Raw genomic sequence first — 112,613 nt, 5'->3', positions numbered from 1 at the left:
TCGGCGCCGGCGTCGTCTCGAAAATCCTGAAGTAAGTCGGGACATCGGATACCGGACGGGGCCAAGGCCCCGGACGGACAGACAGGACAGGGCCGCCCAACGGGCGGCCCTTTTCATTTGGAAGCAGTAGACCAAGGCTGCATTGACGATTCGGCCAAAGCAGCCCAAACTTTTCCACGCACAGTCATGCGGGGGAGAGCAGACCATGTGCCAGATATTCGCCGGGCAGAGCCCCGGTCGCTATGAAACCGTGACCCGTCGCCTCAGGCTGAACGGACAAAGCACTTCGATCCGGCTGGAGCGAGCCTTCTGGCGGATTCTCGATCAGATCGCGGATCGTGAGGGTCTGTCGACGCCCGCCTTCATCTCGAAGCTCCATTCCGAAGTACTGGAACTGCATGGCGAGGCGCCGAATTTCACCTCGCTCTTGCGCTGTGCCTGCACGATCCATCTGGGCGAATATGAGCAGGATGCGGGCGCGCGTATCGCCGCGGAATAAGCCGAACAAAATCGCCCTGTAGTATCCGGTTACTACCACCGGTCAAAATTGGTCATCTATATTTACCAAAATCGCATGATTTTGGAGGGCAGATGGCCAAGGCGATCCATTCGATGATCCGCGTCCTGGACGAGGCGCGCTCGGTTTCCTTCTATGAAAAGGCATTCGACCTGAAGGTCGCGGACCGGCTGGATTTCGAGACATTCACGCTGATCTATCTCTCGAACGCAGAGGCGACGTTCGAGCTGGAACTGACCGTCAACAAGGGCCGGACCGAGCCTTACGCCCTTGGCGACGGCTACGGGCATCTCGCGGTTTCGGTCGATGATCTCGACGCGCTTCATGCCCGGTTGACCGACGCCGGTCTTGGCCCCCGCAAGCTTGTGGAATTCAGGAACGGCGACCGGCTGGTCGCGCGCTTCTTCTTCATTGCCGATCCGGATGGCTACCAGATCGAGGTTCTCGAACGCGGCGGGCGGTTCCTGTGACCGGCCGCCTTCATCATCAAGGGAGGAATAGATGAGCAAGATCGAACGGCAAGGTCTGACCCGCCGCGCGCTGCTGGCGCGGGTGGTCTCGACCGGTGCGCTCGCGGTGACGGGCGTGGGTTTCATCGCCGCGCCCGACGCGGCCTGGGCGCTCGAGGTGACGACAATCACCGAACATCAGATGGCGACGCTTCTGCAGATGGCGCGCGACATCTACCCGCACGACAAGGTGGGCGACCAGTTCTACGCGGTGGCCGTGAAGGGTTACGACGCCGAGGACAAGAAGGCATTGGTCGAGGAGGGAGTCGCCGCGCTTGATGCCGCAGCGCAGGCGGCGGGCCACGCCGACTATGTGTCGATGGGCTGGGAGGAAGATCGTGTGAAAATCCTTCAGGCTATGGAAGATGCGCCTTTCTTCCAGACTGTGCGCGGTGGGCTCGTGACCGGCCTTTATAACCAGAAAGAGGTCTGGCCGATCTTCGGCTACGAGGGCGAGAGCTTCTCGAAGGGCGGCTATATCGAGCGCGGCTTCAACGACATCAACTGGCTTTGACCACGGGAGGATAAGATGGTCGCGAAATTCGAACTGACCGACGATTCCGTCGTGGTCGTCATCGGCACCGGCGCTGGCGGTGGGGTTCTGTCGAACGAACTGGCGCAGAAGGGCGTCAAGGTCGTGGCGCTCGAGGCGGGCGGACGTTACCTGCCCGAGGATTACATTAACGACGAATGGGAAAGCTTCGGGCAACTGGCCTGGACCGATCCCCGCACGACCTCGGGCGACTGGCGGGTGGCCAAGGATTTCTCCGGTCTGCCGGCCTGGATCGTGAAGGCGGTGGGCGGGACCACCACCCATTGGGCCGGCGCTTCAATCCGGTTTCAGGAACACGAGTGGAAGGCGTTGACGAGTTATGGGCCGGTTGACGGGGCAAACCTGCTCGATTGGCCCATAGACGCGGCCGAAATGGCACCTTGGTACGAGAAGGCCGAGGCGAAGCTCGGCGTCACGCGTACTGGTGACAGGGCAGGCCTGCCCGGCAACAACAACTTCAAGGTCTTCGAAAAAGGCGCTCGCGCGCTTGGCTACAAGGAAGTCCACACCGGGCGCATGGCGATCAACTCGGCAGATTATGATGACCGGATGGCTTGCCAACAGACCGGCTTTTGCTTCCAGGGCTGCAAGTGGGGCGCCAAATGGTCAGCCGCCTACACGGACATTCCGCGCGGCGAGGCGACAGGCAACCTGGAGGTCCGAGATCACGCCCACGTGGCGCGCATCCTGCACGACGACAGCGGCAAGGTGACGGGTGTCGAATATTTCGACAAGGACGGCAATCTGCAGATGCAGAAGGCGCGTATCGTCTGTGTGGCGGGCAATTCGTTCGAAAGCCCGCGCCTCTTGCTGAATTCCGCATCGTCGATGTTTCCGAACGGGCTTGCCAACTCCTCCGATCAGGTCGGGCGCAACTACATGCGCCACACGACGGGTTCGGTCTATGCGGTCTTTGACAAGCCCGTCCGCATGTGGCGCGGCACGACCATGGCCGGGATCGTGCAGGACGAGGCGCGCCATGATCCCTCTCGGGGCTTCGTCGGCGGTTACGAGCTGGAAACCCTTTCGCTCGGCCTACCCTTCATGGCGGCCTTCCTCAACCCGGGTGGCTGGGGTCGGTCGTTTACCACCGCGCTCGACAGTTACGAGACGATGGCCGGCATGTGGATCGTGGGCGAAGACATGCCGCAGGCCACCAACCGTGTGACCCTGTCGGATGTGAAGGATCAATGGGGCCTGCCGGTCGCGAATGTCAATTTCTCGGACCATCCCAATGACATCGCGATGCGCAACCATGCCTACAAGCAGGGACAAGCGATCTACGAGGCGGTCGGCGCGACGCGCACCTTCCCGACGCCGCCCTATCCTTCGACCCACAATCTCGGGACCAACCGCATGTCGGAAAAGCCCGAGGACGGCGTGGTGAACAAATGGGGCCAGACCCATGATATCGCGAACCTCTTCGTCTCGGACGGCAGCCAGTTCACCACGGGCGCCGCAGAAAACCCGACGCTGACCATCGTGGCGCTGGCAATCCGTCAGGCCGACCATATCGCCAGCGAGATGGCAGCGGGCAGCATCTGAGCACCACCGAGTCGAGCCGGAAGCCGCCCCGAAAGGGGCGGTTTTTCGCATTTCTGGCGCCAGAATCCACCTGTGCGCCACCGCAGAACCGATCTGCACCATCCGAAATCACGCACAAATCACGGGGCAGCACACAGATATCTGTGTCCCTGTAACAAGCCTTCACCTTCCTTTACGGCTGCTTCATCGGCCTTGGCCCCACCTGGTGCGCCCATGCTCACGTCAAGGGAAATTTCCCGTGATTTTTCGGGAGCATAGGGTGATTTCTCTTTCCAGTGCCGCTCCCCCATCTTGGCCTCATCGGAGCACGACGCTCCGCCCCACATCGAAAACCGAAAGGAACTCACCATGAAACGCATCGTTCTTGCCACCGCCCTCGCAGCCCTCGCAGCTCCGACCTTTGCCATGGCGCCCTCGCATCAGATCCTGTCCGCCGCGGATGAGGCGGCGATCCGCACCATCGTACCGGGCGCCGATCTGTCGAACCTGACTGACGCCCAGCGCGCGGCGCTCGCCTCGGCGCTCTACAGCTCCGAAAACAATGAGGTCGGCCAGACTGTCCGCTCGATCCTCATCAACTCTGCGGTCGAGGCATCGCGCGCCTCGGACTTCGGGACCTACGTGCCTGCGTCGAACAACACGACCAAGGGCTCGGACGAACGCTGACAGGCGCTCGCATATGCCCGCCCCGGCAGCTCCCTGCCGAACGGGCCGCCCTGACGGGCGGCCCCTCTTCCTGTCGGTGTCCCGGTTGCGCACGCGTGCAGAGTACCTTGCACGACACAATGGCATGCGTCCGCTGCACGGCAGGGTTGGGGACTGCGCCATAGGCGGCGAACGATTTCCCGCGGAAGCTCATCGTCTGGACAGAACGTTCCGAAGCCTTCTCCCGTCAGGACAAGCTTGTTACCGCAGGGCAGGAACCGCACCTGTCAAGCACATGATTTTCACATGAAATCCGCGGGTTGCGGCGGGTTTTCTTCGCGCCGATCCGATGCCATCTGTTGCTTGCCGGGCTACGACAGCCCCTTGGCACCGAAAGGACAGACCGATGAAAAGCTTCGCTCTCTCCACGCTCGCCGCCATCGCGCTCGCGCCCTCGGCCTTTGCCTTCACCCCCGTTCCGCGGCTCCTGCCCCCGACGGCCGAGGCAGAGATCCGCGCAATCCTGAACTGACCCACGTCTGAACGACCCCGGGGCCGCCGCGGAACGGGCGGCCCCACTCTTTCCAGACAGTCGACGATACCCCCTTGATTTCCCCGCGCCGCTGGCCTAACCCCTGCCTCGGCCTAGGGGTATAGCTCAGCTGGTAGAGCGACGGTCTCCAAAACCGTAGGTCGCGGGTTCGAGCCCTGCTGCCCCTGCCAACTTCCCGATCATTCACGGAACCGGACTTTCATGCACCGGTCGAACTTTTGCCTCAGTCCCTTCCGATAACGCGAAAAACGTCTGGAGGGTTCAATGGCGCGTTTGATCTTGGCGGTGGTTTTCGGTCACTGGATTTTGCAGTTCGTCGCAGCGGGCGCGATCGCGTTCCTCGCCTGGCAGTTCAGTATTTCGGATGAGGAACGCGCCGAACGGATCGCCAGGATTGCGACTGCCGAGGCCCCCGCCCCCGCCGCTATTGCGGACTTCGCCTTCGATTCGGCCAGCGGGTCAGAGCAGGAGGTCAACCTGTCGGCCATCGTGGCGACGGATTTCAACACCCGGCTGACCAAGAGGACCAATCTCGTCAAGACCGGCGAGGTCGCCATCTACTTCCTGATGGACAGCGATGCGACGAAGGCGAGCCGCGAGGTCAGGGCGGCGATCGTGCTGTCTCCGGGCGAGGTCGACCGCTTCGCCGAATGGGCGGTCAGCAACATTGTGGACTTCGGTGAGGCAGGACCGATCATCCAGATCGGCGGGCTGGCGCGCGGATCGAACGCCGAAAGCGACGGTGTGAACAAGGTCTTGCGCGACAATCACCTGACCAAGGGGCCGGACTTCTTCTATATCGCACCGTTCCTGGCCGGGCGCGACGCTTCGCTGGCGGCGTTCGCAGAACGCAGCAAGCGCGAGGATTCACCTTTCTTTTGGGTGGTGGCGGGCGTCCTTTTCGCCATTGGCTGCGCAAATCTTGCGCTTCGTACCACGCTTGGCGGGAACCGCGGGGCCGAGCCGCCCCTCCGCCATGAGGTCACTCAGGTCCCGAGCGCACTCGCGGAAGGCAGCACCCTCAGCCGACGCGCGCGGCGCAAGCTGGTTGAGGCGGCTGAGCGTGAGCGACTTGGCTATGTGCCAAGCGGTCGCAGCCTTTTCGGCCTTCCGATTCCCAAGGCGGGCTTTCTGGGTAAGGTCGCCTTGTTGTTCCTGTTCGTGGGACTCTTTTTCAGCGATGCGGACGCAAGCACCGGCGCTGGCAGATACAGGATGGCGACGTACTTCTTCGCGATCATGGCCGTGATGTTCTTCCCACTGATCCGTGCAAAGCTCCAAGGCTATCCGCGCACCATCGAAAGCGCGGCGCCGGTCGCCCGATACGCCATGGCTACCGCAGTCCCCAACGCCACCGGCAATCTGACGGCCGTCGATAGCCCCGTCGGCCATGCGGCGCCCGACCTGTCCGCCCTGCGCAGGTCGCGGATGCCGCAGACGAACGACACGGACGCGGGCACGCATCCACCCTCGGGCGCCGGCGTCCTGCCACGCCGCCCGGCACAGCCCGACAGCGATCCGTTCGAACGGATCATGAAACGCCAGGAGGCGACAAGGCGCGCCCTTCTGGATCGGACCGGGGCAGAGAGCTAGACTGGGCGTCGACGACAGCTCGATACAGCGACCTTCTGGGAACATCGAAGCGGGCGCCCCATGGGGCGCCCGTTCGTCGTCGCGATCCGTCAGATCGAGCCCGCGGGGGGTCGCTGCTTGAAGGCGTTCAGCACGGTCAGAAGCCCGGTCATGTTGTCGGCGACGCCGGTCTGCCCGATCTTTTCCGACGCGCCGGCCGTCGCGGTCGTGTCGAGGCTGTAGATCTGCATCACGCCCTGGTTCGCGGCGGCCTGGCTCAGCGCGTTCTGCTGCTGGGCGGCGGCGACCGAATTTTCGAACAGGATGCCGGTCGAATGGGCCATCGTCTGGTAGATCGTGCCCAGCGCCATCGCGGGCGCCTCGCCCACGACCTTGACGTTGGATTGGGTCACCGCGTCGGTGATCTGGCTGTTCACGGGGGTAGGCCAAGTCATAGGTTACTCCTCTCTCTGGTGGTGTGCTTCCGCCGGTCGGGCATCAGCTCTTGAAGGCGTTCAGGACGGTGAGAAGCCCGGTCAGATTGTCGGCGACGCCGACCTGGCCGATCTTCTCCGACGCGCCCGCCGTCGCGGTCGTGTCGAGGCTGTAGATCTGCATCACGCCCTGGTTCGCGGCGGCCTGCGCCAGCGCGTTCTGCTGCTGGGCGGCGGCGACCGCGTTCTGAAACAGGATGCCGGTCGAATGGGCCATCGTCTGATAGACCGTGCCCATCGCCATCGCAGGCGCCTCGCCCACGACCTTGACGTTCGATTGTGTCACCGCGTCGGTGATCTGGCTGTTCACGGGGGTAGGCCAAGTCATCTGTTACTCCTGTGGTAAGGGACTCGGGGGTCTATCCGGGCCTCAGCCGCGGAAGGCTTTCAGAACGGTCAGAAGGCCGCTCATATTGTCGGGCAGGCCGGTCTGGCCGACCTTCTCGGAAGCCCCGGCGACGGCCGTCGTGTCGAGGCTGTAGATCTGCATCACGCCCTGGTTCGCAGCGGCCTGGCTCAGCGCGTTCTGCTGCTGGGTCGCGGCGACGGCATTCTGCATGAGGATGCCGGTCGAATGGGCCATCGTCTGGTAGATGCTGCCCATCGCCATCGCGGGCGCACCGGCGACGACCGTCACGTTCGTCTGGGTCACCGCATCGGTGATCTGGCTGTTCACGGGAGTGTTCGAGGCCATCTGTCTTTCCTTCGCTCTGGGGCCACCTGTCAGGGGCGGCGGGATGTCTTGGTCTGTTGGCCCTCAGGCCGTCTTCTTCGCGGCCGCGCGGCGACCTTCGGCCTGCAGCGCGGCGGCAAGCTGTTCGCGGATCTCGGCCGACAGTTCGTTGCAGATGCGGATCGCGGTTTCCGACACTTCGTTCAGCCGCTTCTCGATCCGCGCCTCCGCCTGCAGCATCTTCATGTCGACCGCCGCCGTGACCTCGATGCGGATCAGTTCCGCCAGGAGATGGGCGAGCGACTGCAGTTCCTGCGCCGAGGGCGCGGCGCCCGGTCCGGGCAGGTGATTTTCCAGAAGCATCTGCAAGGTCCGTTCCTCCAGCCGCGACAGCGATTTCGCCCCGCCCGGGGTTTCCGTGGCACCGACGGCGGCAGTGGCCTGCGACGCACCCGACAGGGTCTGAGCCTCGTCGCGGGCGACAGAGGCGAGTGCCGATTGCATCGCCCGTTCCGCCGCCGTCCGCCCCTCGGCGATCACCGCCGAGGCCGCGGCAAGCCCGGTGTTCAGCTTGCCCATCGCCTCGTTGCTCATCTGCTGCTCGCGCTCGAACCAGGCGACGACAAGACGCGTCTCTTCCTCGGTCAGCTCGCGGTTCAGCCAGGACTTGGCGACCTGCATCACCCGGGCAAGCTCGGTGATCAGCCCGCTCATTTCCGCTCGCTCTTCTTCACGCCCGGTCTCAGGGGGCGATCCAGCGGGCGTTCCTCGAAATCGACGGTGACGCGGCGCTCGGTGACGCCTTCGCGCACCGTCTCGGTGAGGCGCTCCTCGAAGCCCTCGCGCCGGGCCTCGACCTCGGCCGCCGCGCGCCATGCGCGGCCAAGCGCATCGCGGGCCGCCGTCAGCTCGGACGCGAGCCGGTCGATCGGCGGCAGGCTCACATCCTCGCATTCGATCAGATACTGGCTCCAGTCCGCGAGGACCTGGCTCAGCAGCGCCGATGTGCGGTCGCGGAGATGTTCGATATCGTTCAGCATGGGAACCTCCGGGGAAGGGAATGGATCAGTTGGCGATCTGGGCGGCCTGGACCTGCCCGTATTCGGCGCGGTCAAGGAAAGGCGCGATCAGCTGGGAGTAGCGGTCAGCGTTCGCGAACGGATGCCCGGCAAGCTGCATGCCGCGCTGGACCCTGGCCTGGATCGTGCCGCCCAGAACCTGTGCGGGCAGCGCGGGATCGAACTCGCCAGGGAAGAGCATGCGGAACACTTCGCGCGACAGTTTTTCAAGCGTGATCGCCGGGCCCGGATTGGCGGTGTTTATCTGGCCGACCACGCCGTTATAGAAGCCGACACCGAAGATGAGGGGATTGATCGAATCCGGATTTTCCTGCCCGATCGCGTAGGTGAAGGGGACGATCATCGCCACTTCATTCTGGTCGCTCGGCGCGTTCGGCATCTGGAAGATGTCCTGCAGGATGAAAAGCGCCCGCCCGCCGTTCTGCGGCCGCTGACCCTGCCCGCCAAGCACCGTCCAGCGCGCCTGCTGCCAGTCTGCATAGATGTTGGCGATGGAATCGAAGGCAATGTTGGTGAGGAACGGCGAGTAGATCTGGGTGATGCGCGGTCCGGCGTGACGCAGCTGGCGTGGCATCAGGTTCAGCGCCATCATGGCTTCCGGCATCGAATGGTGCAGCTGCGCCACCATGCCCGCCACCACGGCAAGCGCCCGGCCGTCCTGCATCATCGCGACGATCTCGTCCTTGATCGCGTTCAGGTCCGCTATCTGGTTCTGACCATGCACCGTCGCCGCAAGCGCCAGCATCGTCAGCTCGTTCGTCGCCGAGCCCGAGATGTCGCCCGTCTCGTAATAGCCAAGCATCCGGTCGATGGTGCCAAGTACATCGTCGGCGGGCAGATACCATTGGGTGATGCCCACCGGCGGAATCGGGCTGAGGATGTCGCGTCGCTTGATGCGGATGCGGTTCGTCGTCTTGCTGAAGGCCTGGGCATTCTGCAGCGTCGCCATGAAGGCGCGCATGTCGCCTATCGCGCCGCCAACCTGCGATTCCGCGAACCGGTCGGCCAGGGCAAAAAGCGCGTCACCCAGCGCAAGCGGATTGATCACCGCATTCTGGCTGATGACATGGATCTGCGCCAGCGCCCGGATATGGTTCGACGCCTTGTCATCAGGATCGTTGGGCTGATAGCCATCCCAAAGCGACTGCTGGCCAAGCTGGAACGGGTGCTGCACGGGTGCGTTTGTCACGACCAGCCGGGCCTGATCGCAGATGGCCTGCAATTGAGTCGCGGCAGCGTTCAGCGGATTGCCATTTGCCATGATCCGGTCAAGCAGCCTGATCGCAAAACTCTCGTCGACCTGCTTCATCTTGTTCTTCTGGGCCTCGACATCCCTGCCGGCGAACCAGCGGATCTGATCTATCTGCGCCACGAACGGCATCTCTCTCTCCCTCTTTCCTGAGCCGGTTCAGCCCTGCCCGCCTGTCCGGCTGGCAATGCTCTCGGTAATCTGCTTGATGGCGAACCCGGCCGAGGCCGCCTCCATCGCGCCGCCCGCAGCGGCGACGGCCATCGCGCCCGCCAGAAGCAGTTCCGTCCCGGCGATGGCGAGCCCGTCCTCGACCGCGCCCGCCTCGTTGCCCGACGCGATATCCTCGGTCAGCTTGCGCAGGATGACGGACTGGCTCGCCATCACGAGCTTGGTCATTCCGTCGAAATAGGCGGCGGCCGACTGGGCGGCGAGGCCCGCCGCCTGGCCGATCATCTGGTCGGGCGGCGCGACGATGACGGTGGGCGCATAGGCGGTCACTTCGCGGTTGCCGAACTGGACCGATTGCACCGTCTCGTCATTCATCGCCGATGTGTCGCTGCTGCCGTCGCCGCCCGGGATCACCGGGGGTGTGCCCGCCCCCGGCGCGCCCGGCGCGGCAAGCGGCCCCGCACCGGGCGCCTTCGCTGCCAGGGCCAGGGCACGGTATGTCTGCAGGGGCGATGTCGGTGCGTCAGCCATGGTCATGCCCGTTCCTCCGATCCGTTTGTCCAGCGCCACGGCATCCGCCGCCGCGCGCGCCACCGCCCGGCGCGAGGCGAATTCGACCGCCTTCCCCGCGCCGGCGATCCGGCCTTCCGCCTTCACAGCCACCGCCGCGACCGCGCTTTCCGCCCGCCCCGCCGCATCCGACAGCAGGTCGGTCTCGACCCGGTCGAACGCAGAGGCGAGCGCACCGGCGTCCTTCGCCGCTCCCCCTGCCGCCCCGCCGCCGAGACGCGAGAGGACCATGTTCTTCAGCGTGCCGAACATCACTCATGCCCGGTCAAGGCTTTGGCGTGTGCGGCGTGCCGCCAGAGCTGCCGCCCGCGCCACCCCCGCCGCCGCCGCCCGGCGTCGTCGGGATCGCGAGGATCTCGCGCACCGCCGTTGCCACCACCGCATTGCCGATCTGGTTGAGGTTCTGCTGGCTCTGCACCGCGTTCTGCATCGACAGGCCCGCCGCATGCGTCGCCATCTGGTAGAGCATGCCCAGCGACTGGGCGGGCGCGCTGGCAACCACATTGACGTTCGACTGGGTGACGGCGTCGGTAATCTGACTGTTCACGGGGGTCTGGTTCATCTGCGGTCCATCATTCGGCTGGTGTTAGGTCTGACTGCACGAGCGCCTTCACCATTGAAGACGCGCGAGCGGCGGGCCTGTGAGGGCGCGCGGCCGGTTTTTCTTCGCCAAGCGCGCACCGCAGCCGGTCACGCGCTTCCTGCACGCGCTTGCGCGCGCAGGCCTCGCTGATCGACAGGCGCCGCGCTATGCCGCTGTAGGGCTCCTCATCAAAGACCCGGGCGCCGAGCGGTGCCGAAAGCGCCGAGGGCAGTGCGGCGAGCGCAAGCGCAAGGCGGGCGAGCGTCTCGCGCGCGGCAAGGCGGCGTTCGGTATCCTCGTCGCCAGCCATCTCGTCCGGCACCAGGTCGCAGGGCGCGCCACGCCGGGCGAGCCCGCGCCAGTGATCCCGCGCCACATGGCCGAGCGCGGTATGGAACAGGGCCTCGGCATTGCCGACGGGGCGCGCGGTCCGGCGGACATATTCGATCAGCTTGAGGAGCGTGCGCGACAAGAGCGCCTCGGCCAGGTCCCGGTCGCCCCGCGCGAGCCGCCGCGCGCGCCGCACGAGCGGCGAATAGGCATATCGCCAGAGCGACGCGATCTCCTCGGCCGGGTCGCCGCTGCTCTCGCCGCCGAACGGTGCCATCTGGTTCATGCCATCCTCCCTCTTTTCGGGGAAGCTGGCATCGGTAGCGCCTGCGATCAGTTACGCGCGTAACAGCTGTCACTCGTTCGTCCCGGCCAGATCGTAGCGGCGCCAGAACGCGTCGCTTCGGGTCACCGTCACCCGGCCCCGTTCCAGCGTGATCTCGCCTTCGCTTGCCCATTTCTGCAGCGTGATATTCACCCGCGTCCGGCTGGCATGAACAAGCGTCGCGATCCGTGGCTGACTGTCCTTGAGCGGTATCGGCGCCTCCGCTCCGTCCGATGTCTCCGCCCGGTCCCTCAGATAGGAGGCAAGGCGCTTCTCCAGACTGTACAGCGACAGGCGCCGGAAATTCTCGCGCAGTACCGCAAGCTCCGCCCGCGCCTCGCGCGCGATCGCCGCCTGCATCACATCCAGCATCAGAAGCGCCCGGCTGTCGCGCTCCGACAGGCGGATCGCCTGACAGTCGCCGACCGCCAGCAATGTCGCCGACCCGCCCCTTCCGTCGGCAAGATCGCTCAGCCCGATCACCGACCCCGGACCATGACTTGCCAGGAATGCCTGTCGGCCATCAGCCTCGCTCAGGACGGCGTCGATCGTGCCCGCAAGCACGATCGACAGGCCCCGGACCGGTTCGCCTTCGGTGTGAATCACCTGCCCGCGCCTGTAGCGCACCACAAGCGCGCGCTCCGCGAGCCGCTCCAGATAGTCCGGTCGCAGCGGGGCAAGGAGCGCGACGGCCCGAAGGTGCGAGAGAATGATCTCTTTGGCTGAATAAGGCGTTCTGCTGCGCATCGGCACGGTTTTCTGTGCCAGACGGCGGGCCCCCGCCAGACGGCTGCTGCGTTCAGGACAAGAAAACCAAGGACAGACACCCCATGTAAGGCACACTTATAGGTTGTAATTCGTACTGCACAACGAATTTGAAACCCGCGCCTGCGTTTTCTGTTTTCTGGGTACGCGCCGGTGAACCCTTGCCATTGCCCGGGCATCGGCGCACTCTCGCCCTGTTCTCAGGGCGGGGCGAAATTCCCCACCGGCGGTATGGCGCCCCGGCGCCGAGCCCGCGAGCGCCCCGGATTTCAGTCCGGGGGTCAGCAGACCCGGTGCAAGGCCGGGGCCGACGGTTACAGTCCGGATGAAAGAGAACGGGCAGGGAAACGGCGCACAGCCGTAGCCTTGTTTCGTGATCGCCTTGGGTGACCGTGTCGCTTTGAAAGGAGATCATCATGACACACACCCGCTATGCCTTCCTCAAGGCCAACTGGCATGCCGATATCGTCGACCGCGCACTTGATGGCTTCGCTGCCGAAATCGGGAGCGTTCCGGTCGATATCTTCGATGTCCCGGGCGCGTTCGAGCTGCCGCTTCTTGCCCGCGACCTTGCCGCGACCGGGCGCTACGCCGCCGTGATCTGCGCGGCTTTCGTGGTCGACGGCGGCATCTACCGCCACGAATTCGTCGCCGACACGGTGGTCGGCGCACTGATGCGCGCCCAGATGGACACAGGGGTTCCGGTCCTGTCGGTGGTGCTGACCCCGCACGCCTATCAGGAGACCGAAGCGCACCGGGCCTTCTTCACCGCTCACTTCGTCGAAAAGGGCCGCGAGGCGGCGCGCGCCGCGCGCGCGATCACCGGCCTCAGATCGGACCTGCGCGCGGCCTGACCGGCTGCGTCCGCCTTACTTTCTGTCCGGAAATACTCCCGGGGGGTCCGGGGGGCAGGCAGCCCCCCGGCCTTCCGCCCCGTAACGCGCCAGAAACATCTCGACCGCGCCTTTGGCCACCCGGTCGCGGTCGGCCCTGGTGAAGGTCCGCTTCACCCCGAAGACGACGGCGGGAAAAATGTCGGCCTTGCAAAGTTCCGCAAACTGGTCGGCCGCCAACAAAGTGTCCTCGATGACCAGTTCGCCCCGCGCGACGGAACCGTCCAGATAATCCTTGATCCGGTCGCGGACGAGCGCGGGACCGCTTTCGTAGAACTGCTGGCCAAGCTCGGGGAATCGTTCGGTCTCGGCCACGCAGATGCGAAAGACCCGGCGCCCGAAGTCCGAGAGGAAAAAGTCGATGATCCGCCGCGCCGCCTCGGGCAGGACGCAGTCGGGCGGCAGGGTCAGGCCCACCAGCTCCACGGCCTCATCGGCCTGACGCTTGCATTCGCGCCGCGCGATCTCGACGAAAAGGATGCGCTTGTCGGGGAAGTAACTGTAAAGCGTGGCCTTGGACACGCCCGCCTCCCGCGCGATATCGTCGACCGACGCGCCCTCGAACCCGTCGCGCATGAATATCTTGCGGGCGCCTTCCAGCACCTGGTCGAACTTGCGCCCCTTGCGGAGCGTGTCTGCGGCCTCGATTGTCACGTCGGTCTCTCCCCGGATGCGATCATAGACCCGGGCATCCGGCCGCCGCAAGCGAAGCGGCGACGCAAAGAAGAAGGGCGGGCCCCGCCCGAGGCCCGCCCCTGTTCCGCCGGAGAGGGGGGATGAGTGGTGGCACCGGCGGACAGGTCGCTGACCGCCGTCAGCCTTCGGCCCCGGCGCAGCCCACGGGCTGGGTTGCGGGGCCGGTACAGCCGCGCGTCACGCCCGCATCGGTCGGGAAGTCGAGGCGCGGAATGTCGAAGCTGAAGCCTCCGGCAGCGGCCGGCAGGGCGGCGAGGCCAAGAAGAATGGCGACAGAGGCGGTGCGGATAAGGCTCATGATGCCCTCCAGGTAAACTGTTTCGTTCAGTGGCACCCAACTAAACTCTCCGGTTCACTTATGCAAGCGAAAACTGAACTGATGAGTTCATTTTTTGCCGCCTGCGGCAACCCGCCGCACATCGGGGGGCTCGACGGCGCAGGCTTGTGCTCCCTCACATCGGCGCCTAGTTTGGAATCATTCCAAAGAGGGAGGCATCCATGATCCCGGGCCTTGCGACGCGGCGGCGCTTCTCCGACCTCAGCGAACAGGAAATCCTCGCGCTCGCCATCTCGTCCGAGGAGGACGATGCGCGCATCTACCGGACTTACGCCGAACGGCTGAGACAGGACTATCCGTCCTCGGCGCAGATCTTCGACGCGATGGCAGCCGAGGAGGATACCCACCGCCAGTGGCTGATCGAGCGGCACCGCGCCCGCTTCGGCGAGGTCATACCGCTCCTTCGCCGCGAACATGTGGCGGGATTTTACGCCCGCAAGCCGGTCTGGCTGGTCGAAAATCTCGGGCTCGACCGGATGCGGGCCGAGGCGGCGGCGATGGAGGCGCAGGCCGCCGGCTTCTACACGCGCGCCGCCGCGCAGACCCGGGATGCCGCGACCCGCAAGCTTCTGGGCGACCTCGCCGCCGCCGAGGCGCGCCACGAAGCCAAGGCCGGCGATCTGACCGAACGACATCTGGACGGCGCGGCGCGGGCGGAGGAGGACAGCGCCGCCCACCGGCAGTTCCTGCTGACCTGGGTGCAGCCCGGACTGGCCGGCCTGATGGACGGGTCGGTCTCCACCCTCGCGCCGATCTTCGCCACCGCCTTCGCGACGCAAGACCCGCACACGACGCTGCTTGTCGGTCTCGCCGCCTCGGTCGGGGCGGGGATTTCCATGGGCTTCACCGAGGCCGTCCATGACGACGGCGTCCTCTCAGGCCGCGGCGCACCGTGGAAGCGCGGTCTTGCCTCGGGCGTGATGACAACGCTTGGCGGGCTCGGCCATGCGCTGCCCTATCTCATCCCGGATTTCTGGACGGCGACAGCGATCGCGATCGCTGTCGTCTTCGTCGAACTGTGGGCCATCGCCTGGATCCAGAACCGCTATATGGACACGCCCTTCCTGCGCGCCACCTTCCAGGTCGTCCTTGGCGGCGCGCTGGTATTTGCTGCTGGCGTCCTGATCGGCGGCGGGTAATATCGGGTCCGAATCGAGAGGTCTGACGTCTATGTATTTCCGCGAGCAAGTCCGCTACGAACCGCTGCCCCTGCCCGACCGCGTCCGCCGCCCCGATGACGAGGCTGTCCGCGAGGCGGAGGCCTTTCGCGACGATCTGCGAAAGCGCCATTCGGTGAGGGATTTCTGCGCCGACCCCGTTCCGGAAGAGGTGATCCGCGCCTGTGTCGAGGCGGCCGGAACCGCACCTTCGGGCGCCAATCACCAGCCCTGGTTCTTCGTCGCGATCTCGGACCCGGCGATGAAGGCGCAGATCAGGGCAGCGGCCGAGGAAGAGGAAAAGGATTTCTATGCGGGCGGCGGCGGCGATGAATGGCTGAAGGCGCTGGAACCGATCGGCACGGGCGTCTCGAAACCCCATCTCGATATCGCACCCTGGCTCATTGTCATCTTCGCCCAGCGCCATGGCGTGACGAAGGATGGCGAGCGCTACAAGAATTACTATGTCCCCGAAAGCGTGGGCATTGCGACCGGCATGCTGATCACCGCGCTGCACCGGGCCGGGCTCTGCTGTCTGACCCATACGCCCAACCCGATGCGGTTCCTGAACGGTCTCTGCGGGCGGCCGGAAAGCGAAAAGCCGATCATGATCCTCGCGGTCGGCCATCCGGCGGCGGATGCGACGGTTCCCGCCGTCGCCAAGCTGAAGAAACCGTTGGGCGAGATCCTGTCGGTTCACAAGGGCTGACCCCTCCCCCCGCGCGACCGCCGATTTCTTTGAAAGAAATCGGCCCGGAGTTTTCAAAAACTCCGGGTCCCGCCCCTCTGGTCGCCTCTGGTCCCGGCCCGGGCGGAATGGTATGCGCGGGAACAGATGCTGGAGATTTTCCTCAGAACCCTGCCTTTCTTCGCGCTCATCGGCCTTGGCTGGGGCGCGGGGCGCACGGGCTTCTTTCCGGCTGTTGCCACCGAATGGCTCACCCGCTTCGTCTTCTATTTCGCCTTGTCGGCGATGCTCTTCCGCTTCGCCGCGACCCTGCCGATCACCGGCATCTTCGATCTGCCGTTCGTTCTGGCCTATCTGACCGGCTGTTTCGCCATCTACGGCCTTGCCTTTGCCGTCGCCCTCGCCCGCCGCCTGAAGATCGAGGAAGCGGCGATGGAGGCGCAATGCGCCATCATCGGCAACACGGGCTTCCTCGGTGTGCCGCTGCTCGTCGCGCTCCTCGGACCGCAGGCCGCCGGGCCGGTCCTCATGTGTCTGGTCGTCGATCTCATCGTCTTTTCATCGCTCATCACTCTCATCGTCACCGCAAGCCGTGAACGGCAGGTGGGCGCGGCCATCATCCGCAGCCTTCTCGGCGGTCTGGCGAAGAATCCGATGATCGTCTCGATGCTGGCTGGGATGATCTGGTCGCTCTTCACGCCCACCCTGCCCCGGCCAGTGGACGATTTCCTGACGATCCTCGGCGCCGCCGCCACGCCCGGCGCGCTCTTCGCCATCGGCGCCTCGCTTTCCGGCCGCTCGGCTGACCGCCCGGCCGCCGCGCTCTGGCTCAGCCTCTGCAAGCTCGTCCTTCACCCCGCCGCCGTCGCTTTCGCGGCCCTCCGCCTCTATCCGGTCGAGCCTTTCGCGGCGGGCGTGATGATCGCCGCCGCCGCATTGCCGGTCGCGGGCAACGTCTATATCCTTGCCAGTCATTACGGCATCGCCCCCCGGCGGGTGTCGGCATCCATCCTCATTTCCACGGCGGCCAGCATCCTTACCGTCCCGCTGGTCGTGGCCTGGATCACCAACGCCTGATCGGAGGGCCAATGCAGACCATATCGGAGAACAAGTGCTACGGCGGCATCCAGGGGGTCTATTCCCACCGTTCGGACGCTTGCGCCTGCGACATGACCTTCGGGCTTTTCCTGCCGAAAGAAGCCGCGGACGAGCCGGTGCCGGTGCTCTGGTACCTCTCCGGCCTGACCTGCACCCACGAAAACGCTATGGTGAAGGCTGGCGCGCAGGCCTGGGCGGCCGATCATGGCATTGCGCTGGTCTTCCCCGACACGAGCCCGCGCGGCGAGGGTGTGGCGAATGACGAGGCCTATGATCTGGGTCAGGGTGCGGGCTTCTATGTGAACGCGACCGAGGCGCCCTGGACCACCCATTTCCGCATGTGGGACTATCTGGCCGAGGAACTGCCTGATCTCGTCACCGCCACCTTTGCGGTCGACGAGGATCGTCAGGCGATCACCGGCCATTCTATGGGCGGCCATGGCGCATTGACACTCGCCATGCGGCTGCCGGGCCGCTTCCGCTCGGTCTCGGCCTTCGCGCCCATTGCCAACCCGACCCAGTCCGACTGGGGCCGCAAGCAGTTCACCGCCTATCTCGGCGCCGACGAAAGCACATGGGCCGCCCATGACGCGACACTCCTGATGCGGCGGCTCGGTTTCGACGGGCCGGTGCTGATCGATCAGGGTTCGAAGGATCAGTTCCTCGACCTCCTGAAACCCGAAGCGCTGGCACAGGCGATGATGGAGCGGCGGCAGAACGGCCTTGTGCGCATGCAGCCGGGCTATGACCACAGCTATTTCTTCGTCTCGACCTTCATGGCCGATCACATGGCCTTCCATGCGGAGGCTCTGTTTCAGGATTGATCCAGCACCCTCCCGTATCGGTCGACCGGTTATGACCCTCTTCATCGACGCCGACGCCTGCCCGGTGAAGGACGAATGCGTGCGCGTGGCCGAACGGCTTTCGGTGCCGGTGAAGCTCGTCTGCAACGGCGGTATACGCCCGCCCGCCCATCCTCTGGTCGAGACGGTCTATGTCACCGAAGGCCCGGACGAAGCCGACAAATGGATCGCCGAGCGCGCAGGGCCCGGTGACGTGGTGGTCACGGGCGACATACCGCTGGCGGCAAGATGCGTGGCGGCGGGTGCCCGGGTGCTGAAACATGACGGCGAGACGCTGACCGAAGCCAATATCGGCAATGTGCTCGCCACCCGCGACCTGATGGCCGACCTGCGCGCCGCCGATCCCTTCCGGCAGGGCGGAGGCAAGGGCTTTTCGAAGGCGGACCGCTCGCGCTTCCTCGATGCGCTGGACCGGACCCTGCGCGCCGCGGCGAGGCAGCCATGAATCCCAGCCGCGCCGCCCTTCTCGGGATCTTGTGCATGTTGGGCGCCGTGTTCTTCGGGACTGTCCTCGATGTGGCGATCAAGTTCCTGTCGTCGGGCTATGCGCTCCACCAGATCATCCTGATCCGCACCCTGGTCGCCATCGTGATGCTCATCGCGATCGTCCTGTGGCAGGACGGCGATTTCCGCCAGTTCCGCACCCGCCGCATCGGCGCGCATTTCTGGCGCACCATGATCGTGATGCTGTCGAACGTCTGCTTCTTCACCGGCCTCGCCGCCATGCCTTTCGCCGACGCGCTCGCCATCGCCTATGTCGCGCCTCTGCTGATCACCGGCGCCTCGGCGCTTTTCCTGGGCGAGAAAGTCGGCCCCCATCGCTGGGGCGCGGTTATCGCGGGCCTCATCGGCGTCGTGGTGATGTTGCGTCCGGGGGCCGAGGCGATCCAGCCTGCGGCGATCCTCGTCCTTCTGTCGTCGATCTGCTATGGCATCAGCCAGCTCATGACCCGGCAGATGCGCGAGACGGAAAGCACCGTGACGCTGAACATCTACCTCCATGTCGGCTTCCTGATCATCAGCCTTGCCATGGGCATCGTGGCAGGCGACGGGCGGTTCCTCGGCGATCCCGACAGCACCATCGCCTTCCTCCTTCGGCCCTGGGTCTGGCCACCGCTTCCCGACTGGCCAATCCTTGCCGTGACCGGCATTTCCGTCGCCCTCGCCGGTCTGTTCGTCAGCCAGGCCTATCGGCTGGCCGAGGCGGCGCTGGTCGCGCCCTTCGAATATCTCGGCATGCCGCTCGCGATTCTTGCAGGGGTCGTGGTCTTCGGCACCTGGCCCGATACGGTCGCCTGGATCGGCATCGCGCTCATTGGCGGCGCGGGGCTCTACGTCCTCTGGCGCGAGACGGTGCACCGGTCCGTCAAAGACCCCGCAACCCCGGTCGGAGGCGAGATGTGACCGCGACACCCGGCGCCATCCGCCCCGTTCCGACGCCGCTCCGCGGCATATTCTTCGCACTCGGCGGCGCGCTGGTCCTCTCGGTCAACGATCTCGCCATCAAGGCGCTTTCCGGCAACTACGCCCTGCATCAGGTCATCCTGACCCGCGCCTTCGTGGGCATGGCGCTGGTCCTGACAGTGATGGCTCTGTCGCAACGCGGGCTCAGGCAGATCGCAACCCGCCGCCCGCGCGACCATCTGATCCGCGTTACGATCGTGATGGTGTCGAACGTCACCTATTTCCTCGGCCTCGCCGCCCTGCCGCTGGCCGATGCCGTAGCGACCGCCTTCGTCGCCCCCCTCTTCATCACGCTTCTGTCCGCGCTTGTCCTGAAGGAGCCGGTCGGCCCCCGCCGCTGGGCCGCCGTGGCGGTGGGCATGGTGGGCGTCGTCGTGATGCTGCGCCCCGGCGCGGGCGTCATCCACCCGGCAACGCTGCTCGTCCTCATTTCCGCGCTTTGCTATGCCTCAAGCCACATGATGACCCGCCGCATGCGCGATAGCGAAAGCGCGATGACGCTGAATTTCTACACGCAACTGGGCTTCATATTCGTGTCTTCCACGATGGGTCTCGTTGTCGGAGACGGTCACCTTTCAGGCACCTCGGACCCATCCCTCGCATTTCTCCTTAGGCAATGGCACTGGCCGCCCTTCGCCGACTGGCCCTATTTCATCGCCACGGGCCTCGCCGTCGGCATCGGTGGGCTCATGATGAGCCAGGCCTACCGCACCACCGAGGCCGCGCTGGTCGCGCCCTTCGAATATGCGGGCATGCCGATGGCGATCCTCTGGGGGGTGCTGTTCTTCGGCACATGGCCCGACATGACCGCCTGGGCGGGGATTGCACTTATCTGCGGGGCGGGCCTTTATACGCTCTGGCGGGAAACGGTCAGGAAACAGGTGCAGGATGTCGCGGCCCCAAGCGGTGATCTTTGATATCGGCAATGTGCTGGCGGAATGGCACCCCGAACGGGTCTACGACCGGCTGATCGGGCGTGAGCGGCGCGAGCGGCTGTTTGCCGAGATCGACCTGCACTGGATGAACGCGGCCATCGACACCGGCGCGCCTTTTCTGGCGACGGTCGAGGAATGGGCCGAGGATCATCCCGAATGGTCGTCCGAAATCCGCATCTGGCATGACCGCTGGATCGACATGTTCTCTCCGGTGATTCCGGGGTCCGTCCGCCTCCTCGACGCGCTGCGCACCAAGGGCGTGCCGGTCTTCGCCCTGACGAATTTCGGCACCGACACCTTCGCCTACGCACAGACCCAGTATGACTTCATGAACAGCTTCGACCGCGCCTATGTCTCGGGCAGGATGGGCGTCATCAAGCCTGACCCGCGCATCTACGAGATGGTGGAAAAGGATTGCGGCCTGCCGCCTGAAAGCCTTCTCTTCACCGATGACCGGGCGGACAATATCGCCGCCGCGACAAGTCGGCGCTGGCGCACCCATCTGTTCGACGGCTGGCAGGGCTGGGCGCGGCGGCTGGTGGCCGAGGAACTCTTGACGGAAAAGGAGGCAGGCCTGTGACCTTCCGCATCGTCGGCCCCGAGGCCGAAGCGAAACTGAACTGGCTCGCCCTGACCGACGCGCTCGCGGCCGGCCATGCCCTGCCGCGTGCAGAGGTCGGCGATACGCTCCTGCGCCACGGGCCCGATACGCTCCTGACCCGTTCGGCCTGGATCCCCGGCATGGGGATCGCGGTGAAGGCCGCGACGATCTTTCCGGGCAATCCCGCGAAGGGGCTCGACGCAATCGACGGCGCGGTCAACCTGATGTCGGCCGAGACCGGCGCGCTGGAGGCGCTGGTCGACTTCAAGCTGGTGACCAAATGGAAAACGGCAGGCGACAGCCTGCTTGCCGCCCGTCGCCTTGCCCGGCCCGATGCCGAGCATATCCTTGTCGTCGGCGCAGGCGCCGTCGCCCGGTCGATGATCGAGGCCTACTCGGCCGCCCTTCCGAAGGCCCGGTTCCATGTCTGGGCGCGCAATCCCGACGCCGCCCGCGCCTTCGCCGACGCGACCGGCGCCCGGCCTGCGCCCGACCTCGAAACCGCCGTCCGCCGCGCCCATGTCATCGCCACCACGACGATGGCGACCGAGCCGCTGATCCGGGGCGCCTGGCTTTCGCCCGGCACACACCTCGACCTGATCGGCGCCTACCGGCCCGACATGCGCGAATGCGACAGTGACACGTTCGCCCGCGCCCGCGTCTTCGTCGATGCCCGCGCCACCACGCTCCACCATATCGGCGAGCTGATGGTGCCGCTGAAGGAAGGCGCTATCACCGAAGCGGACGTGGTCGCCGACTTCTACGACCTGCCGTCCGGCCGCTTCACACGCCGGACCGCCGACGAGATCACCCTGTCCAAGAACGGTGGCGGCGCGCATCTCGACCTCATGACAGCGCATTACATCCTGTCAGCAGCAACCAGCTGATCCTTTTCGTCCGTCCGCATGAGAATGAGGCGGGGAGGGTCAGTTCACGGTGACGGCAACGGCGGCGCTGCGGCCTTCGGCATCGATGACCGACAGCCGGTAGAAGCCGGGACCGCCTAGCGCGAGCAGGCTCTCGCGGCCGGTCTGGCCGAGGGCGGCGGGCGCGCCGTTCACCAGCCAGAGGAAGGGCGCGCTGCCGTCGCGGACCTTGACCGTGACCGCGCCGTCGGGCGCGTCGAGCGTGGCACCATCGGGCGGGAAGGCCACTTTCGGCGCGTCAGGGCCCGCGTCGGCGAAGGCGGCGCCGCGCGGGCGGAAGGTGCGCAGCGGTTGCGGCAGGCGGGCGTTCGGCAGGATCAGCGTCGCGGGCGGGGGCGGCGGCAAGGGATCGAAGCGCGGTTTCAGCCGCCCGAAGACCTCGAAGAGGAGAGGCGCCGCCAGATCGCCGCCGAAGGCGCCGGGCACCGGCGTGCCGTCGGCGCGGCCCATCCAGACCCCCGCGACATGGCCGCCGTCGAATCCGACCGCCAGCGCATCGCGGTGGCCATAACTGGTGCCGGTCTTGTAGGCGAGCCGCCCCGGCGCCGCGCCGGGCGGCGGCGGCAGGCCTGCAAGGATGTCATCCACAAGCCACGCCGCCTCGGGCGCGAAGAGGCGTTGCGGCAGGTCGCTCGCCCCGCCCGGTTCCGCCGAGAGCTGGATCGGGCGGCCGAGGCGGGCGAGCGCCGCGTAGCACTGGACGAGATCCCTCAGCGATATGCCGAGCCCGCCCAGGGCGACGGCAAGACCCGGCTGGCCACCCGGTATCTGCGGGCGGGCGCCGGCCCGGCGCAGCGCGGCCAGAAGGTTCGCGGGGCCGATCGCATCGGTCAGGCTGATGACAGGGATGTTGAGCGAGGCCTGCAATGCCTCGCGCACCGTCAGCGTGCCCCTGAAGGCGCGGTCGAAGTTCTGCGGCGCATAGGTGCCGAAGGCGACCGGCTTGTCGTCGATCAGCGTTTCGGGATGGGCAAGGCCCTGATCGAACGCGAGTGCATAGACGAAGGGTTTCAGGGTCGAGCCGGGCGAGCGCAGGGCCTCCGTCATGTCGACGAAACCCTGGCGCCGTTCGTCACCCCAGTCGGCAGTACCGACCGAGGCGAGGATTTCCCCGGTCCGGTGATCGGCGACGAGGATCGCGACGGAAAGCCGTTCTCCGGCGCGCCGGGCAGCATCGGCGGCGAGCTTTTCCAGCGACGCCTGCAGATCGCCGTCGAGCGTCGTCAGATGCAGGCGCTTGACCGGATCGGCGCGCCTGAGCGCCTCGGCCAGAAGCGCGGCATGGTCGGGGAAGGGGCGGCGGGCGTCAGGCACGCGTTCGGTTTCTGCTGCTGCGACCCGCTCGGCACTCAGAACCCCCTGCCCTTCCATCCGCGCCAGAACCCGAGAACGCGCCTCTGCGGCGGCACCGGGAAAGCGGTCGGGGCGGCGGGCCTCGGGGCTTTGCGGGATCGCGACCAGAAGCGCGGCCTCGGCCGGGGTCAGGTGGCGCGGCTCCTTGCCGAAATAGGCAAGCGAGGCCGCCCGCACCCCTTCGAGATTGCCGCCATAGGGCGCGATGCGCAGGTAAAGGGCAAGGATTTCCGACTTCGTCAGCCGCCGTTCCAGCGCCAGCGCCAGCCGCATCTGGCGCAGCTTGCCCTGCCAGCGCCCGGTGCCGCTGTCTTCGAGAAGCCGCGCGACCTGCATGGTCAGCGTCGAGCCGCCGGAGACGACCCGGCCGCTCCACACAGCTTGCAGGCCTGCCCGGACGATGGCAACGGGATCGACGCCGGAATGGTCATGGAAGCGCTGGTCCTCGAACCCCACAAGCATCTTCAGGAACAAAGGATCGACCGGCCCGGGATCGAGCCGCCAGCGGCCATCGGCGACGGTGAAGGCCCTCAGAAGCGCGCCGTCACGGTCGCGCACCTCGACCGACGTATCGATGACGAGCGGCGGCAGATCGGTCGCCGCCACCCACTGATCCAGCCGGTCACGCGCGAATGCGGCGGCGAAGAGGATCGCCGCCGCGAGGAAGAGCGCCCGGTGCGGGGCCGGGCGAAGGGCCCGGAGGCCCATGTTACTCGGTCACCGTCAGGCGGCCCTCGGTGCTGCGCGCCCTGTAGTCCGGCCGGTACATGTCCTCGACCGTCGCGGCAGGCAGGTCGTAGCTGCCGGGCGATATGGCGCGGACGATATAGGCAAGCCGGAAGGGCTCGGGCGAGGTCCAGTCGACGGCAGCGAGGAACCGGTCCTGCCGGAACTCGACATTGCGCGGATAATCGACGGTCGAGAGCCAGTCGAGCGCCGCGATGTCGCCGCCCCGGATCAGGTTCGGATTGTCGATCTCGAAGCCCGCGGGCAGGGGATCGTTGACCATCAGCCGCGCCTCGCCGGACCCGAAGGGCGTGACCTCGACGACGGCCACAAGCCGCGTGCCCTGCCTGACCGCCGACGGGTCGACCGGCGCGCCGTCCAGGGTGAACCAGCTGCGGTCGATCCGGTAGCCATTGCCGCCCGCCGGTTCCGGCGCCGCAGGCACCCCGAAGGTGGTCAGCGTCAGCGTCGCCTCGCTTCCGCCTTCGTTGCGGATCACCTGCGCGGCGCCGCCCGCCGTCTGATCCTCGATCACCCGGACGAGCGGGCCGGTGAAGGCTTCGCCATTGACCGAGAACTGGTCAGCCGCCTGCCCCGACAGCGAGGCATGGGTGGCCAATAGCGCCCATGTCGCCTCCTGCGTGGAAAGCGAGCGCGACAGAAGCCGCGCCGCCACCGCCTGGCCGATCCGGTCGGCGGGGACGGCGGTCGAACCCGCCTCTGCCGCCAGCGCCAGAACCGCGGTCGCATCCCGCAGGTTGGTGCCATAGTCGGCGCGCCAGACCTGTGCCTCGGGCGCCGATCCCTGCGCCTCAAGCTTCACCGTCACCATCTCGACCGCGCGCCTGAAAAGCGCATCCGCCCGCGTCTGGTCGCCGTAGGAGGCGAGCGCCGCGCCCAACTGCGCCGCCGCGATCGGCGTGTCGAACGCATCGGCCTTCACATCGGCATAATAGCGCAGATCACCCATCGCTGCGGCACCTTCCCGCGCCAGAACCATAAGCGCATAGGCCACCGGCCCGCCGTTCGCGTCGAAATCGGGCTGGTAGTTGATCTGGTTGCGAAGATTGTCGAGCGCATTGCGGAAGGCCATGTCGGGCACGTAATAACCTTCCGCGCGCGCCCGGCTGAGGAAATCGGTGACGAATGCGTCAAGCCACATGTCGCCCGATTCCGGATACCACAAGCCAAAGGCGCCGTTCGAAGACTGGTTGAGAAGGATCTCGCCGATCGCCTCCTGCACGCGGGTGCGGATCTCTCCGGTCTCGCCCAGGCTGCCCATCGCGCTCGCCAGCTCCTCGAAATAGAGAAGCGGCAGCGCCTTCGACGCCATCTGCTCGGTGCAGCCATAGGGATAGCGGTCGAGCGAGGCGAGGATGCCCGGCGCGTTGAACCGCGCGATCGGGCCGAGCGCCAGCGTCGCCTTGGCGGTTCCGGGCTGGAAGTCAGCAAAGACATTGGCGTCGAGCATGAAGGACTGGCCTGCCGCGAGCGTGAACTGGCTTTGCCGGATCGTCTCGGGGCTGAGGTCACGCACCGGAATGGTGAGGGTCTTCACCAGTTGCTTGCCGTCGGGCGTGGTCAGCGCCACGCGGATAGTGGCGTCCTGTTCCGTATCCGGCGCCGTGAACGGAATAGACAGGTTTGCCTTGGCCTTTTCCGCGAGATCGAGGCCCGAAGGCCCATCGCCCAGCGTCAGACCATCGGAGGTCACATCAAGCCCCATCCGCCCGGCCGGGCCGGTGGCATGAACGATCTCCAGCCGCAGCGTCGATGTGTCGCCCGGCGCGAGGAAGCGCGGGACCGAGGCCGTCACCACCACCGGATCGCGTACCAGAACATCCTGTTCCGCCTGCCCGATCGACGATTTGGACCAGGCGACCGCCATCACCTTCACCGTGCCGTTGAACGACGGAAGGTTGAATTCGGTCCGCGCATAGCCATCCGCGCCCACCTCGACCGGGCCGGTGAAATAGGCGACCAGTTCCTCGGTCGGCGGCGGGGATTTCAGCTTCACCCCACCCGCGTCACCGCCCGACCGCACCACGCCCATCGCGCCGTTCTGACCGTCGATCAGCCGGCCATAGACATCGCGGATCGCCATGCCGAGCCGCTGCTGGCTGAAATAATGGTCCTCGGGGTCCGGCGCCTCGAACGCCGTCAGGTTCAGGATACCCACATCCACGGCGGCAATCGTGACCCAGGCCTTTTCGCCCGCGGCCACGCCATCCACCTTCACCGCCACCGGCAAGGGCCCGCGCGGGTCGGCCTCGGCCGCGACCTCAAGCGTGGTCGCCAGACGCTTCGCGCCCGGATCGACCTTGGCATAAGATAGACCCAGCGCCCGCGCGGGCGTCCGGCCCGCTGCGGCATCCATCGGCCGGATGACAGAGGCGGTCACATAGGCGCCTGCGCCCCAATCGTCTGTCACCGGCAGCTCGACGCTATTCTCGCCCTCTTTCACCGGCACGGCCTTCATCGCGATCAGATGGTTCGAGATGACCGAAATCAGCGCCACGCCTTCGGCGCGTGGCACGATCCTGACTGTCGCGGTCTCGCCCGGAAGATAGGCGGGCTTGTCGAGCGCCAGTTCCAGCGTGTCGGGCGTCGAGGCCGCATCGGCGGGCACATACCAGCCCGCATAGAAACTGTAGGAGGCCGCGCTCTGCGAGCCGTCGGTGCTTTCGACGACCAGCTCATACTCGCCCCAGTCGACCTGCCCCGACACCGTTTCCGGTTCCGCGCCCAGTTCCGCCTCGCCCGAGGCGGCCAGCGTGCGGGTCGTCGTCACGTCCCAGTTCCACTGGCCGTAAAGCGAATACCACTGATAGCGCGTCTCAAGCCGGTTGAGCTTCCACTTCACCTTCAGGGGCGCTGCCTGCCCATCCGGCCCGACCGCGATCAGCTGGAAGGCGGCATCGGCCCCCTGCGGCGACACGCCGCCCTCGAAGGCGGGCTTGATCCCGACGACCGGCGCCGCGGGCAGAAGAAGCCGTTCGACCGTCCGTTCGACCGGGCGGCCCGACCCTTCGGTCAGCCGGATCGCATAGCGCACCGTGAGCGGCCGCTTCGCCTCGGCGCCCAGATCGGGCAGCGAGACATAGACGGTGCCCTTGCCGTCCGCATCGGTCGTACCCGTGTCATAGAGCGTGTCATAGGTGGTCGAGAAGGGCACGTCATACTGGCCGAACTGATAGCCGGGGAAATCCGGCATCTCGGACAAGGCGCTGATCCGGTAGTCGCCCTCGATGGGCAGATCGGCGCCCGGCGCCCCGAAGAGATAGCGCGCGTCGATGCCGATTTCCGCTTCGGAGCCCTGCCGCTGCGGCCCATCGACAGCCGTCAGATCGAAATCGATCCGCTCGGGCAGGAAATCTTCCACGAGGAAGGTCTGGGAGGCGAGCAGGCTGTTCTCGTCCTCGGCGAAGGTCTCGATCCGCCAGGTGCCGCGCGGCGCTGCACCGGCGATGGCGAAGCTGACCGCCCGCCCGCCCGCGCCCGCGTCGGGCGCAAGCTGGCGGCTGTATTCGACGCCGTCGGGCCGCATGATCCGCACCGTCAGCGGCAGCCCCTCGATCGCCACCATGTTTGCGTCGCGCGCAAGGATCGTCGCATTGACCGTCTCGCCCGCGCGGTAGGCCCCGCGATCGGTCGACAGGAACACATCGACCGCAGGCGCGGCGGGCCGCCCCGCCACACCCCGGTCGGACAGATCGAATTCCGGCTCGGTCAGCGACAGGAACGAGAAATCCTCGCCCTCTTCCACCGTGACAACGGCGGGCGCCGATCCGCCGGTGCCCGAAACGAGGCCGCCGGAGAACCGCGCATAGCCGTCCTTGTCGGTCCTGGCCTGTCCGATCACCGAATTGGCCCGCGACACAAGAGTCACCGTCGCCCCTTCCGCTGCCGAGGCATCGCCAAGCTTGCGCACGAAGACATGCAGACCGTCCGTGCCCTGCATCGTGGTGAAACCAAGGTCCGAGATCACGAACCACTGGGTCGCGGGCGGCACCTGCTCGGGGTCGCTGTCGCGCACCGTCGCCTGCAGCGCATAGATGCCCGGGCCCAGATCCTTCAAGACCGCGTCAAGCGGCAGGCGCGTCGTCACGTCGCGGTTGGCCTCGGCCTGCGCGGTGTCCGCCTCGCCGGTCCAGACCTCTTCGGAATACTGGCTGTTGAAATAATCCGCCGACCAATAGTCGAGCGGTCGGGCGATCAGATCCTCGCGGAAGGCCGCCACAAGATTGCGGTCCGACACGCGGCTGAGCTTCAGGTCCAGCTTCGGCGCATTGACCGTCTCGACCGGGATGCCCGCCTCCTGCGCGCGCGGCAGGATATAGGCGCGGCCCGGGAAGCGAACCGACGCGGCGCGGTCGCGGACGTAGGCGCTGATGGTGATGTCCCTGGCCAGCGCCTCGCCGTCGGCGGCAGGCAGCCCTTCGCGGAAGGTCAACTGATAGCGCTTGCCATGCTCGACCCCGGTCACGCAGATCTGATTGTCGGTATTCTCGACCGCAAGCCCCGCCTCGGGCAGCGCCACATAGGGCGCATAATCGACGCCGGAAAGCGCGAGCGTCCCGTTGAAGGTCGCGCAGATGCGCGCCTCGGCGCCATCATTGTCGACCCGGTGTTCCTCGATCCGGAAGCCGTATTTGCCGATCGCATCTTCCAGAAGGGCCGCCGCATCGTCGCGCGGTGCGATTTCCTGCGCGAGATGCAGCGCCGGGATCATGTCGCGGCCGCGCTCTACCGCCTCAAGCGCCCGTGCCATCACCATCAATGCGGTGGCCTGCAGCGCCGGCCCGTCGGACCTCAGATAGCCGTTCACCGAGGCTGACAGCGCCCGCCAGCCGTTCGACTGCCGTTCGTTCCAGTCGTTGGTCTGGATCGAGAGCAGAAGGTCGGCATATTCGACCCATTGATTGGCGGCATCCGTCAGATTGAGCGCCGCCCCCTGAAAGCGCGAGGCACCGAGGTAATCGCCATCCGCGCGCGCCTGGGAAGCGGCCTTCAGCAGGTCCTCGGCCGGCCATTCGCCGGTGATATGGGTCGTCGCGAGATCGCGCGCCTGCTGAAGCGCCTGATCGAAATCCGCGTCCTGAAGGAACGAAAGCTCCGACGCCCGCTTCGGCGCCACGATCATCGCCTTGTCGTCGGCAACCCTGACCCAGCCGGAGAAGGCGCCCTGATAGGGCTTCATCTCGGTGACATCGCTTTTCAGAAAGCAGGCATTGGCATTGGCGTTGAACGTCATCACCGCGCAGCCGTCGGTGGCGAAGCAGGCCTCTGCGCAGGCATCGAGCGATGTGTCGAACAGCGATTTCAGGTCCGATCCGTAGAAATCGGTATTCTCGGTCAGCACGAGACGTTTCTCGGGGATCAGCGCCCGGTCCTGTGCCAGCGCGCCCGTTGCCAGTACCGCCGCCACGACAACCGTGAGTAGATCAGAGACGCGCATCGAACCCTCCACCGTTAGCGCCAGGAGCGTGCCACGCGCGGCCGGTGAAGGCAATGCGGCCGCTTGGCGGTATTCCATACCTTTCACGCGTTTAGCGCCTTTTTTACCTTGCCCGGCGAGACTGCGCCGATAGCTGGGACGCGAGACGGGAGCGGACGGTGAACATCGCCGAGAAACTGGTGCGGGAAAGGCGGGCACGGCTGGCGGCCGAAAGGCTTCTGGACCAGAAGGCGCGCGAACTGCACGAGGCGAACGCGCGGCTTTCAGATCACGCGCGCAACCTGTCGGACACGGTGCTTGAACAGCGCCACGGCCTCGCCGAGGCCGAAAGCGAGCGCGAGGTCCTGAAAGGCCGCACGGCGCAGGCGGAATCGGAACTGGAACGGGCCCATGCCGCGCTGAAGCAGGCGCAGCGCCGCCTGTGGGAGGCGCTGGAAACCATTCGCGACGGCTTTGCGGTCTTCGATGCCGATCTCAGGCTCATCATCGCCAACGGCGCCTTCGTCGCGCTCTTCCGCGGCCGGTGCGAATTGCAGGCGGGGCAAAGCTACGATCACCTGATCCGCATGCTGGCGCAGAAGGAAATCGTCGATCTCGACGGCGGCGACGAACATGACTGGCACAACGAGATGATCGCCCGGCTGATGCGCGACGATATCCCGCCGAAGACGGTGAAGCTGACCGACGGGCGGTTCGTGAAATTCATCGACCGGCGCGGCGAGGCGGGCGACCTCGTCTGCCTCATCTCCGACATCACCGACGTCATGCGCCGCGAGGCGGAGCTGGAGGAGGCGCGCGCCAAGGCCGAGGCGGCAAGCCGGGCCAAATCGGCCTTCCTTGCCAATATGAGCCACGAGATCCGCACACCGATGAACGGCGTCGTCGGCATGGCCGACCTTCTGTGCGAGACGAACCTCAGCGACGAACAGAAGCTTTTCGCCGAGACGATCAAATCCTCGGGCGAGGCGCTCTTGCAGATCATCAACGATGTGCTCGACTATTCCAAGGCCGAGGCCGACAAGCTGCGGCTTTATCCCGAACCGTTCGACCTCGAACATTGCCTGCACGAGGTGATGCTGCTTCTCCAGCCGTCGGCGCGCGAAAAGGGCGTCAGCCTCAATCTCGATTTCGACCTGTTCCTTCCGACCCGCTATGTCGCCGACCCCGGCCGCACGCGCCAGATCCTGACCAACCTCATCGGCAATGCGGTGAAGTTCACCCAGGAGGGTCATGTGCTGGCCCGTGTCGTGGGCATGCCGCTCGACGGTGGCCGCTACGATCTGCATATCTCGATCGAGGATACCGGCATCGGCATCGCGCCCGAACATGTCGGCCATATCTTCGGCGAGTTCAATCAGGTCGAGGATCAGTCGAACCGCAAGTTCGAAGGCACCGGCCTCGGCCTTGCCATCACCCGCCAGCTGGTCGAGCTCATGGGCGGCGAGATCTGGGTGGACAGCGAGCCGGGGCGCGGGTCCTGCTTCGGCTTCCGCATCGCCGTCGAAGCGGCGGAACCCCTGCCCGAGGAACCCGCGGACAGGCCGATCACGCTCCGGCGGGCGCTGGTGCTCGACGCGGCACTCCTCGGGCGCGAGATCCTCTCGCGCCAGCTCGCAGGCATGGGCCTCGGCGTCGAGAGCTGCCGCACGGCCGCCGAAGCGGTCAACCTGATGGGGCGCGGGCCCGGCTTCGATCTGGTGATGGTCGACCAGGATCTCAGCGACGGCGCCTCCGGCCCGGGCCGGGGCGTGGAAATCTCTGCCCAGCTGCGCGGCGCGGGTTATCTCGGGCCGATCCTCCTCTACAGCACCGCGCCGATGAACATCCGCACCTCGGCGGGGCTGGTGCAGGGGCTGATGCAGAAGCCGATCCTGCGATCGGATCTCTTCCGCAGGCTGCAGGACCTGTCGGAAACCGCCCGCCCCGCCGAACCGCCGCCACCGCCCGCAACCCGGGTGGAACCGGCGAGCCTCAGGCGGATGCGCGTCCTTGCGGCCGAGGACAACCGCACCAACCAGCTGGTGTTCCGCAAGATGGTGCAGGCGTTCGACATCGACCTTGTCTTTGCCGAAAACGGCCGCGAGGCGGTCGAGCACTGGCGGACCTTCCGGCCCGACCTGATCTTCATGGACATTTCCATGCCGGGGATGGACGGGCGCGAGGCGACGCGCGCCATCCGCACCGCCGAGGCCGAGGCGGGCCTTGGCGAACATGTCCCCATCGTCGCGATGACGGCCCATGCGATGGACGGCGACAGCGACAGCATCATCGCGGCGGGCGTCGATCACTATCTGACGAAGCCGTTGAAGAAGGCCGCCATCGGCGAGCAGATCGTGGCAAGCTGCCCCAAGGGCGCCCGCCCGCCCGCCGCAGACGCACCCGACGCTTAGGGCCGCCGCCGGACATCACGGATCTTGACCTGCCGCAGCGCTTTCCGGCGGCGGTCCGGCGCCGCCATGCCGTTCATTCGGGCCGATGCCTGAAAAACCCTTCATTTACGATGACTTCCGAAAGCCGCACCTCTTAACCCCAAGGTAAGGCGCGCCGCTCCAGGGTCGGCACCGCACCAGTCCGGTGCCAGACATGGAAGGTTAAAGATGGCTTCTGCACTCACCGAAATTTCGCACCAGAACGAAAAACTCCAGATGCTTCTCGCCCCGGCGAAGAAGATTTTCGACGAAACCTTTCCCGACCATTCGCGGCGCCTCCATGCCGCCAGGTCCGACAAGGAGCGGATGGCGATCTGCGAGGAACTGCGTACCCATGCCTTCGCCGAATACCGCAAGCTGACCGGCTCCGACCCGACCGGCGGCGGGGTCTATTCGCTTCTGCCCTCGCAATTCACCACGCTGACCACGCAGTCGGGCGACGATCTGATCAACACGATGACCACGATGGTCAACTCGCTCGCCTTCATCAAGGACATGCAGGACGAAACGCAGATCTCGGTGCAGATGTACAACGCCGGTTGCTATCTGATGACCGCAGCGGGCTTCACCGCCATGTTCGCCACCGCCGCGATCACCATCGGCAGCGCCACGGCGGTGGTCGAGGCGGGCGTCGCGGGCATCGCGGCGGCGGGCGGCGCGGGGCCGGTCGTGGCTCTTGTCGTGGCCATTGTCGTCGCCGTGCTGGTGCCCTTCCTCTATTTCATGCTGAAGCCCGCCTACATCATGTCCTTCGTCGTCAACAACACGTCGCAGAAGCTGAAATGGGTCGATCACTACGAGGTCCATGGCAAGATCAGCGGCTGGACGGACGAGATCAATCCGGCCATCGCCATTCCCCAGACCAATGGCGTGACAGCGGTCTACCGCACGCTCGGCATCGTCACCGGCCAGAAGAAGGACATGGCGCTTGTCGGCTGCCAGCTCGGCTTCCGCTACAGCTATGAGAACGGCGCGACGACGACGCCCAAGGTGGCCTTCGGCACCGAATCGCCACTGACCTCGATCTCGGTCGACAACAATGTCTGGACGGAATTCGACGTCTCGGCAGAACAGGTCGCGGAAGATACCGACAGCCATAATGCGATGAGCTCGCAGGCGACCTCCGGCGCGCTGACCTCGACCATCAATTGCGCGAAAGCCTCGGGCGACGGTGCCTTCTCGGTCGCGGTCGTGGGCGACGGCACGATCGCGGCCTGACGGCAATCTGACGACGGGCGGCGCCCCATCAGGGGCGCCGCTCAACCTCGGGCAAGTTCTTCCAGAAACGCCTGCCCGAACCGGTCGAGCTTGGCCTCATCGAGGCCGCCCACCCGGCCCAGCTGCGCCAGATCGCGCGGCCGCGTCTCGGCGATCCGTCTGAGTGCCGAAGGCGTGCAGGACAGGGGCTTGGCGAAGCCGTCCTCGCCGCGCGCAAGCCGCGCCTGCGCCTGGTTCAGACGGTCATACAGATCGGCCTCGGGTCGCCCGGCGATCCTCGCCCGCGCCGGATGCAGCCGCTCCACGGCGCCGGTGATGACCTCCAGAAAGGCCGCGCCATAGCTTTCCAGCTTCTTCGCCCCCACGCCCGACACCTGCGCCATCTGATCGAGCGTCGCGGGCCGCGCCTCGGCCATCTCGATCAGCGTCCGGTCGGGGAAGATCACGTAGGCGGGCACCCGCGCCGCCTCGGCCAAGGCCCGGCGCTTGGCCTTCAGCGCGGAGAGAAGCGGCGCGTCCTCCTCCGACACCAGAGCCTTCGCCATCGGCCGCGCCACGGCCTTGCGGATCGTGTCGCGTCGAAGGGTGATCGGCTCCTCGCCGCGCAGGATCGGGCGCGCGGCCTCGGTCATGCGGAAGGCGCCCGCGCGTTCGGCATCCGGGCGGATCAGGTCGCGACCGGTCATCTGCCGGAAAACCGCCTGCCACTCGGCCTTCGTCAGGTCGCGCCCGACGCCGAAGGTCGGCAGCGCCTCGTGCCCCCGCCCCCGCACCTTGTCGGTCAGCGTGCCGGTCAGGATGTCGATCAGATGGCCCGCGCCATAGCTCTCGCCGGTTCGCAGCATCGCCGACAGGGCTTTCCTGACCGCATCGGTCGCATCGAAGGTCTCGGGCGGCGCATCGCACAGGTCGCAGGCGCCGCAAGGGTCTGACGCCTCGCCGAAATAGGAAAGCAGCAGCTGGCGGCGGCAGTGGGTCGCCTCGGCCAGCCCCAGAAGGTGATTGAGCCGCGCATGGTCGGCGGCCTTTCTTTCCGGCGGCGCCAGCCCTTCGTCGATCTGCGCCCTTCGCAGGCGGATATCCTCCGGTCCGTAAAGCGTCAGCGTCTCGGCGGGCGCCCCGTCACGGCCCGCCCGGCCGATTTCCTGGTAGTAGGCCTCGATCGATTTCGGCAGGTCGGCATGGGCCACCCAGCGGATATCGGGCTTGTCGATCCCCATGCCGAAGGCCACGGTCGCCACCACGATCAGCCCGTCCTCGCGCTGGAACCGCGCTTCGGCCTCGCGGCGGGCCTCGGCCTCCATGCCGCCGTGATAATGGCAGGCGGCGTGACCCTCCTCGCGCAGCGCCTGCGCCAGCACCTCGGTCTTGGCCCGGGTCGCGACATAGACGATGCCCGATTGCCCGCGTCGGGCCTCGGCGAAGGCCAGGATCTGGCTGCGTGGCTGATCCTTGACGCCGAAAGCCAGATGGATGTTCGGCCGGTCGAAGCCCCTGAGGAAGGTCCGGGGGGCGGCGCCATCGAACAGCCGCGCGACGATCTCGGCCCGCGTTTCCTCGTCCGCCGTCGCGGTGAAGGCGGCGAGCGGCACATCAAGCGTCCGGCGCAACTCGCCGATGCGCAGGTAATCGGGGCGGAAATCATGGCCCCACTGGCTGACGCAATGCGCCTCGTCGACGGCGATGAGCGTGGTGCCGATCCGGCGCAGAAGCTGGAGCGTGCCGCCCGAGGCGAGCCGTTCCGGCGCCATGTAGAGGATCTTCAGCCGCCCCTCGTCCAGCGCCTGAAAGACACTCTCGGTCTCCTCCCCGGTATTGCCCGAGGTCAGCGCCCCCGCCTCGACCCCGCTTTCGCGAAGGGCGCGCACCTGATCGCGCATCAAGGCGATGAGCGGCGAGATGACGACCGTCACCCCCGGACGGATGAGGGCGGGCAACTGGAAACACAGGGACTTGCCGCCGCCCGTGGGCATGATGGCAAGAACGTTCCGCCCCGCCGCGACCTCGGCCACGATCTCCTCCTGACCGGGCCGGAAGGCACGGAATCCGAAGACGGAGGCAAGAAGGTCCGCGGCGGCGGGTTTCATCTGGGGTCAGAAGCTGTAGAAGAAGCCCTGATTGTTATGGAGCACCTGGCGCAGGATGATCAGGATGACGAAGGCGACGAGCGGCGCAAGGTCGAGCCCCGGCGTCTGCGGCAGGAAGCGGCGGATCGGCGCGTAGATCGGCTCGAGCAGCCGGTTGAGGCCGAACCATATCTGCGCGACTTGCGGCTGGCGCGGGTTCAGCACCTGAAAGCTCAGAAGCCACGACAGGATGATATGGGCGATCATCACGAACCAGATGACCTGAAGGATCACGTCCAATGCCTGATAGAGCGAAACCATCTGCCTCTCCTGCCGCTTTCGGCCAGAGGTAAAGGCTCAGCCTGCCGCCCGCAAGCCGATAGGCTGCGCCGCCGATAACGTCACGTCGCCGGTTGACCTTTGCGTCACCCCTTGTCAGGCAGAGGGGACGCAATCGCAGGGTGAGGCAATGTATCCGTTCGTGCGCATGGCGAAGGAAATCTGGATCAGCCGTCGCCAACCGGCGATCGGGCTTCTCGATACGCATGTGAGCCATCACATCTGCTGGCCCTGGGATCTCGATTTCTTTCTGGAACTGAACAATGGCCGGACGCTGACGCTCTTCGACCTCGGCCGCGTGCCTTTGGGCATGCGCACCGGTTTCAACGCAGCGCTTTCCCGCCGCCGCTGGGGCGTCGCGGTCGCGGGCAGCGCCATCCGCTACCGCCGCCGGGTCCGCGCCTTCGACCGGGTGACGATCCGCACCCGCTGCATCGGCTGGGACGCGCGGTTTCTCTACATGGAGCAGAGCATGTGGAAGGGCGAGGACTGCACCAGCCAGCAGGTGATCCGTTCGGCCGTCACCTCGAAGGCGGGGATCGTGCCGGTGGCGGACGTGCTGGCGGAAATGGGCGTGCGCCGCGAGAGCCCCGCGTTGCCCGCCTGGGTCGCGGCCTGGATAGAGGCCGAGGGCCTGCGTCCCTGGCCGCCGGAGACGTGATTTCGTCCGGGCTTCGCCCGGCCGACCCGCCGGGGGACGCTGTCCCCCGGACCCCCTGAGGTATTTTCGCCAAGATGAAAAGGCACGGGCTCTTGCGGCCCGGTGCCGCGACGGCGTGCTTGCCATCCTTCCGGCTTTCGGGCTTGATCCGCCGAAAACCGGGCAGAGCCCGAGGGAGGGACGGATGGACGCGGCGGCGAAGAAACGGATCTGGGGCTGGTGGTTCTTCGACTGGGCGAGCCAGCCTTACAACACGCTGCTTCTGACCTTCGTCTTCGGCCCCTATTTCGCCGAGGTGGCGCGCGCGCATTTCGGCGCGCAGGGCATGGACGCAGAGGCCGCGGGCGCTGCGGCTCAGGCCTATTGGGGCTGGGGCCAGTCGATCTCGGGCGTGATCATCGCGCTTCTTGCGCCGATCCTTGGCGCCATCGCCGACGGGTCGGGCAAGCGGATGATATGGATCTGGGTCTTCTCGGCCCTTTATGTCGCAGGCTCCTGGGGCCTCTGGTATCTGTTGCCGGGCGCGTCCGACCTGCATTGGGCGCTCATCTGGTTCGGGCTCGGCCTCATCGGCATGGAATTTGCCACGATCTTCACCAATGCGCTGATGCCCGACCTGACGGGCGACGAGGATATGGGCAAGGTTTCGGGCTCTGGCTTCGCCTTCGGCTATCTGGGCGGGATCATCGCGCTGGTGATCATGCTGGTGTTCTTCGCCGAGAATGCCGCGACCGGGAAGACCCTGATCGGGGCCGATCCGCTCTTCGGCCTTGATGCCGGCATGCGCGAGGGGACGCGCGCGGTCGGGCCGATCACGGCAATCTGGTATGTCGTCTTCATGGTGCCCTTCTTCCTGTGGGTGCGGGAGCCGAAAGGCCCGGCGCGGCGCGTCAACCTTGGCGCGGCGATGCGCGACCTCGGGCGGCTCATCAGGTCGCTGAAGCAACGCACGAGCCTTGGCGCGCATCTTCTGTCCTCGATGTTCTATCGCGATGCGCTCAATGCGCTATATGCCTTCGGCGGGGTCTATGCCTCGGGCGTGCTCGGCTGGTCGGTGATCAAGATCGGCATCTTCGGCATCGTCGGCGCCGTGGCGGCCGCGATCTTCAGCTGGCTCGGCGGCAAGATGGACAGTGCGCGGGGCCCGAAGCCGGTGATCAATCTTTCGATGTATGTGCTGATCGCGGTCTGCCTCGTGATCGCGGGCATGTCGCGCGACGCCTTCTATGGCGTGCCCTTCGCAGAAGGTTCGCCCTGGCCCGACTATATCTTCTACGCCTGTGGCTGCCTGATCGGCGCGGCGGGCGGTGCGCTGCAATCCTCGAGCCGCACGATGATGGTCTTTCACACAACGCAGGCGCGCGCGACCGAAAGCTTCGGTCTCTACGCGCTTTCCGGCAAATGCACCGCCTTCATCGCGCCGTTCGCCATCGCGGTCTTCACCACGATCAGCGGATCGCAGCGGATCGGCATCGCCATCCCGTTGATCGCGCTCTTCCTTGTCGGCATGGTGATCCTGAGATGGGTCAAGCCGATGGGAGAACGTCAGCCATGAGGACAACGGCAGGTCTGGCGCTTCTGGCCGCCCTTCTTCTGGGGGCGGGCACGGCCGCGGCGAAGGAGGCGCGCGCGGCGGCTTTGTTCAGCGCCGTGCCGGGACCGTCGAGCGAGACGGCCGAGGCGATCGGCTTTTACTCCAGGGGCTGCGGCGCAGGCATGGTGCAACTGCCGGAAAGCGGGCCGACCTGGCAGGCGATGCGACTTTCCCGCAATCGCAATTGGGGGCATCCGGTGCTGGTTCAGTACCTCATGGACCTCTCGCAGGCGGCGACCCAGGTCGGCTGGAAGGGCCTTTACATCGGCGATCTCGCCCAGCCGCGCGGGGGCCCGAGCCCGTCGGGCCACCTGAGCCACCAGACCGGGCTTGATGCCGACATCTGGTACACGCCGCCGCCGTCCCTGAGCCTCTCGAAGGGCGAGCGCGAGAAGCTCGGCGCGATGATCGTGCGGACCGAAGATCAGAAGAAGGTGAACGGCAACTGGACGGAATCGCACGCCGCCGTTCTGGAAATGGCAGCGTCCGACCCGCGCGTCGACCGGATCTTCGTCGCCGCCGCCATCAAGATCGAGATGTGCAAGGGCGCCAAGGCATCCGACAGGAAATGGCTGCAGAAGATCCGCCCGATCTACGGCCACCATGACCATTTCCACGTGCGGCTGAAATGCCCGAAAGGATCGAAACGCTGCGAGGTGCAAAGCCCGACCGTCAGCGAACTGTCGAATGGCGGCGACGGCTGCGACGATACGCTCATGTGGTGGGTGACGACCTATCTCGAGGAGCTGAAGAACCCGCCGAAGAAAACCCCGGGGCCGAAGAAGCGGGGCCCGCGCGAATATCTCATGTCGGACCTTCCCAAGGCATGTACCGGCGTTCTCAACTCGGACTGATCCTCGCCTTGGGTCTCGCCTCGGGCGCCGCCGCCGCGCCGCGCGTGGTGGTGATCGGCAGCTACGAGGCGACGGAAACGGCGTACGGGTTCGGCGGCCTGTCGGCGCTTGAGGTGACGGCGGATGGCGAGGGCTTCATCGCCTTGTCGGATTCGGCCCGGCTGTTTCACGGCCGCTTCCGGCGGGATGGCGACGGTGCGATCATCGGGATCACGCTCGACGGGCCGGGGGCGGCACTGAGCGGGCCGAAGGGGGCAACGCTGGACCGTCTCCACGACGATGCCGAAGGCATGGCGCTTGGACCTGACGGGCAGCTGCGATTGTCCTTCGAACTGGTCAGCCGCGTGGCCCGCTATGACCGGGACGGCAGCTTCATCGCCGAGCTGCCCGATTTTCCGGCTTTCGAGGCGATCGAGAACGACGGGCTCGAGGCACTGGCGATCGCACCCGACGGCGCACTCTACACCATGCCCGAGGGGCCGGGGCGCGGGGTCCGGTCCTTTCCGGTCTGGCGTTATGCAAACGGCAGATGGTCAGAGGCCTTCCGCCTGCCCGAGGATCACCATTGGCGCCCGGTCGGCGCCGATTTCGGGCCGGACGGGCGGCTCTATGTCCTTGAACGCGATCTCTGGGGGCTCTTGGGTTTCCGGTCCCGGTTGCGGCGGATCACGCTCGAGGCAGGGCAGCCGGTGGCGGACGCGGTGCTGATGGAAAGCCGCGCAGGCGCCTTCGGCAATCTCGAAGGCCTGTCGGTCTGGCGGGACGCGGCGGGCGCACTGCGCGCCACGATGGTCGCCGACGACAACTTCCTCGCGGTCATGTCGACCGAATTCGTCGAGGTCCGCATCGAGGAATGACTTGACCGGGCCGGGCAGCGGGCGTAAGGCGCGCGCTGTTTCCGCGATGGGCGCGGAAGCCAAGTCTCCGCGACCTTGTAAAAAACGGAAAGACACATGACCCGTTCGCTTCTTCCCGGCATCCTTGCCATGGCCGCCATTGTCGTGGCCTCCAATATCCTCGTGCAGTTTCCCTATGGCGACTGGCTGACATACGGGGCCTTCACCTACCCGTTCTCCTTCCTGGTGACCGACCTGACGAACCGCTTCCAGGGCGCCGTGGCCGCGCGCCGGGTGGTGATCGCGGGTTTCGTCGCGGGCCTTCTTTGCTCGCTCGTCGGATCGCAGATCATGGGCGAATTCGGACCGCTCGTGACCTTGCGCGTGGCGCTCGGCTCCGGTCTCGCCTTCCTTCTGGCGCAGCTGACCGACATCCATGTCTTCAACCGGCTGCGCGACGGTTCCTGGTGGAAGGCACCCTTCATCTCGACCCTTGCGGGCGCCTCGCTCGATACCGCGGTCTTCTTCTCGGTCGCCTTCGCCGCGGCGCTGACCTTCATCGAGCCCGGAAACGACGTCTCCTGGGCGGCCGAGATGAAACCGCTTCTCGGCCACGGCCCCGCCCTGCCCTTCTGGGTCTCGCTCGGCTTCGGCGACTGGCTGGTGAAACTGGCGCTCGCCGCTATAGCGTTGATCCCTTTCAGACTCATTGTTTCGAATTTTATCAAAAGGGTTGCGTGATTTCTTTTGACAACCACAAAATCTGTGGCAGGCTTCTGGTTAACGGCAACCAGGAAAGGAGGTGATCCAGTGTCTAGAGTGATATTGGAGAGAGGTGTCAGGACAGTCGGGGGGGCCGTGGCCTGAGGGCAAACTCGCAGGCTGTAACCCTTGTCTGGGACGCGCCTTAACCGGCACCCTAACTGGGCCATCTCCTTGGAACTCGGGGGGCCGCTTCGTGTAGACGGGGCGGCCCTTTCCTTTGGGGCCAGCGCCTGGACACCCCGGCTTACCAGCAGGGCTGCCGAGCCGACTCCCAGTGAAGCACTCGCCCGTTCCTTGATTTTTCCGTCACAACGTGTATTATAATGTACATTCAGATGTAGATGACCGTGACCACCCTCCTGACCAACCAGATCGCCACCATCACCGAACTGCGCGAACCGCAGAAAGTGCTCGACCGCGCTAACGGCAAGCCCGTGGCGATCCTGAAGAATTCGCAGCTCGTGGGCTATCTGGTCCCGGCCGAGGCGGCGCAACCGGGCGAACACCGGCACGCGACGATGGACGAGGTCTTGGCACATCTCCGAGAGACGCGCGAAGAGGTGCAACCGGTTCTCGATTATCTTCGGGACAAGTGAGCCGTGCTGACCCTGTCGGCCGAGATCGTCGAAGCGATCCATGACGAGGTACTCAATCCCGGCGACCTGCCGGGACGCGCCCGCGGCAAGTCGCTCGAAGGGGCACTCGGGCGTGTGGACAACCGGCTGGCCTACGGGCTGGTAGGCGATGTCTACGATCTTGCCGCCGCCTATGCGGTGGCGGTCTCGCAGGTGCATTGCGTCAACGACGGAAACAAGCGGACGGCTTTTCGCACCATGAATGCCGCGCTGAAGTTGAACGGCGTGCAGATGACCTGGCACGCTGAAGAGGTCGGCCAGATCATCATCCGTGTGGCGCAAGGGCTGATGGACGAGGCCGAGCTGGCGGAGTGGCTGAGGGGGCGGTAACCTCCTCGTCGCCCTCCGGGCGCTCGTCGGGACCGACGAGAAGCGAAGCGCCCGAGGAGGCCCCGCTTGCCCCGCCCCTCTCCCGGGTCTAATCTGACCCACCAAGAACAGATCCGAGCAGCGAGCCCCCATGTCCAACGATCTCCTCTCCGGCGGGTCCGGCACCTATGACGCCTCCTCGATCGAGGTGCTCGAGGGGCTGGAGCCGGTCCGCAAGCGCCCCGGCATGTATATCGGCGGCACCGACGAACGCGCGCTCCATCACCTCGTCGCCGAAATTCTCGACAATTCGATGGACGAGGCGGTCGCGGGCCACGCCAGCCGGATCGAGGTCGAACTCCACGAGGATTGCGCCATCACCATCCGCGACAACGGCCGCGGCATGCCGTTCGACCCGCATCCGAAATTCCCCGGCAAGTCCGCGCTAGAGGTCATTCTCTGCACGCTGCATGCGGGCGGCAAGTTCGGCGGCGACGCCTACCAGACCTCGGGCGGCCTGCATGGCGTCGGCGCCTCGGTCGTCAACGCGCTGTCGGATTCGATGGTCGTGCAGGTCGCCCGCGACCGCAAGCTCGTTGAACAGCGCTTCTCCCGCGGCGTCCCCCTCGGCCCCGTCAAGGAAATCGGCCAGGCCCCGAACCGCCGCGGCACCACCACCACCTTCCACGCCGACGAACAGATCTTCGGCCACCACCGCTTCAAGCCCGCCCGCATCTTCAAGATGGTGCGCTCCAAGGCCTATCTCTTCTCAGGCGTCGAAATCCGCTGGAAATCGGCGATCAGCGACGGCGAGACCCCGCAGGAAGCCACCTTCCACTTCCCCGGGGGGCTGGCCGACTATCTGGGCGAACTGCTGCAGAAGGCCACCACCTACGCCGACCGGCCCTTCGCCGGAAAGGTCTCGTTCCAGGAGAAATTCGGCGTCCCCGGCCAGGTCGAATGGGCCATCAACTGGACGCCATCAATCGACGGTTTCCTGAATTCCTACTGCAACACCGTACCGACGCCCGAGGGCGGCACGCATGAGGCGGGCTTCTGGGCCGCCGTCCTCAAGGGCATCCGCGCCTATGGCGAACTCACGAAGAACCGCAAGGCCGAACTCATCACCCGCGAGGATATGGTGGCAGGCGGCTGCGCTCTGGTGTCCTGCTTCATCCGCGAACCGGAATTCGTGGGCCAGACCAAGGACCGGCTGGCCACGACCGAGGCCGCGAGGCTGGTCGAAGGCGCCGTGAAGGACCATTTCGACAACTGGCTTGCCTCTGACACCAAGTCGGCCGGCGCCATCCTCGACTTCCTCGTGCTGCGCGCCGAGGAACGCCTGAGGCGGCGGCAGGAAAAGGAAACCGCCCGCAAGTCCGCCACCAAGAAGCTGCGCCTGCCCGGCAAGCTTGTCGATTGTTCCGCCACCAACCGCGAGGGGACGGAGCTTTTCATCGTCGAGGGCGACAGCGCGGGCGGCTCGGCCAAGATGGCGCGCGACCGCACCACTCAGGCGCTCCTGCCCCTCCGCGGCAAGATCCTCAACGTCCTCGGCGCGGCCTCATCGAAGATGGGCCAGAACCAGGAGATCAACGATCTCTGCCAGGCCTTGGGCTGCGGCATGGGCACCAGGTTCAACATCGACGACCTGCGCTATGAGAAGATCATCATCATGACCGACGCCGACGTCGACGGCGCCCATATCGCCTCGCTTCTGATGACCTTCTTCTTCACCCAGATGCGGCCGATGATCGACAAGGGCCACCTCTACCTCGCCTGCCCGCCGCTCTACCGGCTGACCCAGGGCGCCATCCGCCGCTATGTCTCGAACGACGAGGAGAAGGAATACTGGCTGAAGACCGGCCTCGGGTCGAACCGCGGCGGCAAGATCGACGTCCAGCGCTTCAAGGGGCTGGGAGAGATGGACGCAAAGGACCTCAAGGACACGACGATGAACCCCGAGACGCGGAAACTGATCCGCGTGAGCATCGACGAGGATGAACCCGGCGAGACCTCGGATCTGGTCGAGCGGCTGATGGGCAAGAAGCCGGAACTGCGGTTCCAGTATATCAGCGAGAACGCGCGGTTCGTGGAGGAGCTGGATGTATGAAACGCGCTCCACTGTTGCGCATGGCGGTTCTGGGTGAGGAGTATGCAGAGGTTCGTGACCTCAGGACCAAACTTTGGGGCGGAACCTTGGTCTATTTTCCTGATCCTCCGGAGATGGATGTAAAATGCTACATGATGGTCTTCAATCGTGCCGAGCAACAGTTCGAGTTGATCAACTGGGTCGGCTACAAGGCCGGCCTCAAACTGATACTTGCATCAATCCCCCAAGCTGCGCTCTGTGAGGGCGCTTACGCAGTTCGACTGGGCTGGTTCAAAGAGAACTGGCAAACAATTTTCTTGCCATTCGGCTCTTTCGAAACGACAAAATTCTTGGTGTGGAAGCGAAGCCTGGATCCGAAAGTGGTTGGCAAGAGCGCCGGAGCCTTGCTCCACTGAGCGATCGCGGGCTTGGATTTGACCTCACCCAATCCCCGCAAGCAAGCGCGCTTTGAAGACCCCATTTGCACATTGCCAGCTAACCCAGCAATCAGAGCCGTGCCGATGGGCGAGCGCGCTGGCGACGCAACACCGCAGCAATGTGAAAATCATACGCTTCCCACACCTTGATCCTATTGTTCCCACATGATGCATTGAGGGGATCAATTTCCCCGGTACCCTAATGCGCGCCCTTCTCAGCCTCATCTTCCTCTGCCTCACCGCCCTCCCCCTCCACGCCGAAATCCCCTTCGACGTCACCCTGATGACCGAGGGCCAGACCGTCCGCTGGCGGGCGGAGAACGGCAATACTGCCGTCACCTACCTCGGCCCCGAGGGCGGGCTCTATCGGTTCGCCTTCACCCGCGACGGATCGAAGGGCGATCCGGCCGAGGTCGCTTTCTGGTCCAACCGGCAGGGAGAGGCGGTCAAGGCGCGGGTGGGCGCGCTGACCCTCCGCTACAAGCCCAGCGACTGCACGCTGACCGTCGGGCGTTGCACCTACACCGAGACCCGCAGCGACGGGGCGCGGCGGAAGATGGTGCATCTGGCGAGTGTCGCGGATGGCGTCTGGACCTACCGTCTCTACCATACGGCCGAGGCGGCGGAGAACCTGGTCGAGGAGGGCACCTTCACCGTCGATGGCGCCGGGGTGATCCTCGATCATACCTACCGAATCCTGGAAGGCGGCATCTGGCGCGAGGCCTGGTCGAAGCGGCGCTGAAGGCGCGCTCTGTCGGGACGCCTGTCGGGACGGATGCCATACGTTGTCGGGACGGATGCGGGACGGATGCCAGACGCCGGAAACGGCGCCGAGGCCGCCCCTCGGTCGCCCATATGGAAGAAGTCATGGACCGTCCGCGCCATCGTCCCCGATAGTGCCTCGACCGCCGTCAGGTCGTAACCGCGGCGCGCCGCAGGCAGCGCTTCGGCGCCCCACCCGCCCCCAGAGGACCAACAGCCCAACGCGCCAGCGGGCTTTCGGCAGGACCGACCGGCTGGGGCGCGGCCCGCCCAGCCGGTGACGAAGCGATACCGGGCCTCAGAGCGCCGCGTCGAGGGCGCGGGTGACGCGGGCGACGGTGCGGTCGACGTCATAGAGCTTGTCGAGGCCGAAGAGGCCGAGACGGAAGGTGCGGAACTCTGCCCCCTCGCCCACCTGCAGGGGCACGCCGGCGGCGATCTGGACGCCCTGGGCGAGGAACTTCCTGCCGGTCTGGATCTCGGGATCGTCGGTGAAGCTGACCACCACGCCCGGCGCCTGAAAGCCTTCGGCGGCGACGGAACGGATGCCGCGGCGGGCAAGCTCGGCCCGCACGGCATTGCCCAGCCGCCATTGCGCCTCGCGCAGCCGTTCGAACCCGTGCTCGCGGGTTTCCCGCATCGTGTCGCGGAAGGATTTCAGCGCATCGGTCGGCATGGTCAGGTGATAGGCATGGCCGCCGCCCTCGTAGGCCGCCATGATCGCCCGCCATTTCTTCAGGTCGAGCGCGAAGGAATTCGAAGTGGTCTCCTCCAGCCGCTTCAGCGCGGCGTCAGAGAACATCACCAGACCCGCCGAGGGCGAGGCCGACCAGCCCTTCTGCGGGGCCGAAATCAGCACATCGACGCCCGTTGCCTTCATGTCGACCCAGATGCAGCCCGAGGCGATGCAATCCAGAACGAAAAGCGCGCCCACCTCATGCGCCGCCGAAGCGACCGCCTTCAGATAATCGTCGGGCAGGATCATGCCCGCCGCCGTCTCGACATGCGGGGCGAAGACCACATCGGGCCGCGCCTTGCGGATCGCATCCGTCACCTCTTCGATCGGCGCTGGGGCAAAGGGCGACTGCGCCGCATTGCCCGACTGCCGCGCCATCGCGACCGTGACTTCGCCCGCGAACCCGCCAGTCTCGAAAATCTGGCTCCAGCGGTAAGAGAACCAGCCGTTGCGGATCACCAGCGCCTTGCGGCCCGCGCCGAACTGCCGCGCCACCGCCTCCATCGCGCAGGTGCCGCCGCCCGGGACCAGTGCCGCGGCGTCGGCAGTGTAGACCTCGCGCAGCATCGACGAGATGTCGCGCATCACGCCCTGGAACTGCTGGCTCATGTGATTGAGCGAGCGGTCGGTGAAGACGACCGAAAATTCCTCAAGCCCCTCGGGGTCTACGTCGGGCAACAGCGCGGGCATGGCATTCTCCTTCTTATCACGCCCCTCGCCTAACGGAGGCGCGCAAGGATTGCAAAGCCCGGGAGCGGCGTCTCGCAAGGAAGTTGCGTCGGTTTTGGTCAACGCGCAGCCGACCCGGGAATATTCCGCGTGACAGGGCGACGCAAAACATATTCAATAATCAAAATACAAAAAGAGGGAGGAACCATGCAACGCCATCAGATTCTGGTCGTCGGAGGCGGGTCCGGCGGTCTTGCGGTTACGGCGAGCCTGCTGAAGCGGCGGCCGTCGCTCGACATCGCTGTGATCGAACCGTCAGATCAGCATTTCTATCAGCCGGGCTGGACGATGGTCGGCGGTGGCGTCTTCGGCGCCGAGCGCACCGTGCGATCCGCGGCCAGCGTGCTGCCCGCAGGGGCGAAACGGATCAAGGGCACGGCCACCGCCTTCGATCCCGAACGCCAGACGGTGACGCTCGATGACGGGCGCGAGGTCGGCTACGACTACCTGATCATGGCCACCGGCATCTTCCTCGACTGGAACGGCATTCCGGGGCTGGCGGAGGCGCTCGGCAAGAATGGCGTCACCTCGAACTACCGCTTCGATCTCGCGCCCTACACCTGGAAACTCGTGCAAGAAATGCAGAAGGGCCGCGCCGTCTTCAGCCAGCCGCCTATGCCGATCAAATGCCCCGGCGCGCCGCAGAAGGGGATGTATCTGTCCTGCTCCGACTGGCAGAGGCGCGGCACGCTTGGCCAGATCGAGGTGCAGTTCCACACCGCCACCCCGGGCCTTTTCGGCGTGGCCGACTATGTGCCGCCCCTGATGAAATATGTCGAACGCTACGGCGCAAAGCTGAACTTCGGCTCGCGCCTGACGGCGGTTGACGGGGCGGCGAAGACCGCCACCTTCGCCAGGGCCGACGCCGATGGCACGCCGGTGGAAACCGTCGTCGAGTTCGACATGCTGCACGCCGTGCCGCCGCAAAAGCCGGTCGCCGCCGTCGCGCAAAGCCCGCTGGCCGATGCCGCGGGCTTTGTCGAGGTCGATCAGGCGACGCTGCGCCACACGCGCTTTGCCAATGTCTTTGGCCTGGGCGACGGCTGTTCGACGCCCAATTCCAAGACCGCCGCCGCCGCGCGCAAGCAGGCGCCGATCGTTGCCGTGAACCTGCTGGCCGTCATCGACGGCAAGGAACCGCGCGCCGCCTATGACGGCTATGGCTCTTGCCCGCTGACGGTCGAACATGGCCGCGCGATCCTGGCCGAGTTCGGCTATGGCGGCAAACTCCTGCCCTCCTTCCCGTGGGACAGCACCAAGGTCCGCCGCAGCGCCTGGTTCCTGAAATCGACCTTCATTCCCTGGCTTTACTGGAATGCGATGCTGAAGGGCCGCGAATGGCTCGCTGCACCGCTGGAAAAACACCAGTAGCCTACCCCAACGGCCCGGGGCGGCGTTCCTCGCTCAGAAGCACATTCGCCTCGACATTGCCGACACCGGGCAGGGTCATGATCCGGCGCCTGAGGACCCGCTCGAAATCCGCCAGGTCGCGGGCGGCGACGCGCAGCCGGTAATCATAGAGGCCGAGCACATGCTGGACCGTCTGCACTTCGGGGATCGCGGTCGCGGCGCGTTCGAAATCCTCAAGGCTGACGCGGCCCTTGGTGGCGAGCTTGACGCCCAGAAAGACCGTGACCCCGAACCCCAGTGCCGCGCTGTCCAGATCAATCCTGCGCCCCGCGATCACGCCAGCCTCCTCCAGCCGCCGGATGCGCCGCCATGCGGCCGGCTGCGAAAGACCCAATGCCCGCCCCACAGCCCCCGCGCTTTGCGTCGCGTCGGCGGCAAGCGCCCGCAGGATCGCCCGGTCGGTGTCGTCGAGGTCGATCACAATCTGTCGCCTCGCATCGACATCCAGCTCCGATATCGCCTTTCAAGCCCGTCGATCCAGAAACGGTCATCTCCAATAATGTCGAACCCGCCGTCATAGGGTGCCAGAACGCGCCCGCTGGCCGCCGAAAAGAACAAGGCGCGGCAACGGTCCTCCGCAATGTCGGTCAGAAGATGGTCGAACGCACCGGGTTGCCACGGAACCATATCCGAATACGCAAGGTGCTCTTCAATGTCGTCGCCATCCTCGACCCTGAAAGTGCAACGCCTGGACAATCCGAGACTAAGATCAAAGGCCCCCTGAGGTACCGCATGGTCCAACGCCCCCGGCCAGAGACACGAAACCAACCAGACCTTCTCCCCTTTGAAGAAGCACTCACTTCCAAGCTGGTTTCCGCGATGCAAGATAATCTGTCGTTCAGTCTCGCTGTCGGCATAGCGTTTCGATCCAGGCAAGGCGTGAAACCTTGTCCAGCGGTCAAAGTGATCATAGCGCAACATGTGCCCCAAGGGCGGCGTCAAACCAAACAAACGATGCCATGTAGCCTCAAAAAGGTCGATCACAGCGGCAGGCTCCCGCTGTCCTTGATGGTCGAGACCAGCATCAGGCTTTCGATATCGGCGATATGCGGCAGGGTCAGGATGCGGTCGCGGTAGACCTCCTGATAATGGCCCATGTCGCGGGCGACCACGTTCAGGCGGATGTCGACCCGGCCGAGGAAGGTCTGGATCTCGATCACCTCGGGCACCGCGCGGGCCGCATCGACAAACTCGTCGAAGGCGCGCGGGTTGGTCTTGTCGAGCGTGAAGCGCAAGCTGACCTCGACCGCCCAACCGAGCGCCCGCCAGTCGATCACCGCATGCTGACCCTTCAGCACACCCGCTTCGGTCAGCTTTTCCAGCCGCCGCCAGCAGGTCGCGGCGGTGACACCCGCCCGCTCTGCCAGATCGGCGGTGGCAAGACCCGGCTCGGCCAGAAGCTGGCGCAGGATGCGGCGGTCGGTATCGTCGATCTGCATGAAAATTTCACAGTTCAGCGAAATTGAGAATGACTTATCCCACAGAAAGTAAAATTCGTCAAACTTTGCACGGGAATTTCCGCGCCACCCCCTATGCTCGCCCCATCAAGCAAAGGAGAACGCCATGCGCGTCTATTATGATCGTGACTGCGACATCAACCTGATCAAGGACAAGAAGGTCGCCATCCTCGGCTACGGCAGCCAGGGCCACGCCCATGCGCTGAACCTGCGCGATTCGGGTGCCAAGAACGTGGTCATCGCACTGCGCGAAGGCTCGCCCTCTGCCGCGAAGTGCGAAAAGGAAGGGCTGAAGGTCATGGGCATCGCCGAGGCCGCCGCCTGGTGCGACCTGATCATGTTCACCATGCCCGATGAGCTGCAGGCCGCGACCTACAAGAAATACGTCCACGACAACCTCAAGGAAGGCTCGGCGATCGCCTTCGCGCACGGCCTGAACGTGCATTTCGGCCTGATCGAGCCGAAGCCCGGCGTCGACGTCATCATGATGGCGCCGAAGGGCCCGGGCCACACGGTGCGCGGCGAATACACCAAGGGCGGCGGCGTGCCCTGCCTTGTCGCCGTTCATCAGGACGCGACCGGCAAGGCGATGGAAATCGGCCTCTCCTACTGCTCCGCCATCGGCGGCGGCCGCTCGGGCATCATCGAAACCAACTTCCGCCAGGAATGCGAAACCGATCTGTTCGGAGAGCAGGCGGTGCTGTGCGGCGGCCTCGTCGAACTGATCCGCATGGGCTTCGAGACGCTCGTCGAAGCCGGCTATGAGCCTGAGATGGCCTATTTCGAATGCCTGCACGAGGTGAAGCTGATCGTCGATTTGATCTACGAAGGCGGCATCGCGAACATGAACTACTCGATCTCGAACACCGCCGAATATGGCGAATATGTCTCGGGCCCGCGCATCCTGCCGTACGATGAGACCAAGGCGCGGATGAAGGCGGTTCTGACCGACATCCAGACCGGCAAGTTCGTGCGCGACTTCATGCAGGAAAATGCCGTGGGCCAGCCCTTCTTCAAGGCGACCCGCCGCATCAACGACGAACACCAGATCGAGAAGGTCGGCGAGAAGCTGCGCGCCATGATGCCCTGGATTTCCAAGGGCAAGATGGTCGACAAGTCGCGGAACTGACGGTTCGTTCGCGAGCGAAGCACAAGGGGCGGGGGCGGCGCTATGCTGCCCCCGTTCATTCTGGAGCGACCATGCCGAAACCGACGCTGGCCAACTGGCTTTCCATCATGGCACTCGGCCTGATCTGGGGGGCGACCTTCATGGTCGTGGCGTTGGCTCTCAGGGGCTATGGGCCGCTGACCGTCGCGGCGGCGCGGACGGGGTTGGGGGCGGTGGCGCTGGTCTCGGCGGTCCTGATGACCGGGCGGCACCTGCCCGGCCTTTCGCCGCGGCTTGTGGCCCATGTGCTGGTGATCGGACTTTTCTCGACCGCGCTGCCCTTCTTCCTTCTGTCCTGGGGCCAGCAGTCGGTGCCCTCGGCCTTCGCGGGCCTGTCGATGGCGGTCGTGCCGCTTTTCGTCCTGCCGCTGGCCCATCTGTTCGTGCCGGGCGAGCGTCTGTCGCTGCGCAAGACCTCCGGTTTCGCTCTCGGTTTCGCGGGCGTCCTGATCCTGATCGGGGGCGATGCCTTTGACGGAAGCGGGGCGCCGCTGGCGCAGCTCGCCTGCATCACGGCGGCGCTCTGCTACGCGGTGTCGGCGATCACCACCCGGCGCTGCCCGGCCATCGACCCACTGGCGCTGGCGGCGCTGTCGCTCTGTGTGGGCAGTGCAGCACTGATCCCGGCGATGCTGCTGGTCGAGGGGCGCCCCGTCGTCACGACCGGCGAGGCGACCACGGCCATCGTCGTCCTCGGCCTCGTCCCGACCGCTCTGGCGGCGCTTCTGCGGGTCACGACCATCCGCAGCGCGGGGCCGAGCTTCATGACCCTGACCAATTATCAGGTGCCGGTCTGGTCGGCGCTCTTCGGCGCGCTGGTCCTGCATGAACCGCTGACGCAGCGCTTCTTCGCGGCCCTCTTGCTGATCCTCGCCGGGCTGGCGCTCAGCCAGCGCCCGGCCTTCCGCCGCGGCGCCTGAGGGCCGACCGGGCTAGCGCAGGACGAAGCCTGCCTCGGGCGTCCAGCTCCAGAATTCGCCGACGCCCATCGGGTCCGCTTCCAGCACCAGCATGCCGTTCGTGACCGACAGGGTCAGGTCCGCACAGGTCATCGCAGGCGTGCTCAGCCTTGGCGCGCCGTCGAAGCTGATCACATAATAGTCCCGCGCCACCGCGTCGATGTCGTCACAGCTCTGCGTGCCCGGCGTCTCGACCACGATCGCGGGCATGCCCAGCAGCGCGACATCGTCGGCGTCCGCGACCATGCCGACCACTTCCAGATCGCCCCCAGACAGGAGCTGGTCGCGCTCGAATTCATTCCGACCGACAAACAGCAGTTCGAGCGGATCGACCGGTTCGATCCACACCTGCCAGTCGCCGACGACGACATGCTGTTCTTTCACTTCGGCCCCGGCCGGTAGGGTGGACAGGCCGAGCAGCGCGGCCGCGAAAACAGGTTTCATTGCGCTTCACTCCATGTCTTGAGGGCACGGATCGCCCCGGGGGACCAGCTTTCCAACCCTTCGGGCCGGGTCTGCATCTCGCCACCGGCGAAGGCCCAGGCAAGATAGGGCTGGCGCGTCGCTGCATCGAGGATCACGACGGCGTAGGAACCATCCATCTCGTGGGCACTGCCCATATAGCCCGGGTCAGCCAACCCGCCCGAGCCCACGCCGGAGAGGAGATCGACGAATGTGTCGCCCTCTTCTTCCCCAAGCAGCATGTGCATCTGATCGGCGATCGGGCCGAACCGGAACACGTCAAGCGGGTGGGCAGCCTCCAGCTCGTCAAGCTGATCCCAGCCTCTGGACGGGTCCGGGCTGAAGGCAACCGGATCAAGCATCACCAGCCCCCCGCCGGGCGTCCAGCGCCAGTGCTGGCCTTCCCAGGCGGCGCTCGGTTCGGACACGAAGTCGATCGCGTCCGTGCCAATGGTTTGTTCCAGATAGGCGCAGCTGTCCGCAGGACCGTCGAGACGATACGCCTCGCCCTGCAGTGACAGGACGAAAGGACCGGCATTGCAGCTATTGCCGCCCGATCCCGCCGCCCCGATCAGGACCGTCGCGCCGCCAACCTCATGCGGCAGCGCATCCAGATAGATCACCCCGTCCTCGTGCGCTTTCACGCCATCGACGAGAAGCGCCTGCCCCGCCTCCGTATCGACCACTTCGACGTCATGGCCGTTCAGATCGATGGGTTGGGCGAGCACCGGAGTGGCCGCAAGCCAGGCCGCAAGCGCAAGGCGGAGGTTCATCGTAGGCTCCCGTTTCATGGCTTGCGGGTTTTCGCAGGTCCGCAAACCCCCGAAAAGGCGGGAAATCCTGACCAGTCCGCTTCAGCGCAGGAAACGAAGGAGCAGCCGCGTCAGCGCCCGCACCCGCCCGTTGTAGGGTGGAAAGACCAGCGGCAGCGTCGAGAGGCGGTTTGTGAGGACCGGTTTCATATGGCTGAAGGTCTCGAACCCCGCGCGGCCATGGCCCGCGCCGAGGCCCGAGGCGCCGATGCCGCCGAAGGGCAGGTTGGGATGGATGAACTGCACGATCGTCAGGTTCACGCCCAGGCTGCCTGACGTGGTCTCGGCCCGGACGCGGCGGATGAAGGCGCGGGCGCGGGCGAAGACGTAAAGCGCAAGCGGTTTTGGCCGGGCGTTGATCTGGCTGATCGCCTCCGCCGGATCGTCGTAGGCGATGACGGGCAGGATCGGGCCAAAGATTTCCTCGTCCGAGATGCGCATGGCGGGCGTCGTGCCGGTCACGATGGTCGGGGCGATGTAGTTCCGGTCTCCCTCGCGCGCGCCACCATGGGCGATGGTGGCGCCTTGCGCGACCGCGTCGTCGATGAGCCCTGCGAGACGCCCAAAATGGCGGGCGTTGACGATGCGGCCGTAGTCAGGCGAAAGTGCCGGGTCCGGCCCGTAGAGCCGTCCCAGTTCGGCTTTGAGCGCCGCCAGCAGCGCCGCCTCCTGCCCACGCGGCACGATGACATGATCGGGGGCGACGCAGGTCTGGCCGGTGTTGGCGAACCGCCCCCAGGCGATCCAGCGGGCGGCTCTCGCCAGATCGGCGCCGGGGCCTATGATAACCGGGCTCTTGCCGCCAAGTTCCAGCGTGACCGGCGTCAGGTGGCGGGCTGCCCGCTCCATCACGATGCGACCGACGGCGGTGGAGCCGGTGAAGAAGATATGGTCGAAGGGCAGGTCGAGAAGCGCCTCGGCGACCTCCGGCCCGCCTTCGGCCACCGCAACGAGATCTTCGGGAAGCGCGTCGGCGAGCATCGCCTTCAGCGCCGCCGAGGTTGCGGGCGTCAGTTCGGAGGGCTTCAGGATCACCGAATTGCCGGCCGCGAGGGCCGAAACCACCGGACCAAGCGCAAGAAGGACCGGGAAGTTCCAGGGCGCGATGATCAAGGCGACGCCCTTCGGCTCGGGCCTCAGGCGCGCCGATGTGCCGAGCATCGTCAGCGATGGCAGTTTCAGGCGCGGCCGCATCCAGGCCCGCAGATGGCGGCGGGCATGGGCAATCTCGGTCTGGACGGGGAGGATTTCCCACAGCGTCGCTTCGGTTTCATTCTTGGCGTAATCGGCCTTCATCGCGGCCAGAAGCTTCGCCCGATGCCGGTCGAGCGCCGCGAGCAGCGCCGTCAGCGCGGCGCGACGCTCCCTGAGGCCGAAGCCGGTTCGGCGGGCGACGGCTGCCTTCGCATGGCGTTCGAAAATGGCGCGTGGCTCAGTCTGATCCATCATGGCCGGAGCTTGCGCGGGCCGAAGGCCCGGGGCAAGCATAACGCTGGGTTACCGGCGGGCCGGGCCGCTCATCGGGCCTTTCAGCCCTCTTCGCGAGGAGCGGCCTGGCCGACCGCCGCTCAGACGGCCGCCTCGACGGCACCGACGATTTCGTCCACGACTGCGTTCAGAAGCGCCTCATCCTCGCATTCCGCCATCACCCGGATCAGCGGCTCGGTTCCCGATTTGCGGATCAGAAGCCGCCCGAGGCCCTGAAGCCGCGCTTCCGCGCCCTTGATCGCCGATTGCACGGCGGCGGTCTTCAAGGGCTCCTGCCCGGCCCTGAAGCGGACGTTCTTCAGCATCTGCGGCACCGTGTCGAACTGGCGCGCCAGCGCCGACACCGGCTGACCCGTCTCGGCCATCGCCGCCAGGAACTGCAATGCCGCGATCAGCCCGTCGCCGGTCGTCGAATAATCGGTCATCACGATATGGCCCGACTGTTCGCCACCGAGGTTGAAGCCGCCCTCGCGCATCCGTTCGACCACATAGCGGTCGCCGACCGGCGCCCGTTCCAGCCGTAGCCCACGCGCCGAGAGGAACCGTTCCAGCCCGAGGTTCGACATGACCGAGGCCACCAGCGTTCCATGGTTCAGCCGTCCGGCGTCGCCCCAGCGGGCGGCGAGAAGCGCCATGAACTGATCGCCGTCGGCGATCTGGCCCTTTTCGTCGATGATGATCACCCGGTCGGCATCGCCATCGAGGCAGATACCGATGTCGGCGCCATGTGCCACTACCATCTCGGCAGCCGTCTCGGGATGGGTCGAACCGCAGTTTTCGTTGATGTTGAGCCCGTTCGGGCTCACGCCGACGGACACGACCTCCACGCCCAGCTCCCACAGCGCCTGCGGCGCCGCCTTGTAGGCCGCGCCGTTCGCGCAATCGATCACCACCTTCAGGCCCGAAAGCTGGCCACGGAAGGGGAACGTGGTCTTGGCATATTCGACATAGCGCCCGACGCCATCGTCGATATGGGTCGTCCGCCCGATCTCCTGCGGCGGCACCAGCTCGACGACGCTGTCGAGCATGGCCTCGATTTCCAGCTCTGCCGCATCATCGAGCTTGAACCCGTCGGGGCCGAAGAACTTGATGCCATTGTCATAGGCCGGGTTGTGGGATGCCGAGATCATGATGCCGAGGTCGGCGCGCATCGAGCGCGTGAGGAACCCCACGCCGGGCGTCGGCACCGGGCCGAGGCGCAGGACGTTCATGCCCGTGGAATTGAGCCCGGCCGTCAGCGCATTCTCGATCATGTAGCAGGACAGCCGCGTGTCCTTGCCGATCACCACACGGTGGCCGTTGCGGCCGTCCTTGCGGAAATAGCGGCCGGCCGCCGCGCCGAGCCGCAGCGCCAGTTCCGCCGTCATCGGATGGCTGTTGGCGCGTCCGCGAACCCCGTCGGTGCCGAAATATTTCCTGCTCATCGCTTCAGCCCTTCAGCCTTCTACCCTTGAACGGCGGCCATCCACAGCCGGATCGCCTGTCGCGCCTCAGCGCTATCATGGACGCGGTGGATCTGCACGCCCTGTGCGATCCCCGCCAAGGTCACAGCAATGGTCCCCGGGCCCCGCCGGTCGGTATCGGGCGCCGCGCCGACCTCTCCGATAAAGCGCTTGCGGGACGCGCCCAAGAGGATCGGGCAGCCGAGCCCGTGAAAGAGCGACAATCCCCGGATCAGCGCCAGATTATGGGCGACGGTCTTGCCGAAGCCGATGCCGGGATCGACGATGATCCGGTCCCGCGCGATGCCCATCGCCTCGGCCGCCGCAACCCGTTCTTCGAGATAATCATAGACGTCAAGAAGAACGTCGTCATAGCGCGGATCGGCCTGCATGGTGGCGGGCGTGCCCTGCGCGTGCATCAGGCAGACGGGCAGGCGTAGGGCCGCGACCAGCGGCCCGAGCGCAGGGTCGTGGGTCAGCGCGGCCACATCGTTGACCATCGATGCGCCAGCCGCGACAGCGGCCCGTGCCACGGGCGATTTGCGCGTGTCGATCGAGATCGGCGTTTCAAGGCCCGTCTGCCGCAGCGCCGCGATCAGCGGCGCGGTGCGCGAGCTTTCCTCCGCCGCATCGACCTCAGCCGCGCCAGGTCGCGTGCTTTCGCCGCCGATGTCGAGTATGTCCACATGGTCTGCAAGGCGACGCGCCTGCGCCAGCGCCGCCTCTGCGCCTGCAAAGCGCCCGCCATCGGAGAAACTGTCGGGCGTCACATTGAGGATGCCCATCAATCGCGGCACATCCAGTGTCAGGCCTGCAACTGGCGCCCGGGCGGCGCACAGCCGGTCAACGGCGTCCGACGGAACCTCCCGCACGGCCATGAGCCCTTCCGACCCCGCCCGCGTCAGCACTTCGACGCGGTCGAACCAGCACCAGCCACCGGCAAGCGGCAGGGCATCCTTGGGTCGTGCAAGGTCGGTCTGGGCAATCGGTCGATAGCGGGTCATGCGGTTTCTTCACCGCTCGCCCCGGCTTTGGCAAGGGCCAAAGGTCAGAGCAGTTCGACCAGAATGCGGCTTTCCGCCGGGGGTGCAACAGGCGCGTGAGTGACGATCTTCAGCGCATCAAGCTCGCGCGCCAGCCATTGGGCCAGCGGCAGGCCGTCGCCCACATCCATCGGCGCCCCAGCTGTATCGCTGACCATCTTCGAAGGCGCCCAGACGATGATCCGGCCCTGACGGACCGCCCAGTCGATCTCGGTGCGCGTTGCGACGACAGACAGCCGCTCGTCGCGCGAGGCGAGCGCCCAGGCCGCCTGTTCGATGGCAAGAAGATCGATCCGGCGCAGCGCCTCGGGCGAGTGCGCGCGCGGACGCGGCAGGTCGGGCGGGCCGAGGACGATCACGATGGGCTTGCCGAGGGCGACAAGCCCCTCCATCCGCGCGCCGAGGTTGACGACCGAACCGCCAAGCCAGGCCACCACCGGACGCGGCGCAGGAGCAGGTTGCACGGGCAGGGCTGACGCACGGTCCCGCGCAATCTCGACACCCAGGATCCAGGGACCGCGATCAAGTTTCTCGATCCTGAGATGGACTTTCGCGGCCTGCGGCTCGGCCAGGACCCGCGCGGCGATCCGTTCCGCCAGCGTTTCAAGGAGGTCGAGCCTTTCGGAACCGAGTTCGGTGTCCACCGCCTCGATCAGCCGGTCGTACGACAGGATCAGGTCGACATCGTCCCCGGCCGAAGTGCCGACGGGCGCAAGCTCCACGACAATGGAAAACCGCAGGCGCTGCTCCTGGCCCCGCTCATGCTGGAAGGCGCCGATCTCTGCGCTGACCACATAGTCGCGCAGGATCAGGCGATCCGCCGACAAGTCCGCCGAACCGTCCAGCGGCCCGAAGGCCGCACCGCTTTCATCAGTCACCTGCAAGGGCCCCACGCACACTTATTGATCGCATCTCGTCAATGATGATCGCGGATCGCGTGCATGGATTAAAGTCACCAAATTGGCAACAATCAGTTGGAAGCGGTGACGATCGGTCGACGATAGAAGAAATGCGCCCCGATCCGGACGGTCATCGGAAAGCGGTTCGCCCAGGAGGGCTTCACCGCAGGGGTATGGAAGTAGGTCGCACCATCGGTCAGGTCGCGCGGCGTGCCACCGATATAGGCGGCGGCGATCTTTTCCGCGACATACCAGGCCTGGCGATCGCCGATCACATCCGCGCGGCCATCGCAGACGAACGAGAACTGGCAACCGCCGCCACCCGCCTGATTGACCACGCCGCAGACCGAGCGCGGGAAATAGGGGCTGTCGGTGCGGTTCAGCACCACTTCGGCAACCGCCGCCTGACCCTTGATCGATTCGCCGCGCGCCTCGAAATAGACGGCGCGCGCGAGACAATCCAGTTCGGCCGTCTCGGGCGCCGCGGGCAGCGCCTCGACCCAGGCCGCATCATAGGTCAGGGCGACCGGATCGGCCTTCTTGGCCTTGGTCGTCTTGGTCACGACCGGCGGCGCGATAATCTCGGAAAACCGGCCTTCATCCACTTGCCCGAGCGCAGCATTTTCCTGCGCGAAAAGGCCCGCGAGATTGATGCTCAGCGGCGCAGCCGGATCGTTCGACTGGCTCACCGTCATTTCGGCATGCGCAGCAGGAGCAAGGGCAAGAAGCATGACCATGCTTCTGGTCCAGCACTTCAGCGATGACATTTGGAAGTCCCGAATTGTTTCGACGAGCCACAGCCCCCAGGCAATGACAGGCGAGGGCATAGGGGGCAGCGCCCGGCGCGTCCAGCATCAAGGACAAACGCAGGCTTTCTGAGCGGATTTTTGCCGATCAGAGCGAATCAGTCAGGCCCATTTGGGTGGGTTATGTGCCGATAATTAAGTGCAAATTTCGCAACTGAAAAGCGAAATCTAGAGAGATTTTGGCTCGGTCAACGCAAGATGTGCTGCGGCCAGACGGGCGACCGGAACCCGGAAGGGCGAGCAGGAGACATAGTCAACCCCGGCCTTGCGGCAGAAGGCGATCGATTCCGGATTGCCGCCATGTTCGCCGCAAACCGAGAGCGTCAGGTCGGCACGGGCGCCGCGCGCCCGCTCGCACCCGATGAGAAGAAGCTCGCCCACCCCGTCGGCATCGAGCACATGGAACGGGTCCTCGGCGAACACGCCCTGGTTGACGTAGGTGGACATGAACCGGCCGGCATCGTCGCGCGACAGGCCATAAGTCATCTGGGTCAGGTCGTTCGTGCCGAAGGACAGGAAGGCGGCATGTTCGGCGATGTCGCCCGCGCGCAAGGCGGCGCGCGGGGTTTCCACCATGACCCCGAGCTTGAAATCGAAATCGCACTTCAGCTCGTTCCGGACCGCCGCCGCCACCGCGTCGATCCGGTTCTTCACCAGCTCGACCTCGCGCATGGCGGAAACCAAGGGGATCATCACCTCCGGCACCACCTCGGCGCCCCGGCGGCGGGCCTCGACCGTCGCCTCGAAGATAGCGCGGGCCTGCATTTCGTAGATCTCGGGCACTGTCACGCCAAGGCGCACGCCGCGCATCCCCAGCATCGGGTTGAATTCCGACAGCGCCTCGACCCGGCGGGTCACGTCCGACAGGGGCTTGTCGAGCGCCTCGGCCAATTCGCGCATCCCCTCGCGATCCTGCGGCAGAAATTCGTGCAAGGGCGGGTCGAACAGGCGGATGCAAACCGGCAGCCCCGCCATGATGTCGAAAAGCGCGATGAAATCGGCACGCTGCATCGGCAACAGCCGGTCGAGCGCGACCTTACGGTCCTTCGCCGTGTCGGCAAAGATCATCTCGCGCATCACCGTCAGACGGTCTTCGTCGAAGAACATATGCTCGGTCCGGCAGAGGCCGATCCCCTCGGCCTCGAACATACGCGCGGTGCGGGCATCGTCGGGCGTGTCGGCATTGGCGCGCACGCCGATGTCGCGGACATTGTCGGCCCAGTGCAGAAGCGTGGTGAAATATTCATCCAGCGCCGGTTCCAGCATCGCCGCCTCGCCCGCCAGCACCTCGCCCGAGGTGCCATCGACGGTGATCTTGTCGCCTTCGCGGAGCGTGCGCCCGTCCGGTGTGACGATGGTCTTGTCGCGCAGGTTCAGCTTCAGGTCCGAGGCGCCCACGATGCAGGGCAACCCGAGGCCGCGCGCGATGACGGCGGCATGGCTGGTGATCCCGCCGCGTTCGGTCAGGACGGCGACGGCCGCATGCATGCCGCGGATGTCTTCCGGCGCGGTTTCGCGGCGCACGAGGATGCAGGCCTCGCCCTGCGAGGCCGCCGTCTGGGCATCGGCGGCGGTGAAGACGATGCGGCCCGAGGCGGCGCCGGGGCTTGCCGCAATGCCGCGCGCCAGCCGGTCGCGTTCGACCCTGGGATCGACCTGATAATGGAGGAGTTCCGACAAGGCGCGCGGCTGGACGCGCAGAAGCGCCTCCTCGCGGCTGATGATCCCGTCGCGAGCGAGGCCCACGGCGATCCTGACAGCGGCGCGGGAGGAACGGGCGACCTTGACCGCATCGATGATCTTCAAGGCGCCGTTCTCCAGCGCGAATTCGATCTGCATTTCCTCGCGCAGCTTCGCCCGTGCGGCGGCGCACTGGCGCTGGAGGTCGGCGAAGATTTCGGGCCTGGTCTCTTCGAGCGAGGCGCCCCGCTTGTCGCGGACGAGGTAGAGCGTCTCCTCCGCCTTGCGGTCGGCAGGCTTCTGGCCCCTGAAGCGGCCGGTGACCTGCGGCGCGCCGGTCACGGCATCGACAAGCTGGATGGTGCCGAAACCCGCAAGGCCCGGGCCGACCATCTGCACCATTTCCTGCACCAGAAGACCAAGCGCCGCATCGGCGGGCGCGCCCTTGGCCTGGCGCAGAAGCCGCGCAGTCGTGCCTTCCCAGGCGCGGGCCATGGAGCGGAGCACCTCAGACAATTGCTGGGCGGCGGACTGGGGAAATTCCTCGTCCATCTCCGCCTCATAGGCGGCGAGTGCTGCGGCGAGCGCGGTGGGCGAGGGTTCGTCCGAGAACATGTCGGGATCGAGACGCGCGACATTGATCGCATAGCTTTGAACGAAGGCCAGGTAGACCGCGTCGGCATGGGCAGCGCCGTGGCTTGCCGCCAGCTCGGCATGGCGCTCGCCGTTCATGCCGACATTCAGCACGGTGTTCGGCCCGCCCCAGTCGGGGTTCGCGGGGCTCGAGCGCACCGCCATCAGGGGCGTGGGTCCGAAATGGCCCGCAAGCTTTCTGGTGTCGGGCGGCGTGCCCGCGGCGATGGCGCGCACCGCCTCGACCGGCAGGGCCACGGTCTTCGGCACCGGCAGCTCCATCCGGATCAGCCGCTGCAGGCATTTCGCCCGCCAGCCATGGCGCACCGTCTCGATCCCCGAGGACGGGGTGATCTCGGTCTGCCCGGCGAGGTCCTGAAGTTTCTGCACTGCAGCGATTCCTTTCGCGCGCAGAATACGCCGGTTCTGATTCGGGGCAAGGTGAAGATTCGGGGGATGGCGCGAAGTTTCGTCCCGCCTTCGGCGGGCCGACCCGCCGGGAGGGCTCTGCCCTCCCGGACCCTCCCGGGATATTTGGAAACGAAAGAGGGGCTGATCAGCCTTCGAGTTTCGTCAGGTCGGCGACAGAGAGGCAGATGGTGCGGATGCGGGAGAGGAGGTTCAGGCGGTTGCGGCGGACGACCGGGTTGTCGGCATTGACCTGAACGGCGGTGAAGAAGGCGTCGATCGGGGCGCGGAGGCGGGCCATGGCCGACATGGCCTGCCCGAAATCCTCTGCCTTCATTGCGGGTTGGATAGCAGCCTCGGCGGTGTCGAGGGCGGCAAAGAGGGTGCGCTCCTCGTCGGTCTCGGCGAATTTCACGTCGGCGCCGTAGCTGTATTCGACGCCATCCTTGGCTTCGGCCTGGGTCAGGATATTGTTCGCGCGCTTGAAGCCCTGCAGCAGGTTTTCCCCGTCGTCGGTTTTCAGGAAGGCGGCGAGCGCCTCGGCGCGCTTGACCAGAAGGGTGAGGTCGTCATTGCCCGGCATGGCGAGGCAGGCGTCGATCACATCGTGGCGGATGCCCTGGTCCTTGAGGAAGACTTTCAGGCGGTCGTGGAAGAAGGAGAGGAGGTCATCGCGAAGTATCCAAGTTGCGTGTAGGCCGACTTGCATCGCTCTCGCAGCATAAGCAGACGCAATCTGATGAGCCTGATTTTCTGAGACTTGGGTCCTGTTTTCGGCTTCCTCGATCTCACTCCAGATTTGATTGATATGCGTCACTTCGCCGACCTGCAGGGCCATTAGCTCTGCAAGAGTTTGCGTTGCCTCTGAGTAGTCTGAGACAAACTGCGCGGTGAGACGTTCGACAGACTTCTCGTATTCTTGCTGAACGGCGATATCTCGGCTTTCATGCAGTATCTTAGCGAACTCCAACCGCACCCCATTCCCCAGCACCAACCGGATCACCCCCAGCGCCGCCCGGCGCAGCGCGAACGGGTCCTTCGATCCGGTCGGCTTCTCGTCAATCGCCCAGAACCCGGTCAGCGTGTCGATCTTGTCGGCGAGCGCCACGGCGACGGACACGGGTTCGGAGGGCACAGCGTCCGACGGGCCAAGGGGCGCGTAGTGGTCGCGGGCGGCGTTGGCGATGGCGTCCACCGCGCGCCCCGGACCTGATCCGGGGCCTCCCTCGGCCAGATCGAGGCCCCGGCTCGGGGGCCGGGGCGGGTTGGCGGAAAGCGCCGCGTGAACATAATAGCGGCCCATGATGCCTTGCAGTTCGGGGAACTCGCCGACCATCCCCGAGCGCAGATCGGCCTTGGCCAACCGCGCCGCCTGTTCGGCGGCCGCCGGATCGGCGCCGACCAGCGGTGCGATCTCGCGCGCGAGTGCGGCGATCCGCTCGATCCGGTCGGCCTGGGACCCGAGCTTGTTGTGGAAGGTGACGGATGTCAGCCCCTCAAGCCACTTGCCCATGCCCGCCTTGGCTTCCCGGAGGTCATTCTCCCAGAAGAATTTCGCGTCCGAGAGGCGCGCGGCCAGCACTTTCTGGTTACCCTTCAGGATCGTGGCACCCTGGTCCGAGGTCTCGGTATTGGCGACGGTGACGAAGCCTTCGATCCGGCCCGTGCGCGGATTGCGGACCGAGAAGAATTTCTGATGTTCGCGCATGCTGGTCTGAAGCACCTCGGGCGGCAGGCCGAGGAAGTCCTCGCCGATCCGGCCCATCAGTACCACCGGCCATTCGACAAGGCCCGCGACTTCGGACAGGAGGCCCTTGTCCTCGACCACCTCGAGCCCCGCCGCGAAGGCCATGTTGGTGGCGTCGGCCCAGATATGGGCCTCGCGCTCGGCACTGTCCAGGACCACATGGGCGCGCTTCAGCTTTTGCACATAGTCGTCGAAGGAGCTGACGGCGATGTCGCCCTTCGACAGGAAGCGATGGCCGCGGGTCACGTTGCCCGCGCGGATGCCGTCGACATCGAGCGGTACGACTTCGGCGCCCGCCTCGGTCGTCAGGATGCAGAGGATCGAATGAAGGGGCCTGACCCAGCGCAGTTGTCCAGCCCCCCAGCGCATCGACTTCGGCCAGGGGAAAGTGCGGATCGTGGCTTCCAGAACCTCGGCCACGATCGCGGGGGCGGTGCGGCCGGATTTCGTCATGACCGCGAAATAGACCTGGCCCTTCTTGTCGTCGCGCACCTCCAATTGATCGCGGGTCAGCCCCGTCGAGCGCAGGAAGCCTTCGATCGCGGCCTCGGGCGCGGTCGTCGCGGGACCTTTGCGTTCTTCGCGGACCGGGGCGCTTTCGGCCGTCAGCCCCTCGATCGCCAGGGTCAGACGGCGGGGGGTCGAGAAGGCGGCGGCGCCTGCATAGGTCAGACCGGCCGCGACCAGCCCGTCCGTGACGAGCTTTCTCAGATCCTCGCGCGCGCGGGCCTGCATGCGGGCGGGAATTTCCTCGGAAAAGAGTTCGATCAGCAGGTCGGGCATTACTTGTCCGCGCTTTCGTTCAGTTGCTGCCAGGCATAGGCCCGGCCATCGGGATAGACGGCCACCACCCGGTCGACGCCGGGGGCGATGTTTTCTTGCGACAGGAAGGGGACGGCCTTGCCCGCCTCAAGGTCGGTTCCGATCCGGCCCGCGTCGAAACAGTGAAACCAGGACGGCGCGTTGAGGGGAGTCGGCCTTTCGTAGATCACATAGCTTTCGGTCAGCATGGCGAGCGACATCGGCGTCACGAAACAGGCGCGGAAGCGCAGGGGTGAACTGTTCGCATCCACCCCTTCGAAATCGGATGCGACCAACATGGGTTCGGCAACCGCCCCCGCAATGGGCTGCAAGCGGATCTGCGCTTCGGCAGACGCCGGTTCGATTGCGCGGAAGTAGGCATATTCCTGGGTATAATAGAGGGCCAGACCGGCCAGAAGGGCGGCTATCACAATCGTACCTGCAACGATCTTACCATTCATGATCAGGGCCAATAGAGATTGATGTAGGGCGCGGCCATCTTGCGGGCGGCGCGGCGCATGGCGACGACCTGCGGATAGCGCCTGCGCTCGAGCCTTTCGTGCGTCTCGACGAAAAGTGCGCCGAAGTCCAGAGGCAGACGGCCGGCAAGAAGCGCCTCGAGCACCTCCCATTCCGCGCCTTCCACATCCATCTTGATGACAGCGACGGGCCTGCCGAACGCGTGCAGGAGTTCGGCAAATCCCATGACCTCGACAAGGCACCCGTCGACCGGGCGCATGCGACCGCCCTGATAGTGAAGCGAGCTCGCCTGAGAGGCATTGTCAAAGTCAGAGGCAAAATCGGCAGCCCGATAGAGTTGAAGCCGACCGTTCCGCTCGCCCACCGCCTTTTGGTGCAGGGTCACATTCGGCAGATGGCCAACGCGTTCCCCGAGCCGTTCGAAGGTCTCGGGATCAGGCTCGAACGCGTGAACCCGCGCACCGCTGCGCGCCATGATTTCGGTAAATGCCCCGACGTTCGCGCCCAGATCGAGACAGATATCGTCGGGCGTCAGCGCGGCGAGCCTTCGGTCCATTTCGCGCAGCGAGAAGGGAAACATCCGGCGGCGGTACTTGCGCGCGGCCGACCGGCCGATGAATCCCGGCGCGTCCTGCAGCCGCTCGAGGAGCGACAGGCTCCAGGTCGGGAACAAGTCCGGGTTCGGATCGGATCGAGAAGGATCGAACTGGCTCACGATTGATCCTCACGGCCAGTACAGGTTGATACGGGGCCGCGCGAGGCTTGCGGCGACCGTGCGCATCTTGTCGATCGCAGGGATCTGATCCAGGGCGCGCGTCTCGTGCGTCTCGACGAAAAGCGCACCGAAGGTCCAACGGCACGGGTCCCGAAAGATCTCGCGCAGGATGTCGAATTCCGCGCCCTCGATGTCCATCTTGATCAGCGACGCCGGACCCGGCAGGGCGTCGAGTATGTCGGCGAATGCGCGTTGCTCTACATCTATCGTCTCGGCCCGATACTGGCGGGAGGTCGAGAAGACGGTGGAGGCCATCTCGGAATAGTCGGCGCGCCTGTCGGACGGGGCGCGGTAGAGGCGAACGGTGCCATTGGTCGCGCCGACTGCGGCCTGATGCAGGACGACATTCGGCAGGTCACCGCAAGCCTCTTTCAGTCGGGCGAATGTATCGGGGTCGGGTTCAAAGGCGTGGACCATGGCACCGGTCGCGGCCAGGCGGCGGGTGAAGGTGCCGATATTGGCGCCGAGGTCGAGCGCGATGTCATCTGGACCGAGGCACCTCAGTTCATCCTCGAAGTCGGCAAGCGTTCGCGCGGCCCAGGCGCGGCGCAGTTTCCGGCGCGCCGATGCGCCAAGAAGGTTCGGCCATCGGCCGACGCGGGCAAGCAGCCACTGGTAGGCGTTTGCCGGCCGATAGTCTGTCATGCGCCCTGTCCGGTTGGCGTGGTGACAAAGGCGTCGGCGCATTTCCTGGCCAGCGCCCTGACGCGGCCGATATAGGCCTGCCGCTCGGTGACCGAGATCACGCCCCGCGCGTCGAGAAGGTTGAAGAGGTGGCTGGCCTTGATGCACTGGTCATAGGCCGGATGCGCCATGACGATGCGGCGGCCCGCCTTGTCCATCTCGTCGGCGGCAAGGATGCGTTCGCATTCGGCCTCGGCATCCTTGAAATGCTGAAACAGCATGTCCGTGTCGGCCTGATCGAAATTGTGGCGGCTGTATTCTTCCTCGGTCTGGCGGAAGATGTCCCCATAGACCAGCGGAATGGGCGACTGCGGATCGTTGAAGGGCATGTCCATCACATGGTCGATACCGAGGACATACATGGCAAGCCGCTCAAGCCCGTAGGTCAGTTCGCCCGAGACCGGCTTGCAGTCATGCCCGCCGACCTGCTGGAAATAGGTGAATTGCGAGACTTCCATCCCGTCGCACCAGACCTCCCACCCCAGGCCCCAGGCGCCAAGCGTCGGGCTTTCCCAGTCATCCTCGACGAAGCGGATGTCATGCAGCGAGGGGTCAAGGCCGATCGCGGCGAGCGAGCCGAGGTAGAGGTCCTGCAGATCGGGCGGCGAGGGTTTGATGATGACCTGATACTGGTAGTAGTGCTGCAGCCGGTTCGGGTTCTCGCCATAGCGCCCGTCGGTCGGGCGGCGCGAGGGCTGGACATAGGCCGCAGCCCAGGGGCGCGCGCCGAGCGAGCGCAGCGTCGTGGCCGGATGGAAAGTGCCCGCGCCCACTTCCATGTCATAGGGTTGCAGCACCGCGCAGCCCTTGCCCGCCCAGTAGGCCTGCAGGCGGAGGATGATTTCCTGAAAGGACCGGGGTCGGGTGATGGACATTCGCGCGCCTGTGGTGGAAAGCTGGTCCTCCTTAGGCAACGACCGGTCCGGGGTCAATCGGCGGGGGCTTGCGGCACACGGGTTTTTGGGGTGACGCCGCGCTGAAACCTGTTAGGTTGCGCCCCGGATTCGCAGGCATAAGACCCGACCGAGAGGCATTTGAGCATGAAACGCGCGCTTTGGACCGCAACCTTTCTGGGGGCGGCGTTCGCTGCAACCCTGGTGCACGGGCAGGACACCTGGGTCCAGATCGAGGCCCAGCCCTCGCTGACCGAGGCGGAGGACCGCGCCCGCGCCTATGCCGGGGCCTTCACAAATGTGCAGGGCTACCGGCTGAAGAGCGGCTGGTACGCGATCGTCCTTGGCCCGTTCACGCCGGAAGAGGCCGCAAGACAACTGGCGCTTCTGACCAGCGAACGGCTGATCCCGGGCGACAGTTTCGTCGCGACCGAGGGGGAGCTTGGCCGCCGGTTCTGGCCGGCGGGGCTCGATGCGGCCGCACCGGCCGAGACGGCAACCGCGCCAGAGGCCCCGCCGACCGAACTTGCAACCGCCGAACCTTCGACGACTGAACCGGTTGAAGCCGCCCCGGCGCCTGTCCTGCCGGAAGAGACGGTGGAAGAGGCGCGCCGGTCGGAATCCGCCCTGTCGGCGGACGAGCGGATGGACCTGCAGCGCGCCATGCAATGGTTCGGCGTCTATAAGGGCGCAATCGACGGGTCGTTCGGCAAGGGCACCCGCGCCGCGATGGCCGACTGGCAAGCGCAGATCGGCGCACCGGAAACCGGCATCCTGACGACCGCCCAGCGCAGCGACCTTGCGGGTCGCTGGGCGGCGGAACGCGCCGCCATGGGCATCGAGCGCGTAAGCGAGAAGGAAGCGGGGATCGACATCGACCTGCCGCTTGGCCTCGTGCAGTTCGACGGCTACCAGCCGCCTTTCGCCGCCTTCGGCGAGAGGGACGGGTCGGGTTATCAGGTCCTGCTGATCTCGCGCCGCGGCGACCAGAAGGATCTTGTGGCGCTTTATGAGCGGCTGCAGGCGATGGAAATCATGCCTATGGAGGGCGAGCGTTCGATCGGCCGCGCCACCTTCAGCATCGACGGCGAGGGCGGCGGCAGGACCGCCCACGCCGAAGCCGCCCTTGAAGGCGGCTTCATCAAGGGTTTCGCGCTGATCGCTCCCACCGGCGACGGCGCCCGGCGCGCGCGCGTGCTCGAGGTGATGAAGGCCAGCTTCAAGCCCGCGGGCTCGGTCGCGCTTGACGAAAATCTGGGCGAGCCCTCCTCGACCGCCGCCGCCGACCTGACGAGCGGTCTCGATGTCCGCCGCCCGGCGATCTCGCGCACCGGCGCCTTCATCGACGGTGCGGGCACGGTGCTGACGACCAGCGAAGTCCTTGCGGGCTGCACGCGGGTCACGCTCGACGGTCGCACCGAGGCAACCGTCGCCTTCGAGGACCCGACGCTTGGCTTCGCGATCCTGAAACCGTCCGCGCCACTCGCGCCGCGCGCCTTCGCCTCACTGGCGCCGACGGCACCGCGCCTTGATTCCGACGTGGCGCTTGCGGGCTATTCCTATGAGGACAAGCTCTCGGCCCCGGTCGTCTCGACCGGCACGTTCTCCGAAGGCCAGGGGCTGAACGGCGAGGCGGACATCGACCGGCTGACGCTGACGACGCTCGCGGGCGACGCGGGCGGCGCGGTCCTGAACGGATCGGGCGCGATGATCGGAATGCTGCTGCCAAAGGCGGATGAGGCGGGGCGCGAGCTTCCCAGGGATGTCAGCTTCACCCTCAAGGGCGCCGCAATCGGCAAGGCGCTGGAAGCGCAAGGCCTTGCATTCGCCACCTCGGACCGCACCGGCACCCTTGCCGCCGAGGATCTCGCAAAGCTTGCCCGCGACATGACGGTTCTCGTCAGCTGCTGGAAATGAAAACGGGGGCCGCTGGCCCCCGTTCCGTCCGCTCAGCCGCCGATCACGCCCGCGACGGCGGGGCTGACATCGTGCCAGCCCTCCCAGATCATCTTCAGCGCCACATAGAGAATGATCACAAGTCCCACATAGGCGATCCAGCGGTGCTTGTTCAGAAGCCGCGCCACGAAGGTTGCCGCAAGCCCCATAAGCGCGATCGACAGGACAAGCCCGATCGCCAGCACCGTCGGATGTTCGCGCGCCGCACCCGCGACCGCCAGCACATTGTCGAGCGACATCGAAACGTCGGCGATGACGATCTGCCAGGCGGCCTGCGCGAAGGTCTTGCGCGGCCCGCCGGCCGCGACCAGCCCGTCGGCATTGATGTCCTCGCCGGTCAGCGCCTCTTCGGCGCGCTCCTCGTCGGCGTGACCTTCGCGCAGCTCGCGCCACATCTTCCAGCAGACCCAAAGAAGAAGGATGCCGCCGACCAGAAGCAGGCCGATGATCCCCATCAACTCGGTCGCGATCAACGCAAAGCCGATCCGCATGACCGTCGCGGCGATGATCCCCACGAGGATCGCCTTGGCACGCTGTTCGCGCGGCAGACCGGCGGCGGCCATGCCGATCACGATCGCATTGTCGCCCGCCAGCACCAGGTCGATCGCGATCACCTGCATCAGGGCTGTGAAGCCCTCAGGCGTAAAGATTTCCATCATTTGGACTGTCCCCAATTTATCGTCGATAGTTAGTGGAGCGTGCGCGCGCTTTCAACTGGCCGCGCGTGCGGTCTTCTCGCCGCCGCTTCCGGCGGCTATAGCGGTTGCATGGTCAGTCGCTTTCTGAAGTCCCTGCTTGCTCCCGCGCCGTCTCCGGTATCCGGCGATGATGCAGCGCTTGCGCTCGCGGCGCTTCTCGTGCGGGTGGCGCGGGCGGACGGTTCCTATGACGAGGCGGAGCGGGACCGGATCGACCGCATCCTCGCCGCGCACCATGCGCTCGGCCCGTTCGAGGCGGTCGACATGCGGCAGCGCGCCGAAGCGCTTGAGGCGGAGGCGCCCGATACGGTCCGCTTCACGCGCGCCCTGAAAGAGGCGGTCCCACATGAAGACCGGCTCCGGCTGATCGAGGCGCTCTGGTCGGTGGCGCTTGCCGACGACCGGCGCGAGGCCGAGGAGGATGCACTGATCCGGCTGGTCGCGAACCTTCTGGGCATCACCGACCGCGACAGCGCGCTGGCCCGGCAGAAAGTGACGGGCCGATGATCGCAAGCCTGCCGATGTATGACTGGCCCGAGGTTCAGGCGGCCCACGACCGGCTGTGGGCGGGGCTGCGTGACAGGCTGCGCGCCGGGCGGCTGCCCGCGCCGGACGCGCTGTCGCGCGATGGACGCGCCTTCGAATGGACGGCGCCTGACCTTCTGCTGTCGCAGACCTGCGGCTTTCCCTACCGGACCGCGCTGCATGGCAAGGTCACGCTGGTCGGCACACCGGACTACGGGCTCGATGGTGCCCCGCCGGGCTATTATCACTCGGTTCTCGTCGTGCGGGCGGACCGCGCGGGCGAGTGGCGGGATTTCATCGGTGGCACGCTGGCGATCAACAGCTATGACAGCCAGTCGGGCTGGGCGGCGGCGCAGAACCACGCGGCCGAGGCCGGGCGCCGGTTCGACCGGATCCTGGTCACAGGCGCGCATATCGGCAGCGCCGCCGCTGTCGCCGATGGTCGTGCCGACATTGCGGCCATCGACGCGATGACCTGGCGGCTGGTCGAGCAGTACAGGCCCGCGGTCGCCGATCGGCTGCGGATATGCACGCGCACCGGCCCCACGCCGGGGTTGCCGCTCATCACCGCCTGCGCCGATCAGGCGGACCTGCTTCACACTGCCTTCGCCGGCGCGGTCGCGGATTTGGCGCCGGATGACCGGAAAACGCTTCGCCTGAGGGGAATCGTGCGAATCCCGGCCGAGGCATACCTCGCGGTTCCGACACCGGCCGAAACTTAGCAGATTGGACGATTGTACCGTTCAAATCGCACAACGTAGCGTCAATCCCGACAAATTTCACGTTGCAAAGCGAATATGATTCCGCCCTATTCGAAGAAACGGGGAAGGGATTTCACAAAAGTGTCAACGGCAGAGACTCCGGTCATCCAGATCACTGACCTGCACAAGGCCTATGGCCAGCTCGAGGTTCTGAAGGGCGTATCGATTACCGCACACAAGGGCGAGGTCATCTCGCTCATCGGCTCGTCCGGCTCGGGCAAGTCCACACTCCTGCGCTGCTGCAATCTTCTCGAGGAAAGCCAGCAGGGCGAGATCCTCTTCGATGGCGAGCCGATCCGCTGGAAGGGCGACGGATACGGCCGCCACCCGGCCGACCGCGCCCAGGTGATCCGGGTGCGCACCAACCTGTCGATGGTCTTCCAGCAGTTCAACCTCTGGGCCCACATGACCATCCTGCAGAATGTGATGGAGGCGCCCGTCACCGTCCTTGGCCGCGACAAGGCCGAGGTCGAGGCATCGGCGCGCAAGTATCTGCAAAAGGTCGGCATCGGCGACAAGTGCGACGTCTATCCCGCGCAACTGTCCGGCGGACAGCAGCAGCGCGCCGCCATCGCCCGCGCGCTGTGCATGGAACCCAAGGCCCTTCTCTTCGATGAACCGACCTCGGCGCTCGACCCCGAACTGGAACAGGAAGTGGTCAAGGTCATCAAGGCGCTGGCCGAGGAAGGCCGGACCATGCTCCTCGTCACCCACGACATGAAACTGGCCGCCGATGTCTCCGACCATGTGGTCTTCCTGCACAAGGGCCTGATCGAGGAAGAGGGCGCACCCGACCGGCTGTTCGGCAATCCGCAGACCGACCGCCTGCGCGGCTTCCTGTCGGCCACTGCCGCCTGATGGCAGGCATTCGTCCCTTGCGCGGGCGCAGCCTTGGCGCAAACACTATGAGGGTTGAGGACCGCGCGCCATCAGCGCTGTCCGACCGATGATCCCCGGCGGCGAGAACCGCCCAGATAAACCAAAAGTCCAACTGAGGAGACTGAAATGAAGAAACTGATCCTTTCCACCGCGATCGTCGCCCTGACCGCAGGCGTCAGCCTGGCGCAGGACGTGGTCCGCATGGGCACCGAGGGTGCCTATCCTCCCTCGAACTTCATCAACGACAAGGGTGAAGTCGACGGGTTCGAGCGCGAACTGGGCGACGAGCTGTGCAAGCGCGCCGAACTGACCTGCGAATGGGTCGTGAACGAGTGGGATTCGATCATCCCCAACCTCGTGTCGGGCAACTACGACACGATCATCGCCGCCATGTCGATCACCGACGAGCGCATGGAAGTCATCGACTTTTCCGAGGCCTATCAGCCGCCGACCCCGTCGGTCTTTGTGGCCAAGTCCGCCGATGCCGATATCAAGGGCGGCGTCATCGCGGCGCAGACCTCGACGATCCAGTCGGGCTATGTCGCCGAACAGGGCATGACGCTCGCGGAATATGCCACGGGTGATGAAACCATCGCCGCCGTGCGCAACGGCGAGGCCGATGCCGTGTTTGCCGACCGCGATTACCTCGGTCCGGTCGTTGCCGAATCGAACGGCGAACTGATGGTCGTCGGCGAGCCGGTTCCGCTGGGCGGCGGCGTCGGCATCGGCATGCGCAAGAGCGACGGCGAACTCAAGGCCAAGTTCGACGCGGCGATCACCTCGATGAAAGACGATGGCTCGCTCAACGCGATGATCGTCAAATGGTTCGGCGAAGGCGCCACCACCTGGTAATCTGAACCGGTCGGGGCGCGCGCCGACGCCGGTCGCGCGCCCCCTCCCCCAGCCGGGCCATTCCCATGTTCGACAGTTGCGCCGACCCCAAGACCCTCGAAGGTTTGAGCTGGTTTCTCTGCTTCCTGACTTCGGGCAAGCAGCTTTTGTTCTACCGCTCGTTCTTCATCGTGCTGATCCTTCTGGCCGTCACGGCGCCGGTGGCGCTGGCCTTCGGTTTCGGCGGCGCAATGGCGGCCCGGTCGCGCATCGCTCCGCTCTCGTGGTTCGGCAAAGGCTATTCGGCGATGACGCGCGGGGTGCCCGACATCGTCTTCTTTCTCTTCGTGCCGATCGCGATGGACCAGGCGCTGGAAATGATGCGCCACAAGATCAAATGCCCCGAATGGACTGACCCGATCTTCCGCGGCAGCGATTTCGTGGTCTGCCCCGAGGCGAAATTTCCCCTGTCGACCAGCCCGCAGATCTATCACGACCTGTACGCCTTCACCCTGGCTGTCATCGCCTTCGCCATCGTCTTCGGCGCCTTCGCGGCCAGCGTGATATATGGCGCGATGCAGGCCGTACCCCGCGCCCAGATGGAAACCGCCGAAGCCTATGGCATGACCGACCGCCAGGCCTTCTGGCGCATCCTGGTGCCGCAGATGTGGACCTATGCGCTGCCTGGCCTGTCGAACCTCTGGATGATCCTCATCAAGGCCACGCCGCTTCTCTTCATCCTCGGCATTCAGGACGTCGTCTACTGGGCGCGCGAGAATGGCGGCTACAAGACCGAACATTTCGACTATCCGCACCCCGACTGGCGGGTCTACTACTTCCTCGTACTCCTTGTCTTCTACCTCCTGATGACCAAGGGGTCCGAGGTGATTCTCGGTCGGCTGACCCGCAACCTGAGCCATGGGCAGGCGACGCTTGCCGGTGAACGGCAGCGGAGGGCCGGACGATGAGCTGTTATCAGACGCTTCTCGACTACGGCCTGCGCTCGATCGGCATCGGCGAAAGGCTCTTGCCCAAGTCCGACTTCACGCTCTGCGAACATTTCGTGCTGATCGGCTCGGGCTTCATCTGGAACTTCTACTTCGGGATCTTCGCGCTCCTCTTCGGCTTCTTCCTCGCCAATACGGTCGCTGTCGCCAAGGCCGCCCACAACCCCTGGGTCCGCAAACCCGCCGAATGGTTCATCTTCATCTTCCGCGGCTCGCCGCTCTTCATCCAGTTCTTCCTGGCCTATGAAGCCTTTGTCCTTCTGCCGCGCGTGGGCTTCGACCTGCCGCTTGGCTTCACCACGATCACGGTCGAAACCTCGTGGCTGACCAAGGCCTGGCTCGGAGCGCTGATCGTCCTCACGCTCAACACCGCGGCCTATGCGGGCGAGATCTTCTACGGCGCGCTGAACTCGATCCCCAAGGGCGATATCGAGGCGGCGGACGCCTATGGCATGTCGGGCTGGCCGCGCTTCCGCCGGGTGATGTGGCCGACGATGATGCGGCTGGCCTGGCCCGGCTACACGAACGAGGCGATCTTCCTCTTCCAGGCCACCACGCTCGTCTTCTTCTCGGGCTTCCCGGCCTTCCGCCAGCAGGGTGACGCGCTTTACTACGCCTCCTACTTCTCGGCCAAGACCTTCAACCCGTTCATGGCCTATCCCGTCATCGCCTTCTACTTCATCCTGATCACTCTGACGCTGACCTGGGTCTTCGGTCTGGTGAACAAACGGCTGAACCGGCATTTGCCGCAAAACCTGAAAGCAAGAATCCGCTTGCGTCCGCAGCTGGTCCGGTAGTATCTGTTATTTGATCAAATTCACCGGGCACCCGCCCGGACTGCGAGAGCGGCGTCTGGCACCTGACTTCCGGGGCGGATGGGATTGGTCGTAACGGGAGAAAGGACCAAGGGCATGGTCCCCATCCCCGCCTGACGACCAGAAGGGTCCGGAGGGCGGCGCGGATGGAACCGGGCCCTGGCTGCGACAGATGATGAAAGACTGGCTCAGAAAGCACCCTCAGGTGCGCACGATCCGCGTAGCTGCAGCGGATCTGAACGGGCAGGCGCGCGGCAAGCGCATTCCCGCCCGCTTTGCAGAAAAGGTGGCAACGGACGGCACGCGGTTCCCTATGTCAGTCCTCAACCTCGACATCTGGGGCGAGGATATCGAGGACAGCCCGCTTCTCTTTGAAAGCGGCGATGCCGACGGCATCCTCAAGCCGACCGAGCGCGGCTACATGCCGATGCCCTGGCTCGAGGCGCCGACCGCGCTTCTGCCGATCTGGATGTACCGCGAGGACGGCCGGCCCTACGAGGGCGATCCCCGCCACGCGCTGCGCGCGGTCGTCGACCGCTACAAGGCGCGCGGCCTGACGCCGGTCTGCGCGATGGAGCTGGAATTCTTCCTGATCGACGACTCGGGCAAGACCCTGCAGGTTCCGCCGTCGCCGCGGTCGGGCAAGCGCCGCAAGGCGGCCGAGATCCTGTCGATCCGCGCGCTCGACGCCTTCGACACATTCTTCACCGACCTCTACGACGCTTGCGAGGCGATGGATATTCCGGCCGACACGGCCATTTCGGAATCCGGCCTCGGCCAGTTCGAGATCAATCTGATGCACCAGGACGACGCGCTGCGCGCCGCCGATGACGCCTGGTTCTTCAAGATGCTGGTGAAAGGCCTCGCCCGCCGCCACGGCTTTGCCGCCAGTTTCATGGCCAAGCCCTATCCGGAATATTCCGGCAATGGGCTCCACACCCACTTCTCGGTGATCGACGCCAACGGCAACAACGTTTTCTCGAACGGCGGGCCGGAAGGGTCTGACATGCTGAAGAACGCGGTTGCCGGTTGCCTCTGGGCGATGAACGACAGCGCGCTGCTCTTTGCCCCGCACGCCAACAGCTACGAACGGCTGGTGCCCGAGGCGCATGCGCCGAACGCCGTCTGCTGGGCCTATGAGAACCGCACCTCGGCGATCCGCATCCCCTCGGGCAGCGCTGCCGCCCGGCGCATCGAGCACCGCACCGCCGGGGGCGACGTGAACCCCTACCTGATGCTCGCGGGCATTCTTGGCGCCGCGCTGATCGGCATCGAGGAGCGGATGGACCCGCCGCCGCCGATCACCGGCAATGCCTATGCGCTCGACCTGCCGCTCATCCCCGACACCTGGGAAGAGGCGATCAACGTCTTCGAGAAAAGCGAAAAGATCGCCCGCATCTTCCCGAAGGAACTGATCGCCAACCTGGTGATGACCAAGCGGCAGGAACTGCACTACATGGCGGAACTGTCGCCGAGCGAGCAGACGGAAATATACCTCGACACGGTGTGATTCAGCGTAGGATGGGCAATATTGCCCATCCTACACTCCGGTGCCAGCTGCCCGTACCTTGCCAGAGCGCGAAGCCGAGTTTACCTAGATATGAGACCCCGAACCAAGAGAATTTCATGCTGATCGGCATACTTCAGACCGGACAGGCGCCCGATGCCCTGCGCGACGAGATGGGCGACTATCCGGACTTTTTCCGCGAGCTTCTGGCCAACCGCGGCCTGCAGTTCCGCTCCTATCATGTCGAGGGGATGCAGTTCCCCGTCTCGGTCCATGATTGCGACGGCTGGCTGATCACCGGCTCGCGCCACGGCGCCTACGAGGATCATCCCTTCATCAAGCCGCTCGAGGATTTCATCCGCAAGTCGATCGCCGAGAAGGTTCCGATGGTCGGCATCTGCTTCGGCCACCAGATCATCGCCCAGGCGATGGGCGGCAAGGTCGAACGTTATGGCGAGGGTTGGGCGGTCGGGCCGACCGACTATGATTTCGACGGCCAGACGATCAAGCTGAACGCCTGGCACCGCGACCAGGTGACAGAGGTTCCAGAAGGCGCGACGGTCTGCGCTTCGAACGAATTTTGTGAAAACGCGGCGCTCGTCTATGGCGACCGCGCTTTCACGGTCCAGGCCCATCCCGAATTCAAGGACGAATTCGTCGACGGGCTTCTGCGGACCCGCGCGCCGGGACTTGTGCCCCCCGACGTGATGGCGGCGGCCGCCGCGAAACTCGGGCATGACAACGACGCTGCCGCGGTTGCGGACCGGATCGCGGACTTCTTCAAGCAAAACCGCAACAAATAGTGTGATTCATGTCCGACTGGACCCAGAAACTGCCACAAGCGGCCCGCGATTATATCGGCGGGCGCCGCGTGGACGAGGTCGAATGTATTGTCAGCGATATCGCGGGCGTCGCCCGCGGCAAGGCGATGCCAGCCTCGAAATTCGCCAAGCAGAAAAGCTTCTTCCTGCCGAACTCGATCTTCCTGCAGACGATCACCGGCGAATGGGCCGACAATCCGCTTGGTGATTTCACCGAGCCCGATATGGTTCTGGTGCCTGACTATTCGACCGCGACCGCTGCGCCCTGGGCGAGCGATCCGACGCTGCAGGTCATTCATGACGTGATCGACGACGATGGCAACATGGTCCCGACGGCGCCGAGGAACGTCCTGAAACGCGTCATGGCACTGTTCGAGACCGAAGGCCTGACCCCGGTCGTGGCGCCCGAGATGGAATTCTTCCTCGTCGCCCGCAACATCGACCCGAACCTGCCGGTGCAACCGCCAATGGGCCGTTCGGGCCGCCGCGCCGCCGCCAAGCAGGCCTATTCGCTGTCTGCGGTCGACGAATATGGCCAGGTGATCGACGACATCTACGATTTTGCCGAAGCACAGGGCTTCGAGATCGACGGCATCCTGCAGGAAGGCGGCTCGGGTCAGATCGAGATCAACCTGGCCCATGGCGACCCGGTCAAGCTCGCCGACGAGATCTTCTTCTTCAAGCGGCTGATCCGCGAGGCGGCGCTGCGCCACGACTGCTACGCCACTTTCATGGCCAAGCCGATCGAGGGCGAACCCGGCAGCGCCATGCACATCCACCATTCGGTGGTGTCGAAGGACACCGGCAAGAACATCTTCTCCGACGGCAAGAAGGAAACCGAGGCCTTCCATCATTTCATCGGCGGCCTGCAGAAATACCTGCCTGCGGCAATCGCGCTGCTCGCCCCCTACGTCAACAGCTACCGCCGCTACGTCCCGGGCTTCGCAGCACCGATCAACGTCGAATGGGGCCGCGACAACCGCACTACGGGCCTCCGCGTGCCGGTCTCTACCCCGTCTGCGCGCCGCGTCGAAAACCGCCTCGCCGGGATGGACTGCAACCCCTATATCGGCATCGCCGCCTCGCTCGCCTGCGGCTATCTCGGCCTGAAGGAAAAGATCGCGCCGCGCCCCGAGCGCAATATCGAGTTCAACGATTTCGACGACGACATCCCGCTGACGCTTGGCCAGGCGCTCGACCTCTTGGCCGAGGCCAAGCCGCTCCGCGAGGTTCTCAGCGACGACTTCTGCCTGGTCTACGAAAGCGTCAAGCGCAACGAGTACAAGGAATTCCTGGAAGTCATCAGCCCGTGGGAGCGGGAGCATCTGCTCCTCAACGTCTGAGGCGCCCATGGATCTGCTCTTCGCGAACGACAAGGCGGGGACCTACCCCGCCTCCTACTACGCTGCCACCCGCGCCGACCTAGCGCCCTTCCCTGCCCCCGCGGGCGATCTCCGCGCCGATGTCTGCGTCGTGGGCGGCGGCTTTACCGGCCTGTCCGCCGCGCTGCACCTCGCCCAGCGCGGGCTCGACGTGGTTCTTCTGGAAGCGCACCGCGTGGGCTTCGGCGCCTCGGGCCGCAACGGCGGCCAGGTCGGCACCGGCCAGCGCCAGGATCAGGACTGGCTCGAAAGGACCCTGGGCCGCGACCATGCCCGCCAGCTCTGGGACCTGTCTCTGGAATCGGTCGAGATGGTCCGGACGCTCATCCGCGACCACGACATGCCCTGCACCTTCCACGACGGCATCGTCCACGCCTGCTTCAGCCAGGGCGAGGTCGACCACGCCCGGCACTATGCCGAGAAGATGGCGCGCGATTACGGCTACGACCGGATCACGCCTCTCGACAGTGACGCGCTGCAGGCGATCCTGCCCGCGCCCCTCTACAAGGGCGGCGACATCGACCGGGGCGCGGGCCATGTCCATCCCCTGAACTATGCCGTGGGCCTCGCCCGCGCCGCCGCGAAGGCCGGCGCCCGGCTGCACGAGAACGCGCTCGTCCAGCGCATCGACCATGGCGCCCGGCCCGTCGTCCACACCGCCGATGCCCGCGTCACCTGCGACCATGTGATCCTCGCCTGCAACGGCTATCTCGGCGGGCTCGATCCCCATGTCGCTGCCCGCGTCATGCCGATCAACAATTTCGTCGTCGCGACCGAACCGCTCGGCGACCGCGCGGCCGAGGTGCTGCGCGAGAATGTGGCGGTCGCCGACACCAGGTTCGTCGTGAACTACTGGCGGCTGTCCGAGGACAACCGCCTCTTGTTCGGCGGCGGCGAAAGCTACGGCTACCGCTTCCCCGACGTGGTGAAGACGGTGCGCAAACCGATGCTGGAGGTCTATCCGCACCTCAAGGACGTCAGGATCGACTATGCCTGGGGCGGCACGCTTGCCATCACCATGAACCGCATGCCCTGCTTCGCGCGGGTTAAACCCAATGTCCTCTCCGCCTCGGGCTATTCCGGCCATGGCGTCGCGATGGCCACCCTTGCGGGCCGGCTTCTGGCCGAGGCGGTGGCGGGTCAGGCCGAGCGTTTCGACGTGATGGCATCCGTCCCCATGCACCGTTTCCCAGGCGGCCCGGCGATGCGCTGGCCGATGCTCGTCCTGGCGATGACCTGGTACTCCATGCGCGACCGGTTGGGGATTTAAGCCGATCGGTCACAATTCCTTTGGACGGTCTTGTTAACTTCAGTTACAGGAAAGCTGAAGAAGACCTTCAGAAAAGGTGACGCATGGCGCCCGACAGCCTGACCCAGACGGCAGCCCCGAACGTCTATGACGCCGAACCCATCCCGGAGGCCGCGCGCGCCGAGATCGAGCGGCTGCTGACCTCGGGCGACCTCTTCCGCTATACCGCGCCCGAAGGCGCGCCGGTGGCGCTTCTGGAACAGGAATTCGCCAGCCTTCTGGGCGCCCGCTACGCGCTCGCCGTCTCCTCCTGTTCGGCCGCACTCTTTCTGTCCTTGAAGGCGCTCGACCTGCCGAAAGGCGCCCGCGTCCTCATCCCCGCCTTCACCTTCGCCGCCGTCCCGTCGGCCGTCGTCCATGCCGATTGCGTGCCGGTGCTCGCCGAGGTCGGCCCGAACTTCCGCGTCGACATGGCGGATTTCGAGGCCCGCCTCGACCGCGACATCGCCTGCGTCCTCATCAGCCACATGCGCGGCCATACGTCCGACATGGACCGGATCATGGAGCTGTGCGACGCACGGAACATTCCGGTCATCGAGGACGCGGCCCATTCGCTCGGCACCAAGTGGAACGGCCGCAATATCGGCACGATCGGCAGGATCGGCTGCTTCTCCTTCCAGTCCTACAAGCTGGTGAACGCAGGCGAAGGCGGGATCCTCGTCACCGACGACCCCGAGATCGCGGCGAAATGCGTGATCATGTCGGGCGCCTATGAGCAGAACTGGAAGAAACATCCCGGCCTCCAGAACAGCTACATGCACTGGCAGAACCGCCTGCCGCTCTACAACATGCGCATGCAGAACCTGTCAGCCGCCGTCATCCGCCCGCAGCTGCCGCTGGTGTGGGATCGGGTGAATGCAGGCCGCGCGAACCACGACCATGTCGCCGGGCGGCTGAACCGGTCGGACTGGCTCGATGTGCCCCCTGCCCTGCCACAGGAACAGCGCGCCCCCGACAGCCTGCAGTTCAACCTGCTCGGGTCATGGACCGACGCCGAAGCGCGCGCCTTCCAGGACGCGGCCAGGAAACGCGGCGTTTCGGTGCAGATATTCGGCCTGTCCGAGGACAATGCCCGCGCCTTCTGGAACTGGCAGTTCCTGGGCGATATCCCCGACATGCCGCAGACCCGCGCCATGCTGATGCGCGCCTGCGACCTCAGGCTTCCCGCGCGGCTGAAGCGGCCCGAACTCGACTTCATCGCCGACGCGCTTCTGGCCGCCGTGGGCCAAGTCAAGACCGCCCGCCCCGACGCCGCCTGACCGCATCTCCCTTCCGTTTTCAAATATCCCGGGGAGCGCGAGGGGCTGGCCCCTCGCCCCTTCCGCGATGAGCGGGCGCAGCCCGACGAAGAGCGCCCTCAGGCAGAGATCACCCGCAGCCCCTCTGCCATCCAGGGATGCTCGCCCAGGACCGGCGCCACGATCGTCTCCTGCAACAGGAGCCTGAGCCGCGCCGCGATTTCGGCGGGCATCGTGCCCAGCACATCCCGCCGCGCCGTCAGCGCGATGCGGCGCATGAGCGGCGGCATGGGCAGCCGCATCAGCTCGACATGTTCCCGGAACCGCGCCGCATGCAGGACGGCAAGCGGCGTCAGGATCGTCCAGCCCGACCCGGCCGCGACCATCGCCAGGATCGAATGATAGCTGTCCAGCTCGAACCGGTGCGCGGGCCGCGCCGGCTGGCCCGCCAGCGCATCGGCGATGAGCCGACCCATGAAATGGCGCGCGCTGTAAAGGACAAGCGGCAGGCCGGGGTCGAAGGGCACATGGCCCCGCGCCCTGGGCAGGACGGCGACGAACGGTTCCTCCAGAAGCCGGTGGACCTCATGGCGCGAGTCGGCACGACCAAGGTCGGCCGCCACGATCAGGTCCAGCGACCGCGCCTCCAGCCCCTCCTGCAGCCGATGGCTCGGGCCGGTTTCCAGGACGAACTGGCAGCCCGGCCATTCCCGCCCGAGGTCCGACAGCAGCCGCGGCGTCAGTTCCGCCTCGAAATCCTCGATGAATCCCAGACGGAAGCTCGACAGGCCCGACAGGCCCGACAGGCCGATCGCCGCCCGCGCCGCCGCAAGTTCGTTCACGATCGCCTGCGCGTGACGGCGGAAGGTCGCGCCTGCGGGCGTCAGCCTGAGGGGCCTTTGCGTCCGGTCGAACAGCGTAGCCCCGAGCGCGGCCTCCAGCGCCGTGACCTGCTGGCTGATGGCCGAGGGCGAGGCTGCGAGCCTGCGCGCGGCGCCCTGCACCGTGCCTTCCTCGGCCGCTGCCAGAAAGGCCTCGATCGCCCAGAGCGTGACGCGGCCCGGCTGCTCGGTCATCTGCCCCCGGGCCCCGGCGCTACAGTTTCGAAAGTTTCGCCTGCAGATCGGCAAGCTGCTTCTTGATCGCGGCCAGATCGTCGTCGGACGCAGCCGCCGCCTTGGCCCTGGGCTTTGGCGCCTCCTCCTCGGCCTCGGGCGCCGGGCCGGACGATCCGGCGAACCCGCCCATGATCGACTTCAGGAAGGCCTGCTGCTGGCGCTGCAACGCATCGAACCCCGGCATCGAGGCCATGGGATTGGGCAGATGCGACCATTGTTCCATCAGCTTCGACTGCCCGTCGCGCAGCATCTCGAACGAGGCGGCCAGGAACTGCGGCACCACGCTCTGCGCGCTCGTCGTGTAGCTGCGCACAAGATCGGTCAGTACATCGACCGGCAGCACATTCTCGCCCCGGCTCTCATGTTCGGCAATGATTTGCAGCAGATACTGGCGCGTCAGGTCATCGCCGGTCTTCAGGTCGACGATCTGCACCTCGCGCCCGTCGCGGATGAAGGCGGCGATATCCTCAAGCGTCACATAGTCGCTCGTCTCGGTATTGTAGAGCCGCCGGCTGGCATAGCGCTTGATCAGCAGCGGCTTCTTGTCGTCCGCCATCATATCCTCCCCAGGAGTTCTTTTGGCACTGCGGCAAGATAAGCTGCACTTGCGAAAGAACACAACAAAAAGAAAGGGCGGCTCCGCAAGGGAACCGCCCGGACCAACCTGTCCTCAGGGAGGATAGAACAGGGATTACTTCGCAGCCGCAGCGGCCTTCTTGGCCACGTTGGTGACTTCGGCAGTGGCTTTCTGCACCGCAGCAGCCGCATCTTCCGAAGCGGTCTTGCCGGCGGCGAGCATCAGCTCGACCGTGTCCATCTGCACTTTCTTCGCGACTTCGGCGAAGGCGGCGAGGTTCTCGGCAGCCATTTCGGCCGCGGCCGAAGCGAAATCGCTCACGGCCTTGGTGTAGTCGGCCGGCTCTTCCTTGACCTTGGCGAGCGTGCCAACCTTGGCGATCGTCTCTTTCGCCCATTTGGACGAGATTTCGTTCGATTTCTCGGCAGCTTCAAGGGCAACCTTGGTCAGCTTCTCGCCGAACGCGGCCGAGGTCTTGAACGCGCCCTGGGCAGCGGTCGCGTCGAACGGGAAAGCCTGCATCATGTCCTGCATGACTTTGGTGAAGTCCTGGGTCTTAGCCATTTCATATCTCCTGATCAGCGGGCCGCGCCCGTTTCATCTCTACAGCCCATATACATTCTGCAGTGCAGCATTTCAAGTGGAATTGCTGCACTGCAGAAAAAATCTTAGCCGCAGGGTGTATCAGGCGTTTGGCACTTCCGTGACATATGTGCCCGGCGCGTCGGCAAGTGCCGGATGTCCGGCATCGCCCGGCGCGCGGGCGGCGGTCTTCTTGCCCGACCGTTCGTCAAGCCAGTCGCCCCAGCGCGGCCACCAGCTGCCGCGGTGCTTCTCTGCCGCCGCCTTCCAGTCGCCCGCGGCCTCCATCGGGCCGTCGCTGGTGTAGTGGCCGTACTTGTCCTTGCCGGGCGGGCTGATGATTCCGGCGATATGGCCGCTTTCGGCCAGGATGAAGGTCTTGTCCTTCGCCCCCATCTGCCGGACACCGGCGAACGAGGATTTCCAGGGCGCGATATGATCGGTCTCGCAGGCGACGGCGCAGAGCGGCACCTTGACGTCTTTCAGAGAAACCGTCTCGCCGCAGATCGTGAACGTCCCCTTGGCAAGCCCGTCCGACTGGCAGAGGCCGCGCAGATATTCGACCGCCATGCGTGCAGGCAAGTTGGTGCCGTCGCCGTTCCAGTAGAGAAGGTCGAAGGCAGGCGGCGCCTCGCCCATCATGTAGCTCTTGATCGCGGGCCCGTAGATCAGGTCGTTCGCGCGGAGGAAGGAAAAGGTCCGCGACATGAAATATTTGTCGAGAAAGCCCGCGCGCGCGCATTCCGCCTCGATCCCGTCGACGAAATCATTGTCGAGGAAGACGCCGACCTCGCCCGGATCGGAAAAGTCGGTGAGCGTGGTGAAGAAGGTCGCCGAACTCACCGACTTGTCGCCGCGCTTTTTCATCAACGCGAGCGTCAGCGACAGGGTGGTGCCCGCGATGCAATAGCCGACGGCATTGACCTTGTCCTCGCCGGTGATGGCCTTGGCCTCGCGGATCGCCGCAAGGAAGCCGTCCTCGACATAATCGTCCATGCCGACATCGGCATAGCTCGCGTCGGGGTTCTTCCAGCTGACGACGAAAAGCGTGAAACCCTGATCCACGATCCACTTGATCAGCGAATTCTGCGGCTTCAGGTCCATGATGTAGAATTTGTTGATCCAGGGCGGGAAGATGACGATCGGCACTTCGCGGACCTTCTCGGTCGTGGGCGCGTACTGGATCAGTTCGATCAGGCGGTTGCGATAGACGACCTTGCCCGGAGTCGTGGCGATATTGCCGCCGACCCTGAACGCCTCTCGGTCGGCGAGCGTCACGACCAGATCGCCGTGATTGGCCTCGATATCGCGCACGAGGTTCTCCAGCCCCTGCACCAGGCTCTCGCCCTCGGTCGCCACTGCCTTTTCCAGCGCGTCGGGGTTGGTGGCGAGGAAATTCGTCGGCGCCATCAGATCGAGGATCTGCTTCGAGAAATAGCCGACCCGAGCCCTGTCGCGCGCATCCAGCCCCTCAAGATTGCCGATCGCCTCCTGCATCGCCTCGGCATTGCGCAGATATTGCTGCTTGATGAAGTTGAAATAGGGATGGGTCTTCCACAGCGGGTTGGAAAAGCGCCGGTCGTTCGGCGTCGGATCGTCGGGCGCCTTCATCTCGCCCTCCGCCAGCGCCTTCTGCGCCTCGACATAATGCTGCAGCGCCTGCCCCCAGTAGCTGACCTGCTGCTCCATCACCTTCGTGGGGTTCTGCAATGCCTCGGCCCACCAGGCGCCCGCCGCCTTGGCGTAAAGCTCGAACCCCGGCGCCTCCAGCGCCGGATTGGGCACGCGCTTTTGTGCAATCGCAGCAATCAGCCGCTGTGACAGAGCCTCGATCCGCGCCACGTTCGCGTTCAATTTCTCAAGATCTGGCGGAGAGTTCGCAACTTTTGTTGTCATGGTAACAAATCCCCCCTACTCTCCTGCACTGCAGCATAACGCTGCCCGGGCTTTGGGGGAAGCTTGGATTGGTGAAGGGCAAAGGGTGCGTGATGAAGGACATGGCGACCTACGACTGGATGGAAAGCGTCCGCAATACCAATGAATGGCTGGGCGCCTCGGCCCGCGCCATGGCCTCCTACCCGGTCTGGGGTCTGGTGCCGCACCCGATGTTCAAGGTCATGTCCGCCTGGGGCCGAATCACCGAACGCAGCTTCGCCCGCATGGTCATCAAGCCCGACTGGGGCATCCGCACCGTGGTGGGCGAGGATGGCCGCGACCATATCGTCGAGGTCGATACGCTCGTCTGCCGCCCCTTCGGCGACCTCATCCATTTCCGCGCCGTGGGCCGCCCAGCCCGCGCCCGCCGCATCCTTCTGGTCGCGCCCATGTCGGGCCATTACGCGACGCTCCTGCGCTCGACCGTCGCCTCGCTTCTGCCGGACTGCGAAGTCTATGTGACCGACTGGAAGAATGCCCGCGACATTCCGGTCAGCGAGGGCAAGTTCGATATCGAGGATTACACGCTCTACCTCGTCGATTTCATGCGCCATCTCGGGCCTGACATCAACGTCGTCGCCGTCTGCCAGCCCGCGCCGCTGACGCTCGCCGCGACCGCCTATCTGGCCGAGGAAGACCCTGCCGCCCAGCCGCGCACGCTGACGCTGATCGGCGGCCCGATCGACCCCGACGCGGCGCCGACCGAGGTGACCGACTTCGGCCGCCGCCTGACCATGGGCCAGCTTGAACATCTGGCGATCCAGCAGGTCGGTTTCAAATATGCGGGCGCGGGCCGAAAGGTCTATCCAGGGCTTCTGCAGCTTGCCTCCTTCATCTCGATGAACCTGCCGACCCACACGAAGGCCTTCCAGGACCAGATCGTCCGCGCCGCGCGCGGCGAGGCGGGCGAACGCGACAAGCACAACCGCTTCTATGACGAATATCTCTCGGTCATGGACATGACGGCCGAATTCTACCTCTCGACCGTCGAGCGCATCTTCAAACTGCGCGAGATTGCGACGAACGCCTTCACCGTCGCGGGCAAACAGGTCGATATCGGCAAGATCACCCAGGTCGCCGTCAAGGTGGTCGAGGGCGAGAAGGACGATATCTCCGCCCCTGGCCAGTGCCTCGCCGCGCTCGGCCTGCTGACCGGCCTGCCTGACCAGAAGAAGGCCAGCCACCTCGAACCCGAGGCCGGGCATTACGGCATCTTCGCGGGCAAGAGCTGGCGGACGAACATCCGCCCGCTGGTGCTCGACTTCATCGACCGCAATTCCGGCGCGCCAAAGGTCCGGGGCGCGAAGATTCGCGCCGTCTGATCAGAGGCCCCGCGCCCAAGCGACGATTGCATCGGTGACTGGCCCGGTCATCGAAGGGCTGAGAACATCGCCCGCGATGACATGGCTGTAGGGGTCATCGCCCGCGCCGACCACCTGCGGCGCCAGCGTCGCCTTGCCGCCCCATCGCGCCGCAACCGCCTTCGTCGCGTCCGGCGATACCACCTGGTCGGCCTCGGCGAAGAGAAAGAGCGCGGGCACAGTGGCGCCCGCATAATCCGCCGCCCCCGCATGTTCGGCCAAAGCCGCCATCGGCAGCAGCGCCACCGTCGGATAGCAGGTCGTCCAGAAGCGCTGATGCCGTTCGTTCACCGGCTCGAAGCACCGCTCGCGTCCCGCAATCACCGGCGCCCACCAACGCGCGCCAGGCCAGGTCAGGATCACCGAGGCCCGCGCCTGAATTCCGAAGTTCGGCGAGACGAAGGCGATCCCCGCCACATCCCGCATCATCGCGGGCTGCAGCGCCGCTTCCGCCGCCAGCGTCCCCCCGGTCGAGGTCGCGATCACCACAACGCGCCTGCCGATCCGCCGCCCGATGGCCAAGGCCTCGGCGGTATCGTCGATCCAGTCCTGCGCACTGGGCCCCGCGAATCGCTCCGACCCGAGCCCATGGCCCGCGAAGCGGACATAATAAAGGTTGGCGCCCAGCGCCTTGGCCACCAGATCGGGCACCGGCCGGATCTCCTCCGACGTCGCCGAGAACCCGTGCAGATAGACGACCGCCACCTCGGTCTTCGCATTTGCCGCACCCGCCCAGACGATCCGCTTTTCCGCCCCCGGCAGGATGCCACCGACCCCGGCCTCTTGCGCGGCCAGATACCGGTCGAGATCGGCAGGCAGGGCGGCCCCATCGAACCGCGGCGTCAGGTCGAGCCTCTCACGCGGCCCAAAGGTCAGCATCACGGCAAGAAGGAGGGCAGCGGCCCCGAGAAAGATCGCCGTGGCCGCCGCAAATCTACGCATCCGCGCGCTCCACCCGCTGAATGACCTTCTCTACCGACCGCTCGATCAGCCTCAGACAATCAGGCGTCGAGAACCTGTGATCGGCCCCCTTGACCAGCGTCAGCCTGATATCCGGCCCGCTCACATGATCCATCAGCCGCAGCGCCACCGCCATCGGCACGTCCCTGTCCGCTGTTCCTTGCAGGAACCTGACCGGCATCGGCAGATCGAGGGGCGTCCTCAGCACCAGCCGCGACCGCCCGTCCTCAATCAGCCGCCGGGTGATCACATAACCCTCTGCCGCATAGTCCGAAGGCAGGACAACTCGACCCTCATCCATCAGCGCCCGCCGCTGGTCTTCGGAAAACTCCGCCCAGGTCAGATCCTCGGTAAAGTCCGGCGCCGCCGCTACTGTCACCAGACCGGCCACCTTCTCCGGGCACTCGCGCGCCAGCAGAAGCGAAATCCAGCCGCCCATGGACGAACCGACCAGAACCTGCGGACCTTGGGTCAGTTCCATCAGCGCTGCGCGCGCGTCCTCGAACCAGTCGCCGATGCAACCATCAGTGAAGGCCCCTGACGAAGATCCATGCCCCGAATAATCGAACCTCAGAGAGGCCCGCCCGCGCTGCCTTGCCCACGCCTCGAGCGCGACCGCCTTCGTCCCCTCCTTGTCCGACACGAAACCGCCGAGGAACACGACCCCGGGGCCTGTGCCTTCGGTCCGGTCATAGGCAATCCGCCGTCCGGCTGCCGTGTCCAGATAGTCGCTCATCCCGATCCTCCCCTTCTTCTTTGTCCAAATACTCCCGGGGGCCCGGGGGTGGAACCCCCGGCGATTGACAAGCGCGCCCAAACCCGTGAAAGAAGCCCTGACATACCCGCAACCGGGCGCACCCGTAGGCGCCAAACCGACGAGGAGAAAGGCCATGAGCCAGATTTCCCTGACATTTCCCGATGGCAACAAGCGCGAATTCGCCGCCGGCGTGACGCCTGCCGAAGTGGCGGCCTCGATTGCGCCGTCGCTCGGCAAGGCGGCGATTTCGGCTTCTGTCGACGGCAGGCATTTCGATCTGCAATGGCCGATCACGCAGAATGCCTCCATCGCCATCCATACGATGAAGGACGACGCCCCCGCGCTCGAACTCATCCGCCACGACCTTGCCCATGTGATGGCCCGCGCCGTCCAGACGCTCTGGCCCGACGTGAAAGTCACCATCGGCCCGGTCGTGGAAAATGGCTGGTATTACGATTTCGACCGGGAGGAGGCCTTCACGCCCGAAGACCTTGGCGCCATCGAGAAGGAAATGAAGGCGATCATCAACGCCCGCGACCCGGTCCGGACCGAAGTCTGGTCCCGCGCGGACGCCATCGCCTATTACAAATCGAAGAATGAGCCCTTCAAGGTCGAGCTGGTCGAGGCGATCCCCGACGATGGCCAACCGATCCGCATGTACTGGCACGGGCCTTGGCAGGACCTCTGCCGTGGCCCGCACCTGCAGCATACGGGCCAGCTGCCCGCCGACGCTTTCAAGCTGATGTCGGTCGCGGGCGCCTACTGGCGCGGCGATCACCGCAACAAGCAGCTTCAGCGCATCTACGGCGTCGCCTTCAAGAACCGTGATGACCTGAAAGCCTACCTCACGATGCTGGAAGAGGCCGCCAAGCGCGACCACCGCAAGCTTGGCCGCGAGATGGAACTGTTCCACCTGCAGGAAGAAGCGCCGGGCATGGTCTTCTGGCACCCGAACGGCTGGACGATCTATCGCACGCTGATGGATTACATGGGCCGCCGCCTGCGCCGCGCCGACTATCGCGAGATCAAGACGCCCCAGGTCGTCGACCGCGTGCTGTGGGAAAAGTCGGGCCATTGGGAGGCCTATCGCGAGAACATGTTCATCGTCGAGGTGGACGAGGAAGGGGCGAAGGAAAAGCGCATCAACGCGTTGAAGCCGATGAACTGCCCCTGCCATGTGCAGGTCTATAACCAGGGCCTGAAAAGCTACCGCGACCTGCCCTTGCGGCTCGCGGAGTTCGGCTCCTGCCACCGCTACGAATCCTCGGGCTCCATGCACGGCCTCATGCGCGTGCGCGGCTTCACTCAGGATGACGCCCATATCTTCTGCACCGAGGATCAGATCGAGCAGGAATGCGCGGGTTTCATCGCGCTTCTCTCCTCGGTCTACCGCGATCTTGGCTTCGAGGCGTTCGACATCAAGCTCTCGACAAGGCCCGAGGTGCGGATCGGTTCGGACGAGACCTGGGACAAGGTCGAGGGCGCGCTGACCGGCGCAATCGAGAAGCTTGGCCTGCCCTACGAGATCAATCCCGGCGACGGCGCCTTCTACGGCCCGAAGCTCGATTTCAAGCTGACCGACGCGATCGGCCGCGAATGGCAATGCGGCACCTTCCAGGTCGACCCGAACCTGCCCGACCGGCTCGGCGCGGAATATGTGGGCGAGGATGGCGCCAAGCACCGGCCCTACATGCTGCACCGCGCCATCCTCGGCTCGTTCGAGCGCTTCATCGGCATCCTGATCGAGAACTATGCGGGCAAGCTGCCCTTCTGGCTCGCGCCGCGTCAGGTTGTCGTCGCCTCGATCGTCTCGGACGCCGACGGTTATGTGCACGAGGTGACGAATGCGCTGAAAGCCAGGGGCATCCGCGCCGAGGCCGATACGCGCAACGAGAAGATCAACTACAAGGTCCGCGAGCATTCCGTGGGCAAGGTGCCTGTAATATTGGCCATCGGAATGAAGGAGGTCGAGGAGCGGACTGTTTCAATCCGCCGCCTCGGCGAGACCCGGACTGAAACGCTTGCCCTCGATCAGGCGGTGGCCGCCCTGATGGATGACGCATTGCCGCCGGACATGAAATCGGCTTAAAATACTGATTTCAAACAATAAAAGGCGCGTCACCTTGAAAAAGCGGCGCGCCTTTTCCTTTGTGCGCCTTCCGCTTTCGCGATAAACTCCGCTCACGCACGCGTGTCCAACGGGTTCGTGAGTGGAATGAGGCGCCTGCGTCGATCTAGGTTTTCCGCGTCGACCAAACGACAGTGAAACGCTCACACAAGGGAATGACCATGTCCAACACGATCAAGACGCTCGCCGTTGCCGGTTCGCTCGCAGCCGCTCTCTCGGCTCACTTCACCACCGCTGCCTCGGCCGACGAAGCCAAGGAAAAGTGCTTCGGCGTCGCACTCGCCGGCCAGAATGACTGCGCCGCGGGCGCCGGCACCACCTGCGCAGGCACCTCGAAAGTCGACTATCAGGGCAATTCCTGGAAGCTCGTCCCGGCAGGCACCTGCGCCACGATGGAACTGCCCGACGGCCGCATGGGCTCGCTCGAGGCGCTGGACCGCGACCTGCCGCAGGGCTGATCCTATCCAGAAGGCTTCCCCGGCCGCCGCCGGGGAGGCCTGTCCCAGTCGTTACCCGGAGTTCCTGAAAAATGCTCGACGCCAGCCACCGCTCTCATCTGCCTGCACGCCCTGGCATCGGCTACAAGCCCCAGCATTTTTCCGACATTCTGTCCGATGCCGGTGCCGTGTGCTGGCTTGAGGTTCATGCCGAGAATTACATGGGCGAAGGCGGCCGCCCGCTTGCCCAGCTGCGCCATCTGGCAGACCGCTTCCCGATGTCGGTCCATGGCGTCGGCCTCTCCATCGGCGGCGAGGGTCGGCTCGACCGTGACCACCTCGCCCGGCTGAAGCACCTCTGCGGCTGGCTGGAACCGGCTAGCTTTTCCGAACATCTCGCCTGGTCCACCCATGACATGGATTTCCTGAACGACCTGCTGCCGCTGCCCTATACCGAGGCGACGCTTGCCCGCGTCAGCGCGCATATCGACGAGGTGCAGGAGGTGGTCGGTCGCCAGATGCTGCTGGAAAACCCCTCGGTCTATGTCTCGTTCACCGAGACCAACATGGGCGAGATCGAATTCCTGACCGAGGTCGCACGCCGTACCGGCTGCGGGCTGCTGCTGGACGTGAACAACGTCTTTGTCAGCTGCACCAACCGCAAGACCGACGCCTACGATTATATCGCCCGCTTCCCGCACGACCTGGTGGGCGAGATCCATCTGGGCGGCCACGACGAGGATCAGGACGAAAGCGGCGCGCCGCTTCTGATCGACAGTCACGGGCGCGAGGTAGTGGACCCGGTGTGGAAGCTCTATGCCGAAACGATCCGCAGCGGCGGGCCGAAACCCACGCTGATCGAATGGGACAATGACGTGCCCGACTGGCCGGTGCTGGCCGAAGAAGCCGCCCGCGCAGCCGCGATCCTCGACCGGGTCCCCGCATGAGCCAGTCCGCCTTCCGCGCCGCGATCCTCGACCCGCACCTGCCCGTGCCCCCCGGCATCACCGACCCCGAGGGCCGGGTGGATGCGCGCCGCTTCGGCGTCTATCGCAACAATGTCACCGTCAGCCTGACCGAGGCCTTGCGCCAATCCTTTCCGACGATCCTGAAACTGGTGGGCGAGGAATTCTTCGCCGCCATGGCCCGCGAACATCTGCGCGCCCATCCGCCCGCCTCGCCGCTGATGATGTTCTATGGCGAGGCGATGCCCGCATTTCTGGAAAGCTTCCCGCCGGTCGCCCATCTGGGCTATCTGCCCGACGTGGCGCGGCTGGAGCTGGCCCTGCGCCGCGCCTACCACGCAGCCGATGCTGCGCCGGTGGCGCCCGAGGTGCTTCAGGCGCTGCCGCCCGACCGGCTGATGGCGTCGCGCCTGACCTTCGCGCCCGCCGTCCGCCTTTTGCGGTCACGCTGGCCTGTCCATGCGATCTGGTCGGCAAACATGCGCGGCACGCCCGCGCCCGCGAAAGCCGAGGCGCAGGACGTGCTGATCGTCCGGCCCGAGTACGACCCCGAACCCATGCTCCTGCCAGCCGGTGCGGGGGACTTCATCGCCGCCCTTCTTCAGGGCGAACCCTTCGGCGCCGCGCTGGAAAAGGCGGGCACATTCGATCTGACCGCCGCCTTCGGCATTCTTCTGGCTGGCGGCGCCATCACCGCAATCAACGACCAAGAGGCCCCATGAACGCCCTCCTCTCGCTCCACGACCGCGCTGCGCGTACCGCCACAAGACTCGCACCCAAGGCGCTGCCACTTATCGCCCGATTCACCTTCGCGGCGGTCCTTCTGGTCTATTTCTGGAACTCCGCCCGCACCAAGCTCGGCGAGGGGCTGTTCGGCTTCCTCTCGCCGTCCGACGGCGCTTATATCCAGATCTTCCCCAAGGCGGTCGAGGCCGTGGGCTACGATGTGTCGCAACTGACCGTCTTCCACTGGGCTGTCGTCACGGCGGGCACGCTCGCTGAACTGATCCTCCCGCTGCTGCTACTCCTCGGCCTCTTCACCCGGCTGGCGAGCCTCGGGATGATCGGCTTCATCCTCGTGCAAAGCCTGACCGACGTCTGGGGCCATGGGGTGGGCGGCGACGATCTCGGCCGCTGGTTCGACGCGGCCTCGGGCGCGCTGATCCTCGACCAGCGGCTGATGTGGGTTGCGGTCCTCCTCATCCTCGCCTTCCTCGGTGCTGGGCGCTTTTCGCTTGACAGGCTTCTGTCCAGACGCCGGACACCGCAAATTCCTTGATTTTTTCGGGGAATCGGCGATCATCACACCCGCGTGACCGCAGACTTTCCTACCGCCTCCCTCTTACTGGGGCAGCCGGAAGATCCGAAAGACCTGGCTGCACGGCCCCTGGCAATCGCGCGAGGGGAGACCAAAGAGGGAGAGTACGGGATGGCCACCGGCACCGTAAAATGGTTCAACACGACGAAGGGCTATGGCTTCATCGCCCCTGATGACGGCGGGAAGGACGTGTTCGTCCATATCTCGGCTGTCGAACGGGCGGGGCTGAAGAGCCTCAACGACAATCAGAAGATCGCCTATGAACTGCAGGCGGGCCGCGACGGCCGCTCTTCGGCAAGCGATCTCAAACTGCTCTGACCAGGGTCAGGCGATGCTTCGGCGGCCCCTTCGGGGGCCGCTTTGTTTTCGGCCTCACTGAAGAGCCGCCTGTACCTTGTCGTCCCAGCCCAGATGCCAGCGGTCGCCATCCCGTATGACCGGGCGCTTCATCACGGTCGGCTGCGCCGCGATCTGGGCGTCGGGTTCCGACAGTTTCAGAAAATCGGAAAAGCCGCGGTAGGTCGTCGATTGCTTGTTGATCACCCGGTCGCCGAACTCGCGCACGATCTCGGCTATCTCCGGCTCGGACAGGGGCGCCGCGCGCACGTCGCGGAACGTGACCTGCCGCCCCGCCGCCTCAAGCGCCTTCAGCGCCTTCTTGCAACTGTCGCAGGTAGGGATGCCGTAAAGGATCATGTCGCGCCTCGTTCTGCCTTTCGTACCGCTCTAGCAGCCTCAGACAACGGGCGGAAGGCCCGGCGCCAAGAGAGCGCCCCGTATGTTACTGGTGCCCGCGGCCGGACTTGAACCGGCACGACCTTCCGGCCTAGGGATTTTAAGTCCCCTGTGTCTACCATTTCACCACGCGGGCGGCCGGCGCGACCATAGCGGCGGGCGCGGCGGGGGAAAAGATGCAACCGTCAGCAAGACCCGATGGGCGACGTGCATCCGGAGGCGCGGGCCGAGCTGCGGCTGAACTCCCGCAGCCCGTCCATCATCGGCGATTTGCCCCTGGCCGGGACAGGGCCGCTCATCGCCCCTCGCAGGGCTCTTCGCTCAGCGAGAAGGCCTGCAAGGGCCGCCGAGCGACGCACTCAAAGTCCCGCCTCCTTCACCGCCTCCATCGCGACGAAGGTCGAGGTCGAGGCGACATGCGGCAAGGTCGAGATCCGCTCGCCCAGAATGCGGCGGTAATCCTGGATATCGCCGGTGCGGACCTTGAGGAGATAGTCGAAGGAGGAGGCCATCATGTGGCATTCCTCGATTTCCGGCACCGCGCGGACCGCGCGGTTGAAGGCCTGCAGCGCCGCCTCGCGCGTGTCCGACAGCCGCACCTCGACGAAGGCGACATGCGCCAGCCCCATGCGGATCGGGCTGAGGACGGCGCGGTAGCCCGCGATCACCCCCATCTCCTCCAGCCGCTTCACCCGCGCCTGGGTGGGGGTCTTGGTCAGACCGATCTTGCGCGCAAGGTCGGTCATCGTCATCCGCCCCTCGCCCGACAGCGCGCGCAGGATCGCCTGATCGAACCTGTCGAGATCGGGAACCTGCGCCGGACTGCTCATTGCCCCTCGATTGGACGAATTACCTTCAGTCTCAACGAATATGGGCGAAACGCCTTCACGACAAGCTGTATCATGGGCCAAATCAGGAGATTTCCCCATGCCCGCCGATCAATCCGACCACACCGAGACCCTCTGGAACACCATCAAGGCCGGAACCCTTCAGGACGAAGCCGCCCTGCTGACGCGGCTGATCGCCGCGGCCGGGCTCGACGCGGGCGACCGGGCGCGGATCGCCGCCGCCGGGGCCGACCTTGTCACCAAGATTCGCGCCGATGTGCGACCGGGCCTTATGGAGGTCTTCCTCGCCGAGTACGGCCTCTCGACCGAGGAAGGCATCGCGCTCATGTGCCTCGCCGAGGCGCTTCTGCGCGTGCCGGACGCGGGCACCATGGATGCGCTGATCGAAGACAAGATCGCGCCGTCCGACTGGGGCAAGCACCTCGGCCGCTCCTCTTCGCCGCTCGTCAATGCCTCGACCTGGGCGCTTCTTCTGACTGGCAAGGTGCTGGAGGAGAAGGAGCCGGGAGTCGCCGGTCACCTGCGCGCCGCCGTCCGCCGTCTGGGCGAGCCGGTGATCCGCAAGGCGGTTCAGCGCGCGATGAAGGAGATGGGCAAGCAGTTCGTGCTGGGCGAGACCATCAAGTCCGCGATGATCCGGGCGCAGGAGATGGAGACGCAAGGGTACACCTACTCCTACGACATGCTGGGCGAGGCAGCGAAGACCGCCGATGACGCCAGGCGCTATGCGACCGCCTATGCGCTGGCGATCGACGCGATCGCCGCGGCCTGTGACCGCGAGGACATCGGCACCAACCCCGGCATTTCCGTAAAGCTCTCCGCCCTTCATCCCCGTTACGAAGTGGCACAGGAAGCCCGCGTAATGAAAGAACTAGTACCGGTCGTGCGCGACCTTGCCCGCAAGGCCGCGACTGCCCGCATGGGCTTCAACATCGACGCCGAGGAAGCCGACCGGCTGACGCTGTCGCTCAAGGTGATCGAGGCGGTCCTCTCGGACCCCGCTCTGAAGGGCTGGGACGGGTTCGGCATCGTTGTGCAGGCCTATGGCCGCCGCGCCGGGGCCACCATCGACTGGCTACATGACCTTGCCCAAAGGCTCGATCGCAAGATCATGATCCGTCTGGTCAAAGGCGCTTACTGGGACGCCGAGGTGAAGCGCGCGCAGGTCATGGGCCTGACCGATTTCCCGGTCTTCACCCGGAAAGAGGCGACGGATGTGTCCTACATCGCCAATGCCAGGAAGCTCCTCGGCATGACCGACCGCGTCTATCCGCAGTTCGCCACCCACAATGCCCATACGGTCGCGGCGATCCTCGACATGGTGAAACCCGGCCAGGCCTTCGAATTCCAGCGCCTGCATGGCATGGGCGAGCGGCTGCATGACATCGTCCACCGCGCGAACGGCACCCGCTGCCGCATCTATGCCCCCGTGGGCGCTCACCGCGACCTGTTGGCCTACCTCGTGCGCCGACTTCTGGAAAACGGCGCCAACTCCTCGTTCGTTCACAAGATCGTCGACCTCGACGTGGCGCCAGAGATCGTGGCGCAATGCCCGATCACCCGGATCGAGACGGCGCTGCCGCACATCGCCAACAAGGCCATCCGCAAGGGGCCGGAGCTGTTTGCCCCCGAACGCGTGAATTCGAAGGGCTTCGATCTGACCGATGCCGGAACGCTGGCGCTGATCGACGAGGCGCGCGACCCGCATGCGAGTGAGGAATTCCTCGCCGACCCGATCATCGCGGGCCATGTCATCGGCCTGCCGGTCCGCCGCGTTTCCGACCCGGCGACCGGCAAGCATATCGGCAAGGTCACCGATGCGGGCCCCGCCGATGTGCAGACCGCGCTTGGTGCGGCCAGGGTCTGGTCCGCGCCGGTCGCCCAGCGCGCCCGGATCCTGAACCGCGCCGCCGACCTTTACGAGGAAAACTTCGGCCTTCTCTTCACGCTTCTGGCGCGCGAGGCGGGCAAGACGCTCGCCGACGCCGTCAGCGAACTGCGCGAGGCGGTGGATTTCCTGCGCTACTATGCCGCCCGCTCACTCACCGAGGCGGGTGACCCCGCGGGCATCTTCACCTGCATCAGCCCCTGGAACTTCCCGCTCGCGATTTTCACCGGCCAGATCGCGGCAGCACTGGCCATGGGCAACGGCGTACTGGCCAAGCCCGCCGAACAGACACCGCTCATCGCCGCCTATGCCGTGGGGCTTCTCCACAAGGCAGGCGTGCCGGTCGCCTCGCTGCAGCTTCTGCCCGGCGACGGCGCCACCGTCGGCGCGGCGCTCACCTCCGACCCGCGCGTCGCGGGTGTCTGCTTCACCGGATCGACCGAAACCGCGCTTCTGATCCGCAAGGCGATGGCGCGCCATCTCGCCCCCGGCGCGCCGCTCATTGCCGAAACCGGCGGGCTGAACGCGATGATCGTCGATTCGACCGCGCTCCCAGAACAGGCGGTGCGCGATGTCATCGCCTCCTCCTTCCAGTCGGCGGGTCAGCGCTGTTCGGCGCTGCGCTGCCTCTATGTGCAGGAGGACATCGCCCCGCATTTCCTCGACATGCTCTATGGCGCGATGGAGGAGTTGAAGCTCGGTGATCCCTGGCTTCTCTCGACCGACCTCGGCCCGGTGATCGACCAGGAGGCCGAGGCGGGCATTCGCGCCCACGTGGAAACCGCGCGGCGCGAGGGGCGGCTTCTGCGCCAGCTCTCCCGCCCGAAGGACGGCCATTTCATCGCCCCCGCGGTGATCAGGGTGAAAGGCATCGCCGATCTGAAGCGCGAAATCTTCGGCCCGGTCCTCCATGTCGCGACCTTCCGGTCCGAGGAGCTGCCGAAAATCGTCGATGCGATCAATGCCACCGGCTACGGCCTGACCTTCGGGCTTCACACCCGCATCGACAACCGCGTGCAGGAAGTGTGCGAGGCGCTGCGCGTCGGCAATATCTACGTCAACCGCAACCAGATCGGCGCGGTAGTGGGTTCCCAGCCGTTCGGCGGCGAGGGGCTGTCGGGCACCGGTCCCAAGGCGGGCGGGCCGGATTATCTCGGCCGCTTCGCGGCCAACCCCGCCCGCTTTGCGGGCGAGGCCGCTGGCGCGGCGGTGAACCCCGACGGGCTGAGGAAATCGCTGCTCGCCGCAGCCTCGCACGCGACCCTCTCCGAGGAGGCCCTGCCGGGCCCGACCGGCGAATCGAACCGCTTGTCGCTTCACCCGCGCGCGCCCCTCCTCTGCCTTGGGCCGGGGGCGGAAGCGGCCCGCGATCAGGCGACGAAAGTCCGCGCCCTCGGCGGTATCGCCATCGAGGCGCCGGGCCGCCTTCCGGCAGAGGTGCTGACGACGCTCGACGGCTTCTCCGGAGTGCTCTGGTGGGGGCCCGAGGCCGAGGCGCGTGCGCTTGTCCAGGCGCTCGCCGCCCGCAAGGGGCCGATCCTGCCGCTGATCACCGGCCTGCCCGACCGCGGCCATGTGACCGAGGCGCGGCACCTGTGCATCGACACCACCGCCTCGGGCGGCAACGCCGCCCTTCTGGCGGAAGCCGGCGAGGCTTGACGAACCAATCCGGATCGGGAACGGTCGCGCCATGTTCCCGATCCGCGATCACAACCCGTCCGAACGGACACCTTTCGTCACTTACGCGATCCTGATCGCGAACATTCTGGTGTTCCTCTACCAATGGTCGCTCGCCTCCGACGAGCAGGCGAGCGCGGCCTTCCTCTATCACTGGGCGCTCTTCCCTGCGGCGGTGACGGAGGGCGGCGAGGTCCACGCGCTTCTCTCCCACATGTTCCTGCATGCAGGCTTCATGCATCTTGCGGGCAACATGCTCTTCCTGTGGATCTTCGGCGACAATCTGGAAGACCAGATGGGGCACGCAGGTTTCCTGATCTTCTACCTCGCCTGCGGCATCGCCGCCGCCTTCGGCCAGATCCTGCCCGACCCGGGCTCCACCATCCCGATGGTCGGCGCCTCGGGCGCCATCGCGGGGGTGATGGGGGGCTATCTCCTCCTCTTCCCGCGCGCGCGCGTCGATATCCTGATCATCTTCATCATCTTCTTTAGGGTCTTCTCGATCCCGGCCTTCGTGATGCTCGGCCTCTGGTTCGCCTTTCAGATCATGGGCGGCCTTGGCCATTCGACCGAAGCGGGCGGCGTCGCCTATTGGGCCCATGCGGCGGGCTTTGCCGCCGGCCTCGCCCTCACCCTGCCGCTCTGGGCGCGGCGCGGCGCAGGCGGCTGGTGGCGTGCAACCCACGGCCGCCCGCCTCACGCCGAACTTCAGTACAATCCCGCAAACATCCCCACCGTGAGGCGCCGCAAATGACCCTGCCTGAAATCACCCGCCCGCATCGCGCCACCTGCCATTGCGGCGCGGTCGAACTTGAGGTCTCGCTCGCCGAAGGCGGCCTCGCGACCGCGCGGCGCTGCGACTGTTCCTTCTGCCGCCGCCGGGGAGCCATCGCCGTGTCCGCACCGCTCGGCGGATTGCGCGTCATCAAGGGGGAAGACAAGCTCACGCTCTACCAATGGGGCACGAAGACCGCGAAACATTATTTCTGCTCGATCTGCGGCATCTACACCCACCACCAGCGCCGCTCGAACCCCAACGAGTATGGCGTGAATGCCGCCTGCCTCGACGGCCTTAACCCGCGCGACCTGGGCGAGGTGAAATGGAGCGACGGCGTCAACCACCCCTCCGACCGGCCCGCACCCTAGGCGGCCCTTCTCACTTTCTGTCCGGAAGTACTCCACGGGGGTCGTCCATTGGTGCGCCATTGGTTTGAGAACCAATGGACGACGGGGTGTGAAACCCCCGCCCGTCCCTCAGGCGGGCGCGCGCAGGATGTCGCAAAGCGGCTGAAACAGCTCGCCATTCGCGGCGATCGCCGAGCCGCTTTCGAAAATCTCGCGGCCTTCACGCACGGCGGCCGTGAAGCCACCTGCCTCGCGCTCACGCTGCCGCTTTGGGCGCGGCGCAGGCGGCTGGTGGCGCGAAACCCACGGCCGCCCGCCCCACGCCGAGCTTCAGTACGACCCCGCAAACATCCCGCTCGTGAGGCGCTGGAAGTAGCCTGCGCCCCGATTTCCTGTTCAAGAATATCCTCGGGGGTGAATGCGGCACAGCGGACCGCAGAAGGAGCAAAGGGGACCCCTTTCCTTCGCCCACAACACCATCCGGCGAATCGACTGGGTTGCGCGCACGGCGAAGGCGTGCCACGACGTGCGCGAACGAGCATAGGACCCTGACCCATGATCCGCCGCCTGTCCCAAATCGTTTGGCCGACACTGGCCCTCGCGGGCGGCCTCTTCATCTCTTACCTGCTTGCACGGTGGCTACGGATCGACACAGCGAGCCTTGGTTTTCTTCTGGGCTTTCCGTTCGTTGCCGGTGCTGTGATCGTTTTCTTCCGGCCCAAAGATCGTTTTCAGCGCTTTCTGCCCGCCATGGCCTGGCTCACAACGATCATGTGCCTAGCCGTTGCCTTGGCGTTCATCGACGGGCTGGAAGGCATGATCTGCATTGCGATGGGGATCTTTCCCATCGTCTTCTTTGCGATGTTGGGCGGGACGATCTCTTTGCTGGCCTTGCGTTGGCGGGCCGACACAAGGGGGGCGTCGGGCGCCCTCGTGATCCCCGCACTCGCGCTCATCTTCCTCGACTTGCTGCCCACCGAACCCAAGACATATCTTACGTCCAATTCCATCGTCATTGCCGCCCCACCTCAGACCGTCTTTGCGATGATCAAGGATGTCCCCGATATCCACCCTGAAGAAATTGAAACCCGCCTCATACACCTGTTGGGCATTCCGAAAGCAACGCGGGCGGTCTGGAAGGAAACGCCGAAAGGTGCGGTACGTCATTCCTACTGGGCAGGCGGTGTGCATTTCCGGGAAAAGATCACGGCCTACGAGGCGGGTCGCCGCATCGCCTGGGAATTCGACATTCCGGCCGGTTGGCTGCCCGACGGCGTGGACGACCCGCATGTCGCGGTCGGAGGGCGCTATTTCGACGTGCTAGCGGGTGAATACCTGCTTGAGGATTTGAACGGTCGGACCCGCCTCACGCTCACCACCTGGACCTACGACTCTTCCAAATTCGGCGTCTATGCCGAATTCTGGCATCACTTCTTCTTCGACGGAATCCACAAAGGGATCCTTGCGCTTATCCGCGACCGGGCGGAAGCTCACGCAGGTTCGCGCAGTACGTCGCAGAGCGGCTGAAACAACTCGCCATTCGCCGCGATGACCGAGCCGCTTTCGAAAATCTCGCGCCCCTCGCGCACGGCGGCAGTGAAACCGCCCGCCTCGCGCACCAGAAGCAGCCCCGCCGCCATGTCCCAGGCGCCAAGCTCACGCTCCCAGTAGCCATCGTAGCGCCCGGCCGCCACATAGGCGAGGTCCAAGGCAGCCGATCCCCAGCGCCGCACGCCCGCACAGGCAGGCATCAGGCGGGCAAGGTCGCGCATCGTCGCGGGCAGCGTCTTCTTCGTGCCGAACGGCACGCCGGTCGCAAAAACCGCGTCCGACATCGACCGGCGGCCAGAGACACGGATACGCGCCTCGTTCATCCAGGCACCCTGGCCCTTCTCGGCCCAGTACATCTCGTCCTTGGCCGGATCGAACACGACTGCCGAGACAATCTCGCCCTTGTGTTCCAGCGCGATCGACACCGCCCAATGCGGCAGGCCGTGCAGGAAGTTCGTGGTCCCGTCCAACGGATCGACGATCCAGCGCCGGGTCGGGTCCTGACCATCGGTCTCGCCCGTCTCCTCGCCCAGCCAGCCGTAGGTCGGGCGGGCGCCCATCAGCTCTTCCTTGATGATCTTCTCGGCCGCGATATCAGCGCGGCTGACGAAATCACCCGCGCCCTTCAGCGAGACCTGCAGGTTCTCGACCTCGCGGAAATCCTTCACCAGGCTGCGGCCCGCCTTGCGGGCGGCCTTGATCATCAGGTTGAGGTTGGCGCTGCCTTGCATCGTCTCGGGCTCCGATCGGTCAAGTGGCCCCTATAGTCAAGCGCGCGCGGGATGTGAAGGGCCCCGGCCTTCACCCAGCCATCCGCAGCTGCCGGGCGTTCGCGAAGGACAAAAGCCGCCTGCCCTTCTCGTCCCACAGATGAAGCCTTGTGCAACGGAAGCTTTCCCACAATGTCATGCGCTGGCTTTCCGCCAGCACCGGATGGTCGCGCAGCACCTCCGGCAACCGGTAGAAGGGGATGCGGCTGTAGAGGTGATGCACATGATGGATACCGATATTCGCCGTGATCCAGCGCAGCGGTGCGGGCAGGACGTAATGCGACGAGCCTGCAAGTGCCGCGTCATGCAACTGCCAGTCCGCGCCCGACTGCCAGTGCGTCTCTTCGAACTGATGCTGCACATAGAAAAGCCACACGCCCAGCGTCGCGGCGATCAGCGCCGTCGGCAGCCAGACGAGCAGGAGCGGCATCAGCCCGCCCCACCAGACCATCAACCCAATGCCCAGCGCAATTGCCGCATTGGTCGCCATGGCACTGGTCCAATAGCTCCAGCCCGCGCGCATGAAGCCGATGGGCAGGCGGTTCTGCAGCATGAACAGATAGGCCGGGCCAAGGCCGAACAGCACCAACGGGTTGCGGTAGAGCCTATAGCCGAGCCGCCCCCATCTCGACAGGGCGTAATATTCATCGACCGTCAGCGTCATCACATCGCCGATCCCGCGCTTGTCGAGATTGCCCGACGAGGCATGATGGATCGAATGCGACCGGCGCCAGACATCGTAAGGCGTCAGCGTCAAGACCCCAAGACCGCGCCCCACCCAGTCAGACAGCCCACGGCTGCGAAAGAAAGAGGCATGCCCGCAATCATGCTGGATCGCGAAGGCACGCAGCAGGAAGCCCGCATTCACCACCGCGACCGCCGCCGCCAGAAGATAGCTGACCGACAGAAGCCACCAGGCGAAGGCAAAAAGCGCGACCAGCGGCACCAATGTCAGCGCCAGCTCCAGCGCGCTGCGGCCGTGATGCGGCTCGCGATAGCGCGCCAGTATCTGCACCCAGTCACGCCCCGACCTCTGTGCAGGCTCCACGCCAGACGGCGCATTGGCATCGCTCATCGCTGACTGCTTCCCCATTTCCTCTGCGATGCTCCGGCCATCGGCTCTGGCACCGCTCCCCTTTTTTCTTGGCCATAGGCCATGCGCGGCGCCCGCGCAATCGCGCAGACGCACGGCCGGTGAAAATACCGCAAGGTTCACCCCGCAGCACGGGCGGTATCGAAGAAGGGTTCGGGGTCGTCGACCTCGATCAGCCGCTTCCTGTCGATCTGCCAGAACCGGGTGCCAACGTTGCGCACGAACTGCCGGTCGTGGCTGACCAGCAGGCAGGTCGCGCCCTGCGCCATCAGTTCGGCCTCCAGGGCCTCCTGCCCCTCGATGTCCAGATGGTTGGTGGGTTCGTCGAGCAGATAGAAGTTCGGGCGCGTCAGCCTGAGGACCAGCATGGCGAGCCGCGCCTTCTGCCCGCCCGAGAGCGTCGCCACCTTCGCGCCCTGCCGGTCCGGCCTGATGCCCGCCCCCGCCAGAAGCGTCCGCGCCGCCTGATCGCCCACATCGAAACGGGTGATCAGGTCAAAGGGCGTGGCGCCGTCGGGCAGATGCGCCAGACCCTGATCGCTGTGGCCAAGCACCAGCGTCGCCGCCGCGCGGATCGGGCTGTCTGCACCCAGACAGGCCGCCCGCACCGCCTCGATCATCCGCGTCTTGCCCGCGCCGTTCGGTCCCAGCAGCACCACTCGGTCGCCGCGTTCGATCCATGTCTCGCCGGTCCGGAACAGCTCGCGCCCGTCCGGCGTGCGGACCCACGCGTCATTCAGGGCGATCAGCGCCTTGGCATGGGTGCCCGCATTCGCCAGCCGGATCGCACCCGCCGACCTTTCCTGATGGGCAGGGCGCGCCGCCTCTTCGATCTTCTCGGCCCGTTCCTTCAGCTGCCTGGTCTTGACCACCAGAAGATCGCTGCCGGAATTGATCCCGATATTCTTCAGCTTCGCCGCCTGCTTTCTGAGCTGCTCCGCCTCCTTCATCCGGTTGTCATAGGTGCGGGCATCGGCCTGATCGGCTTCGGCCAGAGCCGCCCGCGCCGGACCATAGGACAGCGCGAAGAACCGGCTCGCGGCGGCGCGCAGGAAAAGCGTCCGCCCCGTCGCCTCGTCCAGAAACGCCCGGTCATGGCTGGCCGCGATCACGCCGACCGTGCGGGGCAATCCGGCAAGCCAGTCGGTGAGCTTGCCGATCCGGCCAAGATCCAGATGGTTCGTCGGCTCGTCCAGAAGGTAGATATCCGGCTCCTGCACTGCCGCCCGCGCCAGAAGCGCCGTGCGCTGCCAGCCACCGGACAGACCGCCCAGCGGCTGTTCGCGGAAGGGTTCCGGCACCGCCAGATCGTCCATCAGCACATCGGCCCGCCAGCTTTCATAGTCCCGCGCCTCAGGCTCCAGCGCCTCCAGCACGGCATCGCGGAAGGTCAGGGCCATCAGCGCCGTCGGCACATCCTGCGCCACATGGCCGATCTTCAACCCGCGGGCGCGCGTGATGTCGCCCGAGGTCGGTTCAATCGCCCCGGCAATCAGCTTCAGAAGCGAGGATTTGCCGCGCCCGTTCGCGGCCACCAGTCCCAGCCGGTCGCCGGGCTGCAGGGTGAAGGAAAGATCGGTGAAAAGGGGCTCGCCAAGGGTCAGCGAGAGGTCTTTGACGGCAAGAAGGCTCATGGGTCAGGTCCGCAAATCAGAAAAGGCGCAATCGGCGCCGGAAAGGGCGGACCTTGGGATGAAGCCTCCGGTCAGCCCTGCTTCAACAGCAGGGCAGACACAGGGCCGGGGCGGCGTTCTCGGGTGAAGATGGTTTTCACGGCAGACCCATTTCGTTCCGTGCGATCATGCCCGAGACGCCGCGCCGGTCAACCCCTTTGCAGCTTCACCGGCTCTGACCGGGCGAGTTTGAGAAAATGCGCCATATAGGGCTGGGTCGCATCCTCGCCCCGGGTCGCGGCATACATGCGCTTCGTGATGCCGTTTTTGCCAATCGGGCGCGTGACATAGTCGGGCTGGTACTTCACCTCGCGCAGTACCCAGTCCGGCAGGACCGAGACGCCGCGGTCCGAGGCAACCAGCATCAGGATCACCGCCGTCAGTTCCACCTGCCGGTGTGCGCGCGGCTCCACCCGTGCGGGCGTGAGGAGCGTGGTGAAAATATCCAGCCGCGACCGGTCGACCGGATAGGTGATCACCACCTGATCGCGGAAATCCTCGGCCTCGACGAAAGGCTTCGCCGCAATCGGGTTCTGGGCCGCGGCAATCAGCGTCGGCTGATAGTCAAAGAGCGGATGAAAGATCACCTCGTCCAGCTTCACGGGGTCGGAGGTGATCACCAGATCGACCTCCTCGCGCCTGAGCGCGGGCATGGCGTCGAAGGCGAGGCCGGGGCGGATATCGACATCGACCTCCGGCCAGGCATGGCGGAACTGTTCCAGCACCGGGAATAGCCAGTCGTAACAGGCATGGCACTCGAGCGTGATATGCAGCCGCCCGGTGCGGCCCATGCGAAGCGCCCGGAACTCCTCGGCCAGAGCCTCGACCTCGGGCAGGATCCGGTCGGCGGCGCGCAACAGCCGCTGCCCCGCGGGTGACAGTTTCAATGGCTTCGAGCGGCGGACGAACAATTCCACCCCCGCCTGATCCTCCAGCCCCTTCATCTGATGGCTGAGGGCGGACTGGGTGATGTTCAAGACCTCGGCCGCGCGCGCCATGCCGCCCGCCTCGTGGATCGCCTTGATCGTGCGCAGATGACGGAAGTCGAGATGCATCGGCTGGGCTTCTCAAGTGAAATTCATGTTGATCTTGAAGATTATGAATTTGTCTCACAACCCGCCGCATGAGACAAGAGGCGCAAAGGAAAGGCCCGATCATGTCCAAAGCGCCCCGCATCTCGTTCGAATTCTTCCCGCCCCAGACGCTCGACGCGTCCTTCCGGCTTTGGGAGACGGTGCAGATGCTGGCGCCGCTCTCGCCCGACTATGTGTCCGTCACTTACGGTGCGGGCGGTACGACACGGGCGCTGACCCATGAGGCGGTCCGCACCATCGGCCAGAACTACGGCCTCAGGGTCGCGGCGCATCTGACCTGCGTCGACGCAAGCCGCGAAGAAACCCTCGCCATCGCCGAAAGCTACGCCGCCGCCGGTGTGACCGATATCGTGGCGCTGCGCGGCGATGCGCCGAAGGGCGCGGACCGGTTCATTCCGCACCCCGAGGGCTTCGCCAATACGGTGGAGCTCGTGGAGGCGCTGGCCCGCACCGGCAAGTTCAACATCGCCGTCGGCGCCTATCCCGAACCGCACCCCGAAGCGGCAAGCGCCCAGGCCGATGTCGACTGGCTCAAGCGCAAGATCGACGCGGGCGCCAGCCGCGCCATCACCCAGTTCTTCTTCGAGGCCGAGACCTTCCTCAGGTTCCGCGACGCTTGCGCCAAGGCCGGGATCGACGCGCCGATCGTGCCCGGCATCCTGCCGATCATCTCCTGGGACGGTGCCAAGCGTTTCGCCGCCCGCTGCGGCGCCCATGTGCCGCCGACGCTGGACGAGGGCTTCGCCCATGCGATCCGCGACGGACGCGAGGAGCTTCTGGCGCTGACCCAGTGCACCGTCCTCTGCGACCGGCTGGTGAGCGAAGGGGTGGAGGAGCTGCATTTCTACACGCTGAACCGCCCGCACATGACCCGCGACGTCTGCCACGCGCTTGGCGTCACGCCGCAGGTCACGCTGGAAAAGGTCGCCTGATCCGATCTCCCTGCCCGCATGTCGGGTCAACGCGCCCCCCGGGGCGCGTTTTTTTGTCGCGGCGCTCATCGTCGCACTGCGTGCGCTCTTCGCACCGCCGGGACAATCACGGGCGACGCACGTCAACAGCGATAGCCGCAAAGCCCCGCCTCACGTCAAAGACGGAAACCCGACCTTCGGCGGATCGGCCGTCACCAGCGAAGAGCGCACGCAGTGCGACGATGAGCGGCCCCTCAGACCTCGCCCGCCAGTTGCGGGGCACGTTTCAGCCAGAATTGCCCGCGGCGGCTGTCGCGGGCGCTCTTGTGGATGCTTTCGGACGGATCGCCGCCCACCTGCCGCCGGGCGCGCAGAAGGAAGGCCTTGCCCCAGCCGCGCGTCGTACCGACCGAAGGGGCAGACGCATCGCATTTCAACGGCGCCCGCCAGTCTTCGGGCAAGGGCAGGCCGCACCCCTCGATCCGCTCCAGCATCCAGACGAGAGGAATGTTCGACAGCGGTCGCGCCGCCTCGAACCCCGACAATTGCCCGCCGACATCGCCATGGGCGCCGCGGAACCAGACCTGCTCGACCCGTCCCTGCCAGTCGCCGTGGTGTGTCTGCCACAGGATCGGATCGAAGGCCGCCCGCGTCTCGTCGAGCGCCAGCGCCTGATAGCCATGCCGCACCACCGCCGACAGGGCGTGATTGTGGAACTCGTGCTGCGGCTCGGTCCACATCCACAGGAAGGGCAGCCTGACGCCCAGCGCCTTCACCGTATCGAAAACGCCGATCATCTCGACCTCGACCGAGGGATGGCAATGGATGCGGGAAAAATCCGCCTCCGCCGCGCTTTGATCCTTGGCCTGGTAATAGCGGTAGGCGAGCTGCACATTGCGCTCGGTCGCACTCTCGGCGCGCAACAATCCCACCTGATCCAGAACCCCGGCAAGGGATCGCACCGCATAGGCCCCGCGCGAATAGCCGATCAGGAAGATCCGGTCCCCCGGCCGGTAGCGGCTGGCAAGCCAGCCATAGGCCCGGCGGATCTGGCGGTTTATTCCGCGCCCCATGGCAACGCCGGGCGTGTCGGACCACATGTGCCATTGCACGCCCGCCTCGTAATAAAGCGACAGACGGGCCGAGGCGGGGGCGGCCTTCAAGAGCCGGTAGATGCGGCCGACATTCGTCTCCTGCCCCGGGGTCAGATCGCCGAGCGTGCCGTCGAGCAGGATCACATGATCGGTCCGGCGCCGCTCGGCCGGCGCACTCGCAGGCGCGGGCCTCGGGTTCTGCACCTCGACCCGGCGGCCGATGCGCAGCATCCTCATCAGACGGTCTGTCAGCCACTCCCGCACAGGGCCAGTTCCTCTGCCTTCCCGCATACCATACTAGCTGAAGGAATTTTACAGAAGGTTGCGGCATCGCAAAGGCGGAGGGCGATCAACAATCGCCCCCCGCCGTCACGATTGCGCGACGCTGATCCGGTCAGGGTACCGGGCTCAGGACAGTGACCATCACCACCGCGCCGAAGCCGTTGAACAGCGTGTTGGTCGCGGTCGAATAGGCGCCCATCCCCTCGATCAGCAGATAATCGCCCTCGGCGATATCGCCCGGCAGCATGACCTCGCCCGGCAGCTGGTCGACGGAATCGCAGGTCGGGCCAAAGACGATGCGGCCTTCCCTTGCGCCTTGACGCTTCTTGCCCTCCGGCGTCACCACCGACACCCGGTCGATCATGCCGGTCAGCGGCAGCTCGTCCATGCAGCCATAGACACCGTCGTTCAGGAACACATGCGCCCCGTCGCGCACGCCTTTCACGCGGGCGGCGCTGGTGATGCTTTCGGCCACCATCCCGCGCCCCGGCTCGCACACCAGTGCCGGGCGGTCGTCGCCAAAGACCTCGCCCGTCACCCGATCGATCGTCTCGAAGATCGCCTCAAGGTCCGGCACCTCGCCCGCCACGCGGTACGAGGGGAAGCCGCCCCCGGTGTTCAGCCGCCGCGCCTTCACGCCCGCAAGCTGGCAGATCTCGGCCGCAGCGCGCAGGTAAGCGTCCCAGGTCATCGGCCGGATGCATTGCGTGCCGGGATGGAAGGTCAGCGAGGGGATGAAGCCCGCTGCCGCCACGCGCTTCAGAAGCTCCGCCGCCACCTCGACCGTCGCGCCGAACTTGGCGCCGAAATTGTAGGCAGCACCCTTCACCGGCAGCTTGAAGCGCACGGTGATCTCGGTGCCGTCCGCAGGCACGATCTCGATCAGTTTCTCCAGCTCGCTCGCGCTGTCGACCGAATAGGACACCACGCCCTGCTCGACCGCATAGGCGATCTCGTGGCGGGCACGGACCGGGTTGTTGTAGTGCATCGCCGCACCCGGCGCCAAACGCTTTATCAGCGCGATCTCGGCGGGAGAGGCCACGTCAAAACCCTTGACCCCGGCGGCCGCCAGATTCTGGATCACCATCTCGTCGGGGTTCGATTTCACCGCATAGGTGACCATCCCCGGAAAGCCGTCGATAAACCGGCGCGCGGTCGCCTGCAGAACGGCGGGCGCGAAGAACATCACCGGATTGTCCGGCTGTTGCGAACGCAGGAATTCGGACGGATTCGTCCATATCGTTTTCGAGAGCCCCATCGGCGCATCCTCTGCCAACAAGGCGCAGCCACCTTTTTCCCCGGCTTTACGGGTCAGAAGACGCTTACGCGGTCCACCAACCAGGCCAGGTGCGAATGAGGCGCCCTTTCACCTGAACGAATGGCCGCGATATGGGGCACATTTTCACCGATCAAAAGAGTAGATTTGCCTGCGAAAGTCGTTATAACGCCGAAAATTCCGGTTAATCCGACGGAGAACGGCATGGATGACCTCGACCGCTCGCTTCTGGCCCTTCTCGGCGCCGATGCGCGGATATCGGTGGCGACGCTGGCGCGGCGGCTGAAGGTCGCCCGCTCGACCATCCAGGCGCGGCTGGAGCGGTTGGAGACCAGCGGCGTGATCGCGGGCTATACCGTCAAGCTCGGCGAGGCGGCGCGTCAGGGACGCATCCGCGCGACCGTGCTTCTAGCCATCGAACCGCGCGCCCAGGCCTCGATCCTCACCCGGTTGAAGTCGATCCCCGAGGTCGAGCGCGTTCACACCACCTCGGGCCGCGTTGATTTCCTTCTGCAGGTCTCGGCGACCACGACGGCGGTGCTTGACGGCATCCTCGACCAGATCGGCGAGATGACCGGGGTGAAATCGTCCGAAAGCCTCATCCATCTGTCCACGAAGATCGACCGCGCCGTCTAGGTCGCGCCGATGGGTCAGAGGGTCAGCCGGGCAGGCTGAACCTGTCGACAAACCGCTGGGCCCACGAAGGGTCGCCCTCCACCCTGCCAAGACCTGCCGCTATCGCCTCCGCGACCGGACGCGCGCCATAGATCATCGCGGCAAGGCCGTTCGCATGGCCATGGAAGCAAAGTTCCCGGCCCGGTGCGGCCACCCGGCGGACGGAATAGGCGCCACCGCCCAACCGCACCTCGAACCGCTCCTCCTCCATCGCAAAGCCCGCGGTCATGGGTTGACCGCCGCGATCCGCCATCGCCCGCATCGACAGCATCAGCGCGGTCGGGCTGATGAAAAGCGTCGGATCGTGCCCCGGCTGTCGCACGCCCCAGTCGCACAGCGCCTTGAGGATCGGCCAGAGCCCCTCTCCGGCGTCGGTCAGCCCGTAGACCACGACCGACGCGGGCGGTGCGAGGGTTTCGCGGACCAGAAGCCCCGCCGCCACCATCTCCTCCAGCCGCTGCGACAGCATGTTGGTCGCAATCCCCGGCACCCCGGCCCGGATCGCGCCGAACCGCTTCGGCCCCAGCATCAGCTCGCGCGCGATGAGCAACGTCCAGCGATCGCCGATCAGATCGAGCGCATGGGCCGCCAGACAGCCTTCCCCGTAGCTTTTCGGCAAATGTCACCTGTCTCTCTTCGCTTTCAAAAATAAAGTATCAGTTGTTTTTTGCAAGCATCTTGACCTACCCTTCCCGAAAACGACTCAACAGGGAGCGACCGATGCCCGACGCCGACATGCCGATCCTCTTCACCTATGAATGGGTGCCCGACTTCCCGCGCGGCTATGTGCGCGACCTGCGCATCCGCTGGCTGTTTCACGAGATGGATCAGCCCTACCGGGTCGAGACCGTCCCCTTCGCCCCGAAAAGCGCCGAACATCTGGCGATGCAGCCCTTCGGTCAGGTTCCGGCGGTGCGCTGGCGCGGCCGGAACTGGTTCGAAACCGGCGCGATCCTTCTGGGCCTCGCCACCGGGCACGACAGGCTCCTGCCCGAGGCGCGCCGCGCCGAGATCACCGAATGGCTCTTCGCCGCCGCCAATTCGGTTGAAATGTCGACCCAGCCCTGGATCTTCGCCGCTGCATCGCTGGCCGCGCCGCAGATCTTCGGCCCCGCCCCCGCGCCCGAAGTGATCGAACGCCTCGCCCAGCGCATGAAAACGAGGCTCGGCGCGATGGAAACCGTCCTGACCACCCGCGACTGGCTGGCGGGCGACTTCACCATCGCCGACATCCTGATGGCCGATGTCCTCAGGATCGCCGGTGACAAGGGCGGTCTCGAGGGCTATCCTGTCCTTCAATCCTATGTCGCCCGCGCCACCGCCCGGCCCGCCTTCCGCAAGGCCCACGCCGACCAGATGGCGCACTGGGCTGCAGCCGACGCCGCCCGCGCCGCCGTCGCCTGACCCGACCGAAAGGACAAGCCATGACCAGACCCGCGCAAGGAACCCCCTGCTGGTATGAACTGACGACCGGCGACCTGGACGCCGCCCAGCGATTCTATGAAACGGTCATCGGCTGGACGGTCGCCGGCAGCGGCATGGAAGGCATGGATTACCGCATCGCGAAGGCGGGCGAGGCGATGGTCGCCGGCATGATGCTGCCCCCCGCCCCCGGCATCCCGCCGAACTGGGGCATCTATTTCGCCGTCGATGATTGCGATGCCGCTGCAAAGGGCGCCAGGGCCGATGGCGCCACGGTCTACATGGAACCGACCGACATCCCCGACGTCGGCCGCTTTGCCGCGCTGGCCGACCCGCAGGGCGCCGCCTTCTCGATCCTCGCGATGGACGACGCGGGCGAGGCGTTCGGTCCGATGAAGACCGGACACGGCAACTGGCACGAACTGATGTCCTCCGACCCCAAAGCCGGGCTCGCCTTCTACGGCAGGCTCTTCGGCTGGAAAGCCTCGACCGCGGTGGACATGGGCCCGATCGGCACCTACCAGCTCTTCTCCCATCAGGGTCAGGACATCGGCGGCATGATGGCCATCGCCCCCGGCATGCCGGGGCCGGGCGTGCCCTTCTGGCTGCCCTATTTCGGCGCCGACGGGATTGACGCCGCAATCGGCCGGATCACGGCGAACGGCGGCACCGTGCTGAACGGCCCGATGGAAGTGCCCGGCGGCGCCTTCATCTGCGTCGCGCAAGACCCGCAGGGCGCGGCCTTCGCCCTCGTCGGCCCGAAATAGCCTCTCACCCAGCACTGCATCCGTAACCCTTGGCCTTTCGCCTCTCTCCCGCTAGAGGAGGCGTAAGCAAGGGATGACTGACATGCCGATGGAAAAGACCTTCACCCCCGCCGAGGCCGAGGCCCGCATCTCGGCCGAATGGATCGAGAAAAAGGCCTTCGCGGCCGGCGCCAACGCAAAGCCGGGCGCCGAGGCCTTCTCCATCGTCATCCCGCCGCCGAACGTCACCGGCTCGCTTCACATGGGGCACGCGTTCAACAACACGCTGCAGGACATCCTGATCCGCTGGCACCGGATGCGCGGCCATGACACGCTCTGGCAGCCCGGCACCGACCATGCGGGCATCGCGACCCAGATGGTCGTCGAACGCGAACTGGCTCAGGAAGGCAACAAGGGCCGCCGTGACATGGGGCGCGAGGCCTTCACCGCCCGCGTCTGGCAGCAAAAGCAGAAATCGCGCGGCAATATCGTCGGCCAGCTCCAGCGCCTCGGCTGCTCCTGCGACTGGGACCGCGAGGCCTTCACCATGTCCGGCGCGCCCAATTGCCCGCCCGGCGAGGACGGCAACTTCCACGATGCCGTCATCAAGGTCTTCGTCGATCTCTACAACAAGGGCCTGATCTATCGCGGCAAGCGGCTGGTGAACTGGGACCCCCATTTTGAGACCGCGATCTCCGACCTCGAGGTCGAGCAGATCGAGGTCCAGGGCCAGATGTGGCATTTCAAATACCCGCTCGCGGGCGGCGCCACCTATGAATATGTGGAAAAGGATGAAGACGGAAACGTCACCTTCCGCGAGACCCGCGACTATATCTCCATCGCCACCACGCGGCCCGAAACCATGCTGGGCGATGGCGCGGTCGCCGTCCACCCGTCCGACGAACGCTATGCGCCCATCGTGGGCCTCCTCTGCGAAATTCCGGTGGGGCCGAAGGAGCACCGTCGCCTCATCCCGATCATCACCGACGAATATCCCGACCCGACCTTCGGCTCAGGTGCCGTGAAGATCACCGGCGCGCATGACTTCAACGACTATGCCGTCGCCAAGCGCGGCAACATCCCCTGCTACCGGCTGATGGACACCCGCGCCCAGATGCGCGCCGACGGCGCCCCCTATGCGGAAGCCGCCACCATCGCCAATGCCGTCGCGCGCGGCGAACGGACGCTGACCGAGGCCGAGGTCGACGCGGTCAACCTCGTCCCCGACGACCTGCGCGGCCTCGACCGCTACGAGGCCCGCAAGCGCGTGATTGACCAGATCACCCGCGAGGGGCTGGCCGTCACCGTGCTGGAAAAGTCGATCGACAAGGAAACCGGCGCCGAACATCTGGAACGCATCCCGCTCGTCGAACAGAACAAGATGATGCAGCCGCACGGCGACCGCTCGAAGGTGGTGATCGAGCCGATGCTGACCGACCAATGGTTCGTCGACACAGCCAAGATCGTCGAACCGGCGCTCGAGGCGGTGCGCTCGGGCAAGACCAAGATCATCCCGCCGTCGGGCGAGAAGACCTATTACCACTGGCTGGAGAATATCGAACCCTGGTGCATCTCCCGCCAACTCTGGTGGGGGCATCAGATTCCGGTGTGGTATGGGCCGGGCGTGTCGCGCGATGAGAATGGTTCGGTTACTATTGACTTGAGAAGTGAGCTTCGGATTTGCGCTCCTAACGAAGAGGAAGCTCTCGTCGAGTTCACGAGGCACTACGGGATTTGTCCTCGCCTTGTCGAAGGACCACCATCCGATTTCAGCCTGCAACAACGTGCCAAGGATGGCCTAGCTGCAAGAAATCTCATCGAAGCGTTTGATGCATGGGAAGCGGGTAAGGATCCAAGCAGCGCCATCTCCGTGTGGCGCGACCCCGATGTCCTCGACACCTGGTTCTCCTCCGGCCTCTGGCCCATCGGCACCCTCGGCTGGCCCGAGGATACGCCCGAACTGCAAAAATACTTCCCCACCTCGGTCCTGATCACGGGCCAGGATATCCTCTTCTTCTGGGTCGCCCGGATGATGATGATGCAACTGGC

General features: G+C 65.7%; 109 protein-coding genes, 2 tRNA genes and 1 riboswitch (1 of these 112 cut by a window edge). Of the genes, 61 read left to right on the top strand and 50 right to left on the bottom strand.

Going from position 1 to position 112,613, the window contains the following annotated elements; translation table 11 throughout:
- Nucleotides 1-205 precede the first annotated feature (205 nt).
- From P0645_RS08340 to P0645_RS08305, 8 genes are all read left to right on the top strand, one after another.
- On the top strand, nt 206-499 hold the full coding sequence (locus P0645_RS08340; protein WP_284164113.1) for a ribbon-helix-helix domain-containing protein: 294 nt from the start codon (nt 206-208) through the stop codon (nt 497-499).
- A gap of 92 nt (nt 500-591) precedes the next feature.
- A complete protein-coding gene (locus tag P0645_RS08335) occupies nt 592-987 on the top strand; it encodes a VOC family protein (RefSeq protein ID WP_284164112.1) in 396 nt (131 codons plus the stop codon).
- Between the two features lie 31 nt (nt 988-1,018).
- A complete protein-coding gene (locus tag P0645_RS08330; RefSeq protein ID WP_284164111.1) occupies nt 1,019-1,540 on the top strand; it encodes a Twin-arginine translocation pathway signal in 522 nt (173 codons plus the stop codon).
- Nucleotides 1,541-1,555: 15 nt separating this feature from the next.
- Nucleotides 1,556-3,124 carry a GMC family oxidoreductase gene (locus P0645_RS08325; protein ID WP_284164110.1) on the top strand — a complete coding sequence of 523 codons (1,569 nt, stop codon included), beginning with the start codon at nt 1,556-1,558 and terminating at the stop codon, nt 3,122-3,124.
- A gap of 348 nt (nt 3,125-3,472) precedes the next feature.
- Complete coding sequence (locus P0645_RS08320; protein WP_284164109.1) at nt 3,473-3,790, top strand: hypothetical protein; 318 nt, start codon at nt 3,473-3,475, stop codon at nt 3,788-3,790.
- A gap of 385 nt (nt 3,791-4,175) precedes the next feature.
- Nucleotides 4,176-4,301 carry a hypothetical protein gene (locus P0645_RS08315; protein ID WP_284164108.1) on the top strand — a complete coding sequence of 42 codons (126 nt, stop codon included), beginning with the start codon at nt 4,176-4,178 and terminating at the stop codon, nt 4,299-4,301.
- 115 nt (nt 4,302-4,416) lie between these two features.
- A tRNA-Trp gene (locus P0645_RS08310) sits at nt 4,417-4,492 on the top strand.
- A gap of 94 nt (nt 4,493-4,586) precedes the next feature.
- Complete coding sequence (locus P0645_RS08305) at nt 4,587-5,915, top strand: hypothetical protein (RefSeq protein WP_284164107.1); 1,329 nt, start codon at nt 4,587-4,589, stop codon at nt 5,913-5,915.
- A gap of 89 nt (nt 5,916-6,004) precedes the next feature.
- Here P0645_RS08305 and P0645_RS08300 read toward each other — a convergent pair whose 3' ends face one another.
- From P0645_RS08300 to P0645_RS08255, 10 genes are all read right to left on the bottom strand, one after another.
- Nucleotides 6,005-6,349, bottom strand: a complete 345-nt coding sequence (locus tag P0645_RS08300; protein WP_267635436.1) for a RebB family R body protein — start codon at nt 6,347-6,349, stop codon at nt 6,005-6,007.
- Between the two features lie 43 nt (nt 6,350-6,392).
- Nucleotides 6,393-6,716, bottom strand: a complete 324-nt coding sequence (locus P0645_RS08295; protein WP_267635434.1) for a RebB family R body protein — start codon at nt 6,714-6,716, stop codon at nt 6,393-6,395.
- A gap of 42 nt (nt 6,717-6,758) precedes the next feature.
- A complete protein-coding gene (locus tag P0645_RS08290) occupies nt 6,759-7,082 on the bottom strand; it encodes a RebB family R body protein (protein ID WP_284164106.1) in 324 nt (107 codons plus the stop codon).
- Between the two features lie 63 nt (nt 7,083-7,145).
- Nucleotides 7,146-7,775: a hypothetical protein gene (locus tag P0645_RS08285; RefSeq protein ID WP_284164105.1), complete on the bottom strand. Its 630-nt coding sequence runs from the start codon at nt 7,773-7,775 to the stop codon at nt 7,146-7,148.
- A complete protein-coding gene (locus P0645_RS08280; RefSeq protein WP_284164104.1) occupies nt 7,772-8,101 on the bottom strand; it encodes a hypothetical protein in 330 nt (109 codons plus the stop codon). Before P0645_RS08280 ends, P0645_RS08285 begins: the two co-directional genes overlap by 4 nt.
- A gap of 25 nt (nt 8,102-8,126) precedes the next feature.
- A complete protein-coding gene (locus tag P0645_RS08275; RefSeq protein ID WP_284164103.1) occupies nt 8,127-9,521 on the bottom strand; it encodes a hypothetical protein in 1,395 nt (464 codons plus the stop codon).
- 27 nt (nt 9,522-9,548) lie between these two features.
- Complete coding sequence (locus tag P0645_RS08270) at nt 9,549-10,382, bottom strand: hypothetical protein (protein WP_284164102.1); 834 nt, start codon at nt 10,380-10,382, stop codon at nt 9,549-9,551.
- A gap of 13 nt (nt 10,383-10,395) precedes the next feature.
- Complete coding sequence (locus P0645_RS08265) at nt 10,396-10,692, bottom strand: RebB family R body protein (protein WP_284164101.1); 297 nt, start codon at nt 10,690-10,692, stop codon at nt 10,396-10,398.
- A gap of 10 nt (nt 10,693-10,702) precedes the next feature.
- Nucleotides 10,703-11,329 carry an RNA polymerase sigma factor gene (locus P0645_RS08260; protein ID WP_284164100.1) on the bottom strand — a complete coding sequence of 209 codons (627 nt, stop codon included), beginning with the start codon at nt 11,327-11,329 and terminating at the stop codon, nt 10,703-10,705.
- A gap of 69 nt (nt 11,330-11,398) precedes the next feature.
- On the bottom strand, nt 11,399-12,115 hold the full coding sequence (locus P0645_RS08255) for a Crp/Fnr family transcriptional regulator (RefSeq protein ID WP_284164099.1): 717 nt from the start codon (nt 12,113-12,115) through the stop codon (nt 11,399-11,401).
- A 210-nt stretch (nt 12,116-12,325) separates the two neighbouring features.
- Nucleotides 12,326-12,474: riboswitch (FMN riboswitch) on the top strand.
- A gap of 75 nt (nt 12,475-12,549) precedes the next feature.
- On the opposite strand from P0645_RS08255, the gene P0645_RS08250 reads away from it, so the two are divergent.
- On the top strand, nt 12,550-12,987 hold the full coding sequence (locus P0645_RS08250) for a 6,7-dimethyl-8-ribityllumazine synthase (protein ID WP_284164098.1): 438 nt from the start codon (nt 12,550-12,552) through the stop codon (nt 12,985-12,987).
- 15 nt (nt 12,988-13,002) lie between these two features.
- Here the strand turns inward: P0645_RS08250 and P0645_RS08245 are convergent, their stop codons facing one another.
- Both P0645_RS08245 and P0645_RS08240 read right to left on the bottom strand, forming a co-directional pair.
- Entirely contained in the window at nt 13,003-13,680 is a 678-nt protein-coding gene (locus tag P0645_RS08245) for a TetR/AcrR family transcriptional regulator (protein ID WP_284164097.1), read from the bottom strand.
- Nucleotides 13,681-13,840: 160 nt separating this feature from the next.
- The gene (locus tag P0645_RS08240; RefSeq protein WP_284164096.1) at nt 13,841-14,020 is read right to left on the bottom strand and encodes a hypothetical protein; all 180 of its coding nucleotides are present in this window, start codon (nt 14,018-14,020) and stop codon (nt 13,841-13,843) included.
- Between the two features lie 200 nt (nt 14,021-14,220).
- Here P0645_RS08240 and mbfA point away from each other — a divergent pair, with 200 nt between their 5' ends.
- From mbfA to P0645_RS08195, 9 genes are all read left to right on the top strand, one after another.
- Nucleotides 14,221-15,198 (top strand): iron exporter MbfA, encoded by a 978-nt coding sequence (mbfA, locus tag P0645_RS08235; protein ID WP_284164095.1) that lies wholly within the window; start codon nt 14,221-14,223, stop codon nt 15,196-15,198.
- A 31-nt stretch (nt 15,199-15,229) separates the two neighbouring features.
- Nucleotides 15,230-15,925, top strand: coding sequence for a nitroreductase family protein (locus P0645_RS08230; RefSeq protein WP_284164094.1), 696 nt, complete (start codon nt 15,230-15,232; stop codon nt 15,923-15,925).
- 126 nt (nt 15,926-16,051) lie between these two features.
- Nucleotides 16,052-16,981 (top strand): AEC family transporter, encoded by a 930-nt coding sequence (locus tag P0645_RS08225; RefSeq protein WP_284164093.1) that lies wholly within the window; start codon nt 16,052-16,054, stop codon nt 16,979-16,981.
- Nucleotides 16,982-16,992: 11 nt separating this feature from the next.
- Nucleotides 16,993-17,826 carry an S-formylglutathione hydrolase gene (gene fghA / locus P0645_RS08220; RefSeq protein ID WP_284164092.1) on the top strand — a complete coding sequence of 278 codons (834 nt, stop codon included), beginning with the start codon at nt 16,993-16,995 and terminating at the stop codon, nt 17,824-17,826.
- 31 nt (nt 17,827-17,857) lie between these two features.
- On the top strand, nt 17,858-18,310 hold the full coding sequence (locus P0645_RS08215; protein WP_284164091.1) for a YaiI/YqxD family protein: 453 nt from the start codon (nt 17,858-17,860) through the stop codon (nt 18,308-18,310).
- Complete coding sequence (locus tag P0645_RS08210) at nt 18,307-19,269, top strand: DMT family transporter (RefSeq protein ID WP_284164090.1); 963 nt, start codon at nt 18,307-18,309, stop codon at nt 19,267-19,269. Before P0645_RS08215 ends, P0645_RS08210 begins: the two co-directional genes overlap by 4 nt.
- Nucleotides 19,266-20,246 (top strand): DMT family transporter, encoded by a 981-nt coding sequence (locus tag P0645_RS08205; protein WP_284164089.1) that lies wholly within the window; start codon nt 19,266-19,268, stop codon nt 20,244-20,246. Before P0645_RS08210 ends, P0645_RS08205 begins: the two co-directional genes overlap by 4 nt.
- Nucleotides 20,218-20,844 carry an HAD family hydrolase gene (locus tag P0645_RS08200; RefSeq protein ID WP_284164088.1) on the top strand — a complete coding sequence of 209 codons (627 nt, stop codon included), beginning with the start codon at nt 20,218-20,220 and terminating at the stop codon, nt 20,842-20,844. Before P0645_RS08205 ends, P0645_RS08200 begins: the two co-directional genes overlap by 29 nt.
- Nucleotides 20,841-21,752 carry an ornithine cyclodeaminase family protein gene (locus P0645_RS08195; RefSeq protein ID WP_284164087.1) on the top strand — a complete coding sequence of 304 codons (912 nt, stop codon included), beginning with the start codon at nt 20,841-20,843 and terminating at the stop codon, nt 21,750-21,752. The genes P0645_RS08200 and P0645_RS08195 overlap by 4 nt, the downstream gene beginning before the upstream one ends.
- Nucleotides 21,753-21,791: 39 nt before the next feature.
- Here P0645_RS08195 and pbpC read toward each other — a convergent pair whose 3' ends face one another.
- Together pbpC and P0645_RS08185 are read right to left on the bottom strand one after the other, a co-directional pair.
- On the bottom strand, nt 21,792-23,852 hold the full coding sequence (gene pbpC, locus P0645_RS08190; RefSeq protein ID WP_284164086.1) for a penicillin-binding protein 1C: 2,061 nt from the start codon (nt 23,850-23,852) through the stop codon (nt 21,792-21,794).
- A 1-nt stretch (nt 23,853) separates the two neighbouring features.
- A complete protein-coding gene (locus tag P0645_RS08185) occupies nt 23,854-29,328 on the bottom strand; it encodes an alpha-2-macroglobulin family protein (protein ID WP_284164085.1) in 5,475 nt (1,824 codons plus the stop codon).
- Between the two features lie 158 nt (nt 29,329-29,486).
- Here P0645_RS08185 and P0645_RS08180 point away from each other — a divergent pair, with 158 nt between their 5' ends.
- Together P0645_RS08180 and P0645_RS08175 are read left to right on the top strand one after the other, a co-directional pair.
- Complete coding sequence (locus P0645_RS08180; protein ID WP_284164084.1) at nt 29,487-31,718, top strand: ATP-binding protein; 2,232 nt, start codon at nt 29,487-29,489, stop codon at nt 31,716-31,718.
- A 207-nt stretch (nt 31,719-31,925) separates the two neighbouring features.
- Nucleotides 31,926-32,975 (top strand): hypothetical protein, encoded by a 1,050-nt coding sequence (locus tag P0645_RS08175; protein ID WP_284164083.1) that lies wholly within the window; start codon nt 31,926-31,928, stop codon nt 32,973-32,975.
- Nucleotides 32,976-33,016: 41 nt separating this feature from the next.
- Here P0645_RS08175 and recQ read toward each other — a convergent pair whose 3' ends face one another.
- Entirely contained in the window at nt 33,017-35,062 is a 2,046-nt protein-coding gene (recQ, locus tag P0645_RS08170; RefSeq protein WP_284164082.1) for a DNA helicase RecQ, read from the bottom strand.
- A 6-nt stretch (nt 35,063-35,068) separates the two neighbouring features.
- Complete coding sequence (locus P0645_RS08165) at nt 35,069-35,362, bottom strand: YggT family protein (RefSeq protein ID WP_284164081.1); 294 nt, start codon at nt 35,360-35,362, stop codon at nt 35,069-35,071.
- Nucleotides 35,363-35,510: 148 nt separating this feature from the next.
- Here P0645_RS08165 and P0645_RS08160 point away from each other — a divergent pair, with 148 nt between their 5' ends.
- The 10 genes from P0645_RS08160 to P0645_RS08115 all read left to right on the top strand — a co-directional run bounded on the left by P0645_RS08160 (nt 35,511) and on the right by P0645_RS08115 (nt 44,305).
- Nucleotides 35,511-36,041, top strand: a complete 531-nt coding sequence (locus tag P0645_RS08160) for an acyl-CoA thioesterase (protein ID WP_284164080.1) — start codon at nt 35,511-35,513, stop codon at nt 36,039-36,041.
- 184 nt (nt 36,042-36,225) lie between these two features.
- Nucleotides 36,226-37,596: an MFS transporter gene (locus P0645_RS08155; RefSeq protein ID WP_284164079.1), complete on the top strand. Its 1,371-nt coding sequence runs from the start codon at nt 36,226-36,228 to the stop codon at nt 37,594-37,596.
- The gene (gene mepA, locus P0645_RS08150; protein WP_284164078.1) at nt 37,593-38,489 is read left to right on the top strand and encodes a penicillin-insensitive murein endopeptidase; all 897 of its coding nucleotides are present in this window, start codon (nt 37,593-37,595) and stop codon (nt 38,487-38,489) included. The genes P0645_RS08155 and mepA overlap by 4 nt, the downstream gene beginning before the upstream one ends.
- Nucleotides 38,462-39,346, top strand: a complete 885-nt coding sequence (locus P0645_RS08145; protein ID WP_284164077.1) for an esterase-like activity of phytase family protein — start codon at nt 38,462-38,464, stop codon at nt 39,344-39,346. Before mepA ends, P0645_RS08145 begins: the two co-directional genes overlap by 28 nt.
- Nucleotides 39,347-39,442: 96 nt before the next feature.
- Nucleotides 39,443-40,066, top strand: coding sequence for a queuosine precursor transporter (locus P0645_RS08140; RefSeq protein WP_284164076.1), 624 nt, complete (start codon nt 39,443-39,445; stop codon nt 40,064-40,066).
- A 365-nt stretch (nt 40,067-40,431) separates the two neighbouring features.
- Nucleotides 40,432-40,686 carry a hypothetical protein gene (locus tag P0645_RS08135; protein ID WP_284164075.1) on the top strand — a complete coding sequence of 85 codons (255 nt, stop codon included), beginning with the start codon at nt 40,432-40,434 and terminating at the stop codon, nt 40,684-40,686.
- A gap of 3 nt (nt 40,687-40,689) precedes the next feature.
- Nucleotides 40,690-41,055, top strand: a complete 366-nt coding sequence (locus P0645_RS08130) for a type II toxin-antitoxin system death-on-curing family toxin (protein ID WP_284164074.1) — start codon at nt 40,690-40,692, stop codon at nt 41,053-41,055.
- A gap of 130 nt (nt 41,056-41,185) precedes the next feature.
- Nucleotides 41,186-43,147, top strand: a complete 1,962-nt coding sequence (parE, locus tag P0645_RS08125) for a DNA topoisomerase IV subunit B (RefSeq protein ID WP_284164073.1) — start codon at nt 41,186-41,188, stop codon at nt 43,145-43,147.
- Entirely contained in the window at nt 43,144-43,542 is a 399-nt protein-coding gene (locus P0645_RS08120) for a hypothetical protein (protein WP_284164072.1), read from the top strand. The genes parE and P0645_RS08120 overlap by 4 nt, the downstream gene beginning before the upstream one ends.
- A 223-nt stretch (nt 43,543-43,765) precedes the next feature.
- Nucleotides 43,766-44,305, top strand: a complete 540-nt coding sequence (locus P0645_RS08115; RefSeq protein ID WP_284164071.1) for a hypothetical protein — start codon at nt 43,766-43,768, stop codon at nt 44,303-44,305.
- Nucleotides 44,306-44,623: 318 nt separating this feature from the next.
- Here the strand turns inward: P0645_RS08115 and P0645_RS08110 are convergent, their stop codons facing one another.
- Nucleotides 44,624-45,751 (bottom strand): aminotransferase class V-fold PLP-dependent enzyme, encoded by a 1,128-nt coding sequence (locus tag P0645_RS08110; protein WP_284164070.1) that lies wholly within the window; start codon nt 45,749-45,751, stop codon nt 44,624-44,626.
- 186 nt (nt 45,752-45,937) lie between these two features.
- Between P0645_RS08110 and P0645_RS08105 the strand changes: the two genes are divergently transcribed.
- Nucleotides 45,938-47,161 (top strand): NAD(P)/FAD-dependent oxidoreductase, encoded by a 1,224-nt coding sequence (locus tag P0645_RS08105; RefSeq protein ID WP_284164069.1) that lies wholly within the window; start codon nt 45,938-45,940, stop codon nt 47,159-47,161.
- A 1-nt stretch (nt 47,162) separates the two neighbouring features.
- Here P0645_RS08105 and P0645_RS08100 read toward each other — a convergent pair whose 3' ends face one another.
- The 3 genes from P0645_RS08100 to P0645_RS08090 are packed head-to-tail and all read right to left on the bottom strand — an operon-like array spanning nt 47,163 to nt 48,639.
- Complete coding sequence (locus P0645_RS08100) at nt 47,163-47,621, bottom strand: Lrp/AsnC family transcriptional regulator (RefSeq protein WP_284164068.1); 459 nt, start codon at nt 47,619-47,621, stop codon at nt 47,163-47,165.
- Nucleotides 47,618-48,184, bottom strand: coding sequence for a DUF3885 domain-containing protein (locus P0645_RS08095; RefSeq protein WP_284164067.1), 567 nt, complete (start codon nt 48,182-48,184; stop codon nt 47,618-47,620). The genes P0645_RS08100 and P0645_RS08095 overlap by 4 nt, the downstream gene beginning before the upstream one ends.
- Nucleotides 48,181-48,639, bottom strand: coding sequence for an Lrp/AsnC family transcriptional regulator (locus P0645_RS08090; RefSeq protein ID WP_284164066.1), 459 nt, complete (start codon nt 48,637-48,639; stop codon nt 48,181-48,183). Before P0645_RS08090 ends, P0645_RS08095 begins: the two co-directional genes overlap by 4 nt.
- 124 nt (nt 48,640-48,763) lie before the next feature.
- Here P0645_RS08090 and ilvC point away from each other — a divergent pair, with 124 nt between their 5' ends.
- Both ilvC and P0645_RS08080 read left to right on the top strand, forming a co-directional pair.
- Nucleotides 48,764-49,786, top strand: a complete 1,023-nt coding sequence (gene ilvC, locus P0645_RS08085) for a ketol-acid reductoisomerase (RefSeq protein ID WP_284164065.1) — start codon at nt 48,764-48,766, stop codon at nt 49,784-49,786.
- 71 nt (nt 49,787-49,857) lie between these two features.
- Complete coding sequence (locus P0645_RS08080; protein ID WP_284164064.1) at nt 49,858-50,745, top strand: DMT family transporter; 888 nt, start codon at nt 49,858-49,860, stop codon at nt 50,743-50,745.
- A gap of 12 nt (nt 50,746-50,757) precedes the next feature.
- Here P0645_RS08080 and P0645_RS08075 read toward each other — a convergent pair whose 3' ends face one another.
- The 13 genes from P0645_RS08075 to P0645_RS08015 all read right to left on the bottom strand — a co-directional run bounded on the left by P0645_RS08075 (nt 50,758) and on the right by P0645_RS08015 (nt 65,819).
- On the bottom strand, nt 50,758-51,228 hold the full coding sequence (locus tag P0645_RS08075; protein ID WP_284164063.1) for a hypothetical protein: 471 nt from the start codon (nt 51,226-51,228) through the stop codon (nt 50,758-50,760).
- Nucleotides 51,225-52,019, bottom strand: a complete 795-nt coding sequence (locus P0645_RS08070) for an Ivy family c-type lysozyme inhibitor (protein WP_284164062.1) — start codon at nt 52,017-52,019, stop codon at nt 51,225-51,227. The genes P0645_RS08075 and P0645_RS08070 overlap by 4 nt, the downstream gene beginning before the upstream one ends.
- 81 nt (nt 52,020-52,100) lie before the next feature.
- On the bottom strand, nt 52,101-53,507 hold the full coding sequence (locus P0645_RS08065) for an aldehyde dehydrogenase family protein (RefSeq protein WP_284164061.1): 1,407 nt from the start codon (nt 53,505-53,507) through the stop codon (nt 52,101-52,103).
- A gap of 119 nt (nt 53,508-53,626) precedes the next feature.
- Nucleotides 53,627-54,970, bottom strand: a complete 1,344-nt coding sequence (gene glmM, locus P0645_RS08060) for a phosphoglucosamine mutase (RefSeq protein WP_284164060.1) — start codon at nt 54,968-54,970, stop codon at nt 53,627-53,629.
- 20 nt (nt 54,971-54,990) lie between these two features.
- On the bottom strand, nt 54,991-55,992 hold the full coding sequence (gene folP / locus P0645_RS08055; RefSeq protein ID WP_284164059.1) for a dihydropteroate synthase: 1,002 nt from the start codon (nt 55,990-55,992) through the stop codon (nt 54,991-54,993).
- A gap of 44 nt (nt 55,993-56,036) precedes the next feature.
- Complete coding sequence (locus P0645_RS08050) at nt 56,037-56,909, bottom strand: dihydroneopterin aldolase (RefSeq protein ID WP_284164058.1); 873 nt, start codon at nt 56,907-56,909, stop codon at nt 56,037-56,039.
- 92 nt (nt 56,910-57,001) lie between these two features.
- The gene (locus P0645_RS08045; protein WP_284164057.1) at nt 57,002-57,697 is read right to left on the bottom strand and encodes a cell wall hydrolase; all 696 of its coding nucleotides are present in this window, start codon (nt 57,695-57,697) and stop codon (nt 57,002-57,004) included.
- 207 nt (nt 57,698-57,904) lie between these two features.
- On the bottom strand, nt 57,905-60,403 hold the full coding sequence (locus P0645_RS08040; RefSeq protein WP_502854646.1) for a putative PEP-binding protein: 2,499 nt from the start codon (nt 60,401-60,403) through the stop codon (nt 57,905-57,907).
- 202 nt (nt 60,404-60,605) lie between these two features.
- Nucleotides 60,606-62,987 (bottom strand): glycine--tRNA ligase subunit beta, encoded by a 2,382-nt coding sequence (glyS, locus tag P0645_RS08035; RefSeq protein ID WP_284164055.1) that lies wholly within the window; start codon nt 62,985-62,987, stop codon nt 60,606-60,608.
- Nucleotides 62,987-63,466, bottom strand: coding sequence for a DUF6446 family protein (locus P0645_RS08030; RefSeq protein ID WP_284164054.1), 480 nt, complete (start codon nt 63,464-63,466; stop codon nt 62,987-62,989). Before P0645_RS08030 ends, glyS begins: the two co-directional genes overlap by 1 nt.
- A 2-nt stretch (nt 63,467-63,468) precedes the next feature.
- Nucleotides 63,469-64,200 (bottom strand): FkbM family methyltransferase, encoded by a 732-nt coding sequence (locus P0645_RS08025; protein WP_284164053.1) that lies wholly within the window; start codon nt 64,198-64,200, stop codon nt 63,469-63,471.
- Nucleotides 64,201-64,209: 9 nt separating this feature from the next.
- Nucleotides 64,210-64,905, bottom strand: coding sequence for an FkbM family methyltransferase (locus P0645_RS08020; protein WP_284164052.1), 696 nt, complete (start codon nt 64,903-64,905; stop codon nt 64,210-64,212).
- Nucleotides 64,902-65,819, bottom strand: coding sequence for a glycine--tRNA ligase subunit alpha (locus P0645_RS08015; RefSeq protein ID WP_284164051.1), 918 nt, complete (start codon nt 65,817-65,819; stop codon nt 64,902-64,904). Before P0645_RS08015 ends, P0645_RS08020 begins: the two co-directional genes overlap by 4 nt.
- 165 nt (nt 65,820-65,984) lie before the next feature.
- Between P0645_RS08015 and P0645_RS08010 the strand changes: the two genes are divergently transcribed.
- Complete coding sequence (locus tag P0645_RS08010; RefSeq protein ID WP_284164050.1) at nt 65,985-67,754, top strand: serine protease; 1,770 nt, start codon at nt 65,985-65,987, stop codon at nt 67,752-67,754.
- Between the two features lie 32 nt (nt 67,755-67,786).
- Here the strand turns inward: P0645_RS08010 and P0645_RS08005 are convergent, their stop codons facing one another.
- Nucleotides 67,787-68,452 (bottom strand): TerC family protein, encoded by a 666-nt coding sequence (locus P0645_RS08005; RefSeq protein ID WP_284164049.1) that lies wholly within the window; start codon nt 68,450-68,452, stop codon nt 67,787-67,789.
- 108 nt (nt 68,453-68,560) lie between these two features.
- On the opposite strand from P0645_RS08005, the gene P0645_RS08000 reads away from it, so the two are divergent.
- From P0645_RS08000 to P0645_RS07950, 11 genes are all read left to right on the top strand, one after another.
- Nucleotides 68,561-68,998 carry a tellurite resistance TerB family protein gene (locus P0645_RS08000; RefSeq protein WP_284164048.1) on the top strand — a complete coding sequence of 146 codons (438 nt, stop codon included), beginning with the start codon at nt 68,561-68,563 and terminating at the stop codon, nt 68,996-68,998.
- Nucleotides 68,995-69,738: a phosphate/phosphite/phosphonate ABC transporter substrate-binding protein gene (locus P0645_RS07995; RefSeq protein ID WP_284164047.1), complete on the top strand. Its 744-nt coding sequence runs from the start codon at nt 68,995-68,997 to the stop codon at nt 69,736-69,738. Before P0645_RS08000 ends, P0645_RS07995 begins: the two co-directional genes overlap by 4 nt.
- A 120-nt stretch (nt 69,739-69,858) precedes the next feature.
- Nucleotides 69,859-70,635: an ABC transporter ATP-binding protein gene (locus P0645_RS07990; protein WP_284164046.1), complete on the top strand. Its 777-nt coding sequence runs from the start codon at nt 69,859-69,861 to the stop codon at nt 70,633-70,635.
- A 147-nt stretch (nt 70,636-70,782) separates the two neighbouring features.
- Nucleotides 70,783-71,508, top strand: coding sequence for a transporter substrate-binding domain-containing protein (locus P0645_RS07985; RefSeq protein ID WP_284164045.1), 726 nt, complete (start codon nt 70,783-70,785; stop codon nt 71,506-71,508).
- Between the two features lie 65 nt (nt 71,509-71,573).
- Nucleotides 71,574-72,455 (top strand): ABC transporter permease, encoded by an 882-nt coding sequence (locus P0645_RS07980; RefSeq protein ID WP_284164044.1) that lies wholly within the window; start codon nt 71,574-71,576, stop codon nt 72,453-72,455.
- On the top strand, nt 72,452-73,291 hold the full coding sequence (locus P0645_RS07975; protein WP_284164043.1) for an ABC transporter permease: 840 nt from the start codon (nt 72,452-72,454) through the stop codon (nt 73,289-73,291). Before P0645_RS07980 ends, P0645_RS07975 begins: the two co-directional genes overlap by 4 nt.
- A gap of 193 nt (nt 73,292-73,484) precedes the next feature.
- Nucleotides 73,485-74,819, top strand: a complete 1,335-nt coding sequence (locus tag P0645_RS07970) for a glutamine synthetase family protein (protein ID WP_284164120.1) — start codon at nt 73,485-73,487, stop codon at nt 74,817-74,819.
- A gap of 116 nt (nt 74,820-74,935) precedes the next feature.
- On the top strand, nt 74,936-75,619 hold the full coding sequence (locus P0645_RS07965; RefSeq protein ID WP_284164042.1) for a type 1 glutamine amidotransferase: 684 nt from the start codon (nt 74,936-74,938) through the stop codon (nt 75,617-75,619).
- An 8-nt stretch (nt 75,620-75,627) separates the two neighbouring features.
- Nucleotides 75,628-76,980, top strand: coding sequence for a glutamine synthetase family protein (locus P0645_RS07960; RefSeq protein WP_284164041.1), 1,353 nt, complete (start codon nt 75,628-75,630; stop codon nt 76,978-76,980).
- A 7-nt stretch (nt 76,981-76,987) separates the two neighbouring features.
- On the top strand, nt 76,988-78,289 hold the full coding sequence (locus tag P0645_RS07955) for an NAD(P)/FAD-dependent oxidoreductase (protein WP_284164040.1): 1,302 nt from the start codon (nt 76,988-76,990) through the stop codon (nt 78,287-78,289).
- 83 nt (nt 78,290-78,372) lie between these two features.
- Nucleotides 78,373-79,587 (top strand): DegT/DnrJ/EryC1/StrS family aminotransferase, encoded by a 1,215-nt coding sequence (locus tag P0645_RS07950; RefSeq protein WP_284164039.1) that lies wholly within the window; start codon nt 78,373-78,375, stop codon nt 79,585-79,587.
- A 98-nt stretch (nt 79,588-79,685) separates the two neighbouring features.
- On the opposite strand, the gene P0645_RS07945 is transcribed toward P0645_RS07950, so the two are convergent.
- The 4 genes from P0645_RS07945 to P0645_RS07930 all read right to left on the bottom strand — a co-directional run bounded on the left by P0645_RS07945 (nt 79,686) and on the right by P0645_RS07930 (nt 83,739).
- On the bottom strand, nt 79,686-80,642 hold the full coding sequence (locus tag P0645_RS07945) for a LysR family transcriptional regulator (RefSeq protein ID WP_284164038.1): 957 nt from the start codon (nt 80,640-80,642) through the stop codon (nt 79,686-79,688).
- Nucleotides 80,643-80,661: 19 nt separating this feature from the next.
- Nucleotides 80,662-81,240, bottom strand: a complete 579-nt coding sequence (gene phaR, locus P0645_RS07940) for a polyhydroxyalkanoate synthesis repressor PhaR (protein ID WP_284164037.1) — start codon at nt 81,238-81,240, stop codon at nt 80,662-80,664.
- 135 nt (nt 81,241-81,375) lie between these two features.
- Nucleotides 81,376-81,825: a phasin family protein gene (locus tag P0645_RS07935; RefSeq protein WP_284164036.1), complete on the bottom strand. Its 450-nt coding sequence runs from the start codon at nt 81,823-81,825 to the stop codon at nt 81,376-81,378.
- 120 nt (nt 81,826-81,945) lie between these two features.
- Complete coding sequence (locus P0645_RS07930) at nt 81,946-83,739, bottom strand: PHA/PHB synthase family protein (RefSeq protein ID WP_284164035.1); 1,794 nt, start codon at nt 83,737-83,739, stop codon at nt 81,946-81,948.
- Between the two features lie 92 nt (nt 83,740-83,831).
- On the opposite strand from P0645_RS07930, the gene phaZ reads away from it, so the two are divergent.
- On the top strand, nt 83,832-85,100 hold the full coding sequence (gene phaZ, locus P0645_RS07925) for a polyhydroxyalkanoate depolymerase (RefSeq protein WP_284164034.1): 1,269 nt from the start codon (nt 83,832-83,834) through the stop codon (nt 85,098-85,100).
- Here the strand turns inward: phaZ and P0645_RS07920 are convergent, their stop codons facing one another.
- Together P0645_RS07920 and P0645_RS07915 are read right to left on the bottom strand one after the other, a co-directional pair.
- Nucleotides 85,101-86,081: an alpha/beta hydrolase gene (locus P0645_RS07920; RefSeq protein ID WP_284164033.1), complete on the bottom strand. Its 981-nt coding sequence runs from the start codon at nt 86,079-86,081 to the stop codon at nt 85,101-85,103.
- Complete coding sequence (locus P0645_RS07915; RefSeq protein WP_284164032.1) at nt 86,074-86,835, bottom strand: alpha/beta hydrolase; 762 nt, start codon at nt 86,833-86,835, stop codon at nt 86,074-86,076. Before P0645_RS07915 ends, P0645_RS07920 begins: the two co-directional genes overlap by 8 nt.
- A 154-nt stretch (nt 86,836-86,989) precedes the next feature.
- Between P0645_RS07915 and thrS the strand changes: the two genes are divergently transcribed.
- The 6 genes from thrS (at nt 86,990) to P0645_RS07885 (ending at nt 92,022) form a co-directional block, all read left to right on the top strand.
- On the top strand, nt 86,990-88,945 hold the full coding sequence (thrS, locus tag P0645_RS07910; protein ID WP_284164031.1) for a threonine--tRNA ligase: 1,956 nt from the start codon (nt 86,990-86,992) through the stop codon (nt 88,943-88,945).
- Nucleotides 88,946-89,145: 200 nt separating this feature from the next.
- Entirely contained in the window at nt 89,146-89,442 is a 297-nt protein-coding gene (locus tag P0645_RS07905; RefSeq protein WP_267634462.1) for a BufA1 family periplasmic bufferin-type metallophore, read from the top strand.
- A 71-nt stretch (nt 89,443-89,513) separates the two neighbouring features.
- The gene (bufB, locus tag P0645_RS07900; protein WP_284164030.1) at nt 89,514-90,368 is read left to right on the top strand and encodes an MNIO family bufferin maturase; all 855 of its coding nucleotides are present in this window, start codon (nt 89,514-89,516) and stop codon (nt 90,366-90,368) included.
- Nucleotides 90,365-91,108: an HvfC/BufC N-terminal domain-containing protein gene (locus tag P0645_RS07895; RefSeq protein WP_284164029.1), complete on the top strand. Its 744-nt coding sequence runs from the start codon at nt 90,365-90,367 to the stop codon at nt 91,106-91,108. The genes bufB and P0645_RS07895 overlap by 4 nt, the downstream gene beginning before the upstream one ends.
- Nucleotides 91,105-91,665 (top strand): DoxX family membrane protein, encoded by a 561-nt coding sequence (locus P0645_RS07890; RefSeq protein ID WP_284164028.1) that lies wholly within the window; start codon nt 91,105-91,107, stop codon nt 91,663-91,665. The genes P0645_RS07895 and P0645_RS07890 overlap by 4 nt, the downstream gene beginning before the upstream one ends.
- 150 nt (nt 91,666-91,815) lie before the next feature.
- The gene (locus P0645_RS07885; protein ID WP_267634466.1) at nt 91,816-92,022 is read left to right on the top strand and encodes a cold-shock protein; all 207 of its coding nucleotides are present in this window, start codon (nt 91,816-91,818) and stop codon (nt 92,020-92,022) included.
- 54 nt (nt 92,023-92,076) lie between these two features.
- Here P0645_RS07885 and P0645_RS07880 read toward each other — a convergent pair whose 3' ends face one another.
- The 3 genes from P0645_RS07880 to P0645_RS07870 form a co-directional block, all read right to left on the bottom strand.
- A complete protein-coding gene (locus P0645_RS07880; RefSeq protein ID WP_284164027.1) occupies nt 92,077-92,400 on the bottom strand; it encodes an arsenate reductase family protein in 324 nt (107 codons plus the stop codon).
- Nucleotides 92,401-92,489: 89 nt separating this feature from the next.
- Nucleotides 92,490-92,575 (bottom strand) — tRNA-Leu (locus P0645_RS07875).
- 223 nt (nt 92,576-92,798) lie between these two features.
- The gene (locus P0645_RS07870) at nt 92,799-93,269 is read right to left on the bottom strand and encodes an Lrp/AsnC family transcriptional regulator (protein ID WP_267634941.1); all 471 of its coding nucleotides are present in this window, start codon (nt 93,267-93,269) and stop codon (nt 92,799-92,801) included.
- A gap of 97 nt (nt 93,270-93,366) precedes the next feature.
- Here P0645_RS07870 and putA point away from each other — a divergent pair, with 97 nt between their 5' ends.
- The 4 genes from putA to P0645_RS07850 all read left to right on the top strand — a co-directional run bounded on the left by putA (nt 93,367) and on the right by P0645_RS07850 (nt 99,504).
- Nucleotides 93,367-96,834: a bifunctional proline dehydrogenase/L-glutamate gamma-semialdehyde dehydrogenase PutA gene (gene putA / locus P0645_RS07865; protein ID WP_284164026.1), complete on the top strand. Its 3,468-nt coding sequence runs from the start codon at nt 93,367-93,369 to the stop codon at nt 96,832-96,834.
- A gap of 31 nt (nt 96,835-96,865) precedes the next feature.
- Complete coding sequence (locus P0645_RS07860; RefSeq protein ID WP_284164025.1) at nt 96,866-97,606, top strand: rhomboid family intramembrane serine protease; 741 nt, start codon at nt 96,866-96,868, stop codon at nt 97,604-97,606.
- Nucleotides 97,603-97,998: a GFA family protein gene (locus tag P0645_RS07855; RefSeq protein WP_284164024.1), complete on the top strand. Its 396-nt coding sequence runs from the start codon at nt 97,603-97,605 to the stop codon at nt 97,996-97,998. Before P0645_RS07860 ends, P0645_RS07855 begins: the two co-directional genes overlap by 4 nt.
- A gap of 534 nt (nt 97,999-98,532) precedes the next feature.
- Nucleotides 98,533-99,504, top strand: coding sequence for an SRPBCC family protein (locus tag P0645_RS07850; protein ID WP_284164023.1), 972 nt, complete (start codon nt 98,533-98,535; stop codon nt 99,502-99,504).
- Here the strand turns inward: P0645_RS07850 and P0645_RS07845 are convergent.
- The 4 genes from P0645_RS07845 to P0645_RS07830 all read right to left on the bottom strand — a co-directional run bounded on the left by P0645_RS07845 (nt 99,468) and on the right by P0645_RS07830 (nt 104,119).
- Nucleotides 99,468-100,259 (bottom strand): inositol monophosphatase family protein, encoded by a 792-nt coding sequence (locus P0645_RS07845; protein ID WP_284164022.1) that lies wholly within the window; start codon nt 100,257-100,259, stop codon nt 99,468-99,470. The two genes, P0645_RS07850 and P0645_RS07845, sit on opposite strands and share 37 nt — an antisense overlap.
- 70 nt (nt 100,260-100,329) lie before the next feature.
- Complete coding sequence (locus P0645_RS07840) at nt 100,330-101,373, bottom strand: fatty acid desaturase (RefSeq protein WP_284164021.1); 1,044 nt, start codon at nt 101,371-101,373, stop codon at nt 100,330-100,332.
- A 137-nt stretch (nt 101,374-101,510) separates the two neighbouring features.
- Nucleotides 101,511-103,025, bottom strand: a complete 1,515-nt coding sequence (locus tag P0645_RS07835) for an ABC-F family ATP-binding cassette domain-containing protein (protein WP_284164020.1) — start codon at nt 103,023-103,025, stop codon at nt 101,511-101,513.
- Between the two features lie 188 nt (nt 103,026-103,213).
- Entirely contained in the window at nt 103,214-104,119 is a 906-nt protein-coding gene (locus P0645_RS07830) for a LysR family transcriptional regulator (protein ID WP_284164019.1), read from the bottom strand.
- 101 nt (nt 104,120-104,220) lie between these two features.
- On the opposite strand from P0645_RS07830, the gene metF reads away from it, so the two are divergent.
- Nucleotides 104,221-105,090, top strand: a complete 870-nt coding sequence (metF, locus tag P0645_RS07825) for a methylenetetrahydrofolate reductase [NAD(P)H] (protein ID WP_284164018.1) — start codon at nt 104,221-104,223, stop codon at nt 105,088-105,090.
- A gap of 233 nt (nt 105,091-105,323) precedes the next feature.
- Here the strand turns inward: metF and P0645_RS07820 are convergent, their stop codons facing one another.
- Together P0645_RS07820 and P0645_RS07815 are read right to left on the bottom strand one after the other, a co-directional pair.
- Nucleotides 105,324-106,400 carry a T6SS phospholipase effector Tle1-like catalytic domain-containing protein gene (locus tag P0645_RS07820; RefSeq protein ID WP_284164017.1) on the bottom strand — a complete coding sequence of 359 codons (1,077 nt, stop codon included), beginning with the start codon at nt 106,398-106,400 and terminating at the stop codon, nt 105,324-105,326.
- Between the two features lie 157 nt (nt 106,401-106,557).
- Nucleotides 106,558-107,703, bottom strand: coding sequence for a type III PLP-dependent enzyme (locus P0645_RS07815; protein ID WP_284164016.1), 1,146 nt, complete (start codon nt 107,701-107,703; stop codon nt 106,558-106,560).
- Nucleotides 107,704-107,925: 222 nt separating this feature from the next.
- Between P0645_RS07815 and P0645_RS07810 the strand changes: the two genes are divergently transcribed.
- Complete coding sequence (locus P0645_RS07810; protein ID WP_267634928.1) at nt 107,926-108,357, top strand: Lrp/AsnC family transcriptional regulator; 432 nt, start codon at nt 107,926-107,928, stop codon at nt 108,355-108,357.
- A 22-nt stretch (nt 108,358-108,379) separates the two neighbouring features.
- On the opposite strand, the gene P0645_RS07805 is transcribed toward P0645_RS07810, so the two are convergent.
- Complete coding sequence (locus P0645_RS07805) at nt 108,380-109,015, bottom strand: winged helix-turn-helix transcriptional regulator (RefSeq protein WP_284164015.1); 636 nt, start codon at nt 109,013-109,015, stop codon at nt 108,380-108,382.
- 101 nt (nt 109,016-109,116) lie between these two features.
- Here P0645_RS07805 and P0645_RS07800 point away from each other — a divergent pair, with 101 nt between their 5' ends.
- The 3 genes from P0645_RS07800 to P0645_RS07790 form a co-directional block, all read left to right on the top strand.
- A complete protein-coding gene (locus P0645_RS07800) occupies nt 109,117-109,800 on the top strand; it encodes a glutathione S-transferase family protein (protein WP_284164014.1) in 684 nt (227 codons plus the stop codon).
- Nucleotides 109,801-109,820: 20 nt separating this feature from the next.
- Nucleotides 109,821-110,585, top strand: a complete 765-nt coding sequence (locus P0645_RS07795; RefSeq protein ID WP_284164013.1) for a VOC family protein — start codon at nt 109,821-109,823, stop codon at nt 110,583-110,585.
- Nucleotides 110,586-110,667: 82 nt separating this feature from the next.
- Nucleotides 110,668-112,613, top strand: partial view of a valine--tRNA ligase gene (locus tag P0645_RS07790; protein WP_284164119.1) — the 5' portion only. The gene runs 1,138 nt beyond the window's last position; 1,946 of the gene's 3,084 nt are visible here — the first part of the coding sequence; its start codon is at nt 110,668-110,670; the stop codon falls past the right edge of the window.

The organism is Frigidibacter sp. SD6-1 (assembly GCF_030143255.1).
Lineage (GTDB): Bacteria > Pseudomonadota > Alphaproteobacteria > Rhodobacterales > Rhodobacteraceae > TMP-24.
Note: the sequence above shows the minus strand (reverse complement) of the source record. Positions and strands in the feature narration are given on the sequence as shown.

Bases quoted from the DNA above. Each gene is read 5' to 3' on its own strand.
- P0645_RS08290 (WP_284164106.1), bottom strand. From the start codon at position 7,082: ATGGCCTCGAACACTCCCGTGAACAGCCAGATCACCGATGCGGTGACC.
- P0645_RS08280 (WP_284164104.1), bottom strand. From the start codon at position 8,101: ATGCTGAACGATATCGAACATCTCCGCGACCGCACATCGGCGCTGCTG.
- P0645_RS08215 (WP_284164091.1), top strand. From the start codon at position 17,858: ATGACCCTCTTCATCGACGCCGACGCCTGCCCGGTGAAGGACGAATGC.
- P0645_RS08020 (WP_284164052.1), bottom strand. From the start codon at position 64,905: ATGACAGACTATCGGCCGGCAAACGCCTACCAGTGGCTGCTTGCCCGC.
- metF (WP_284164018.1), top strand. From the start codon at position 104,221: ATGTCCAAAGCGCCCCGCATCTCGTTCGAATTCTTCCCGCCCCAGACG.
- P0645_RS08185 (WP_284164085.1), bottom strand. From the start codon at position 29,328: ATGCGCGTCTCTGATCTACTCACGGTTGTCGTGGCGGCGGTACTGGCA.
- P0645_RS07835 (WP_284164020.1), bottom strand. From the start codon at position 103,025: ATGAGCCTTCTTGCCGTCAAAGACCTCTCGCTGACCCTTGGCGAGCCC.
- P0645_RS08335 (WP_284164112.1), top strand. From the start codon at position 592: ATGGCCAAGGCGATCCATTCGATGATCCGCGTCCTGGACGAGGCGCGC.
- P0645_RS08265 (WP_284164101.1), bottom strand. From the start codon at position 10,692: ATGAACCAGACCCCCGTGAACAGTCAGATTACCGACGCCGTCACCCAG.
- P0645_RS08340 (WP_284164113.1), top strand. From the start codon at position 206: ATGTGCCAGATATTCGCCGGGCAGAGCCCCGGTCGCTATGAAACCGTG.
- P0645_RS07905 (WP_267634462.1), top strand. From the start codon at position 89,146: ATGTCCAACACGATCAAGACGCTCGCCGTTGCCGGTTCGCTCGCAGCC.
- P0645_RS08065 (WP_284164061.1), bottom strand. From the start codon at position 53,507: ATGATGGATCAGACTGAGCCACGCGCCATTTTCGAACGCCATGCGAAG.
- P0645_RS08080 (WP_284164064.1), top strand. From the start codon at position 49,858: ATGCCGAAACCGACGCTGGCCAACTGGCTTTCCATCATGGCACTCGGC.
- P0645_RS07930 (WP_284164035.1), bottom strand. From the start codon at position 83,739: ATGACAACAAAAGTTGCGAACTCTCCGCCAGATCTTGAGAAATTGAAC.
- P0645_RS07870 (WP_267634941.1), bottom strand. From the start codon at position 93,269: ATGAGCAGTCCGGCGCAGGTTCCCGATCTCGACAGGTTCGATCAGGCG.
- P0645_RS08135 (WP_284164075.1), top strand. From the start codon at position 40,432: ATGACCGTGACCACCCTCCTGACCAACCAGATCGCCACCATCACCGAA.
- P0645_RS08015 (WP_284164051.1), bottom strand. From the start codon at position 65,819: ATGTCCATCACCCGACCCCGGTCCTTTCAGGAAATCATCCTCCGCCTG.
- mepA (WP_284164078.1), top strand. From the start codon at position 37,593: ATGAGGACAACGGCAGGTCTGGCGCTTCTGGCCGCCCTTCTTCTGGGG.
- P0645_RS07895 (WP_284164029.1), top strand. From the start codon at position 90,365: ATGAGCCAGTCCGCCTTCCGCGCCGCGATCCTCGACCCGCACCTGCCC.
- P0645_RS08300 (WP_267635436.1), bottom strand. From the start codon at position 6,349: ATGACTTGGCCTACCCCCGTGAACAGCCAGATCACCGACGCGGTGACC.
- bufB (WP_284164030.1), top strand. From the start codon at position 89,514: ATGCTCGACGCCAGCCACCGCTCTCATCTGCCTGCACGCCCTGGCATC.
- P0645_RS08030 (WP_284164054.1), bottom strand. From the start codon at position 63,466: ATGAATGGTAAGATCGTTGCAGGTACGATTGTGATAGCCGCCCTTCTG.
- P0645_RS07960 (WP_284164041.1), top strand. From the start codon at position 75,628: ATGTCCGACTGGACCCAGAAACTGCCACAAGCGGCCCGCGATTATATC.
- P0645_RS07855 (WP_284164024.1), top strand. From the start codon at position 97,603: ATGACCCTGCCTGAAATCACCCGCCCGCATCGCGCCACCTGCCATTGC.
- P0645_RS08315 (WP_284164108.1), top strand. From the start codon at position 4,176: ATGAAAAGCTTCGCTCTCTCCACGCTCGCCGCCATCGCGCTCGCGCCC.
- P0645_RS08285 (WP_284164105.1), bottom strand. From the start codon at position 7,775: ATGAGCGGGCTGATCACCGAGCTTGCCCGGGTGATGCAGGTCGCCAAG.
- phaR (WP_284164037.1), bottom strand. From the start codon at position 81,240: ATGGCGGACGACAAGAAGCCGCTGCTGATCAAGCGCTATGCCAGCCGG.
- P0645_RS07810 (WP_267634928.1), top strand. From the start codon at position 107,926: ATGGATGACCTCGACCGCTCGCTTCTGGCCCTTCTCGGCGCCGATGCG.
- P0645_RS07820 (WP_284164017.1), bottom strand. From the start codon at position 106,400: ATGAGGATGCTGCGCATCGGCCGCCGGGTCGAGGTGCAGAACCCGAGG.
- ilvC (WP_284164065.1), top strand. From the start codon at position 48,764: ATGCGCGTCTATTATGATCGTGACTGCGACATCAACCTGATCAAGGAC.
- P0645_RS08210 (WP_284164090.1), top strand. From the start codon at position 18,307: ATGAATCCCAGCCGCGCCGCCCTTCTCGGGATCTTGTGCATGTTGGGC.
- putA (WP_284164026.1), top strand. From the start codon at position 93,367: ATGCCCGCCGATCAATCCGACCACACCGAGACCCTCTGGAACACCATC.
- P0645_RS08330 (WP_284164111.1), top strand. From the start codon at position 1,019: ATGAGCAAGATCGAACGGCAAGGTCTGACCCGCCGCGCGCTGCTGGCG.
- P0645_RS08260 (WP_284164100.1), bottom strand. From the start codon at position 11,329: ATGAACCAGATGGCACCGTTCGGCGGCGAGAGCAGCGGCGACCCGGCC.
- P0645_RS08255 (WP_284164099.1), bottom strand. From the start codon at position 12,115: ATGCGCAGCAGAACGCCTTATTCAGCCAAAGAGATCATTCTCTCGCAC.
- P0645_RS08045 (WP_284164057.1), bottom strand. From the start codon at position 57,697: ATGTCATCGCTGAAGTGCTGGACCAGAAGCATGGTCATGCTTCTTGCC.
- P0645_RS07945 (WP_284164038.1), bottom strand. From the start codon at position 80,642: ATGACCGAGCAGCCGGGCCGCGTCACGCTCTGGGCGATCGAGGCCTTT.
- P0645_RS08000 (WP_284164048.1), top strand. From the start codon at position 68,561: ATGGTCAGTCGCTTTCTGAAGTCCCTGCTTGCTCCCGCGCCGTCTCCG.
- P0645_RS08160 (WP_284164080.1), top strand. From the start codon at position 35,511: ATGTATCCGTTCGTGCGCATGGCGAAGGAAATCTGGATCAGCCGTCGC.
- P0645_RS07915 (WP_284164032.1), bottom strand. From the start codon at position 86,835: ATGAGCGACTATCTGGACACGGCAGCCGGACGGCGGATTGCCTATGAC.
- P0645_RS07920 (WP_284164033.1), bottom strand. From the start codon at position 86,081: ATGCGTAGATTTGCGGCGGCCACGGCGATCTTTCTCGGGGCCGCTGCC.
- pbpC (WP_284164086.1), bottom strand. From the start codon at position 23,852: ATGGGCCTCCGGGCCCTTCGCCCGGCCCCGCACCGGGCGCTCTTCCTC.
- P0645_RS08275 (WP_284164103.1), bottom strand. From the start codon at position 9,521: ATGCCGTTCGTGGCGCAGATAGATCAGATCCGCTGGTTCGCCGGCAGG.
- glmM (WP_284164060.1), bottom strand. From the start codon at position 54,970: ATGAGCAGGAAATATTTCGGCACCGACGGGGTTCGCGGACGCGCCAAC.
- recQ (WP_284164082.1), bottom strand. From the start codon at position 35,062: ATGAAACCCGCCGCCGCGGACCTTCTTGCCTCCGTCTTCGGATTCCGT.
- P0645_RS08075 (WP_284164063.1), bottom strand. From the start codon at position 51,228: ATGAAACCTGTTTTCGCGGCCGCGCTGCTCGGCCTGTCCACCCTACCG.
- P0645_RS07950 (WP_284164039.1), top strand. From the start codon at position 78,373: ATGGCGCCCGACAGCCTGACCCAGACGGCAGCCCCGAACGTCTATGAC.
- P0645_RS08175 (WP_284164083.1), top strand. From the start codon at position 31,926: ATGGCTTCTGCACTCACCGAAATTTCGCACCAGAACGAAAAACTCCAG.
- P0645_RS08155 (WP_284164079.1), top strand. From the start codon at position 36,226: ATGGACGCGGCGGCGAAGAAACGGATCTGGGGCTGGTGGTTCTTCGAC.
- P0645_RS08270 (WP_284164102.1), bottom strand. From the start codon at position 10,382: ATGTTCGGCACGCTGAAGAACATGGTCCTCTCGCGTCTCGGCGGCGGG.
- P0645_RS08305 (WP_284164107.1), top strand. From the start codon at position 4,587: ATGGCGCGTTTGATCTTGGCGGTGGTTTTCGGTCACTGGATTTTGCAG.
- P0645_RS08165 (WP_284164081.1), bottom strand. From the start codon at position 35,362: ATGGTTTCGCTCTATCAGGCATTGGACGTGATCCTTCAGGTCATCTGG.
- P0645_RS07860 (WP_284164025.1), top strand. From the start codon at position 96,866: ATGTTCCCGATCCGCGATCACAACCCGTCCGAACGGACACCTTTCGTC.
- mbfA (WP_284164095.1), top strand. From the start codon at position 14,221: ATGATCCCGGGCCTTGCGACGCGGCGGCGCTTCTCCGACCTCAGCGAA.
- P0645_RS08090 (WP_284164066.1), bottom strand. From the start codon at position 48,639: ATGCAGATCGACGATACCGACCGCCGCATCCTGCGCCAGCTTCTGGCC.
- P0645_RS08295 (WP_267635434.1), bottom strand. From the start codon at position 6,716: ATGACTTGGCCTACCCCCGTGAACAGCCAGATCACCGACGCGGTGACA.
- P0645_RS07880 (WP_284164027.1), bottom strand. From the start codon at position 92,400: ATGATCCTTTACGGCATCCCTACCTGCGACAGTTGCAAGAAGGCGCTG.
- P0645_RS07985 (WP_284164045.1), top strand. From the start codon at position 70,783: ATGAAGAAACTGATCCTTTCCACCGCGATCGTCGCCCTGACCGCAGGC.
- P0645_RS07980 (WP_284164044.1), top strand. From the start codon at position 71,574: ATGTTCGACAGTTGCGCCGACCCCAAGACCCTCGAAGGTTTGAGCTGG.
- P0645_RS07800 (WP_284164014.1), top strand. From the start codon at position 109,117: ATGCCCGACGCCGACATGCCGATCCTCTTCACCTATGAATGGGTGCCC.
- P0645_RS07970 (WP_284164120.1), top strand. From the start codon at position 73,485: ATGAAAGACTGGCTCAGAAAGCACCCTCAGGTGCGCACGATCCGCGTA.
- P0645_RS08110 (WP_284164070.1), bottom strand. From the start codon at position 45,751: ATGCCCGCGCTGTTGCCCGACGTAGACCCCGAGGGGCTTGAGGAATTT.
- P0645_RS08010 (WP_284164050.1), top strand. From the start codon at position 65,985: ATGAAACGCGCGCTTTGGACCGCAACCTTTCTGGGGGCGGCGTTCGCT.
- P0645_RS08225 (WP_284164093.1), top strand. From the start codon at position 16,052: ATGCTGGAGATTTTCCTCAGAACCCTGCCTTTCTTCGCGCTCATCGGC.
- phaZ (WP_284164034.1), top strand. From the start codon at position 83,832: ATGAAGGACATGGCGACCTACGACTGGATGGAAAGCGTCCGCAATACC.
- P0645_RS08145 (WP_284164077.1), top strand. From the start codon at position 38,462: ATGTACCGGCGTTCTCAACTCGGACTGATCCTCGCCTTGGGTCTCGCC.
- folP (WP_284164059.1), bottom strand. From the start codon at position 55,992: ATGACCCGCTATCGACCGATTGCCCAGACCGACCTTGCACGACCCAAG.
- P0645_RS08115 (WP_284164071.1), top strand. From the start codon at position 43,766: ATGCGCGCCCTTCTCAGCCTCATCTTCCTCTGCCTCACCGCCCTCCCC.
- P0645_RS08320 (WP_284164109.1), top strand. From the start codon at position 3,473: ATGAAACGCATCGTTCTTGCCACCGCCCTCGCAGCCCTCGCAGCTCCG.
- fghA (WP_284164092.1), top strand. From the start codon at position 16,993: ATGCAGACCATATCGGAGAACAAGTGCTACGGCGGCATCCAGGGGGTC.
- P0645_RS08200 (WP_284164088.1), top strand. From the start codon at position 20,218: ATGTCGCGGCCCCAAGCGGTGATCTTTGATATCGGCAATGTGCTGGCG.
- P0645_RS08005 (WP_284164049.1), bottom strand. From the start codon at position 68,452: ATGATGGAAATCTTTACGCCTGAGGGCTTCACAGCCCTGATGCAGGTG.
- P0645_RS07815 (WP_284164016.1), bottom strand. From the start codon at position 107,703: ATGGGGCTCTCGAAAACGATATGGACGAATCCGTCCGAATTCCTGCGT.
- P0645_RS08240 (WP_284164096.1), bottom strand. From the start codon at position 14,020: ATGAGCCTTATCCGCACCGCCTCTGTCGCCATTCTTCTTGGCCTCGCC.
- P0645_RS07840 (WP_284164021.1), bottom strand. From the start codon at position 101,373: ATGAGCGATGCCAATGCGCCGTCTGGCGTGGAGCCTGCACAGAGGTCG.
- P0645_RS07955 (WP_284164040.1), top strand. From the start codon at position 76,988: ATGGATCTGCTCTTCGCGAACGACAAGGCGGGGACCTACCCCGCCTCC.
- P0645_RS08230 (WP_284164094.1), top strand. From the start codon at position 15,230: ATGTATTTCCGCGAGCAAGTCCGCTACGAACCGCTGCCCCTGCCCGAC.
- P0645_RS07850 (WP_284164023.1), top strand. From the start codon at position 98,533: ATGATCCGCCGCCTGTCCCAAATCGTTTGGCCGACACTGGCCCTCGCG.
- P0645_RS08120 (WP_284164072.1), top strand. From the start codon at position 43,144: ATGAAACGCGCTCCACTGTTGCGCATGGCGGTTCTGGGTGAGGAGTAT.
- P0645_RS08105 (WP_284164069.1), top strand. From the start codon at position 45,938: ATGCAACGCCATCAGATTCTGGTCGTCGGAGGCGGGTCCGGCGGTCTT.
- parE (WP_284164073.1), top strand. From the start codon at position 41,186: ATGTCCAACGATCTCCTCTCCGGCGGGTCCGGCACCTATGACGCCTCC.
- P0645_RS07965 (WP_284164042.1), top strand. From the start codon at position 74,936: ATGCTGATCGGCATACTTCAGACCGGACAGGCGCCCGATGCCCTGCGC.
- P0645_RS08325 (WP_284164110.1), top strand. From the start codon at position 1,556: ATGGTCGCGAAATTCGAACTGACCGACGATTCCGTCGTGGTCGTCATC.
- P0645_RS07830 (WP_284164019.1), bottom strand. From the start codon at position 104,119: ATGCATCTCGACTTCCGTCATCTGCGCACGATCAAGGCGATCCACGAG.
- P0645_RS08250 (WP_284164098.1), top strand. From the start codon at position 12,550: ATGACACACACCCGCTATGCCTTCCTCAAGGCCAACTGGCATGCCGAT.
- P0645_RS07795 (WP_284164013.1), top strand. From the start codon at position 109,821: ATGACCAGACCCGCGCAAGGAACCCCCTGCTGGTATGAACTGACGACC.
- P0645_RS07995 (WP_284164047.1), top strand. From the start codon at position 68,995: ATGATCGCAAGCCTGCCGATGTATGACTGGCCCGAGGTTCAGGCGGCC.
- P0645_RS08140 (WP_284164076.1), top strand. From the start codon at position 39,443: ATGACCCGTTCGCTTCTTCCCGGCATCCTTGCCATGGCCGCCATTGTC.
- thrS (WP_284164031.1), top strand. From the start codon at position 86,990: ATGAGCCAGATTTCCCTGACATTTCCCGATGGCAACAAGCGCGAATTC.
- P0645_RS07845 (WP_284164022.1), bottom strand. From the start codon at position 100,259: ATGCAAGGCAGCGCCAACCTCAACCTGATGATCAAGGCCGCCCGCAAG.
- P0645_RS08070 (WP_284164062.1), bottom strand. From the start codon at position 52,019: ATGAACCTCCGCCTTGCGCTTGCGGCCTGGCTTGCGGCCACTCCGGTG.
- P0645_RS07885 (WP_267634466.1), top strand. From the start codon at position 91,816: ATGGCCACCGGCACCGTAAAATGGTTCAACACGACGAAGGGCTATGGC.
- P0645_RS07935 (WP_284164036.1), bottom strand. From the start codon at position 81,825: ATGGCTAAGACCCAGGACTTCACCAAAGTCATGCAGGACATGATGCAG.
- glyS (WP_284164055.1), bottom strand. From the start codon at position 62,987: ATGCCCGACCTGCTGATCGAACTCTTTTCCGAGGAAATTCCCGCCCGC.
- P0645_RS07890 (WP_284164028.1), top strand. From the start codon at position 91,105: ATGAACGCCCTCCTCTCGCTCCACGACCGCGCTGCGCGTACCGCCACA.
- P0645_RS07975 (WP_284164043.1), top strand. From the start codon at position 72,452: ATGAGCTGTTATCAGACGCTTCTCGACTACGGCCTGCGCTCGATCGGC.